Genomic DNA, 115,343 nt, shown 5'->3' with positions numbered 1-115,343 from the left:
CCGTCACGATAAATAACATCTTGCCAATCTGTGTTTGCAGGACCTTGTGTATGTGTTGTGAAACTTTTTCTGTACGCTGCAAACTGATCTGCATCTAATAAATCCAGTTTATTGTTTACAGTTTGAATAGAAGTAGAGTTGCTGAATTCAATTACCGGTTTTCCTGGTTTTCCTTTTTTAGTTGTAACCATAATAACCCCGTTTGAACCTCTTGATCCGTAAATTGCCGTTGCCGAAGCATCTTTTAAAACCTCAATCGAAGCAATATCCTGAGGCGCAGGCATAGAAACTCCTGCAAAACCGTCAACAACTATAAGGGCATCTCCACTCGCATTAATAGAAGTTCCTCCACGAACCCTGATTTTTACAGGCGCACCTGGTTCACCACCATTATTACTTTGTACCGAAACCCCCGCTGCACGACCTTGTAAAGCCTGCTCTGCACTTAGAACCGGATAAGCAGTCAATTCTTTTGCCGTTACAGAAGAAACTGAACCTGTAATGTCGCTCTTTTTACGAGTTCCATAACCTACAACAATTACTTCTTCAAGATTTTTAGTATCTGGTTTTAAACTTACATTAATTGCAGTTTTGTTTCCAACCGGAATTTCAACGCTTTGATATCCTACGAAATTGAATACTAAAACAGCATTTTTCTCAGAAACAAAAACGGTATAATTTCCATCCATATCTGTAGTAGCTCCAACAGAGGAATTCTTGATATAGACATTAGCACCAGGAAGACCAAGTAAATCTTCGCTCGAAGTCACTTTTCCTGTAACTTTTCGTTCCTGTGCAGTCATCATGATACTTGCCAGTAAAAAAGATACTAGTAAATACCATCTAAACGATTTAATTTGTTCGTCTGTAAACATTCATTTTTTGGTTTTAAGGTTAATGTTAGAGAAAGTAGAAAAGCAATAAACTCATTCCGATTATCACAATGACAAAAAAAATTTGCAGCAATAAAAAGCTTGTTTTTTTGATTTTCATATCGCAAATGTATAGGCCGAAAACGATATAGAAATACAAAAAAGGGTATCTAAAAATACAGATACCCTTTTTTAAGCCCTAAAAACAGTGGGATTTTTAAAATACGACAGTAGATTTATAAAATTTGTCGGAATATTGCGACGGAGTTTCTCCGTATCTTTTTTGAAAGCATTTGCTAAAGTATTTCGGATTGTTAAAGCCTACTTTATAACTAATTTCTGAAACGTTTAATTTGTTTTGTTCCAATAACTGAGCGGCGCGTTTTAACCTGATTTCATGAATGAATTCGTTTGGCGTAAAATTCGTCCACGCTTTTACTTTTAAGAATAACATGGTGCGGCTTACACCTAATTCTGAACAGAAAAACGGAATATCAAATTGTTCGTTCGAAATATTATCTTCTACAATTTTAAAAGCCTTTTTCAATAATTCTTCATCCAGAGAAGAAACCGTAATTTCTGAAGGAATAAAACTGTCTTCACTTGAGAACTTAAGTTTTAAACGCTCGGTTGAGTTTAAAAGATTTTTAACACGTAGCCTGAATTCCATTAAATTAAATGGTTTACTGATATAATCATCGGCACCGCTTTCTAAACCTTCAAATTTATATACTAATGAAGATCTCGAAGTCAGCAAAATAACCGGAATATGACTCGTTTTTAAGTTTTCTTTTATTTTAGAACAAAGTTCAGTTCCCACCATTTCAGGCATAATAACATCGCTGATAATCAAATTCGGAACAAATTTTAAAGCCTTTTCAAAAGCAATTTTTCCATTTTCGGCTTCAATAATATTATAATCTTTTTTGAGCAGGTTTTTCATGAACTTTCTCAAAACCTTATGATCTTCAACAAGCAGAATGGTTTGCTTTTCTTCATTAACAATTAAATCCTCAATGTCTTCATTTTCTATAGTTTCCGAAGGTTCAAGCTGCGCCGTGTATTGCGCAATATCATCGCTGATTTTAAAATCAGGAATAATCTCGCTGTCTAAAAGATGTTCACGCCCAAGCGGAAGCGTCACTTTAAAAATAACACCGCCCGAAGTTTTATTGGTAACATCGATTGTTCCTTTATGCAGTTTGACAATATTTTTTACAATAGAAAGCCCAATTCCGGTTCCTTTATTGTAATTTTTCTGAACCTGATTATGCGTTGGCACTTCAAAAAACAAATCAAAAATTTTATCAATATGTTCTTCTGAAATTCCTACTCCCGAATCTTCCACAGCAATAAAAAGATTTTCGTGATCGTGATTTATTTTAATATTGATAGTTCCGCCTTTTGGCGTATATCGAAACGCATTCGAAATCAAATTATAAAATACACGCTCTAATTTATATCGATCAAAATAAACCGATATTTCTTCATCCGAAGTTTCAAAAGTATAATCGTAACCGCCGTCTTTGGCATATTCTATAAACGATAAAAAGATTTCTTTGGTAAATTTCACAATATTTCCGTTAGCAGATTCTAATGTAACCTGATCATTCTCCAATTTTCTGAAATCCATTAAACGATTAATTAAGCTTAAAAGATGATTCCCGCTTCCTTCAATTACCAAAAGCTTTTTGTACATTTCGTTCGTTCCGTTATAATCCGCCAGAATTTGCTGCAAAGGCCCTAAAATCAACGTTAAAGGCGTTCTAAATTCATGCGAAATATTAGTGAAGAAATCTAGTTTTGCACGGTTATTTTCTTCAATACGTTTCGTTTCAAGATATTCCAGTTCTAATTTCTGTTTCAATCTCGCTTTCGATTTCATGATCCAGATCAAACCGTATAAACCTAAACCAATAATAATTCCGTACAATAAAAACGCCCAGATACTGCGCCACGGAGCCGGATTTACAACAACCGTAAGCGTTGCCGGAGTTTTGTTCCAAACGCCATCGTTGTTTGCACCGCGGACTTCAAAAACATAAGTTCCGGGATTTTGAATCGCAAAATTAGCTTCGGCATTTTTAGTCGTTGTCCAGTTATTTTCCAATCCAATTAATCGATAACTGTATTGATTGTTTTTTGATCGAATGTAATTTGGAATCGCAAAGTTTATCGAGAAATTAGCTTTATCATAATCCAGCGTTATGGTTTGTGTAAAACCAATGCTTTTTTCTAAAATCCCGTCTTCATCACTTGGACTTACGGTTTCGTTTTTGATTTTTAAATCTGTAATTAAAACCTGAGGCGCATATTGATTTAGGGAAATTTTTGCAGCATCAAAATAAGTTGCTCCAGACGGACTTCCGAAATAAAATTGATTGGAATCTAATTTTAAAGCCGAATTATCATTGAATTCATTGCTCGCCAAACCGTCTTTTTGATCATAAATTACAATATTTTTTTTCGTTGTATTGTATTTGATAATTCCCAAATTAGTGCTGATCCATAGGTTTTTATCATCATCTTCTAAAATAGAATGAATAGAGGTAATAACCGTATTTCCTACTTTAAGATTAATGTGAATGAATTTTTTTCCATCAAAATAATGAAGTCCTTTAGCTTTTGTTCCCACCCAGATTTTATGTTGAGAATCCTGAAACAAAGTCAAAATATCGTCGCCGGATAAAGCAGCATGATCATAAAAGAAATGCTGAATTTTATATTGCTGCGGATTGAAATTTTTAAGCGGAATTCGGTTTAAACCATTTTGAGTTCCAACCCAAACGTAATTTTGTTTGTCAACTAAAATAGTTCGAACAATATTATTGGTTAAAAAAACAGGTTTTGTATTGTCATTTCCAATAATTTGAAAGTTCTTATTTGCTGTATCGTAACGAATTAAGCCTTTTCCGAAAGTTCCAATCCATAAAACAGGACCTTCTGTTTTAAGCGAATAAACACCGCTTTCTTTCAATAATGTCAATAAATCTGAAGTAATTCGATTGTCTTCAATTCTTTTTGAAATCGTGTTGTAAGCTGATAAACCTTTGCTAAAAGTTCCAATCCACAAAATATGATCGTCAGAAAGGCACATCGATTTAATGTCGTTTTTATTGGCCTGACCCGTTTTACTGTTGATGTAACTTACAGCTTCGGTTTTATTGTTGTAAATAGTAATTCCGCCGCCTTCTGTTCCAAAATAAATATTATGATTTTTATCGGCAATAATCGAACTTACTACATCAAAACTCATCGGAATCTTTTTCGAATTTTGATTGTAATTAGAAAAATTGACATTTGAAACGTCCCAAAGATTCACACCTTTGTAATAACAGCCAATCCAGATCGAACCTTTTTTATCCATATAAACAGATTTTACTTTGTCGATTCCGTTGCTGTTATTGCTGTTGTTTATTTTTTGCAGATTCTTATCTTGTCCTAAAATATAAATTCCGTCATAAGCGCCAATCCATAAAGAACCTTGTTTGTCAATTATTAAAGATCGAATATCACTATTGATTTCGCTGAATTTCGCGGCATCTAAAAAAGGAACATAAGTTTTTTGTTTTTTATCGAATTTTAAAAGTCCTTTGTTTTTTGTTCCAACCCATAAATTACCCGTTTTATCTTCAATAACCGATTGTACCGTTAATAAATCAAAAGGGTTTAACGGATAGTTTTTAAACGAAAATTTACTGCCTTTTCTGCTTGTCAACTGGCATAAACCTTTTGTAGTTCCAATCCAGATTTCACCTTTTTTAGTTTTTACAATACTTAAAATATTATTGCTGGGAAGTGTTGAAGTATCTGTATCTGAATGAAAAACCGAAGTAAAATTCCCAGTACTTTTATTCAAAATTGTCAGCCCTTTTGAAGTTCCAAACCACATTTCGCTGCCAATTTCTTTAATCGTCCAAACCGCATTATTGCTTATCGTATGATTGGCTTTGGTATGCAGATATCGGGTAAATTTGCCAGAAACAGGATCATAACAATTTAAACCATTGTAAGTTCCAACCCAGATTTTTCCCAAATTGTCTTCAACAATTGCCAAAATATCATTGTTGCTGATGGAAGATTTATCGTTGACATCATTCCTGAAAATCGTAAATCGGCTGCCGTCGTATTTATTCAGTCCGTCGCGCGTACCAAACCACATCTGCCCAAGTTTATCCTGATGTATGGCAATAACAGAACTCTGCGAAAGTCCGTCGGTGGTAGAAATATTTTTAAGGCGGTATTTATTTTGGGAAAACATATTTCCGAAAATAAGTACAGTTACGAGAAAAGCTACTTTATACTTCATAGCATTTAAGTTTTAGTGAAGAATTGTTTTTTTGCCACAGATTTTACAGATTAAAATGATTTTTTTATAGCCACGAATTCACGAATTATTAAAAAGAATTTAATTCAAAAAATTCGTGAATTCGTGGCTAATCTTTGCGTACAGAAATAATCCTTTTAATCTGTGAAATCTGTGGCTAGATATTTAAACACATAGAAACATAGATTTTTCTTTTTATAAAAGGCAATCAAAAAAACTTGTTTTTCACACATAGCTTACCGCAAAAGCTATGATTGTTAATGCAAGTGAAACGCCTTTTTTACGTTCCAAAAAACTATGTTTCTATGTGTTTAAATTATTTTTTTAAGCGTTTGTTTAATTGATAATCATACAGCGACGGGATTTTTTCTATCGGCGTGTTTAAAAATTCAATATAGGGATCGACGTCGTATTTGATTTCAAATTTTGTATTTCCGTGTACGCCAATGATTCTGGCAAAAGCACCGTCTTTCATTCCGTATAATAAAACCGGTTTTGACTGATCTGGATTTTCGACCTGAACATTTAAATTCCAAAACGTACTGAAAGGCCCATGCGAAGGTTTCCAATAATCAGCGCCGCCGCCGCCAAATAAAAAATAACTATTGTTTTTATCAGCCGTAATATGAACCGTGATATTATCAAATAGATTTTGATGATTCGCTCCCGAATGCTGATCTAAAAGCGCATCGGCAAATATTTCACAATCCTGATATACATTTTTAGTAGAAAAAGTATTGAAACTCAACGGATGAACCGCTTTATTGTAGATTTTAAGATTCTTCACCAAAACATTATGAACGCCACCTAAAGTTACCGTATAATGCGACAAATGCGGTCCATCGGTAATAATATTCTGAACCGTAACATTTGAGATTTCTTCGCCTAAAATACCGCTGTCGGCATTTGTGATTTTTACATCATTCACCCAGCTGTTAAAAAGACGGGTCAGGAAAATAGCATTATTTCCCGGTTCAACATGATGCGCCACTCTCGGAATATCAGGAAAAGTAAAACGAAGATGTTCAATTCCTACTTCGTTTAAATGTTTCCATTCTACCAATTGCGCCTGATAACTAGGTTTTATCGAAATTGTCAAAGGTGTTTTAATCGTAATTTTTGAATTTGAAATCTTCACAATTTCAACCTGTTGTCTCACAATAGGAAGTTTTGGAAACTGCCAGTGATGCGAACCCGGTTTTACTTTTGCACCCTGATATAAATCTTTAATAATTTCGCCATTTTCACCATCTTTATTAAACAATTGTAATTCGACGATATCACCAACTTTTAGATTTTTTACATCAGAAACATTGATTGTAAATTCTCCCATTTTTCCAGAACTCACTTTCGCCAAAACATTAGAATCCGGTTCATATTTATCCAAATAAGATTTCACACGTTCACCCGGAATTTGTGTCCAGATAAAACCGCCAGACCACGCATATTGCGAGAAAGGCAAATCAACATTATTTTCAGGTTCACGTTGTCTTTTGTCAAAAGTGGTTAAGTATTCACGAAGTTCCGCCAGAGATTCAGGATCTTTAAGATACATCATTGGTCTTGGGCAGTAAATTTCAGTTCCATTTTCGCCTGAACCTGCACCGCGAAGAACAAAATTACTTCTTTCGATATAGACAATTTCACTCAGAATAATTTTGCCTTGAGGTAATTGTAAAATAACATTTCCGTCAACAGCATTGGCTGCTTTTAAAGCCTTCAATAAAGCTTTTGAATCGTCTAAATTATCATTTGCTTTTACGCCAAAATCAACAGCATTTATAATTTTTCCGTTAGCTTCAGGAATTTGGCTTTCGCCGAAATGATATCCCGCAAAACTAAAATCAGGAAGATAATCTGTTTTTGAAGTAATAATTTTAGGTATTTCCTGAGCCAATACAGCGTTCATAAAAAGGCTGCAGGATATAAGGATAGTTTGGCGAATCATGGTTTTGTGGTTTTTGTGGTTAGTTAGTTTTATTGTGGGATTTGCCACGAAGGCGCTAAGGCACAAAGTTTTTTTCTTTTTTCTTTCACGCAGATTTACTCTCATTTTTGTCATCCTGACGAAGGAAGGATCTTCGCAAGCAGCTCTACAAAGATTGACTATTTTCATTACGGAGCTTCTTGCGAAGATTCCTTGTTCCTCGGAATGACAATTCTACCTTTAAAACTTTGCGTCTCTGCGACTTTGCGAGACTAAAAACATAAAGTTTTAAAAAACCTTCGCGCCTTAGTGCCTTCGTGGCAAACCCATTATATAGATCGCTTAATCCCTAATTCAAGTCCTCGTAACTCTGCAAGACCTCGTAAACGCCCAATTGCAGAATAGCCCGGATTTGTTTTTTTCTTTAAATCATCCAGCATTTGATGTCCGTGATCAGGTCGCATTGGCAATTTGGTTTTATTTCTTTTCTCTACTTCCAAAATTGCTTTTACAACTTCGTACATATCAACATCACCTTCAAGATGATTTGCTTCGTAGAAACTTCCTTCTTCATCTCGCTGTGTACTTCTTAAATGAATAAAATTCATTTTATCACCGTGACGTCTCACAATTCCCGGTAAATCATTATCTGCTCTTACGCCGTACGAACCCGTACACATAGTAAATCCGTTTGATTTAGAAGGCGCAGCATTCATTAATTCAATCAAATCTTCCTCCGTACTAACAACTCTTGGTAAACCTAAAATCGGGTAGGGCGGATCGTCTGGATGAATTGCCATCAAAACACCTTTACTTTCTGCAACCGGAATAATCTGTTGTAAAAAGAAGAATAAATTATCTTTTAAAGCTTGTCTGTCAATATGATGGTAACCACTTAATGTAATTAGAAAATCTTCAACAGAATAAGCTTCTTCAGCACCCGGAAGTCCAGCCAGAATATTTTGTTGCAGTTTTACTTTATCTTCATCCGTCATAGCCTGAAAATAGCTTTTGGCTTTTTGGGTCTGTTCTGCAGTATATTCTTTTTCTGCACCCGGTCTTTTCAAAATGAATAATTCAAAAGCCGCAAAAGCATTTATATCAAAACGTAAAGCTTTCGAGCCATCTTCAACTGTATAAGACAAATCCGTTCTTGACCAGTCTAAAACCGGCATGAAATTATAACACACACATTTGATGCCGCATAAAGCCAGATTGCGAATGCTTTCCTTATAATTTTCAATGTATTGAAGATAATTTCCCGTTTGTTTTTTAATGTCTTCGTGTACCGGAATACTTTCTACAACCGACCAAGTCAAACCCGAAGCCCCTTTTTTAGGATCTCCGTTTTCGTGTTCAATCTCTACTTTTCGTTTAATAATTTCTTCAATGCTCCAAACTTCTCCGTTTGGAATATGGTGTAAAGCCGTTACGATTCCGGTTGCTCCGGTTTGTGCAATATCTTGTAAAGAAACAGGATCATTTGGTCCGAACCATCTTAATGTTTGTTCCATTTTAATTTATGTTTTTTTAGAATTATTTTTTAAATGCTTGTTGCGGCAAAACCTCCGTCAACTTTTAAGATTGTTCCCGTTACAAATTTTGACATGTCGCTGCATAAAAATAAAAGTGCACCATCAATATCTTCCGGAGTTCCAAATCTTCCCATTGGCGTATGATCGATAATTTTTTCGCCTCTTGGAGTCAATTTTCCTTCTGGAGTTAATAATAAAGCACGGTTTTGTTCTCCAATAAAAAATCCTGGTGAAATGGCATTTACACGAATTCCTTCGCCGTATTTTTGTGCTAATTCAACTGCCATCCATTGTGTAAAGTTGTCGATTGCCGCTTTTGAAGCCGAATAACCTACAACTCTGGTTAAAGGTCTTTGTGCCGATGCCGATGAAATATTGATAATGTTTCCTGATTTCTGTTTCGCAAAAAGCTCCGCAAAAACCTGAGTTGGAAGCATAGTTCCAATGATATTCAAATCGACAACTTTTTGTAAATCATCTGTTTTCATATCATATATGGCCTGATCCGGCTGAATCGTTGCGCCCGGCATATTTCCGCCTGCTGCATTAATAAGGATATCTAAACGACCGTATTTATCAACGATAAAGTCTTTTGCTTTTTCTAATTCTTCTTTGCTTAAAACATTTGCCTGAATCGCAAATCCTTGTCCGCCATTTGCTTCTATATCCTTTACAGTTTTGTTTGCTTTTTCAATCGATTGAGAAACAATCCCCACAATTACGCCTTGTTTTGCCAAAACATTTGCAAAGTTGCTTCCTAATACTCCGGCACCGCCTGTTATAAGTGCAATTTTTCCTTTTAGATTAAATATTGAATCCATTCTTATTTTTATGATTTATAATTTTTTTGAACCTGAAACTTGAAACCTGAAACTTGAAATTTTTATATCTTAACTTTAAATACCAGTTTTTTCAAAAAACCTTCGCCAATCATCGCGGCATGGACATCTTCGGGAAATAAAATAGCAAATTGTTTTTCCTGAAGTTCAAAAAACATATCCGGTTTATCATGAAAAAAACGAACATCTCTTTCGTCGCTGTAATCACCGTTTGGGCTGACACATTTTTCTCTTGGTTTCCATGCAAAAGTTTCAGGGCCTTGTATTGAAATCTGAATGTCAATGTTTTTATCGTGGCATTCAAAGCCTTTAATACTTTCTTCTCTCGTACTTCCGTCGCCGTGAATTACGATTAGTTTTAAGCCTTCATTAATTTCTATAGTTCCCGCTTCAAGATTTGCAATATCAGTTTGATTTACATACTCAAAAGCTTTTTGAAAATTAGGATGCAGACTATAATATTTAGCTGCATTATGTAATGAATCTACAATCATTGGGTAAAGTTTTGTTTTGGTTTTCGAAATAATAATATAAAAATTGTTTGCCGTTTTTATATTATGTGTATTTTTACGTGTACGCACACGGTATTTTACAAATGTATGTAAATTGTAATGTAAAACAACTTATTTTTGCTAAAAAAAATAATTTATACCAAAGAGCTTTTATTATTTTAACTAAAAAAGAATCAATATCATAACAATTAAAAAAATTGCCGAATTAGCCAATGTTTCGCCCGGAACTGTTGACAGGATTATACATAATCGCGGTCAGGCTGCACAGGAAACTGTAGATAAAGTCAATGCTATAATTGAAGAATTTGGCTATAAACGAAATATTCTCGCCAGTAATCTGGCCTTAAATAAGAAGTTTCATTTTGCGGTTTTTCTTCCTAAATATGAAAAATTAGAATATTGGAGAAGCCAGGTTGAAGGTATAGAGAAAGCTGCTTTGGAATTTAGCAAATTCGGAATCGTTCTGGATTATTTCTTTTACGATTTTAATGCCGCTTCTTTTAAGGAATCAGTCAAAAAAGTGTTGGAGTTCGATTGTGACGGATTATTATTCGCGCCAATATTTTATGAAGATTCCGTTCAGTTTTTAAATGAATACAAAAAGAAAAATATTCCGGTTGTGATGATCGATTCGAATATTTCGAATGAAGATGATCATGCTTATGTAGGTCAGGATGCTTTTCAGAGCGGTTATCTGGCCGGAAGATTAATCAGTTTTGCGGTAAAAAACGAAAGACATGTTTTGATTTTTAAGATTACCCGTGAAATAGAAAGTACATCGGTTTACTTACAGCGAATTGACGGATTTTATTCTTTCTTTAAAGGAAATGAAGAACTTACGAATTTTAAGTTTTCAGAAGTTACCATTAAAGATTCGGGAATCGATCAAATGAATTTGGAGATGTTTTCAGGAATCAGCAGTATTTTTGTACCGAATTCAAGGGCTTATATTGTTGCCAGATTTTTAGAACAAAACAATATAAAAGGCATCCGAATTATTGGTTACGATTTATTAAAGGAGAATATCGAATACCTAAACAAAGGCGTAATTGATTTTTTAATCAACCAAAGACCCGAAAGTCAGGGCTATATGGGAATCAATTATCTATATAAAAAACTGGTTCTTCAGGAAGATGCAGAACGCACACATTATATTCCCTTAGAAATTATCTTAAAGGAGAATTATTTTCCTGCTAGACGATAATTTTAATTGCCCACGGGTTTTACGGATTAAACTGATTGACGCAGATTATTTTAAAATAAACCAGTGTAAACCCGTTTAATCCGTAAAACCTGTGGGCTATATCTTATTTCTTAACCTTCACAATCAAAGGATTATTTACTTTTTCAGCAAAAGAAGTCAAATAGGTTTCCCATTCTTGTTTGGTTTGAAACGGACTTCCTTTTTTCCATCCAAAACCAACATAATAAATTGCTTTGTTGTTTTTAACCGAGATATCTCCATATAGGTTACTCAAATCTTTTTCATCGGTAACATGATTATCAAAACTCGTCAATGTGCCTTTTGGAGCGACTAAACCTAAACCAATTTCAGAATCGTCGATTGGTTCCCAGTAACTCAGCCAGCCATTTTTTAAATTAGTTCCAATAGTTCCTTTTTTCTCATGAAGCGTTATTCCGGCAGAAATAGTTTTAGTTCCCGTAATATTAATTTCAAAACGAGAAAACTGACTTCCATAATCTAAACTGATTAATTTTGATTCTGTTATTTTGTTTCCTTTTGCATCCCAATCAGCATATGTTAAAATAAAACTCGTTCTGATTGGCCCGGTTGTAATGGTTTTCCAGCTTACGAAATTCTTAGAAAAATAATATTTGCCATCCACTTTTACAGCAATTCCGCCAATTCCACGGCTGTCACCAACGTGAAAGTTATCCAAACCTTCGCCAGTATCTTTATGATACGTTCCCGTTCCGTTTGTTGCTTTTTCGTACCATTTATTGATAATAGGATAATCGACTCTTTTTAGCCAGGCGTCAATTCCGCTGGTTAAAGTTCCGCCTGCGATATTATCTTCAACCATTTTTTGAGCCACAGGCCCGTAAGTTCTAAACGCCACTTTATTGTTTTCCCACGCATAATCATCTGTTCGTTCCGGAACAAATCTTGAATAACAACTCACAATTTTCGATGCCGAAGGATTAGTTCCAACAAAAATTTCAAAATCCTGTTTTGATGAAGCTTTTACTTTGGGTTGAAATAAAAGTACATCCGCTGTTCCGTCGCCGTCATTGTCTACGGTTTGGGTTTCTAAAAAGGAATTATTACTGATGTCTTTTACAGCATAATTTTCAAGTTTAGAATCTGCTGCTAATCCGAGTGATTTTTTTGTGAGTTCAACGGTTTCAAATTCTCTGTCAACTTTTAGATTATTGCTGACCGTTATGATTTTATTTTGAGCCTGAATGGTGAAACTTCCAGCCAGAATTGCGGTGAATAAAAAATGTTTTTTCAAAATATAATAGTTTTTAATTTTTTGCTTTTTTTATTTCATAAAAATACAAATCTAAACGGCACTACGAATACATAAAAGGAGTAATAATGTACAAATCGTTGATAATGAATTTTATATATGCATTTTTTTTCTACTTTTAAGAGATCAATTTAAATATTCTAAAAGCATGAAAAATAGATATTTATCGATTATGTTCTTCTTTTTGTTTTTTATGAATTTAGAAGGACAAACCATTAAGAATATGGAGCAGTTAAAAGAAAAACTAAAAACGGTTAACAGCCAGATAGCAGATTCTTTTTTGCATAATGACAGTACTATTATTATAAAGTATTATGATGATGCAGCGCCTGTTTGCATGCCCGAATATCATAAAGCCTTATATACAAAAGAAGATATAAAATCCTATTATCAGCAATGGCTTTCTAATTTTAAAATAAAAGCATATAAACGAGATATTTTTGAAGTTCAGCTGATTGATAATTACGGAATTGAAATTGGAACTTTCAATATTGATGCAGTAAACGATAAAGGCGGCGCACTGGTTTATGACGGAAAATATATGAATGTTTGGAAAATAGGAAAAGACGGTAAACTGACTTTAATATCAGAAATTTGGGGAGCAAACAAAGCAATTGACGGAACTAATTTCGCTTCCATAAAAACAAAAGAAAGCGATACGCCAAAACCTGTTGTAAAAAAGTCTTTAGAGGATGAAGTCAATAAACGAAATCAGCGTATTGCCGAACTTGTAACGAAAAGAGAAGGCGAAAAACACGCGGTTGAATTCTTTACAAAAGATGCTATTTACCTAACATACGATTCATCAATGTTTATTGGATTTGAAAATATAAAACCATATTTCGTTGAACACGAAAAACCAAATGGAGTTTCAATTGATTCCATATCTATTAAAGCAAGCAGAATTATTCCTGTAAAGAATTTTGTTATTGAGTACGGTTATTATTATGTCGATGTTTCGTGGGACAATAAAAAGGGAAGGGCAATTGTAACCGGAAAAAGCATTAATCTCTGGAAAAGGGATGAAAACGGAATACTAATGCTTTACCGTCAAATGGTTAACCATAATTAATCTCTGATATTCCAAAAAGTATAACGATATTTATAGACTAGATTTTTGAAAAAATAAATAACAGCCTCATGAAGAAACAAAGTGCCGGCATATTACTGTATAAATTTGTAGACAAGACTATTTTTTTCTTTCTGGTGCATCCGGGCGGGCCGCTCTGGAAAAACAAAGATTTAGAAAGCTGGTCGATTCCAAAAGGGGAGTTCACAGATGATGAAGATCCGCTTGACGCTGCTATACGCGAATTTAAGGAAGAAACGAGTTTTGAAGTCGATGGTGATTTTATTAAACTGGAATACGTAAAACTAAAATCGGGTAAAATTGTTCATGCCTGGGCGGTTGAATTTGACGTGGATGAAACTTTAATAAAAAGCAACGATTTTGAAATGGAATGGCCGCCGAAATCCGGAAAATTAGAAAGTTTTCCCGAAGTTGACAGAGGCGAATGGTTTCAAACTGCCGAAGCTTTAAAGAAAATAAATCCCGCACAAGCCGATTTTATAATTCAGATGGTTTCTAAAATTTCGGCTACGTTATAAATCAAAAGTAGTTTTTGAATTAATTTTTTGTAATTTCCATTTTGGTCATCTGATGAATTTATCAGATTAATTAAAAGTTTAAAATAAGATATGGAAGTTAAAGGTATTATTTTCGATTGTGATGGAGTTTTAGTCGATACAGAAAAAATTGGTAACGGAATTCTGCTCGAAATGGCAGCAGAACATGGTTTTGAAATGGAACTTGAAGATGCTTACCGCAATTTTAACGGCCGCAATTTAAAAGACTGTTTCCGACATATCGAAGAAGCTATCGATCAAAAACTTCCCGAATCTTTTGAATCAGATTACCGCCAGAAAAGTTTCGAGGCTTTTAAAACGCAGGTGAAACCAATGGAAGGTGTAGTTTCGTTTATCGAGAAATTAAAGATTCCGTATTGTGTAGCTTCAAGCGGGCCAGTTGATAAAATCAGATTAAATCTTGAGGTTGCTGGTTTACTGGATAAATTCGAAAATAAAATATTCAGTTCCTACCAAATCAGCAGTTGGAAACCAGATCCGGGAATCTTTTTATTTGCTGCAAAAGAAATGGGTTTTGATGTAAAAGAATGTGTTGTTTTAGAAGATAGTAAAGCGGGTGTAAAAGCTGGCGTAAGCGGCGGCTTTAAAGTGTACGGTTTTGCCAATGGTTATAATAATGATGATTTAGAGGAAGAAGGCGCGATTCTATTTCATAGTTATGAAGAGTTGAGTGCTTTACTTGGAGTTTAGTTGTTTCAGGTTTCAAGTTTCAGGTTTTTGCAGGGCGGGGCTTCGACTTCGCTCAGCCTGACATGGCGAGAGATTAAGTTATTTAAGTTGTCAGCCTGAGCGAAGTCGAAGGCACACAAAGTAGATCGACAAAGATTGGTCTTTGCGAGGAACGAAGCAATCTCACGTGCTAAATCAATTGGTGTTCTTTGTTAGTGTGGTTGCTTCGTTCCTCGCAATGACAATACTGTGACGCACAAAGTTTTTGAAATTTTCCTCTTACAATTACTAATTTGTTTGATTAAATTGTAATTTGTTGCATTAAAATAAATTTTTATATATTTGAATTTCGACATTCTCTATTTTGGTTTGATAATAATGAATAATTGTTATTGATACATTTAAAAAATGAATGTTTTTTGCCTGGAAAATGGCTTTCCCCAAGAGTCAATTTCCTAAAATGTGATTCCCAAAAATCACACAATAACCTACAGACAGAAACAAAATGACGAAATGTATAATTAGAATTTTAGTTTTATCGATAATACTCGTTCCTCCAATTGTAAAGGCGCAGATTAAAAAAATTGGAGTTCCTTTTATAACCAATTATAATCCGAAAACGTACAAAGCCGCTTCAGAAAACTGGGATGTTTTACAGGATTCTAAGGGAATGATGTTTTTTGCCAATCACTTCGGGATTATGCAGTTTGACGGTGTTCGCTGGAGCATTGTAACGCAGCCTGAAAACAAGAGTATGGTTCGTTCGCTCGCCATCGACAAAAAAGACAAAATGTATGTTGGCGCTCAGGGCGATTTTGGTTATGTCATTCAATTGCCAAACGGGCAGTACCAATACACCTCTTTAGTAAAATTACTTCCGGAATCGGCGCGAAATTTTGGTGACGTGGTGCATACCGTTATCCGAAATAACGAAGTGATTTTTTTCTCTTATGAAGAAATATTTATCTACAAAAACAATAAAATCAAGGTTGTAAAGTCTAATGTAAAATTTGATGATTTCTTTGAAGTCAATAAGGAAATCTATGTTTTGGATAATGCAAAAGGTTTATTGCAGTTAAAAAACAATGCATTAACGGCGATTACAAACAGTGATCAATTTGCCGGAATGAAGATTAGAAAAATCTTTCAAACTAAAAACGGACTTTTAGTACTGTCACAAAAAAATGGACTTTTTACTTTTAAAGATAATCAGCTAAAGCCATTTGTAACAGAAGCCGATAATGTTTTAAAACAAAATCAAATTTCTACAGGGATTCAGCTTTCTGATGGATATTTCGGAATTGGAACCCGACAATCGGGGTTGATAGTCATAGATGGTTCGGGACATTTGATTCAGCATATCAACAAACAAATGGGTTTGCAAAATGATTATGTAACTAATTTAAAGGTTGATAAAGAAGGTAATTTATGGGTTACGCTTAAGGAAGGAATTTCGCTGATTCAAATTTCTTCGCCTTTATCCAGAGTTTTAGATACTTCAAATTCAGAAACTAAAATATACTGCAGCCAGATTTATCAGGACAAATTATATATCGCGACAGACAATGGTTTGTTTTGGATGGATTGGCTTTCTTACAAAAACGGAAAACATGAAAATGCCAACTTTCAGCACGTTTCGGGAATGTCTGAAAATGTTTGGAATATTGGTGTTTTTGGAAACTCTCTTTTGGCTTTCGAAAAAAACGGAATCTTTGAAGTTTCCGGTAATTCGGCAAAATTATTGGCAAAAACAGATGGAGCTTGGAAAGGAATATTAGTTCCTAATCATCCGGATTTATTGATCGTTGGCGGTTATAACGGAATGTATCTTCTTAAAAAAATAAATAATACGTGGGTTTATCAAAATAAAATCAAAGGTTTTGAAGAAAGCAGCCGTGTTATCGAAACCGATAAAAACGGTGATTTCTGGATTGCTCACGGATACAAGGGAATTTATAAAATTCAGTTTAATAAAACATTTGATGCGGTTTCAAAAGTGGAATTTTACAATCAAAAGAATGGTTTCCCGTCGAGTTTGTTTCTGAATACTTTTAAAATTGATGATCAAATTCTTTTTGGAACAACAAAAGGAGTTTACAAACAAGATTCGCATTCGAAGAAAATGATTCCCGAACCCGTTTTTAAGAAATATCTTGGAATGGAAAATCATATTCGTTTATTAAAATCGGATAATCTGGATAATATCTGGTACGTATCTGGAGAAAACACAGGAAAAATAACTAAAAATCCAAATGGAAGTTTTGAGGTTGAAGAACTGCCTTTTAGAAAACTTCGTTATCTATACGTTCCGGGTTTTGAGAATATTCAAACGACAGCCAGCGGCGATGTGTTTTTTGGTACACAAGACGGTTTAATTCATTATAACACCATTAAAAACAAGCAGTATCAAACAAAATATAAAGCGGTAATTTCAGAGGTTAAATGTATTTTTCCGAAAGACAGTCTGCTATTTTCAAGCCGATTTGATGTGCTTCCAAATAAAACAAAAGAAGCGTGCGAAGAAATTTCAAATGTTTTATCGCATTCCCACAATGCACTTCATTTTTCTTTTTCATCACTTTTTTATGATGAAGCCGATGCGACAAAATACGAATATTGGCTGGAAGGTTTTGAACCAAAATGGTCAGAATATAGCCTTCAGACGGAAAAGGAATATACGAACTTACCTGAAAATGAATATGTTTTTCATGTAAGGGCAAAAAACATTTATGATGTGGTAAGTGAAGAAGCGGTTTTTCGCTTTGAAGTTTTACCGCCTTGGTACAGAACGATCTGGGCTTATATTTTGTATTTAATACTTTATAGTGTTGTCATTTATTTCATTATAAGATATCAAAAATCTCTGGCTGAGCGTGATCGCCAGCAATTGATCCTGAATCAGGAAAAAGAATTGCTTCGCAGCCGTGCAGAACTTAACGAACAAAGATTGACATTGGAACAAGAAAATATGGCCATTGTTCGCGAAAACCTTCAAACTACGATAAATCTTAAAAATGCTAAAGTTGCTTCGAATACCGTGAACCTTATTCATTTAAATGAAATCCTGCTTTCAATAAAAGAATTGATAGGGCAGATGGATAAGAAAAATGATCAGAATGTGAACTTTAGTTTATTGACCAAAATAAACAAATTAATCGATCACGAATTGCAGGGCGACAAACATTGGAACGAATTTGAGGAAATCTTCAATCAATTGCATGATAATTTTATGCAGAGGATGAAAACAACTTATCCGGAATTGACTCCACGCGATATGAGATTGTGTGCGTATCTGAGAATGAACTTTAATACAAAAGAAATTGCCCCGCTTTTAGGAATTTCTGTTCGCGGAGTGGAAGATACCCGATACAGAATTCGAAAAAAATTACAGCTTCCATCTGATGCAAATATCACAGAATTCATTCTAAATTTTTAGAAGATTATTTAAACACATAGGAACATAGTTTTGCTTTATCTATAAAAAAGGCGTTTCACTAGTTTAAGCAAACATAGCTATGTGTAAAAGCGAGCTTTTTTTATAATCTCAAATAATAAGCAAGAAGAAAATCTATGTTTCTATGTGTTTAAAATTTTCACGCCTTTAAAATCTCTTGCAGCTTTTTACAAACTTTACGATTAAGAATAACTTCTAAAAAACGGGATTTCATCTCGTAAGTAATATCCTAAGTAGTTTTACGCCTTTTTTCTTCATTTTTTTTAAATCACCGTAGTCAAACCGTACTCGAAAATGTAAGTGTAGCCTGATTTATTTGTTAATATTGTCGGATTATTATTAAAATAAGAACCCATTTCTGCAAAATAGGTTTTTGTAGCGGTAATAAACTTTACTAACAAAAAACTAAAAAAATGAATCAAAATGACTCTTTTTTCGGCCGACCACCGAAAGACAATTTCTATTATTTTAAGCGATTTTTGGCTGCGGCGATATTTGTGCTGCTGCCAATTTTGAATGTCCAGGCACAATGTAAAACATTGGTTTGGTCAGATGAATTTAACGGTACTACTGTCGACCTAACCAAGTGGCAGAGTATTTCAGGAAACGGTTGTCCGGCACTTTGCGGATTCGGAAATGCTGAGGCTCAGCGTTACGATCCAAATCAGGCGACAATTGTAAAAGAAGGAGCAAACAGTTATTTGAACATTCAGGCAAAATACGAGCCGAATGGCGCATTTCCTGATCAGCCTTACGCTTCTTCAAAATTAACTACAGAAGGAAAGTATTCCCTTAAATACGGAAGAGTTGAAGCCCGCATGAAGTTATCAAACGGACAAGGTGCATGGCCTGCGTTCTGGATGCTTCCGGTAGGAGGAAACTGGCCGTATACAGGTGAAATTGATATCATGGAAGCCAAACACAGAAACCCACAATCTGTAGATGGAACGATTCATTATGATGGAAACGGATATCATTTTACGGGAAGAAGTTATAGCTCTCCAACGGATTTATCTACAGACTTTCACGTGTATGCGGTAGAATGGGGACCAAATTTTATTAAATGGTATGTTGATGATGTTTTATTTCACACCGCAACTCCCAATACTACAGTAAACGGCGGATGGCCTTTTAACGATAATCAGTTTTATATCATTTTAAATCTGGCTGTTGGTAGTGCAGGAACGCCTTATACAAGTGTAAATGGGGCAGGAGTAGCTCCAGTTCCGGCTGATTTCCCTGCAAAATTGCAGGTAGATTATGTTCGTGTTTATGACGGAAGTTATAAATATGGCGTTGCCGGAGATGCAAAAGTGTATCAAAACGAAACAGGTAAAACGTATTCTATAAATGCTATTACTGGCGCAACCTACAATTGGACAGTTCCTGCGGGAGCAACAATTACGGCTGGGCAGGGAACAAATGCCGTAACTGTAAATTGGGGAACTGCAGGCGGAGATGTTTCGGTAACAGCAACAACTTCTGGCTGTACGGCAAATACATATAAATTGGCTGTAAAAACTGAACCTGCTATTCCGGTAGAGAAAATTCAGGAAGATTTTCAAACGAACAGAAATGTTGTTTACGGAAACAAAACGGGAGTTTTGACTGAAGCCGTAGCAAATCCTTCTGCAACCGGAATTAATACTTCGGCTTTGGTTGGAAGATATGTTCGTAACTCATCTGAATTGTACGATGTTTTCAATATCAAAAATGTAGTAATCAGCAATGCAAATGATTATGTATACGGAAGAAAAAGAATTTCTTTTGATTTGTATACTTCGGCTCCGGTTGGAACTAAAGTTTCATTGCAGTTAGAAAATAGCAATGTAACAACTGCGATAAATTATCCGTTAGGAAGACACAGCGGTTACAAAGCAACTACAACAGTTCAGAATAAATGGGAAACGATTGAGTTTGAATTCGAAAAAATTATCGATGCAAATACAAGCGCTTTAACGATTAATAATGTGGCTTTACTTTTTGAATCGAATTCAAATTCTGGCGCAACATATTATTTTGATAACCTGTTGACAAGAGCTACACCAGAAAAACCAATTGTTGCCACAGACGTATTGCAGAATTACGACGGCATCAACAAAATTATAAAAGGAACTACAACAGGAACTTATTCAGTTGTGGCAAATCCGGGTTCAAATGCTGTTAACTCGTCTGCAAATGTGGCGAGATATGTTAGAAATGTAACGGAACAATACGATGTACTTTTCTTTAACACACAAAGCACGATAGAAGATGCTGGTTTACTAAAAAATCAGACGAATAAAATCATGATCGATGTGTATACATCGGCGCCAATTGGTACGGTTGTAAGTTTGAATTTAGAAAACAGTGCAACTTCACTTCCTGCGAATTACCCAACGGGAAGAAACAGTAATTACGTTGCGATTACAACGAAACAAAACCAATGGGAAACCTTGACTTTTTATTTCAATTCAAGTCCAGATGCAGGAACTTCGAATTTGGCAGTAAACCAAATGGTTTTATTGTTTAACTCAGGTTCTTTTACAAGCGATACGTATTATTTTGATAATATCAGAATTGGAGCAACAAAACTTCCGGATACATTTACGCCTGGAGTTGTTTATGAAGATTATCAAACGGTTCACAATATTACATTTAGAGATGCTATCGGAACTTATACAGCAAACGTAGCAAACCCGAGTGCGACAGGAATTAATACATCTTCAAACGTTGGAAGATATGTTCGTAAGTCAACAGAATTATATGATAACTTCTCCTTCAATACGACTTTAACCAATATTGGAGATTTCAAAGCGGGAACTAAAAAATTCGCTATGGATGTATATACCTCTGCTCCGGTTGGATCTGTTATTTCATGGCAGGCAGAAAGCAGTGCTTCGGTTCCGTCAAATTATCCGGTAGGAAGACACAGTATTTATCAGGGAGTTGTAAAACAAACTAATACTTGGCATACGGTAACATTTACGTATGTAAGTACGCCAGACGCTTCGACTTTAGACAGCGAAGTAAACCGTTTTGTTTTCTTATATGAGCCGGGAACAAATTCTGGAAACACATATTATTTTGATAATTTAAGAGCTTTAAATTTAGTTTCGACAGAAACTCCAGTTGGATTACCTGCACCGTGGGTTAGTACAGATTTAGGTGCGGTAACACCAGCGGGAGAAGCAACACATTCTAGCGGAACTTTCACTATAAAAGGTTCTGGAACTGATATTTGGGAAACCAGCGATCAATTTCAATTTGTAAATCAATCTATTACTGGTGATGCCGAAATTATTGCCAAAGTAAATTCGTTAACAAATACCAATACATACGCAAAAGCGGGAGTAATGTTTAGAGAAACACTTACAGCAACTTCTAAACATGCTATGACAGATGTTACACCAGCTGCAGGCGTTGAGTTTTTATCAAGAAATGCTACTTCGGGAGTAACGGTTGCAGATGTTGCCGCGGGAACAGCTCCAAAATGGGTTCGTGTAGTGCGTGCAGGAAATGTATTTACTTCTTACACATCTGATAACGGTACAACGTGGACGCAACTTGGAACTCCAAAAACAATTACAATGGCGAATACCATTTATGTTGGAATGGCGGTTACTTCTCACGCAAACGGAACTTTAGGAACTGGAGTTTTCAGCGATGTTATTGTTAGAAATATTACGGCAAACCCGAATGTAAATTTAGCTTTGTCAAAAACGGCTACAGCTTCTACAGAAGAAAATGCAACATTGTCAGCCAGTAAAGCAACTGACGGAGACGGAACGGTTTCAAGATGGGCAAGTTCTTTTGCGAATGCTACCGAATGGATTTATGTTGATTTAGGAAGCAATTATAACCTTAATCGTGTAGTATTGAAATGGGAAGCAGCTTTTGCAACGCAATACAAAGTTCAGCTTTCTACAGATAACGTTTTTACCGAAAACGAAACTATCAACACACAAACTGCCAGCGATGGAGGAACAGATGATTTAACCGTAAGTGGAACAGGAAGATACCTGCGTATTTTATGTACAACAAAAGCTTTGGCTCCTTACGGATATTCATTATATGAAATCGAAGCGTATGGATCAGCTTCGGCAGCTAAAAAAGCGAATGTTATAGTTGAAGAAAGTGCTCCGGAAAGTGTTGTTTTTGCCATCTATCCAAATCCGGCAAATAACTATATTCAAGTTGCAATTCCTGAAAATTTAGACAACAAAATCATCACGATTTATGACAATTCAGGAACGCTGGTTCTTCAGAATAAACCGGAGAAAGAAGCAAGTGAAAGCGTAATTGATTTGAGCAGACTGACAAAAGGAATTTATATACTGAATTTCAAATCAGATCAAAAAAGCTGGACAAAAAAGCTAATTAAGAAATAATTAAAAATCCGTTGGGTGTAGTTTGTTTTAAAATAAACCCTCTCATTCAATTGTAAGCTGGAATTAAATTTAAATGGATAGCACCAAATAATTGCACCTGACGGATGATTAAAAAGTCATGATTTAAAAGATGATTTCAGTTTAGAATCTATTTACATAAACCCCACAATTATTTAGATATGAAAAAAAATAAACTTCAAAGATTTTCACTACTGACAGCACTGTTTCTGGTGTTTTCAAATTTTATGTTCGGGCAGGGAGCGATTCCTTTTACGATTAGTAATACTTCTACATTTAATGATAATGAATTGTATGTAGCTATTGTTGGTATCGATTATACCACCGGAAACCATGTTTGGGTAAATGCCAAAACAAGTCAGGTTTTACCAATGAGTTCTTCTTATAATACCGTTACGGGGCCAACAATTGGAGGAAATACCGGACCGGGACAAAATTCAAAATACGCAGCTTGTTTTACCAAGTTGAGTGAAATTCCAAACAAAACTTTTACGCTGCCTTTAATTGCAGGCTGCCGAGTTTTTATTTCTAAAGGTTCTCAGTTGTATTTTTACTTTTTTGGTGCCAATGGAGCTCCTTCGGGATATACATCGCCAAATCCGTTGAATGCAACAGATCCAAATCAGGGAATTTTATATGAAATAATCGAATTAACGAACAATCAATATGGTTTCTTCGGAAATCCTTCGAGAGTAGATTCGTATAAATATCCAATGGGATTGGAATTATTTGGCGCAAACGGATATCAAAAGAAAGTTGGTGAACTAAAAAAACACGCTGATATCGTGGCTGCTTTTAAAGCCAATGTTCCATCAGAATTTCAAGGTTGTGTAAACAATACAACAGGTGAAATTACAGCTCCGTCAAAAACTCCCGCTTTCGCAGATGGAACAGGAGGAACGACAGTTGGACCACAAGCCAATTATTTAAAATCCTATATCGATGCGATCTGGAATAAATACAAGAATGAAGATTTAATTTTTTATGCCGGAGATGCCGGAGTTTTTAAAGGAAGAGTTATTGGCGAGCAGCTTGAAATGGTTGGACAATCTGGAGGATTTGTTGGCCGTACAGGAAGAGTTCAATACAGACCAAGTACTCAGGAAGCTCTTGAAGGAAAAGGTGTTCTGGACAGAAGATTGGTTGACGGAGATTTAGATCTTGTGATTCAGGCGCAATTAACAGCTGCTATTAACAGACACGTTGTAAATACTACAACAGCAAATCCGGGTCAGCAAAACTGGTACGATGCCTCAAAATATTATCAGGTAAACCCAACCAATCATTATTCTAAATTCTGGCATTTACCGGGAATCAGCATTGATAATTTATCGTATGGATTTGCTTATGATGATGTTGCAGATCAGTCACCATCATTACATTCGCCGCAGCCAACAAAAGTAATTGCCGTTTTTGGAGGTTATGCAGGAACGGTTCCTTCTGTTCCGGCTACGACAGATGTTATTACAGTTTATAAAGATTGTAATTACACAGGTTTCTCTGGCGGATTAACAATTGGAGATTATAACTTAGCACGTTTAAATACTTTAGGTGTTTTAAATGATGATATTTCGTCATTAAAAATCACACAAGGATATCAGGCGATTTTATATCAGGATGATAATTTTACAGGAGCTTCAACAGTGATTAATTCTGATAATTCTTGTTTAAACGCAACCTGGAATGATAAAGTAACTTCTATCAGAATCCTTGCAAACGGAACTACAACTTTAGGAAACCAGACTTTCTTTTTACAAAACAGAAACAGCGGTTTGTATATGGATGTTTGGAATGCAAGTTTATCTAACGGAGCAGGAATTAATCAAGGTGCGCTGAATTCAGGAAACAACCAAAAATTCACATTTACACATTTAGGCGACGGATTGTATAAAATTATTGCCAATCATAGCAGCCAGTCTTTAGATATCAACAATTTCAATAAAGCAAATGGTGCGCGTTTAGAGCAATATCCATACAATGCAACTACAAACCAGCAGTTTGTATTGGTTTCTACAGGCGACGGTTTCTATAAAATTGTAGCAAGACACAGCGGTAGAATTGTTGAGGTTGCAGGAGCAAGTACAGCTTCTGGCGCAATTGTACAACAATGGGATAATAACAACCAAACTTGCGGGCAATGGAAATTAGTTCCGGCAACAAGTTCACAGACTTCTGTTTTAATTCAGGCCGAAGATTATTCAGCAATGAGCGGAATCCAAGTTGAAGCAACTACAGATACAGGCGGAGGATCAAATGTTGGTTACACAGAAACTGGTGATTGGTTAGCGTATAACAGCATTAATTTCCCAACAACAGGTTCTTATTTAATTGAATACAGAGTGGCAAGTGCTGTTACAGGCGGAAGATTATCATCTGATTTAAACGGAGGAACCATTGTTTTAGGAAATGTTGATATTCCAAATACAGGAGGATGGCAAAACTGGCAGACGGTTTCGCAAACGGTAAATGTAAATGCAGGAACGTACAATTTCGGAATTTATATTCAAAATACAGGAATGAACATCAACTGGATTAAAATTACTAAAGTTGGTGCGGGTGCAGCTGCTAAAACGGCTTCGGTTCAACCAGCAGAAGAACCGGCAGAAATTGCTTTAAATGTTTATCCAAGTCCGGTTGAAAATACATTGTATGTAACCACAGATCTTTCTGGCGGAAGCGTAAAAATAGTCGATTCACAAACGGGGTCTACTGTTGCATCTCAAAAAATCAATAATAACAGTTTTGACGTTTCACATTTGAAACAAGGAATCTATTTTATTGTTTTTGAAAAAGAAGGCAAACAGACGATCAAACGTTTCATAAAAAAATAGTTTTAAAAACGATTTTAGGCTTTAGATTTTAGATAATAATTTGGGAGAGTTAGTTAGTTTAACCCAATTAGATTGCATAGCGATCAAATCTAAAATCTGAAGTTTGAAATCCAAAATTTTTCATTTCCCCCAAAATTTACAAATTTTTATTAATCTATTAAACAATTTATTATGAAAAACAATTACCGAAGAATGCTGCAGAAATGCATTATTATCTTAGTGTTGGGAGTTTTTAACTTAGCTACGGCCCAGCAGAAAAAAGTAATCGCTTATGTCCCGAACTGGGTTGATCTAAATGCTTTAGCAGGAACTATCCAGTACAGTAAATTAACGCACATTAATATTGCGTTTGAAAATCCTGATGCAAACGGATATTTAAGTTTTAATTCTGGAAATAATGCCATTATTAATACTGCACATGCTCAAAATGTTAAAGTTTTTGTTTCTCTTGGAGGAGGTGCTATTTCTGAAGGCGGTGCCATTCGTGACAATTATTTTAATTTAATTACTCCGGGAAACCGTACCGCTTTTATTCAAAAACTGTACGACTATGTGGTCGCTCACAATTTTGACGGAATCGACGTAGATTTAGAAGGTCCGGCAATTAACGGCGATTACGGCGGATTTGTTATTGCCTTGGCGAATAAACTGCATGCCAATGGTAAATTGATTTCGTCAGCGCTTTCAGAAGGATATGGTGGTGCAAATGTACCTGCATCTACTTTTGCGGCTTATGACTGGATTAATATCATGGCATACGATGCAACTGGGCCATGGCAGCCAGGAAATCCGGGACAACATTCCCCATACAGCATGGCTGTAAACCAATTTAATTACTGGACAGGAAGAGGTTTACCTGCAAGTAAAGCTATCATTGGATTACCATTTTACGGATACGGTTTTGGAGCTTCTGCAAATCAGGGAATTTCTTATGCTAACATTGTAGCTCAATATCCGGGAGCAGAAAATTTAGATCAGGTTGGAAATACGATTTATTATAACGGAATTCCAACAATCAAAGCAAAAACAACTTTTGCGATTCAAAACGCAGGCGGAGTTATGATTTGGGAATTATCTCAGGATGCAACTGGTTCTAAATCATTATTAACAGCCATCAATCAGGTAATTACAGGAAGTAATCCTCCTGGAACAGGAACTTTAATACAAGCCGAAAGTTATAATACAATGAGCGGTGTTCAAACAGAAGCTACAACAGATACTGGCGGAGGTTTAAATGTAGGTTATGCTGATACAGGAGACTGGATGGCGTATTACAATATTAACTTTCCAACATCTGGTAATTATGTAATTGAATACAGAGTAGCAAGTGCCGTTAATGGAGCAAGATTATCATCTGATTTAAATGCCGGAACAATTCAGCTTGGTGCCGTTAATGTACCAAATACTGGAGGATGGCAAAACTGGCAGACTATTACGCAAACTGTAAATGTAAATGCCGGAACGTATAATTTCGGAATCTATATTCAAGCTTCGGGAGTAAATTTAAACTGGTTTAGAATTACAAAATCGGCTTCTGGTTTAGCTGCAAAATCGGTTGCTCCGGCTGCTGAAACTCCTGCAGATATTGCAAGCGTTACCATTTATCCAAACCCAACAGAAGATACACTTTTCTTTAGTTCAGAAGTTTCCGGAGCAAATGTAAGCGTTATCAATTCTGAAGGCGGTGCTACAGTTTCATCACAAACAGTAAACAACAACAGCATCAACGTTGCTGATTTGAAAAAAGGAATTTACCTGATTTCATTAGAAAAAGATGGAATCAAAACGGTAAGACGTTTTATTAAAAAATAAGTTTTTTTAACCGCAAAGTTCGCAAAGAAAAAACGCAAGGTTCGCAAAGGCAATAAACACCTGACGGACTTTGCGTAAAACTTAGCGCTCTTTGCGGTTAATTTTTTATCAGTATTGTAACCCCCTTTAACCCCAATTATATGAAAAATATTTACAGATTTCGGTTAAGTTTACTCTTGATAATTTCCTTTGGATATTTTGCCACGGCGCAGACTTCCTTAGGTTCGAGCAAAACATTCTTGAATAAAATAAAAAATGGATTAGTTTCTTCAACAACTGCAAAAGGGCCAGAAAAAACAATTCTGCTTCAGGCAGCCGATTCCAAAAGCTTTAACGGAAAAATAAACTATAAAGAATCAGATCAGTCAAGTGAATTTTTAATTGGAGAAATTAAAAATGTTGCAGAATCTTCTTTTTATATTAAAGTTAAAGACCAATCTCTTGAAGGTCATATTATTTTAAAGAAAACCAGAGAAGCCTACAAATATTACTCTGATGCACAAGGAAATGCTTTTGTTTCTAAAGTAGATATCAATACTTTGGTTTGTATCGATTATAAAAATCTTCCATCAAAAGCAGCAAATAAAACAACAGCGGCGGCAGAAATTGCTCCGGCATTGCTAAATCTTCAAAGTTTACCGGGTGCAGCAGGCTGCGTTTTATTAGATTTTGATGGTTATTATATGCCTGCAGGAAATCTTTGGAACAATGGTAATGCTATAAACGCTGCAGCTTCAGGAATGAGCGATGCAGCTGTTCAGCAGCATTGGGAAGTAGTTTCAGAAGATTACAGACCTTTTAATCTAAATGTAACCACAAGCGAAGCTGTTTTTAATTCTTACCCAAGAAACAGAAGAATGCGTGTTGTAGTAACGCCAACAAATACGGCAGCTCCGGGCGCGGGTGGCGTAGCTTACATTGGTTCGTTTAACTGGGATAATGATGTACCTTGCTGGGTATTTATTACTTCCGGAAAATCGGGTGGTGATGCTTCTTCTCACGAAATTGGACATACTTTTGATTTGGGTCACGACGGACGTACCAATCCTGCCGAAGATTATTTCGTAGGTTTAGACGGAACTTCGTGGGCTCCAATTATGGGTGCTGGATATTACAGACCTGTGGTACAATGGAGTAAAGGCGAATACAATTTTGCTAATAATTTGCAAGATGACGTAGCGACAATTGCAGGTTCTAAATTTGGAGTAGGATATCGAGGAGACGATTACGGAGATAATACTGCTTCTGCAGCCACTTTAGATTATAATGCAAGTGGAGCAATCAATCAAAAAAATGGAATTATTTCAAGTGCAGCTGATTATGATTTCTTCACATTTACAACTGGCGGCGGAAATGTTTCTATAAATGCCAACACTGTTTCAAGAGACGGAAACCTGCATCTTTTACTAAGATTATATAATTCTGCCGGAACAGAAATGGGAACGTATTGGAATTCTGATCCGTTTGCTTTAAATGCTTCTATGAATGTAAATCTTCCGGCTGGTAAATATTTTGTCGGCGTTGATGGAAACGGAGCAGGAAATGCCGGAAGCGGTGGATATTCGGCTTACGGTTCTATCGGAAGTTATTCAGTTACAGGAACAATTCCACCGGGAGGAAATATCAATCCAACAACTGGTGTAATTACCGCTTATAAAGATTGTAATTATACTGGTTTCTCAGGCGGATTAACTATTGGAGATTATAATCTGGCCCGTTTAAATTCCTTAGGCATTTTAAATGATGATATTTCGTCACTTAGAGTTACGCAGGGATTTCAGGCAATTTTATATCAGGATGATAATTTTACCGGAGCTTCAACGGTAATTAATTCTGATAATTCATGTTTGAATGCAACTTGGAATGATAAAGTAAGTTCGATTCGAATTCTGGCGAACGGAGTTACAACTTTAGGAAATCAAACTTTCTTCCTTCAAAATAGAAATAGTAACCTAAATATGGACGTTTGGAATGCAAGTTTAACAAACGGAGCAGGTATCAAACAAGGAACTGCAAATACTGGAAACAATCAAAAATTTACGTTTACGCATTTAGGTGACGGTTTATACAAAATCATTGTAAATCACAGCGGACAATCATTAGACGTAAATGGTTTCAATACAGCAAATGGTGTAAGTGTAGAGCAATATCCGTATAACGGAACTACAAATCAGCAATTCATTCTGGTTTCTACAGGCGATGGCTTTTATAAAATCGTTGCCAGACATAGCGGAAGAATCGTTGAGGTTGCCGGAGCAAGTACTGCAAATGGTGCCAATGTTCAGCAATGGGACAATAACAACCAAACGTGCGGACAATGGAAATTAATTGCAACAACTACTTCTCAGACTTCTAGTTTGATTCAGGCAGAAGATTACTCAGCAATGAGCGGCATTCAGGTTGAAGCTACAACAGATACTGGCGGAGGTTCAAACGTAGGTTACACAGAAACGGGCGACTGGTTGGCGTATAACAATATTAATTTCCCAACAACTGGTTCTTATTTAATTGAATACAGAGTAGCAAGTGCCGTTACTGGCGGCAGATTATCATCTGATTTAAACGGAGGAACTATTCTTTTAGGAAATGTTGATGTTCCAAATACCGGAGGATGGCAAAACTGGCAGACGGTAACACAAACGGTAAATGTAAATGCCGGAACATATAACTTCGGAATCTACATTCAAAATACGGGAATGAACATCAACTGGATTAGAATTACAAAAGTTGGAGCAGGAGCACCGTCGGCAGTTATAGACGATGAAGTAAAAGATGTTACATTTAATGTTTATCCAAATCCGGTTTCAGAAACGCTTTTCTTTACAAAAGATGTTTCAGGAGGAAATGTTAAAGTAATAGATTCTCAAGGTTCAATAGTTTCATCACAAAAAAGCAATGACAATAGTCTGAATGTCTCGAATTTAAGACAGGGAATTTATTTTGTTGTTTTTGAAAAAGATGGAGAAAAAACAATAAAACGTTTTATAAAGAAATAATCCATTTCGCCATAATGGTTTTATACATTAAATTTTAGGTTTTAATGTAAAGGCTGTCAGAAATGACAGCCTTTTTTTTTGATTAAAATTTTACCACAAAGTGCGCTAAGATTTTATAATATTTTGAACGGGGCTGTATAAAGTTCGCAAAGCTTTGTGGACTTTAGTTTATTTAAAACTTACTTTGAAAAACTTCGCGAACTTTGCGAAAAACCTTTGTGGACTTTGCGTTAAAAATTTTACCGCAAAGCACGCTAAGATTTTATAATATTTTGAACGCAGCTATCATAAAGTTCGCAAAGCTTTGTGATCTTAGTTTTTATTAAAAACTTACTTGAAAAATCTTCGTGAACTTTGCAAAAAACCTTTGCGAACTTTGCGTTAAAAAACAACCTCAATAAAAACATTATCATTCGATAACAATAACATAAACTCATTTCATCTTTAAATCGATAAAATTGCTGCTTATTACTTTTAATAAATTCCCCATTTTGCAAAAGCTTACAACCTATGAATTTAAAATTTACTTCGCCAATAATTATACTCTTTATAATAATCTTCAATCATACCATTTCAGCCCAAAATCAAAAGAATTTAGATGGCGTTCAGGTGGCATTTTTATCTGATGTTCATCTTCAGGATTTGTTTGGAAGCTTCTCTGATAATGATTTTAAAGGTGTTTTGAATACCAAAACCGGAAAATATGCGTTAATAAGAACGATGGCCTCGCAGTTACATTCGACGAGAATTTTCAATGAAAATTATTTTGCCTTCATCGCCGCTCTTGAAGATATTGCAAAACGAAAAATAAAATATGTTGCACTTCCGGGCGATTACACCGATGACGGACAGCCGATACACGTGCGCGGATTGAAGAAGATTTTAGATCAGTACCAAAAAAAATATGGGATTGAATTTTTTATAACGACCGGAAATCATGATCCGGTTGGACCATTTGCTCAGGAATCGGGAAAAGAAGATTTTTTAGGAAAAGAAGGAAAAAGCCAACCCATTTTTAGCAAAGACGGCATGTATAAGCCAAACATGAATATCGAACAGCCAGTTGTCATAACAGCCGATATTGCTAAAATGGGTTATTTAGGCATAACCAATGATCTGCAAAACTTCGGTTTTTATCCGAATAAAAAATACAAATTCTGGTCGACTCCTTTTGCCAGTTATAATTCCCAAAACTACAATTACAAAAAAGCAGTTGAAGCTTCTCAATTAAACAAAAGAGTTTACAATGTTGCGCCTGGATTTGAAGTTCCGGATGTGAGTTATGTCGTTGAACCAATCGACGGACTTTGGTTAATGGCAATTGACGGAAACGTTTATATTCCAAAGAAAACCGATAGTGATCCAAAAGATTCTAAAAGTTATTCAGAAGCCAGTACAGGTTATAATAATGTACTTTCAAACAAAAAACATCTTATTAAATGGGTTCAGGATATTTCGGCGGAAGCCAAACTTCGCGGAAAAACTCTTGTAGCTTTCAGTCATTTTCCAATGATTGATTTTAATGATGACGCTTCTGCGGAAATAAAAGGACTATTAGGACCGAATAAATGGCAGTTGAATCGAGTTCCGGTTGAAGAAGTAGCGCAGGTTTTTGCCGATGCAGGATTGAAAATTCATTTTGGCGGACACATGCATATCAACGATACAGGATTGCGTACGACTGCAAAAGGAAATACTTTGGTTAATATTCAAACGCCGTCGCTTGCAGCTTATATTCCAGCTTATAAATTATTGACGATTAAAAAAGATAATCTGGTCGATATTCAAACGATTACTATTGATGAGGTTAAAGGATTTGATGAACTTTTTGATTTGTATAAAATGGAATATCAGTTTTTACAAAGTCAGAACGTAAAAGACATTTGGAATATCGATATTCTGAAAACTAAAAATTACCACGATTTCACCGATTTCCATTTGAAGGAATTAGTTCGTTTGAGATTTTTATCTGATGACTGGCCTTCTGCTTTTAAGGATTTTATTCTGAATGTTTCTGCCAATGATTTATTGGTTTTAGCTAATATTCAATCGGATAAAGATTTTGATTTTATTCTGAAAAATAAATCACAGTTTCAAAAAGAAGGGAGTGAAGCTGAATTGAAATCGGAACAAATTTTAGCTCAAAATAATCTCAAAAAAGAAGATTTTAACTGGACAGGAAATGATCTTTTAATTGATTTTTACCGTTTTAGAAGCGCTGATGAATTGGCTCTAGTTGATGTTGGAGAAAAGCGGGTGGCAGCTTATAAAGTTTTATCGAAGTTGTATTTAGAGAATTCTAAAGAAGAAGTTGCTAAGCCTCTGAAAAAACAGATGAAGTTATTTCTTGTCATCTTCAATAAATTCATGCACGAAGTTCCTGCAGATCATTTTACAGTTGATTTGAAAACAGGTGAAGTTAAAAGCTTGAAGTAATTTTAGTGTTAGATGTATATTTTTAACGCAAAGAGCACAAAGTTTTTTTCGCAAAGAACACAGAGTTTTTTTAAGAAGATTTTATAAAAATCAAAGTTCACAAAGCTTTATCAATAACAGCTTTGTGAACTTTACGTTTATTAATAAACACTTAAAGAATCCTTTGCATACTTTGCGAAAAACCTTTGCGCTCTTTGCGTTAAAAAAAATCACAGTCACAATCTTGAAAACTGTGACTGCGACTGTAAACTAAAACCTAATTACCATTAACCGGATCAACTCTCACATAAGTCCCATCATCATATTTAATTTGATAAGGAGAATTAAAGAAAGTACTCGGCAGATAATAATCGGTAGTGATGATTTGTGCTCCTGACGTTTTTGCAGCGTTGAAATCCGTATAATCATTTGCTCTTGCTTCTTTAGTGTCAGCATCGGCTCTCGTTCTTATAATGTAGCCTTTTTTAACTAAATCGGCTATTGTAGCATCTTCAGGATTATTTCTGAATATTGTTGCGGTTTCTGGTTTTCCGGGCTCGGCGTTGATGAAAACCGCGCGTCCTTTTAATGACGGATGATTTAAAGCATATAAATCTCTTTTTGCTCCGTTATTATCCAAAATAAACAAGAATTTACCTTTTGCTTTTTTCAGCGTTGGCCAGTTGTTGTTTAAAACCGCTTCTTCAAGCGTTTTGTATTTTCCACGAACCATGTCTGGCGTAATCAGTTTATTTCCTAAACCTTTGCGAAGTTCTTTGTCTAAAGCATCAAAAAGTTCAGATGTAAATTTCTCAGCTTTTGTTCCCAAATAGCTGTCATCGTCTTTTGGTTCTAAAGTAATAAAAACCGGAACGTGATCAGGATTTGCGTCAGACCATTTTTTTAGTTCAGCAAGACAGCTCTGAAGCGTGTAGCAAGAAGTTCTAAAATCGATATCAATCATATGAAAAACTTTAAAACCCGGTTTTTTCATTTCTCCATTTGGGTCGTAAGCCTCTTGTGATTTTACAAGGTCAAGACCTTTTGGGTGTACAAATTTTCCGCCTTGAGGATCGCCCTGAACATCAATTTCTAATTGGCGTAAACCTTTATTTAACTGATCTGTAAGACTGATGTGTGTGTATTGCAAACCTTTTAGTGAACGTGTAGTATCTTTTGCCTGAATGAAATTGAATAAGTCAGGTTCGATATTATGGCGGTAACTGTTGTGCGAACCGATAACTTGTATCTGGTTGATTTTTAAATTCTCATTTTGCGCTTGACTCAATTGTACTGTCCCGGCAAAAAGCAATGCAAACAAAATTTGTTTCATGATTTTTAGATGAAATTAGGATTAAAAAGTATGGAGACGCAGCAAAAGAGAATTGCATTTTAGAGATTACTAATGTAGTGCCGCAATTTAATTTTTGTGTTAGCTAAACGAAAAGAAATCGCAAATCGATTGTCATTTTTGCCCGAAAACCGTAGTATTAATAAAACAAAACAATTCAAAATTTAATTTAAAGATAACTTTAAGGCAAAAACTATTGGTATAACATTTCCTTATTTTACATCACTTAATGTGATTAAAATTACCAATGAAGAATCCTGAAATTTTTGAAAAAACGTATACTGATTACTGGCAGAAACTCAATGCCTTCTCCTATACGATGACTCAGGATAAAGACTTGGCGCAGAATATTGTTCAGGATGTTTTTATTGATTTATGGGAACGAAAAGACGATTTAAATATCAATGCGATCGAACCTTATTTATTTAGAGCGGTAAAAAATCAGATCTTTAAACATTATCAAAATAATCGTTTCGATAAGACGATTATGGAAGATAAATTTGAAGATTACATTATCGACAACTTTCAGTCAATTGATCCCGAAGTAATGGATTTACTTTATTCCTTATTAGACCAGCTTCCGGAGAAAAGAAAAGAGGTTTTATTAATGTATAAATTTCAGGATATGTCAATTGATCAAATTGCAGAAGAACTTGGAATTTCAAAACAAACGGTGAAAAACCAAATTTCATCGGCATTAAAACAATTACGCGAAGGCTTGAAAGATCTGGCCTGGATAGCTCCAATTATCTTTTTTAAACAAAATTTTTAAGATAACTTTCTGTTAATGGTTTCATAATATTTCCGGATAGTACGATTTTAAACTTTCGGTACTTATAGGTAACAATAAGTATTATGATAAAAAGAATTAAACATAGTTTAGAATATCTTATAGATAAAAGTTCTCGAAATAAAACTTCAGAGGCAGAAGAAAATCTGCTGAATAATTTTGCTTTAAGCGAATACCAAAATTCTAAATGGGATGAATCTTCAATGGGAAATTCTGTTGAAGTTTCTAAAAATATATACGACGGAATTCAACTTCGAATTGTACATAAAAAAGCATTCAATTTTAATCCGTACCTAAAATATATGGCGGCTGCCAGTATTCTTTTTCTTGCTGGTTTAGGTTTTTTCTTTAAGCCTGATTTTGCAAAAGAAAAACAATTATCATTTAAAACGTCATCGAATCCCAAATCTATCAAATTAAGTGACGGCTCGAAAATTTATCTGGCAGCAAACTCATCATTTCAGTATCCTGAAAAATTCGAAGGCGACGAAAGAAAAGTCGTTTTGTTAAAAGGAAATGCATTTTTTGAAATTGCTAAAGACAAAAAACATCCTTTTATAATCACTTCGGGCGAGCTTAAAACGAGAGTTGTGGGAACTTCATTTCACATTCAAATGTCAAAATCTAAATGTGAAGTCATTGTTGTAACCGGAAAAGTAAATGTGACTTCAAAAGGGCAGAGCGTTGATTTAGTTCCAAATGAAGAAGCATTATTCGAATCACAAAAACTGACCAAACAACTGGCTGATAAATCATTTTTGGTCAATTGGTATAATACAGATGTTACTCTGGATCAGACTACACTTAAACACGTAATCACCATTTTACAATATAAATACGGAGTTTCATTTCAATATGATAATGAACAAGTATTAGCAACACCGTTAACGGTATTCATTAAAAAAGACGCAGCATTAGAGAATGTTTTAGAACAAATAAATTATATCACAAACCTAAAATTCAAAGTTTATGGCGAAATAGTAAAAGTGGATTAAAAACAAAAAAGCAGTTGCTGAGAACAACTGCCATTAATAATTAAGTATCGTAAAAAAACCAATAACTTAAATCATGTATTTTAAACCTTCTTATTTAAATCTAAAGAGTTTCATCTTTTTAGTACTAGCGTTACTAACCATTCAGAGTGGTTTTAGTAAAACTATTTTAAAAAAATCAAAAGTAGAAAATAAAATAGAAAAAGCTACACTTGTTTCTATTTTTTCAAAATTAAGTCAGAAGACTGACTATAAGTTCAGTTACGGACAAGCTGTAATCGCTGATAACACATCGTATGTTGTAGATTATAGTAAAGAATCGGTTACATCAATTTTGAGTGATCTTTCAAAAAAAGCTAATTTTAATTATAACATCAACGGAAAATTAGTTTTAATTCAGAAAACAGCGGCGGCAAAAGTTTCTAAGTCAGTAGATGCTGAGAAAATTAAAGTAAAAGGAAAAATTGTTGACGAAAACAATGTTCCAATGCCGGGTGTAACGATTTTAGAAGCTACAACTAAAAATGCAGCAGTTAGTAATTTTGACGGAGAATTTGAACTTTCTGTTGAAGAAGGAAAAACGCTGGAAATTGCTTATTTAGGATATAAAACTAAAACAGTTACAGCTCAAAAAGGTTTCATGACTATTCAATTAGAGCCAAACACTTCTGAACTAAGCGAAGTTTTAGTGGTAGGTTACGGAAAACAATCTAAAAAAGACGTTACCGGAGCGGTAACACAATTAGAAGCTGCTAATTTCAAACAAGGAGTTAATGTTTCTGTAGATAATTTAATTCAGGGAAAAGTTGCGGGTGTACGTGTGGTAAACACAAGCGGTGAGCCTGGAGCAGGAGTAAATGTTACGATTCGTGGAGTTGGATCTATCAGAAGCGGTAGTACACCTTTATTTGTTGTTGACGGAATGCCATTGACTAATGATGATGTGAGCCCTTCTGGAAGTAATGTTGGATTTGGTAACTCATCTGCAAAAAATCCATTAAACTTTTTGAATACAAGTGATATCGAATCGATTACGGTTCTTAAAGATGCTTCGGCTGCAGCAATTTATGGCGCAAGAGGATCTAACGGAGTTGTATTGGTTACAACTAAAAAAGGTTCAAAAGGCGAAGGAACCTTGACTGTTGACTCTTATATGGGAGTTTCGACTGTTGCTAACAAATTAGATGTTTTAAGTGCAAGTCAATATAGAGGAGCTATTAAAGATAAAGCATTTGACCATGGTGGAAACACAGACTGGCAAGATGTAATTTACAGAAGTGCTGTTACTAAAAACAATGCGTTGTCTTTTGCAAAACAAACAGAATCAGGAAATTATTATGCATCTGTTGCACAAATGGATCAGGAAGGGGTTATTCGTAACAGTAATTTCAAACGTCTTTCTGGTAGAATCAATGCTGCAGAATCATTTTTAGACAACAAACGTTTAAAAGTAAAAATGAATCTTACTGCAAGTGAAACTAAAGATGATGGTGTTCCTACAAGTGATGATGGTGGTTCAAACGGTCAGCTTATTGTTCATACTTTAATGGCAAACCCAACAAGATCAGTTTTTGATGAAAACGGAAACTACACAAACTTTAACATGAACGCACATTATAATCCTGCTTATTTATTGAGCATTTATGAGGATCAAACGCGTACACTGAGAGTTTTAGGAAATTTTGAAGCGTCTTTAAGAATTATTGACGGATTAGAATATAAATTAAACGTTGGTATCGATCGTTCTACAGCCGAAAGAAATACTACTATTTATCCAAACGTTACAGATTTGAACCCAAAAGGGAAATATGTTCAAAATAATTTAGATTCTAAAAACTCTTTAGTAGAGCATTATTTGACTTATAATCTTGCATTAAACAAACATAAAATTGAAGCTTTAGGTGGTTTCTCATACCAAAAATTTGAAAGATCAGGAACAAGTTTCAGTATTGACGGAATTGCTGCTCAGGGAGTTGGTATAAAACCATCAATTAATCCTGGATTTGCTGGAATTCAATCAGGAACTACAGGTTATGCTCAGGAAAATGAATTACAATCGTATTTTGGTAGATTAAATTATTCTTTTAATGAAAAATACCTTTTAACAGCTTCGATGAGAGCTGACGGTTCGACTCGTTTTGGTGATAATAATAAATACGGTTACTTCCCGTCATTTGCTTTAGGATGGAATATTTCTAAAGAAAGTTTCTTAGAAGATGCAACTGCTATAAATAATTTGAAACTTAGAGCGAGCTGGGGACAAACAGGAAACCAGGAAGTTCAAAACAAATTGACTAAAGCAAGTTATTCATTATCTGGTCCAGACGGATATTATTTATATGATGATTTAAATTTGGTTAACGGAGTTTCTGTAACCAGAACTGCAAATCCTGATTTGAAATGGGAAGTTGTTACACAATACAATTTAGGTTTAGATTTCAGCTTATGGAATGATAAATTGTACGGAACTCTTGACTATTTCAACAAAACAACTACCGATGCGATCTTAAACGTTCCTTCAAGCCCTTTAAAACCAACAACAACGGTATGGACAAATATTGACGGGAAAATTGTGAACAAAGGTTTTGAAATCATGTTAGGTTCAAAAATTATTGATACTAAAGATTTTAGCTGGAATGTTGATGCAAACGGAGCAACATTAAATAATAAAATTGAGGACTTACCGGTTTCAGAAATCTTAACAGGAACTATTTCAGGACCTGGACAATCTGGGGTAAATGCAAACATTTACAAAAGTGGTTATGCAGCAGGTTCATTTTATTTGTTACAACATGTTGGTTTTGATGATAAAGGCGGAAACATCTTTAAAGATCAAAACGGAGACGGTAAAATTGATAACAGCGACAGAATTATTATCGAAGGAGCTTTACCAACTTTTTACTATGGATTTAATAGTGACATGAGATATAAAAACTTTAGTTTTTCATTCTCAATCATTGGGCAGACAGGAGGTTACTTGTTGAATAATACAGGATTGAACGCATTAAATATTAACAACCTTGCTTCTGACAGAAACGTTGCTACAGGTTATTATGAGTCTGGTGCAAATCCAACAAACTCACCAATTTTATCTACACTTTTCTTAGAAAAGTCTGATTTTATTAGATTGAATACAGCTCGTATTGGTTACAATTTTGATTTAAAAGGTCAAAACTGGATCAACGGATTAACACTTTATGTAACAGGAAATAACCTGATCACAATTACAAACTATACAGGATATGATCCGTTAATCAACAGTCCAAAATCAAACGGAGGAAATCAATCTATAGGTATTGATTACGCTGCTTACCCAACTTCGAGAACATTCAGTTTTGGAGCAACTTTAAAACTATAAACATGAAAACAAAGACATTTTTTAGCATAAAAATTATAACAATATTCTCTTTTATTTTTCTATTAAACAGCTGTACAGATCTTAATGAAGCTGTATTAGATGAAAAATTAGGAACAGATGCTACAGACCCTGCAGGTTCACTTGCTGCAGCATATGACAGACTTGGAGACGGAACTTTTACAGATCATGGAGCCGTTTTTGCAATGCAGGAATATACTACAGATGAGGCTATTTTACCAACTCGTGGAAGTGACTGGGGAGATGGTGGAAAATGGAGAGATATGCATGAATTTACATGGAGTTCAAGTAATGCTATTATAGTGGATAACTGGAATTTATTGACAAATGGAATTACACGTTCTTTAACTGCAATTAAATCATCTGAAGAAAATACTTTTCCTGAAAAGAAATTATTTTTAGCAGAATCAAAAGCTCTTTTAGCGTATTATACCTATACTACATTAGATCTTTATGGACAAGCTCCATTTAGAGATCCGTTGAATGTAGATGCACCGATACAAATCTTAAAAGCAGATACTCAAATTGACCAATTAATCAAAGATGTTGAGGCGATATTACCTGATTTGGCTGATATTGGAACTCAAAGAACTTACCACGGAAGATTTACTAAACAAGCGGGTTATGCTTTTTTAGCAACAATGTATTTAAATCGTGCGACGTTTAAAGATCGTTACAATGCTTCATCAAATTTCAATTTTAATGAGCCGGCAGTATCAGGTACAGGAACAGACATGGACCGCGTTATTTATTACACTTCATTATTGATTGATTCAGGGAAATTTAGTTTAGAAAGCGACTTTTTCAAAAACTTTGCTAGAGATAACGATAATGGTAAAGAGCTTATTTTCGCGATTTCTCAAAAGATAGATTATATCCGTAACGGATCTAACAGTTTTGCTTATGTATGTATGGAGCGTAACCAGAGAACATCTGCTTTAAACAGAGGTACAAATGCAGCATGTACAACTCCAGAATTTTACGCTAGCTGGGATGGAAACCACGATGATCCAAGATTTGAGCAGCATTACCAATATGCTGATGGTACATGGTTTATGAATGATGGTACAGATGTAAGTGTTCCTGCAACAGATATTGTTCCTAAAAGCAGTCCTGCTACTCCGTGGTTCCATTTTAACAGAGGTATTCAGGCGGGGCCTCAATATGGTCCTGTATTATTGACTTCTGCATCTTTCCAAATGATAGGTAACCGTATTAAAGTTTCTCCATTAGTTATGGAAAAAAGTACTACTACGAGAATGGATTTTACACCTTCATTAACGTTTGCAGATCCTACTAAATCTGTTTTTGCTCAAAATGAAATCAATCAGGGAGCTCGTGTATTTAAATATGAATTTGACCCGGAAGGAGGAAACGGAAACAGTAATGTTGATATCCCTTTATTCCGTTTAGGAGGAATGTATGCTATGAGAGCTGAAGCATATTTTAGAAAAGGAGCTGCAGGTTTAGCAACAGATGATTTAAATAAATTGCGTACCAGCAGAAAAAGAGAATCATTATATGCAAATGCTCCTGGAAAATTGCTTACTGCTACTGTAGATGCAGCACAATTATATAAAGAATTAGGTTTCGAATTATACTGGGAATTACAAAGAAGACCAGAAAGCATCCGTTTTGGAAAATTTGATTTAGCCGGAACTGCAAAAGCAGCTACTCAGCCCTTCAGAAGATATTTTCCAATTCCACAAACAGTTATCGACCAAAAACTGTTTAAACAAAACCAAGGATACAATTAAGAGTTTGTGTTAGTTTATTTTTTATTTTTTTTGAAAAAAGCCTGCCTTCGAAAGAAGCAGGTTTTTTCTTTTTAAGGGACAAAGGTTCAGAGGTGCAAAGTGACAAAGGTTTTTTATTGCAACGGGTTATATTAAATCGACAAAGATTTTCCGTAGAGACGCACAGCAGTGCGTCTAACATCGCGTGAGACAACACATGTTTATTGGAATGGAATATTGGACGTTAGACGCACTGCTGTGCGTCTCTACAGAAAAACCTTTGTCACTTTGCACCTCTGAACCTTTGTCCCTTCAAAAAAACCTTTAAAATATATAATAAACAATTAAGAAAAATGTAAGATTTAACTGTTTGAAAATGAGTAAATTTGAGGAGCATTTGGTGTTATACATCAAAATCATAAAACAACTATTTAAATAACTCAAAAAAGTGTAAAAAATCATGATACATCAAATTGACACTACCGATAACATTGTTGCCTTTAGAGCATTGGCAGAAGTAACAAAAGAAGATTTTTTAACAGCTGTGGTTCCAGCAGTAGAACATTTGGTAAAGCAAACTAACGAAATCAATTTTTTATTAGTACTCGATACTGATATTAAAAATTTTACAGCAGGAGCGTGGCTTCAGGATGCACTTTTAGGATTAAAACATTTAGGAAAATGGAATAGAGCAGCCATCGTAACAGATTCTGAAGACATAATCTCTTTCACAAACGGATTTAGTTATGTAGTTCCGGGAGAGTTCCACGGATTTAAAAAAGAAGCTTTCAACAAAGCCTTAAATTGGGTTGAAGGAAATATAAATTTGCCGGCTAATTAATTGTCAATTATAGCTTCAGCAAATAAAAATAAAAACATGACATTAATAGAAAATGCCCGTTAGGTATAAAATCTTAACGGGCATTTTCGCAATTAGCAAACGTTTTTCTTTTATTACTTTGCTACTTTTTTATAAACCGCTGCAGACAATAATGGCAGTGCAAGACTTCCAACAATTGCGGCAGCTTTATTGTGTCCTGTTTTCTTTAAAACGGCTCCAATCAAAATAGAACCAATTCCGGCAGCAGCCAGCTGTTTTACAGAAAGATTAGCAGTATTATTTTCGATAGGTTTTATTCCGTGCAATAATGGGTCAATGAATTGTAAATTTTCCATGATTTTTATTTATTTAATTATACGTGTTTCTATTTGTTACTATTTTTTTCGATATCAGTTTCAGTCTCAATTTTTTCAATTTCCACTTTTTCTTTTTTTATAGCTTGTCGAAGAAGGGCAAAAAGGCTCATATAGATATTTGCTATAAACACCAGCGAAAATCCGGCCAAAATGTAGCCGCGCCAGTCGTTTAACAAAAGTTTATAATCTGTAAAAAATAAAAACCCAATTGTAACGTAATGACTAAAGCAATATTCGCAGGTAAAAAGATAAAAGAACTTTCTAGTGAGTAAAAACTTCTCATTTAGAGAACGTTTTACACACCATTCGTGAGGTTCTCTAAAAATTTCTTCGTGCGTTACAGTCCAGCTGATGCAGGCTATTGGAACAGCCAGAATAAACAGCCAGAAAACTTGAGTTGCTATAGTCATAAAGTGATAATGCTTTAACTAGTTTTTATTCTCTCGGATGATTTTCAGGATAATGTTCAGCGTCAAAATCATCTAACTCTTCATCTTTGTCTAAATCATCTTCATAATTTGATTCCGGATCATACTCATCATCAAAATCATTTTCTTCGTCATCATTTGTAACGGCATCATCTTCATTTATAATTCTTTCCTCATTCGGAATATTTTCAGAATTTACATTCGGATTTTTTTCGAAATCCTGTTCGTGTTGTTTCAAATCTTCAATAAATTCTTCCTGATATTGATACGGATCTTCATCTCTGGCATAATTGTCATTATCAACCAGTGTATTTTGCTCTATAACATCGGGATCGCTTTCGCCAAATTCCCAATTATCTTCTTTCTTTAAACCCTGTTTGTATTGATCTTCATTAGAATACGTCCCATCTACAAGCGTATTTTGATCTATAAAATCGGGATCAGTATGACCGTAGTCATAGTTGTTTTGCTTTTCCATGGCTCTACGTTTTAAAAGTTGTGTTTTACAAAGTTAGCAAGCGTGTAGACGGAATGTTTTACAGGAAAATAAATTATAGTTGCATAATTAACAGTTGGTTATAATTTATGTATATAGTTTTTCTCTTTGCGTTTTTTTTATTTCATTAAATTTGACCTATTGTAACACATTAAAACTTTTTGAAGGAAATAAAATACTATTGACAATCCTAAATTTACTTAGGATTACTATATAATTAAAGAATAAAAGAATATGAAAAAGCTATTTTTAATTTTACTGTTTTTATTGCAAATCTCTGCAGTCTTTGCACAGAATCAGGTTGTTGAACCTTCATCAAAAAAAATTATCGGAACATGGTATAATGATGCTAACCGAAATGCAAAATGGATATTTGGTTCAGATGGAAAGCTTTATAATTACGATAAAGATGTTTTCAAAGTTATGTTTCGCTATACTATTTCACATAGCTGTCAAAATAATTCAGATGATAATACCGAATTTATAACTTTAATGGATAAAGACGGAAATGAATTTTGTTTTAAAATAATTGCCATAAATGAGAATAAAAATGGGATTTTATCCTTAATTAAAATGGATACAATGCAGCCCCTTCGTTTTGTCAATAATGTAAATATTAAAAGCGGAATGTAATTCCAAACGTTCGTACGGATCGATATAAAAAAATATCTATTTTTTCTACCAAAAAAAATGTTCGCATAGAACATTTTTTTTTGCTTCTAAGAAATAAAACTTTGCGTCTTTGTGCCTTTGCTGCAATTTTTTTCCGCATTAAATTTTCATTAACAAAAAGTAAGATTTCATTAGTTTATATTTGTAAGGCACAAATTAACCCTAAAGCGTTGTACCTCATGAAAATCAAGTTTTTTTTCTATATATTTCTATTTAGTATTTTTTCAATTTCAGCTTATAGCCAGAACGTGAAGCTGCTAAACATCAATCAGCTTAATGAAAGAATCAAAAACGGAAAAGACAGTACTTATGTAGTCAATTTTTGGGCAACCTGGTGCGCACCCTGCATTAAAGAACTGCCGCACTTCGAAAAACTCAGCGCAGAACACAAATCAGAAAAATTGGCCGTTTTATTAGTAAGCCTTGATTTTAAATCAAAATTAAGCTCGAGCGTCGTTCCGTTTGTAAAAAGAAAAAACCTGAAAAATGAAGTGTTTCTTTTAAACGAAAGCAGTCCGCAGGAATTTATTGACCGAATCGATCCAAGCTGGTCTGGAAGCATTCCCGCAACACTTTTTATCAAAGATGATAAACGAAAATTTGTTGAAAGTGAATTTACCTATGAACAATTATTAACTGAATATAAAAAACTGTAAACCCGTAAACCATGAAAAAAATAATTCTATTATTCGCATTGGCACTTTCTGCCTTTCTATCGCAGGCACAAACTGGAACAACTCTTAAAGCCGGAGATACTGCACCGGATTTTAAGCTGAAAAATGTAGACAATAAAGAAGTTTCTTTTGGAAGTTTTCCAAATGCAAAAGGTTATATCGTTGTTTTTACTTGTAATACATGTCCTTACGCTGTAGGTTACGAGCAAAGAATCATTGATTTAGATAAAAAATTCAAATCACAAGGATATCCGGTAATTGCCATTAATCCAAACGATCCGGAAGCTTCAACAGCAGATACTTTCAACAAAATGCAAGATTTGGCAAAAGAGAAAAAATACCCTTTCCCATATTTATTTGATGCAGGACAAAAAATTACTGACGAATACGGAGCAAAACGTACACCTCACATTTTTATTGTTTCTAAAACTGCAAAAGGAAACGTAGTAGAATATGTTGGAGCAATTGACAACGATCCGGAAGGAACAAAAGCAGAAAAAGTAAAATATGCCGAAGATGTAATTGCATCTTTAAAAAGCGGTCAAAAACCAGCTGTAACACAGACTAAAGAAATTGGCTGTACAGTAAAAAGAAAAGCAAAAGCTTAATTATCAGAATTTAATTTGTTTAAAAAACGCCTCAATATTGAGGCGTTTTTTTATGAAATAGTTTCGCTGAGTTTTTGTTCTTTCAATTCTAATTCAGCAATAATTTGTCTTTTCATTATCGTTTGAATATAATCTTTTGCTTCTGCATAAGAAATATCATATTTACGTGGAATATCCTGAAAATGAGCCGGAAAATCAGCCAGTAATTTATCGTAATAAATATCTAGTTCTTTTTTGTTTGGCATTTCAAACTTTAGCTTAATTTGAAATCTTCGAAGCAAAGCTGTATCAATACTGTTGTAAAAATTCGTGGCACAAATCAATAAACTATCCGTAGGTAAATAATCAATTAACTGAATTATCGTATTTACCAAACGTCGCATTTCGGCAACATCTTTATCGTCGCTTTCACGGCTTTTTCCAATTTGATCAAATTCATCTAGAAACAAAACCGCTTTTTCGCGAATTGCTTTGTCAAAAATCGCTTTTACATTTTTAGAAGTTTCACCAATTTTAGCATTGATTAAAGTACTCAGGTTTATAATAACAATGCTTTTATTTAAAGCCGTTGCAATAGCTTTTGCTGTTGTCGTTTTCCCGCAGCCCGAATGTCCGTGAAGCAGAATTTTATTGTCAACTTTAAGATTGTATTTTTTTAATTCCTCGATGTATTTATGCTCTTTTATGGTTTGAAGTAAAGCAGATTTATTCTCTTCGCTGAAAAGCAGATCGTCCAGCGCAATTTTTTCAGTATCGGTTACAACCAGTTCGTACAGATTCATTTGAGATTTTATTTGGTGCAAAATTAGACTTTATTCTGCAATATTTTCATTCCAGATTTCTTTCCCTAAAAAACGGTTTCCAAAAATAGAAGTTCCAATTCTCACCATGTTGGAACCTTCGGCAATAGCCAATTCTAAATCCTGAGACATTCCCATAGAAAGTTTTAAATTCGTTATTCCATCTATTTTTGCATCGTAAATTTCATCTCTTATTTCTCTCAGTAAACGTAGCGATGGACGCATTTTTTCTTTCTCAACATCTAATAAACCAATCGTCATTAATCCTTTGATTTTTAAAGTATCATATTTCCTGATTTCTTTTATAAAGGAAATAACATCTGAAGGAGTCAATCCAAATTTACTTTCTTCAAAAGAGGTATTTACCTGAATAAAAACATCAAGATTTCTATTTTCTTTTTGAAGTTGTTTGTGTAATTCTTCTGCCAGACTTAATCGGTCAAGAGATTGAATACAACTTACATATTTCAAAACATCTTTGACTTTATTGGTTTGCAGATGACCAATAAAATGGCGTTCGATTTTTAAATCTTTTAATTCAGAATCCTTATCTCGAAATTCCTGCATTTTATTTTCACCAATCAGGTTTTCTCCGGCTTCGATTGCAATTCGTATTCTCTCGGCAGGAACAGTTTTCGTTGCCAGTAATAATTGCACATCAGAAACATTTCTTCCAGAAAGTTTACAGGCATTTTCGATACGATCGTGAACCTGTTTCAAATTAAAAATAATATCCTCTTTCATACTCACAAAGGTATCGCAATCGTGGAATGTAAAAAAGATCCAGTTTTTTCTATATAAACTAGTCCAGATTATTTGAAGAACCAGACCAGAAAATGCTCAGAAATGACAAAACTGGATTATTTAATGGTTAGGTGTCCTGCCTAATTTTGTCTCGGCAATAAAGTCAAATTAAAATCAAATCAAAATGAGTAAATCAATTTTTTATCATGCAGGTTGTCCAGTTTGCGTAAGCGCAGAACACGACATTTTAAATTTAGTAAAGGATGTTGAAGTTGTAAACATCGGAGAAGACAGATCTAGAATTGCTGAAGCTCAAAAGGCTGGTATAAAATCAGTTCCGGCTTTGGTAACGCCAAACGGAAATGTATTGCACATTAATTTTGGTGCTTCTATGGAAGAAGTGATTGGGTAAATATAAACGCCTCTTTGGAGTTTCTTCGAAGAGGTTTTATAAACTTTAATTTGAAAAAAAGATTTAATTTTTAACACATAGAGACATAGTTTTTGAAAACGTAGTAAAGGCGTTTCACTTGTTTAAACAAATCCCGAAGCTTCGGGACTATGTGTTAGAAACTAGTTTCTTTTTGTACTCTTTTAAAAAAGCAAAAAAAATCTATGTTTCTATGTGTTTAAAAATAACAACATAACAACTAAAAAAATAAAAATAAGATGAAAGTAGCAGTATGGGATACTTATGTAACCCGAAAAGACGGTAAAATAATGCATTTTGATATTTTGGTAGATGAAAATACAGATGATGCAAATCAGGTTTTTGAATATGGTAAAGCATACCTTAAAACAGTTTTGCAGGAAGGTCAGCCTTTGACCTCAAAAGAATGCAGATTTTGTCATATCGACAAAGCACCTGCAGATATCGAAAATCAAATCCTTAAAGACGGTTTTTCGATTATTGAAATGGAAAACTGTTATTAATTTTTCGTTTAGAATTATTAATTCGTAGACTGAAAGTGTGGGGGCTTTCAGTCTATTTTATTTGTTATAATTATGAAAAATATCTTCGATTTAGAAACACAAAACAATAGTTTAGACGGAAAAATTACGGCAGGATTTGAACGCTTATCGCAGGTTTTCAGGGTTTTGTTGTGGGAAAAAGCCAAGAAATACGATTTGAGTCCGATACAGATTCAGGTTTTGATATTTATAAAACACCACACAAAAAACAAAGCAACCGTAAGTTATCTGGCAAAAGAATTCCATTTGACAAAAGCTACAATTAGTGATACGATTAAGATTTTGGAACAAAAAGGATACATTACAAAAGTTGCCAATGTCAGCGATTCCAGAAGTTCTACAATCGAACTCACGGCAAAAGGTTTAGAAATGGTTTTGGTAACCGAAGATTTTACAAATCCTTTATTTGATTTGGTAAAAATAGTACCCGAAAAGGAGAAATTGGTTTTATGGAAAAATCTCAGTTCTGTAATTGAGCAATTACATATTTTACAAGTTATAAATGTTCAGAGTACGTGTCATAATTGCGGTTATTTTGTACAGCAAAATGAAAATAAGTATTGCCGATTAATGGAAATTAAATTAGAAACAAAAGACATCAGATTAGATTGTAGCGATCACAAACCAGTTCGGTTATAAATATTTTGAAATTGCTTTAATTCCTTCTTCCATTTGTTCTTCTGTAAGGGATGCATATCCTAATCTAAACCCGTTTACTGGACTACCAAAACTGAATTTTTCCGGAGTCATTAATTTGATTCCTTTAGAAAGCAATTCGGTACAAACTTTTTGGGTATCAACAATTTTATTTGGAACAATCCAAAATGCCAGACCGCCTTCGGGTTTTATAAAAGTAATTTTGTCTTTTAAATGAAGTTTGCAAAGACTTTCAAAATGATCTCTTTTGGCTTTGTAAATCAGGTTTGTTTTTTTGAGATGTCTCTTAATTTTCCCTTCATTGATAAGATGCAGAACCGCTTCTTCCATAATATTATCGCCCTGAACATCAATTATTCTGCGGTGATTCGCTATTTTTTCAATGTTTTGAGAAGAACTTGCAACGTAACCAATTCGCAGCGCCGGAGCCACAATTTTGCTCAAAGTTCCAATGTAAATAAAGTTTTTGGCATTGCTGTAACTCGAAATTGGCAGAATTGGGCGTTGTCCGAAATGAAATTCATTATCGTAATCATCTTCAATAATCGTAAATCCGTATTGATTAGAAAGTTCAATAAGTTTTAATCTTTTCTTCAAACTCATCGTAACCGTAGTTGGAAACTGGTGATGCGGCGTTACATAAATCGCTTTTACAGAAGCATGTTTTTTAAGATGATTTTCGACTTCTTCTAAATCTAAACCATCTTTAGTAACATTAACCGGAAGCAGATTCGCACCGGCATTTTCAAAAGCTTCCCACGCAGGTTTATAACCTGGATTTTCTATTATCACATAATCTCCTTTTGATAACAAACAATGCGCCGCCAGATACATCGCCATTTGACTGCCGCGCGTAATGCAGATTTCATCCAAAGAAACATTCATTCCGCGTTTAAAATTCAGCATTTGTACAATCGCTTTTCGAAATTCTATATTTCCAAGTTCATTGCTGTAACCCATAATCTGCCAGCGTGATTTTCTGTTGAAAATTTCGCGATAAGCACGAGCCAGATCGTTCATAGGAGCGAGGCGGCTGTCGGGAAGTCCGTCGTCAAAAACAAGATGCGGTTTCTGGTTTTCGACTGCAATATTAACTTGGGTTTCTGCTTTTTTATTTATGCTGATTTCAGGAAGAATATCGGCAATAAAAGTTCCTTTTCGATCCATTGTAATCAGCCATCCTTCGGCAATCAAAACATCTAAAGCTTCAATTACCGTGTTTCGGTTCACATTTAATAGTCCAGCCAGTTGTCGGCTTCCGGGCAAAGCATTTCCGCTGGTCAATTTACCTGATTTTACCGCATTGATAATAGCATCAGCAATTTGCAGGTATAATGCTTTATCTGATTTTTTATCTAAATGAATTTCAAATTGCCATGGTCTTAACATCTGGACTAGTTATTTATATTAAAACTGTGTCATATCGACAGTCCAAAGTTACAATATTTTTGTCATGCAATAATGCAGTAACTAAAATTTAATTACTATGGAAACGAAAGAAAAAAAATTCTCGTCAAAAGATTTTCACCAGACTTATGCAAGACCAAGTTTTGTAATGCCGGATAAATTAATTCACAGAAATGTAGAAAATGCCGGAGAACACAATCAATTTTCTACAGAAAGAAAACATCCTGTATTTTTCGTGGATTTGCCAAGTAAAAATGTAAGTATGACCATTGGCGGACTGCTTCCGGGACAGCTTACAAACCGTCACAGACATACTTATGAAACACTTTTATATGTAATTGAAGGTTCTGGTTATACCGAAATTGAAGATCAAAAAGTAGAATGGAAAGCGGGAGATGCGGTTTATATTCCGGCCTGGACCTGGCATAGACACCAAAATTTGAGCGATACTGAAAATGCAAAATATATCGCAACAGAAAACGCGCCTCAATTGCAAAATTTAGGTGTAGCATTAAGAGAAGAAGAAGGCAGGGATTTATAAAACAGAAACCAGATGAAAAACACACAATTTAAAGGTATTATCGCTTATCCTATTACTCCTTTTGATGAAAATGAAAAGGTTGATATTTCACTTTACAAACAATTACTGGAACGATTAATTGTATCTGGTTCTCACGCCGTTGCTCCGTTAGGGAGCACGGGCGTGATGCCTTATTTAAATGACGAAGAAAAGGAAGCGATTACAGAAGCTACAGTTAATCAGGTAAAAGGAAGAGTTCCAATTTTAGTGGGCGTTTCTAATTTAACTACAGAAAGAACTATTTATCACGCAAAAGCAGCTGAAAAAGCAGGCGCAGATGCTGTTATGATTATCCCGATGAGTTATTGGAAATTAAGCGATGACGAAATCGTAAAACATTATGATGCAGTTGCCAATCAAATTTCGATTCCTATAATGGCGTACAATAATCCGGCAACGGCAGGAGTAGATATGTCTCCGGCATTATTGAAAAGAATTCTTGAAATCCCGAATGTTACCATGATTAAAGAAAGTACGGGCGATGTGCAGCGAATGCATTATTTAAAGAAAGAATTAGGAGAAAATGTAGCGTTTTATAACGGATCAAATCCGCTGGCACTTTCTGCGTTTGCAGCGGGAGCAACGGGCTGGTGTACTGCCGCTCCTAATTTAATTCCGGAATTGAATATTGCTTTGTATAATGCTGTTCAGGAAAATGATTTTCAGGAAGCGCAAAAGTTATTTTACAAACAAATCAATTTATTGCGATTTATTGTAGAAAAAGGACTTCCGAGAGCGATTAAATCAGGATTGCATATTCAGGGAATTGAAGCCGGACATTTAAGAAAACCATTGCAGCCTTTAACTGAAAATGAAATTAATGATCTTCACAATATTTTGAAATTAGTCAGCAATTAAAATTGGAAAGGGATCGTTTATATTTTAAACGATCCCTTTTTTTTTGATTTTAGAATTCTCCTTTTTTCATGTAAGGCTGACCCCAAAGTATACTTTGCATTAAAACACTTTTTACCCAGGCATTATACATTTTATCAACATCGGCAGCACTTGCTCCAGTTTTTGCTAAAAATGGTTTTAACGTCGTTGTAACCGGAATCGTTAAAGCCGGAATATAACGATAATTGATAACAGGCACAGAAGTAACATTATCTGTTTTGTTTTTCTTGGTGGTGTAATGTCTTAAGCCAATTTCATATTGATAATTAAGCCAGTTCTGATCGTATTTTGCTTCGGCTGTTTGAAGAATCCACATTTTAAAACGACCTCTAACTTTTGCCAAATATTCTCCGTCTGGTTTTCCGGTTTTTGTGTTTCCAAAAAAGTAAACCAATTGCGGAGTCGATCCCACAAATCCGTACCAAACATCCAGAATGGCATCGGTTTGACCTTCAAGAATGTCGTGGCTCATTTGTAAATACTTTACATCTTCTTCAGAAAAAAGTAAAGATTGTTCTAAAAGTTTTAATTCTTCAAGTGTAAACGGTGATTTTGCCACTTCTTTAGTTCCGTACGTATAACCGTGCGGTGCTTTTGTTTCCTGCGCTGCCGCCTGCAGGGTAATAACAAGTACTGTTGCTAAAATTGCTTTTTTCATTTTTTTTGATTTTTTTGTTAGGACATTATCGTCATGACAAACTTAGGTAGGCATCCTAACTAAAAAATGATCCAGTTTTTTGATTTATAATGCTAAACTGGTTTAAAAAGCTGTGATTATTTTATACTAATTCCAATAGTTTTTCTGTCGTAATTACTTCTGCAAATTCCTTATGCAGACTGGCTAAAGTAGTTTGATGAATTAATTCTGAATCAAACTTTTCGCCATTTATACCCATTCTGTCAAACGTAGCTGTAGCATCTGCAATTAATAAAGTTTCATAACCATAATTTCCGGACATTCTGGTGGTTGTAGAAACACAATGATTTGTAGTTAAACCCACGATAACAAGATCGGTGATGTTTTGTTTGTCCAATCTTTCTTTTAAATCTGTACCAATAAAAGCGCTGTTTACATTTTTTGTAATTACAGGTTCATTGCCAATTGGTTTCGCTTCCTCTTTAATTTCAAATCCCGGATTAGACGGATGTAATTTTGAATTTGGATGTACAGAGCTGTGCACAATGTGAAAAATGGGTAATTGAAGCATTCTCCATTTTTCAAGAATCTGAGCAATTTTGGTTTCGGCATCTTTATTATTCCGGTTGCCGCCCCAAAAATCTTCTTCATTAAAACCTTTTTGCACATCAATTATGATCAAAGCGGGATTTTTTTCTCTAAGTTTCATTTGTTTATCTATTTGATTAGACTACAAATGTACTTTGGAACTAAATGCAGAAAAAGGACAAACAATAGTCGGTTTAGGACAACAGATTTTTGATGGAAGAACTCAAAGTATCGCTATTTTGATGCAGTACAATTTTTAATTGTTTAGAAGTTTTATAACCGCATAAATGTGCAATATGTTCAATTTTATAATCAGAATTGGCGATAAGACTTTTTGCTTTTTCAATTCTTAATTTGGTGCGGTAATCCGCAATAGTAACTCCGGTTTCTTTCTTGAAAATTCGGGTTAAGTTTCTTGGACTCACAAAAACTAATTCGGCAAGAAATTCAATAGTTGAAGTTTTTTCTAAATTGTAGATAATCCAATCCTGAATGGTATGGATTTTTTCATCGCGATGATTTCGGTATTGTAAATAAACACTTTCCTGTTCTTCGGTTCCGTTTCTTCGTTTATAAACTACGAGTTCTTTGGCTATTTTTGATGCTGTTTCTTTGCCATGTCTTTCTTCAATTAGAAACAAAGCCAAATCAATTCCCGTAACAATTCCGGCACTTGTATAAATGTTTTCAGACTTCGTATAAAGTGTATTTTTTTGTGTTTTTACAAGCGGAAAATCAGTTTTGAGTTTCTCGACAAATTTCCAGTGCGTCGTACATTCTTTATAATCTAAAAGCCCAGATTTAGCCAAAAGAAAAGCTCCGGTACAAACGCTGCAAATTGTAGTTTGATTTTGATTTGCTTTATGCAGCCAGTCAAAAAATATAGGATCATCAGAAATTGAATTTAAAGAGCGCGTGCTAAATCCGGAAATAAAAATAATATCTTCTTTCTGCGGATTAACTTTTGTAAAATGAATTAAGGAAGAAAGTTCTAACCCCGAATTTGAACTTAAAGATGATTGCCCGCTGATAAATATCAGCTGATAATCTAACCCCAAATCGCAAGCTTCCTGAAACACTTCGACAACACCGCTTAAATCAAGTAATGTCACTTGTTTTGGAATATAGAAATAAACCGATGGTTTAGTTTTTGTCATTTTAGAAACTTCTCGTTTATTTTTTCAGTTTTGTTTTAAAAAAATCTATAGTTCTTGTCCACGATAGCGCTGCCGCAGCTTCATCGTATCTTGGCGTTGTATTGTTATGAAAACCGTGATTGACATTTGGATAAAAATAAGCCGTATTTTCGATTTTATTTTTGTTTAAAACTTCCTGAAATGCCGGCCATCCTTCGTTAACGCGTGTGTCTAAACCTGCGTATTGCAATAGGAGCGGAGTCTTTATTTTTTCGGCTTCTTCTTTTGTTGGCTGTCCGCCGTAATACGGAACTGCTGCTTTTAAATCCGGAATTTTTACCGCCATCATATTCGAAATCCATCCGCCAAAGCAAAAACCGACAACGCCAATATATCCGTTGCAATCTGGGTGTGCTTTTAGATATTCATAAGCAGCAATAAAGTCTTCGAGCATTTCTTCTCGGGTACGTTTCTTTTGCAATTCACGACCGTCATCATCATTTCCGGGATAACCGCCTAAAGGCGACAAAGCATCGGGCGCAAGAGTAATAAAACCTTCAACGGCAGCTCTTCTTCCCACATCTTCAATATACGGATTAAGTCCGCGGTTTTCGTGAACTACAATTATTCCGGGTAATTTCTTTTTTGAATCTGCAGGCTGAGATAAAAGACCTTTTATAGAACCGCCGCCTTTTGGAGAATTGTAGTTGATATAACCCGTTTTTAATCTTGGATCTGTTGGCGGAACTAAAATACTGTCGACATAATTGGGCGTCATAAAACTTAAAAGTGACGGAAGTGTAAGCGAACCAACCGCAAATATGGAAAGTTTTTCTACAAATTGTCTTCGGTTAATTTTATTATGTGCGTAGTCATCATATAAATCAAATACTTCCTGACTGATATCTTCTTTGGTTATTTTGTTATCCATGATCTTGGTTTTTTGGGATAACTAAATTAGGGAATAAAAAGGAAATAAGTGAATAGTAATTAGTGAATAGTAATTAGTGAATAGTAAATAGTGAATAGTAAATAGTAAATAGTAAATAGTAAATAGTAAGTAGTAAATAGTTTAGTAAGATAGACTGAAAACTGCGACTGTAAACTTGCGCTTAAAGACTTTTCAACTTCTTCATGAAAACTGGAAACACTTCATTCAATTCATCAAACAAAGGATTATTTCTATGTTTTAATTTTATTTCGCTGAACAATTTTAATCCAAGTGCAAATTGCGTGGCTTCGTGCGGATTTTCGAATATATTCTTGTCTTTTATCTTTTGTATAATTCCAAATATTTCGTCGTGATTATCAAATTCTATTCCTAATTCTTTTGCAGGGTGCGTGTCGCCGTTGGCGTATTCTTTCAGGCTTAAGGTTAGATAATATTTGTTGGATCTTTTTTGCATGATATTTTAATTTTCAATGTTATTTCAGCCATTTATCGACAATTGTTTTAAACGTTTCTTTGTATTGTTCGCCCACAGTAATTTCTGTTTTTCCAATGAAAATAGAATTCTTGGTAATGGCGTTTATTTTGTCAAGAGAAACGATAAACGAGCGATGAACACGCATAAATTTTGCCGATGGTAGTTTTTCTTCTAAAGCTTTTAAGGATATCAGCGAAAGCACTCCTTTTTGAGAATCGTCAAGATGTACTTTTACATAATCTTTTAAACTTTCGATATATAAAATTTCTTTAAGCGGAATTCGAACCCATTGGTATTCAACTTTTAAGAAAATAAATTCGTCATCTGCCGCAACCGTCTGGAAGTTATTTGAAGCTTCTTCTGTTATTTGCAATACCTTATTGGCAGCGCGCAGAAACTCTTCATAACTAAAAGGTTTTAAAAGATAATCAACTGCATTTACTTTATAACCTTCAATAGCATAATGATTGTAAGCGGTTGTAAAAACGATTTTTGGCACTAAACCCGGCTGTTCCTGCAAAAGTCTCGCCAGTTCCATTCCCGTTAAATTGGGCATATTGATATCTAAAAAAACAAGATCGGGCTGTTTTTCTCTTATTAAACTCATAGCTTCAACTGCGTTATCGCAGCTTGCCGTTAATTGTAAAAAAGGAGTTTGTTCGATAAAAGTTTCGACAAGTCTTAATGCGAGAGGTTCATCATCTACTGCTATACATTTTAATACTGCCATTACTCTAAGTTTATTTGCAGTTTTACATCATACATTCCGTTTTTACCAATGCCGGCTGTCAGCGTATGTTTGTTCGGATATATTAAATGGAGTCTGCGTTTTGTATTCGTTAAACCAATTCCGCCTTCATCAGTCGTTGCTGTTTTTTCGAAATAGGTGTTTTTTACCTCAAATTCAAGATTGCTTCCGTCTTGTCTCAGCGAAATATAAATTTCACTTTTGTCCGTAGCGTGAATGCCGTGTTTAAAAGCATTTTCTACTAAAGGTAGTAATAACATCGGAACAATTGGGTAATCGTGTATCTTTTCTGGAATATCGGTTGTAATCGTTAATTTTTTGTTTGCACGAAGTTTCATCAGCGAGATAAAATCTCTCATAAACTCGGCTTCTTTTAATAAAGTAGTTGTTTCTTCGGTACTGTAAAGTAAGTAACGCATCATTCGGCTTAACGTATGAAGCGCATTTCTCGAATCTTCAATATTTGTATACGTAAGCGAATAAATACTGTTTAGTGAATTAAAGAAAAAATGCGGATTAATCTGCGCTTTTAGCATCGCCAATTCGGCCATCGTTTTATCCTGCTCTAATTTTTGTTTGTGTTGTGCGGCTTTCTGCCAATGCTGTAACATTGCCCAGCTCGTGCTGATTCCTAAAACCAATAAAGTGAGCATTAAAACATAATTGTCAAAATACGGATTTCGGTATTTTTTAAACCCTAAAACCAAACTGATTTTATTATGAAGATCCGTTTGAGAAGTATAAAAATAAGCAATAACCTGCATGGCAAAAACGGTGAGAAAAGCCCAAATCAAAAACGGAGAAGTATTGTCTTTTATAATGGTTTTTGGAACTATGATTTTGGCATTAGAATAAAAAATAATGATGAGTAAAACCAACACAATCATCTGCCAAAGCCAAAACACACCCGGAAGAATTACATTCCAGGTTAAAGGCATGTAAAACAACATGATGAATCCCAATAATAACCAGCTCAGAATATGAAGTCCGGTAAAATAATAAGATCTGTATACTTTTGATGCCATTTCGAATTTTATCTTTTTGGCAATATTACTGTTTATTTGAATGCAATTTTGAACCAATCGCTAAAAACAGAATTACAGTCTGTAAAAACCATTTTTGAACCGATGAGTTTAGGAATTAAACGCTTGTTTAACTTTTAAAAAATCCCATCGTGTGTCAGGCTATCTTTATCGATTGTCATTTGCTCTCCGTCTATTTCAAAATTTTTGCGTGTTATATTTTATTTCATTTGCTGTCATATAATCGATAATTAGATATTATTTCAAATGAATAAGCAATCATTTTTAAGCATTCTCGCAGCATCAGTTATTATCGCATCTTGCGGTAAAAATGATAAATCGGCTCAGGCCGGAGGCGCACCGCAGGTTAAAGAGTATAAAACGCTGACTTTACAGCCGGAATCTGCTACATTAAACAGCGATTATCCAGCCAGTATTCAAGGACAGCAGAATATAGAAATCCGACCTAGAGTTGAAGGATACATCGATAAAATCTTTGTTGATGAAGGAGCAGTTGTAAAAGCCGGGCAGCCATTATTTAAAATAAGCGCGCCAGAATATGAGCAGCAAGTTCGTACAGCATCTGCAAGTATTAAAAGTGCTCAGGCTGATTTAAGTGCGGCAAAATTAGCTGTAAACAAAGTAAGGCCATTGGTTGAAAAAGGAATTATTAGTAAATATGATTTAGAATCAGCACAATATACTTATGAATCTGCAGTGGCTTCTTTAGCTCAGGCAAATGCTGCTTTAGTAAATGCTAAAACCAATTTAGGATATACAACCGTAACAAGCCCGGTTGACGGTGTTGTAGGTTCGATCCCGTTTCGTTTAGGAAGTTTGGTAAGTTCTAATACAACAGAACCTTTAACTACAGTTTCGAGCATTGGAAATGTATATGCTTATTTTGCTTTAAATGAAAAAGCACTTTTGAATTTTACTAAAGATTCCGGAGCTTCATTAAATCAAAAAATTAAAAGTCTTCCGGCAGTTTCTTTATTGCTTTCAGATGGTTCTGCATACGATCAAAAAGGTAAAATCGAAACCGTAAACGGATTAATTAATACCGAAACCGGAACGGTAAATATCAGGGCTCGTTTCCCAAATCCAAGAGGAGTTATCAGAAGCGGAAGCAGCACAACAGTTAGAATTCCAAATGACGTTAAAGATGTAATCATAGTTCCTCAAAGCGCAACATTTGAGCTTCAGGATAAAATATTCGCAGTAGTTTTAGGAAAAGACAATAAAACTAAAAATGTCAATATCACGGTACTTGAAAATACAACTAATAATTATTATGTAGTAACAAGCGGTTTAAAAGCAGGTGACGAAATTGTATTAGAAGGAGTTGCTGCTTTAAAAGAAGGAAGCGAGATTAAAGCTCAAAATCAAAAAGCAGAAACAGTATACGCCGATTTAAAATAAAAGAAATGTTTAAAAAATTTATACAAAGACCTGTACTCTCGACAGTAATATCTGTTATTATTGTCATTTTAGGTGTTTTGGGCCTAATTGAGTTACCTATTTCTCAGTATCCGGATATTGCGCCGCCAACGGTAAACGTATCGGCAAGTTATACGGGTGCCAATGCAGATGTGGTATTAAAAAGTATTGTAATTCCGCTTGAAGAGCAAATTAATGGTGTAGAAAACATGACGTACATGACTTCTACAGCAACAAATGATGGAAATGCTTCGATCAAAATTTTCTTTAAAGTAGGAACAAATCCTGATTTAGCAGCGGTAAACGTTCAAAACAGGGTTTCAAGAGCAACAAGTTTACTGCCAGTAGAGGTAACTCAGGCTGGGGTTACAGTAACTAAAAGCCAGAGTAGTAACTTATTAATTTTCTCTTTATATAGTGAAGATAAAGCTTACGATCAGACGTTCCTTCAAAATTATGCGAAGATCAATCTTGTACCGCAAATTCAGCGTGTAGTTGGAGTAGGAGATGTAACCGTTTTTGGTGCCAAAGATTATTCGATGAGAATCTGGCTGAAACCAGACGTAATGCAGCAATACAAATTGATTCCGAGTGATATTTCGGCTGCTTTGGCAGAACAGAATATCGAAGCCGCACCGGGTAAATTTGGTGAAAACGGAAATCAGGCTTTTCAATATGTAATTAAATACAAAGGACGTTTAACAAGTGCTCAGGAATTTGAGGATATTGTTATAAAATCAGTTGGAAACGGACAAATGCTTCGCCTTAAAGATGTGGCGAAAGTAGAGTTAGGATCTTTAAGTTATGCTTCAACGATTAAAACAAACGGTGTAGAATCGGCAGCGATGGCAATCAGCCAGACTCCGGGATCAAACGCGCGTGACGTAATCAACAATTCTAAAAAATTAATTGATGAAGCAGCAAAGAGTTTTCCAAAAGGAGTAAAATATACCATTCTGGTTGACGTTAACGAAAACTTAGATGCTTCAATTGAAAAAGTAATTCATACTTTGATCGAAGCTTTTATACTGGTTTTCATCGTAGTATTTATTTTCCTTCAGGATTTTAGATCAACGTTAATTCCGGCCATTGCCGTTCCGGTTGCGATTGTAGGAACATTTTTCTTCCTGAGTTTATTCGGATTTACGATTAACTTATTAACGCTTTTTGCGATGGTTCTTGCCATTGGTATTGTGGTCGATGATGCCATTGTGGTCGTCGAGGCAGTGCATGCCAAATTAGATCACGGTTATAAATCGTCTAAAAAAGCTACGATTGATGCGATGAGCGAAATTTCGGGAGCGATTATTTCGATTACATTGGTAATGGCGGCGGTATTTATTCCGGTAACTTTTATCAATGGATCAACAGGGGTTTTCTACAAACAATTTGGTATCACGCTGGCTGTTGCAATTATTCTTTCGGCAGTAAATGCCTTGACTTTGAGTCCGGCTTTGTGTGCTTTGCTTTTAAAACCACACGCTGACGATCATAAACATAAAAGTTATCTTCAAAGATTTTATACGTCGTTTAACGTTGCATTTGAAAATGTAACCGAAAGATACAAGCGTTCGGTAAGTTTCCTTTCCGTTAAAAAATGGATTGTATTAGCGGCTATTGTTATTGCTGGTGCGAGTTTATTTTATATGATGAAAACCACGCCGTCTGCTTTCGTTCCTGCGGAAGATCAGGGAACTGTTTTTGCCAATATTAGTTTACCACCATCGGCTTCGATGGAACGTTCTGATGTAATTGCGAAAAAAGTTGACAGTATTGCAAAAACTATTCCGGGAGTAAAAAATACACTTCGTATTGTGGGGCAGAACTTTACAGCCGGAGCGGGAAGTGCTTACAGTATGGTTATTGTGAAATTGTATCCTTGGGATCAAAGAGAGTTAAGTGTAAATGATGTTATCGGACAGCTTTTTGCTAAAACAAGCGGTATTCGTGAAGCTAATATTTTCTTTATTTCACCGCCAACAATTCAAGGTTTTGGACAAAGTGGTGGATTCGAATTCCAACTTCAGGATAAAGGCGGACACACAACTGCTGAATTCTTTAAAGTAAATACGGAGTTTTTGGAAAAATTATCGAAACGTCCAGAAATACAATACGCAACAACGCCGTTTAATCCTGGTTTCCCTCAATATATGATGGATATTAATTTGGCAAAAGCCAAAGATGCAGGAGTTTCGATAAATTCGATTTTATCAACGATGCAGGGATATTATGGTGGATTGTATGCTTCGAACTTTAATAAATTCGGAAAACAATACCGTGTAATGATTCAGGCTTCTCCGGAATTCCGTACGAATACCGAAGGACTGAATAAAATCTTTATTAGAAACAGCGCCGGAAACATGGCTCCAATTACAGAATTTGTAAAAATGACCAGAGTTTTTGGGCCGGAATCTATTTCGAGATTTAACCTTTTCTCTTCTATTGCTATTACAGGAGCACCAAATCCTGGATTTAGTTCGGGAGATGCGATTAAAGCGATTCAGGAAGTGGCTGCAGAAAATCTTCCGGCAGGTTATGGATATGAATTTTCAGGATTAACACGTGAGGAATTAGCATCTGGAAGTGAAACGATTTTCATTTTCATTTTGTGTCTGGTTTTCGTTTATTTCTTACTGAGTGCACAATACGAAAGTTATATTTTACCATTTGCGGTATTATTGTCGATCCCGTTTGGATTAGCCGGAGCGTATTTATTCTCGATTATTTTTAAACTGAATAGTAACATTTACCTGCAGATTTCCTTAATCATGTTGATTGGACTTTTGGCCAAGAACGGTATTTTGATTGTAGAATTTGCTTTGGACAGAAGACGAAAAGGTCTGCCAATTGTACAAGCAGCAATTGAAGGGGCCGTGGCACGTTTACGACCAATTTTGATGACTTCTTTCGCCTTCATTTTAGGATTAGTTCCATTGATGTTTGCTACCGGAGCAGGAGCTGTGGGGAACAAATCGATTGGTACAGGAGCAGTTGGAGGTATGTTAATAGGAACCATTTTAGGAGTATTTGTTATTCCGGTTTTATTTATCATTTTCCAGACTTTACAAGAAAGAGTGAGCGGCCCTGCAAAAGATGGTTATGATGATGAAGACGATGACGAGGAAATTCAGTTAATAGAAGCTCACAAAGAGTAAAATTAAATTAAAACAGAGATGACTAATAGTTCAAATAAATATATTCTTATGGTAATTGCGGCCGCACTTTTAAGTGCGTGCTCGATTACCAAAAAGTACGAACGCCCAACAACACTCTCGACAGATAAGCTGTATCGTGATGAGGCTTCTGCCGATTCGACTACGATTGCAGATATGCCGTGGCAGAGCGTTTTTAAAGATGAAAAACTGAATGCATTAATTCAAAAAGGATTAGACAATAACCTTAATTTGAAAAATGCTATTGAGAATATCATTCAGGCACAAGCTTCACTTCGTCAAAGTAAATTAGCGTATTATCCAACCTTACAATTGGATGCCAATGCAACACACACGAAACAATCTGAAGCAGGACTTAACTTTCCGGCAGGAATCAACATCAATACCTTAACGACAACTTATAAATTAGGTTTAAGTACATCTTGGGAAGCGGATATCTGGGGTAAATTAAGCAGTTCTAAAAGAGCAGCTTTAGCGACTTATTTAGCCACAGATGCTGCGAAACAAGCCGTTCAGACACAATTGATTTCAGATATTGCCAATAATTATTTCTTACTGTTAGCTTTCGATAAACAATTGAAAATTACACAGGAAACGTTAGAAAGCCGTATTAAAAATGTAGCAACCATTAAAGATTTAAAAGAAGGCGCTATTGTTACCGGAGCAGCGGTTGTGCAGAGTGAAGCCAACCAACATGCGGCAGAAGTTTTGATTCCGGATTTGAAACAAAGTATTCGTGAAACCGAAAATGCTTTGAATATCTTATTAGGACAAGCGTCGGGACCAATTGACAGAGGAGAATTAGGAACGCAGATTATTCCGGAGAATATTGCGATTGGAATGCCTTCGCAATTGTTGCAAAATCGTCCAGATGTTCGTCAGGCTGAGTTTAATTTCAGAGTTGCTTTTGAATCTACTAATTTGGCTAAAACCTATTTCTATCCAAGTTTAACGCTTACAGCAAGCGGCGGATTTTCGAATTTAGAATTAAAAGATTTCTTTAGCAATTCTATTTTTTATTCGATTATTGGAGGTTTAACACAGCCTATTTTTAATCAGGGTAAAAACAAATTGAGATTAACAACTGCTCAGTCTCAGCAATTACAGGCTTACAATAAATTTCAACAAAGTCTTTTAACGGCGGGTCAGGAAGTTTCGAATGCTTTGTATGCGTATCAAATGGCAGTTGAAAAAGAAGATTCAAGACAAAAACAAATTGAAGCCCTGGAAAAAGCAGTCGATTTTACACAGCAGCTTTTAGAATACAGCTCTGCAACCAATTATACAGATGTATTAACTTCTGAACAAAACCTTTTAGCGGCGCAATTAAGCGGAATCAACGATAATTTACAAAAATTGCAAGCCGTTGTCAACTTATACCGAGCTTTGGGCGGAGGCTGGAAATAAAATTGTTTCAATTTGAATATTACGTTCGTCGTCAAAATTCAGACCTTGGTCTAAAAGATAATTTAGTGTAAAAAAAAGAGTATATTTTTGATTGGTTAAAAATATTAGTATATCCGCCATTAAATTAAATTGAAACATGACTAAAACGCCTCAGAAATGGGGCGTTTTAAATTTAAAATGTATATCGGTTAAAAAGTACTCTTCGTCGATTGATTTAATGTTTTTGTATAATGAATGTTGTAAATGTAGATTTTGGCACTACTTTAGATTAATATCTACTAAAATTAATATTAAAAACTCAAAATCATGAAAAAATTAGTATTCGCCTCAGTATTATTTATGAGTGTATTTTTTGCCCATGCGCAGGTATCAGTCAATGTTAATATTGGAACACCTCCAAGCTGGGGACCAGAAGGGTACGATAACGACAGATATTATTATTTGCCTGACATCGATGTGTATTATGATGTAAACCAAAGCGTGTTTATTTACGACAACAGCGGAAGATGGGTACGTGAAAAAAGGCTTCCTTCAAGATACAGACAGTATGATTTGTATTCAGGTTATAAAGTAGTTTTAACCAATTATAGAGGAGATGCTCCGTATACTTACCATACCAAGCACAGAGCTAATTATCCAAAAGGTTATCACGGAAAACCTCAAAAAAACAGAGGACCAAAACCTGAAAAGTACAACAAACCTAAAGGTGAGCACAAGCACGATAATAAAAACAACAATAAATCTAAAAAAGATTCAAAAAAAGACCACGATCATTCCCACAATGATCGCCATTAATTAAATAAACATGACAAAAAACGCCTCAGCAATGAGGCGTTTTTTTTTTAATTGATAATTGATAATTGATAATTATCAATTATCAATTATCAATTATCAATTACTTTTTCACTTTATGTCCATACAGACCAAACGATAAAATGATAACAAAACAAACCAGCGGAATAATATATCCAGACTGAATATCATCGTGTTTCATGTCAATTAAAGTTCCCATTGCATATGGAAGAATCGCTCCACCCACAATAGACATTACCAACCATGAAGAACCTGTTTCAGTATTTGATTTTAAGCCAACCAACCCCAAAGAAAAGATAGTTGGGAACATAATCGACATAAAAAATCCGATACCGCCTAAAGCATAAATAACTACAATTCCGGTTCCGTAAATGGCCAATAAACAAAGTACAATACTGGCACCACAGTAAATCGAAAGTAAGACATAATCTTTTACAAACTTCAGGAAGAAAGTGCCAATAAAACGCCCTGCCATAAACAAGAAACCATAAACACCAAGATAATATCCGGCTGTTTTTTCATCTAAATGTGCACCTTGCTGTGCAATTCTAATAAAGAAACTCGTAATACAAACCTGCGCGCCAACATAAAAGAATTGCGCTGCAACAGCCCAGCTTAAATGACGAAATTTTAAAACAGAGAAAAATCCCGGTTTTATTTCAGCTTCTGTATGTTGTGGTTTCATTGAAGGCAAATGCATGAAATAGAATATAATCGCGACTAAAACCAATACACTTCCTAAAATGATATAAGGCATTTTTACCGCAGCCGCTTCGCCTAATAAATAGGTTGCTTTTTCAGCTTCGGGCATTGCGGCCATTTGTGACGGAGTATGATTTTTTCCTGATAAGATGAATAACGAACCCACAATTGGAGCGACCATAGCCGCTAATCCGTTGAAAGAAGCCGCTAAATTTAATCTTTTAGAAGAAGATTCAGCAGGGCCTAAAATAGCAGCATACGGATTGGCACTTGTTTCTAAAATTGTTAATCCACAGCCAATAACAAATAAAGCAAATAAAAACAATTCATAAGTTCTTGAATTTGCAGCAGGCACAAATAAAAATGCTCCCGCAGCGAAAACCAATAATCCAGTAATAATACTGTTTTTGTAGCCAAATCGTTTAATGAGCATTCCCGCTGGAATCGCCATTATAAAATAGGCAAAGAAAACGGAAGTATCAATCAATGTCGATTGACGGTTGTTTAATTCACACGCCTTTTTTAAATGCGGGATTAAAATAGAATCCAGGTTGTGCGCCATTCCCCAAAGGAAAAATAAGCTGGTAATTAAAATAAATGGCAGAAGATAGTTAGTTTTTCCGCCTTCGTTCGGCACTTCGTGTAGATCGCCTGTTTGGTTTGTTACTTGCATTTGTTTTTTTTTAAGGTTCTGAGGGACAAAGGTTCAAAGGTTTTTTTACCACGAAGGCACTAAGACGCAAAGTTTTAAATCTTAGCATCTTAGAAACTTATTACCTTAGGATCTTTTCTTCACCAATAATAAGTGATCACATACCAAAACCACTTCACCTCTTTGGTTAATGATTTCAACATGTTCTGTTACGGTTCCCATTTCTGGATTTTTTGCTTCGCCTTTTTCCGAAATCGTGATTTCAGAATGAATTGTATCACCAATATGAACTGGTTTTACGAATCGCATTTTGTCATATCCTCTTGAAAAAGCCTCAGGATTTATTTCAGAAGCAGTTAATCCGATACCAATAGCAAAAACCATAGTTCCGTGAGCAATACGCTGTCCGAATGGCTGCGTTTTGCACCATTCTTCGTCCATGTGATGTGGGAAAAAATCTCCCGTGTGTCCGGCATGAACCACAAAATCGGTTTCTGTAATAGTTCTTCCTAATGTAACTCTTTTATCTTCAAGTTTATAATCCTCGAAAAAGGTTGATTTGAAATACATAATGTTGTTTTTTTATTTCACCATATAAGTTATGTAAGGTCATTTAAGCAGTGCGTTGAATTTAAGAACGCTTATTTTAGGTCATAAAAGCTATGCGCAAAATGATTTAAATGACCTTACATAACTTATATGGTTTTAAATTATTTATTGTTTTATACACAAAGTGATTAAATGAACTTACATCACTTATATGGTTTAAAATTTTGTTTCTACTTTTTACACAAAGTGATTAAATGAACTTATATCACTTATATGGTTTAAAATTTTATAGTTCAGTGAGGGAAATACCGCCGTTTGTGTTGCTGATGTAACAGGCTTCAACGACTTTCATGGTGTCTAAAACGTCCTGAACGCTTGCCAGTAATTTAGAATCTGAGCCTTCTTTAAAACGCATTAGGTTTGACATTGTTCCAATAAAAGCTTCTGGAAACCATGAACCTTCAAGATTGATTTTTTTCCATTCGTATTGACCGTTTTCGTCTTCAATTGCATATTCAAAAATGTCAGGAAGTCCGTCGGGATAATTCATTAGTAATCCCATTTTGGCTTTGATTGCGCCTTTTGTGCCTTCCCATTTAATGTAGCTTTCTTCGTGATTTGGACCAAAATGATGATCATGATTCGTATTGATAACCACATGTTTATCTTCTCCATAATCTAAAATAATAGTAGAACGGCTCGATGATAATTTTTTAAGAGGATGTTTCGCTGTTTTCGCCATCACACTTTTCGGATTTCCCAGAAACGAGCGAATGCAATCGATATAGTGAACACTGTGAAAAAGAATTTCCAATCTGGGATGTTCCTTAATCAGCGGAAACAATTCCCACGGTGTATTTACGGTTACTTTAAACTCAAAATCGTATAAATCGCCAAGCAATCCTTCGTTAATTAAATATCTCGCAGCGCTGACAAAAGGGGAGAATCGAAGCTGAAAATTGATAGCAGCAACAAGATTTTTTCTTTCGCAGACTTCTACAATTTCTCTTGCCTGAGCCAAATCATTTCCCATTGGTTTCTGAATCAAAACTGCTGCTCCATCAGGCAATTGCTCTAATATTTCGATGTATTGATCAGGTAAAACGGTAATATCGTAAACCGCATTTGACGGCGCATTTTTAACCGCATCGGAAACATTTTCAAAAACGTGCTGAATTTCAAATTCTTTGGCTAAATCGTGTGCTTTTGCAATCGTTCTGTTCGTAATACCAAAAACCGTAAAACCAGCCATTTTGTAAGCAGGCAGGTGCGCATCTTTTACGATTCCGCTTGCTCCGATAATGATAATGGGCTGTTTGGTTTCGGGCAGTAAAGGTTTATATGGAATATTCATTTTTTATATGTTTTATAATTAATCAAGGAACTTTGATAAAGGTTTTATCACCAAAACCAGTATCCTCATTTTTGTCATTCCGAGGAACGAGGAATCTTCGTTAGTAGCTCGACAAGCTAAATAAACTATGTGTTAGTTTGTTACGAAGATTCCTCGTTCCTCGGAATGACAAGATTGTGGTTAAACATTTAGAGTTAGTTTTTCAATATTTTGCTGCGTTTCTTCTAAAAGTGTTTTCGACGGAATATCCGTTTCAATCGCTTTTAAAACCATTTGATCTATCAATTCTGCTACTTTTGGCCAAATTGGAGTTTGCGGTAATGTCAAAGCATTTTCATGCAGCATTTCCAGTTTATGGTAATACGGAATCGTTTTGTTGATTTCGACATCATTCCATGTTGATTTTCTGCAGCCAATTCCGCCTTCGGTTGTCAATAATTTATCGCTTTCTGCTGTTGTTGCAAATCGTAAAAAGTCATAAGCAAGTGCTTTATTTTTACTTCCAATGCCAATTGTATAAAGCCAATACACATTTAATGAAGCCGTTTTGTGGTTTTCATCGTGCGGTAATTCGGTAATATCAACTTTGCCTTTTACTTTCGATTCCTCAATCACTTCACACATCGAGGCAAATCCAAACCAGTTAATTGCCATTGCGGCTTGTCCTTCGGCGAAAGCCATTCCTGCTTCAACAGAACCAAAATTCTTGGAACCCGGATGAACCGCATTTGTATTGTTAACAATTTTTCTATAATAATCTAAAGCTGCAGCTGCTTGATTATGATTGATATTTATTTTGTTTTGAGGATTTAAAAGAGATCCGCCGCGCGTCCATAATTGCAGGCAGAAATCGAAAACCATATTATGACCGTCAGGATAATTGGCAAAAACACAGCCGAATAAATTGCTTTCAGGACGATTAAAAAATGTGGCAATTTGGGTGAATTGCTCCCAAGTTTTTGGAGGGAACAATTCGTAACCAAATTGTTTCTTGAAGTTTTCTTTTTCGGATAAATCTTCAAATAAATCTTTTCTGTAAATCAAACATTCAGGGCCATCATGAAACGGAAGTCCGTAAATTCCGCCATTAATCTGCTGCAGGTTTAATAACGATTGATGCCAGCCTTCAGGATAATCCTGCGGCGGATTTTGATTGATAAAAGACGTTAAATCGAGAACCGCTCTTTCATTTGCAGCATCAAAAATCCAATCCGTATTTAAGTGCGCAATATCCCATTTTCCGTTTTTTAAACCTTTATTGATAATAGTTTCTTCATAAAGATCGTGCAGTTCCAGCGGAATCATTTCAACCTCAATCTGAACATTGTTTTTCAGACAGAAGGCATCCCACAGCTTTTTCAGCGTACTTTCAAAAGGAGAAAATTTTCTAACAGCGATTCTAAATTTGTCCATACTTATGCTATAAATTCTTTTATAATTAGCTCGTTATCTTGTCCTAATTTTGGAGAACCTTTATCAGATGTAAAATATTCACCGTCAATTTTTATAGGGCATCTTGTAGTTTTATACGAATAGCCGTCAAGCATTTCAACTTGCTGCGTAAATTCTAAAACTTTAAAACCATCTTCTTTGAAAAGCTGTTCGTAGTTTAAAACTCCTGCACACCAAATATCAGCCGGTTCTAAAATATCCAGCCAAAACTGCGTTTCCTGCGTCAATAGGTGAGAAGCCAGAATATTTTTTATTTCGTCTCTAAGCGTAAATTTATTTTCCGGAAATTGTAATAATTCATCACATTTTAGCAGTGAAGCCAAAACCGGAATCGATCCCATTGCCAAAGCCATATAACCGTTTTTAGTTTGGTAAATTCCGTATGGCGCGCCTAAATAAGCGTGCGCATTATTAGTTTTAGTTCTAACAGGTAATTCACCGCCATCATTAAAGAAAGTCGTAATGGTTTCAAACTGAAAATCAAATGCTGATTCCAACATACTTACCTGAACCGTTCCGCCTATATTTTGTGTTGCTTTTCGATATAAAGCCGCTAAAATTCCTTGTGCTAAATGCGCACCCGCAAGCATATCTACAATCGACAATCCCATTGGTACGGGACCATCTTCCTGATTACCGCTCAGCCAAGTCAGAGCAGTTAATGATTGTAATAATAAATCCTGTCCCGGTAAATTTTTAAGTTCAGGATGATTTCCAAAACCTGAAATCGAAGCATAAACCACCGTTGGATTAATCGCTTTTACATCATCATAACTTAAACCAATCCGTTCCATAACGCCCGGTCTGAAATTATGCATAACAACATCGGCTTTAGCCAATAATTTTTTTAATTTTTGAAGTGCTGACGGCTGTTTAAAATCAATGGCAAACGATTCTTTATTTCTGTTTATGGTATGAAAAACAGACGATTCGCCGTTCATGATTAAGTCAGAAGTATATAAGGTTCTGCAAATATCGCCAGTTCCCGGTTTTTCAATTTTTATAACACGTGCGCCCAAATCGGCCAAACGAAGACTTGCCGACGGACCCGAAAGAAACTGACTAAAATCTACTATTAAATAATCTTCTAAAGGTTTCATTTTTTTGTTTATTCGTTGAATCGTTTATTTGTTTAATCGTTATTGAATACGATTCAGCGAATAAATTCTTCTTGTATTGCTAAATTATCTTCGCCCACTTTAGGCGCTGCTTTTGTACTGCTTAAAATTTTACCGTCAAGCTGAATCGGACTTCGGGTTGTAACTAAAGTTTCTCCACCTGAGTTTTTTACGGTTTGTTTTAAGTTTAATTCATTGACAAAAGGCTGCTTATCCAACGTTTCATAATTGAGAACTTTTCCAGCCCAAATACCTTGTTTTTGAAGTAATTCTAACCAATAATCTGCTTTTTGTTCGGCTAATTTATTGGCTAAAAGGATTCTGATTTCATCTCTTTTTTCAAACCAAAGATGTTTATCAGCATATTGATTTAAATCGACTCCAAGCGTATTTCCTATGAAAAGTAAATCACCCATTGCCAGCGAAATATAATCGTCTTGTGTTTTGTAAACTCCGTAAGGAGCACTTAAAAAAGCGTGTGCACTTCCTTTAATATCGCCTCGTTCCGGTTGTTGTCCGCCATCGTTTAAGAAAGAAGTAATCGCTTCAAACTGAACATCTAAAATAGATTCCAGTAAACTTACTTCAACCAAAACCCCTTTTCGGGTTTTAGCTCTTTTTAATAATGCGGCTAAAATTCCCTGTACAAAATGATTCCCACACATTAAATCGGCGACAGCCAAACCAAAAGGAACAGGTCCCTGGCTTTTTCGTCCGCTAAGCCAGCTTAAACCCGAAAGTGACTGCAAAAGCAAATCCTGTCCCGGTTTTTTTGCCCAAGGGCCTTTATCACCGTAACCTGTTATAGTTCCATATATTATCTTTGGATTTATAGTAAGCGTGGTAGTATAATCCAATCCGATTTTTTCCATTACACCCGGTCTGAAATTATGTGTCATAATATCAGCCTTTTCGATTAGTTTTTTGATTAAAACTAGATCGTCAGGATTTTTTAAATCGGCTGCAAAAGATTCTTTATTTCTGTTAATCGTATGAAATAAAAGACTGCTGTCGTCAACAAAAAGATCTTTAATACTTAATTGTCGACACGCTTCACCTTTTACAGGACGCTCGATTTTGATAACTCTCGCGCCTAAATCGGCTAATTTTAATCCGGCAGAAGGACCCGCCAAAAACTGGCAGAACTCTAATACAATTAATCCTTCTAATGGTTTCATGAATTTTGCAGTTTTAAGGATTTAGCATAAAGCGCATTTAATGCATCTAAAACCAGTTCTTCGTCACCGCCATTCATTAAATAATCACGAACAACGTCGCCGGCATGATCCTGAAAATACATGTGTCCGGAATATCTTGGTCGTAAAAAAGCTCTTTCTAAAGCGGGTAAAGTATTTTTAAAATAATTGTTGGTTATAGAATTGATTCGGTCTTTTTTCCAGGCTTGTAAATGTCCCGGCTGACCTCCATTATCGGCAAAAATATTCTGCTGAACTTGAGACGAACCCGTAAATTCAGCATAACGAATTGCTTCGGGAATGTGTTTGCTGAAAGAAGAAACAGCTAATCCTGTTCCGCCCAGAGAACTAATCATAGGCGCATTATTCAGCTTAACCAAATCATAAAAATGAAGCAGATTTTTGCTGTATCCAGCTCTTGAATAATTTGAATATCCATAAGCAAAAGGGCAGTAGGCAATTTCATCTGAATTTACCATTGCTTCATAAACCTGAATTGGATTTCGGTTAAAATTCTTCGGATCGATTAATTGAGCCAGTTCACGAAACATTTGTAAAGCTTTTTTTCCTGTTTCCACAGAAATAACTTTTTCTTCAGACTGAAACGGAGCTTCGCTTAAACTGCAGCAAAACATATAAAAACTCATTAAAACATCAACCGGGATTCCGGCAAAAGCGACTAATCCTTTTTTGGCTAAAGCCAATAAATCGTCGTATGTGTGAGGTACTTCAAGTCCCTTTTTTTCTAAAATATTTAAACGTGCCGCAGCAACCGGAGTCGCAGCGTCAATTGGCAAAGCCCATAATTTATTGCTAAAAACATAACTTCCGTATGATTTCCCTACGGTATTTATTTCCTGATCTTTAATATAATTGGCAGGTAAATAATCAGAGAGTGGGAGGATAGCATTTGTATGTGCTCCAAAACCTGTCCACGGATGATCGATAACCAACAAATCAAATCGTTTTGCTAAATCTTCGATAGAAGCATCTGCAAATTCTTGTAAACTTCTTTTCTCCCAGGTAATTTCGATATCCGGATTTAACTCGGTAAAGCGTTGTGCCGTTGCAACCATTGGTAATAAACCTCTTGTATGATTCCACGTTATGCCTTTTAATATTGCCATTTTTCTTGAATTATATATTTGGAAAATAATAAATGTAAAAAATACAATTACAAAATTAGGAATTAGATTGAATTGAGCAAGAAAATGTAACTTTTTACATTGATTTTTTTATCAAAAGTTTTAAACAAGGCATATTTTTTTACAAAGCAAATAAAAATTGTTATAATTTATTAAAGAATGATCATTTTATTATATTAGTAGAAAAATAAAATGCAAAATTATATTTAATCGATTACATTTGTAATTGTGTATTTTACATTTATTAAATTAGCCACATTATTGGTCCCATTAATTAAGATTCTTAAATATTAAATTATATTAAAATGTTTTCATTACAAAGTAAAAAAGCAGTCATAACAGGAGGCGGAAGCGGAATAGGGAGAGCAATTGCGGTCTTGTTTGCCAAACAGGGAGCAGAAGTTCATATTATTGATTTATCTATTGAAAGTGCACAAGATGCCGTTGACGAAATTAAAAATGCTGGCGGAAATGTGTTTTCGTATGCGTGTAATGTTACCAGTCAGGCTGATGTTAAAGCGACTTTTGAGAAAATAGGAAACATTAATATTTTAATCAATAATGCCGGAATCGCTAATGTTGGTAAAGTTGATACAACTTCTGAAGCTGATTTTGACCGTGTAATGGATGTAAACGTAAAAGGAGTTTACAACTGTTTGTTTGCCGCGATTCCACAATTTAGACTTTCAGGTGGTGGTGTAATTTTGAACATGGCGTCAATTGCGGCGTGGGTTGGAATCTCAGACCGATTTGCATATTCAACTGCAAAAGGAGCTGTTATGGCAATGACTTTATCTGTAGCGAGAGATTATTTAAGTGAAAATATCAGATGTAATTCTATTTCTCCGGCAAGGGTTCACACACCTTTTGTAGACGGATTTATCTCTAAAAATTACGCCGGAAAAGAAGAAGAAATGTTCGAAAAATTGTCTAAATCACAGCCGATAGGCCGTATGGGAAAACCAGACGAAATCGCAGCTTTGGCTTTATACTTATGCAGCGAAGAAGCCGGATTCATCACCGGATGCGATTACCCAATCGACGGAGGATTTATTAAATTAAACAATTAGATACTGAGATTCTAAGATGTTAAGACTCAAAGAAAAAACTCAGTATCTTAGAATCTCAGCATCTTAGCAACTTTTAAAAATAACCTAAAAATAAGAATACAATGAAATTAATACGTTTTGGAGAAATCGGAAAAGAAAAACCAGGAGTTTTAATTAATGAAAAAAGATATGATGTTTCTTCTATCGTTTCAGACTTTAACGAAAGCTTTTTTGAAGATAATGGTTTAGAAAAATTACAAAAAGCATTAGAAAATAATCCTTCTTTACCGGAAGTTGATGCTAGCGTACGTTTGGGATCTCCGGTTGCGAGACCTTCAAAAATAATCTGTATTGGATTAAATTATGTGGATCACTGTAAAGAAACAGGTGCTCCAATTCCAACAGAACCTATCATCTTTTTTAAATCAACGACTTCTTTATGCGGTCCGGATGATGATGTAATTATTCCGAAAAACAGCGTAAAAACCGACTGGGAAGTGGAGTTAGCATTTGTTGTAGGCAAAAAAGCAAGTTATGTTGAAGAAGCTGAAGCTTTAGATTACGTTGCTGGTTATGCTTTATTGAATGATTACAGCGAAAGAGAATTTCAAATCGAGCGCGGCGGACAATGGGCAAAAGGAAAAGGCTGTGATACATTTGCGCCTCTTGGACCATTTTTGGCTACGAAAGATGAAGTAAAAGATGTTGATAATTTGTCGATGTGGCTGAGTGTAAACGGTAAAAAATATCAAGACAGCAACACGCTGAATTTGGTTTTCAAAATTCCTTATTTACTACATTATTTAAGTCAGTTTATGACTTTGCTTCCGGGCGATATCATTAGTACAGGAACGCCTCCGGGAGTTGGTTTGGGTATTAAACCGGATCCAATTTACTTAAAAGCAGGTGATGTTGTAGAACTTGGAATTGAAGGTTTAGGTACAAGCAAGCAGACTGCAGTTGCATATAAAAAGTAATTATTAACTCGTTGAGTATAATAATTTAAACACATAGAAACATAGATATTCGATACTCAAAAAAAGGCGTTTCACTTGCAATAACAAACATGGCTATGTGTAAATGATATATCATTTATTTTCGTCTTCTTATTAAAAAAGGAAAAACCTATGTTTCTATGTGTTAAATAAAATTTCACGAATTGTGTTCTACGAGTATTTAAAAAAAATCAAAGATGAAATTTATTGTATGCGAAAAACCGCAGGAGTTTAAATTAAAAGAAAAAGAAATTCCCGAACCAAAAGACGGTGAAGTTCTCTTGAAAATAAAAAGAATCGGAATCTGCGGGACTGATATTCACGCTTTTGGCGGAACGCAGCCGTATTTTGAATATCCTAGAATTTTAGGCCATGAATTGGCGGCAGAATATGTAAAGGGAAATGCAGCAGGTTTTAAACCGGGTGATAAAGTAACTTTTATTCCGTATTTCAACTGCGGAAAATGTGTTGCATGCCGAAATGGATTGACAAACTGCTGTGTAAATATCAAAGTTTTTGGAGTTCATATTGATGGCGGAATGGCCGAATATGTAACGATTCCAGAACAGTATTTACTTCACGGTCAGGGATTAGATTATGATGAACTGGCTTTGGTTGAACCATTGGCAATTGCAGCGCACGGAGTACGAAGAGCGGCTGTTAAGTCAACTGATACAGTTTTGGTAATGGGAGCTGGGCCAATTGGAATTGGATTAATTCAGTTTGCTAAAATTGCCGGAGCAAAAGTTATCGTAATGGATATCAACGATTACCGATTAAACTTCTGTAAAACCGAATTAAATGCTGATGAAACTATTAATCCGTTAAACGATGATATAGCGGCAAAACTGGCTGAATTGACGAACGGTGATATGGCTAATGTAGTGATCGATGCAACCGGAAATCAGAAAGTGATGAACAGTGCTTTCAATTATATTTCGCATGGCGGAAGATTTGTTTTAGTCGGTCTTCAAAAAGGAGAATTGAGTTTCAGTCATCCTGATTTTCATAAAAGAGAATCTACTTTAATGAGCAGTAGAAATGCGACTATTGAAGATTTTGAATATGTAATGAAATGTTTGAAAGAAGGTAAAATTGATCCTAAAAAATACATTACGCACAGAACGAGTTTCTCAGAAATGATTACTGATTTCGGGCAATTAATTGATCCGAAAAATAATGTGATTAAGGCCTTGATTGAAATTGATTAAAAAAAATTACGGCAAAGTTTGTCATCCTGACGGAGGAAGGATAGCATTCGTTGATCGACAAAGATTGACGATTTAGATTGCAGAGTTTCTAGTGTGATCCTTCCTTCGTCAGGATGACAAAACTGAGAAAAATATAGCTATTGCTAACCTTTAAATAACCACAAAAATGGATTTAAATTTAAAAAATAAGATTGTTGTCGTTTCCGGTTCGGCTGGAAAGGAAGGCAGTATTGGAGAAACAATCATTAACCGAATTGCAGATGAAGGAGCGATTCCGGTTTTGGTTGACAGAAATGCAAGAGGTTTCGCTTACGCGGAAGCTTTCCAAAAAAGAGAAATAGATTCTTTATTTGTGCAGACTGATGTTACTGATCCTATTGAAATCGAAAATGCTGTAAAAACAATCGTAGCAAAATACGGAAGAATCGATGCTGTTATCAACAATGTTGGTGTAAACGACGGTGCAGGTTTAGAGGCGAGTTACGAGGAATTTATGGATTCTTTAAAACTGAATGTAGTAAGTTATTTTTTGCTGGTTAAATATGCGCTTCCATACTTAAAAGAAACGAAAGGAAATATTTTAAATATTGGTTCAAAAGTAGCTTTAACAGGGCAGGGTGGAACTTCTGGTTACGCTGCTGCAAAAGGCGGTGTTTTAGGACTTACCAGAGAGTGGGCGGTAGATTTAATTCAGTACGGAATCCGTTCTAATGCCATTATTATTGCTGAAAGTTATACTCCTGCGTACGAAGACTGGATTAAAACATTGGCAGATGGAGAAACCGTTTTAAAGAAAATCAATAAAAGCATTCCGTTTGAAGGCAGAATGACCAAAACAGAAGAAATTGCAGATACGGCTCTTTTTATTATTTCTGATCGTTCATCACACACAACAGGACAATTTGTTTTTGTTGATGGTGGTTACGTGCATTTAGATCGTGCTTTAATCAACGATGTAAACTAATTCAGAATGAATAACCGAATTGATTCTCATCAGCATTTTTGGAAATTTGATCCCGTTAGAGACAGCTGGATTGATGAAAGTATGTCGAAAATTCAAAGAGATTTCTTTCCGGAAGATTTATTGCCTCTGCTTAACGAAAATAAATTTTCAGGTTGTGTAGCAGTTCAGGCAAGTCAGTCTGAAGACGAAACCAATTTCCTTGTGGATCTGGCTTCAGAAAATGATTTTATAAAAGGAATCGTAGGTTGGGTTGATCTTCGTGCAGATAATATATCAGAACGTTTGCGTCATTTTTCTTCGAATAAAACAATTAAAGGATTCCGACACGTTGTACAAGGTGAAGCCGATGATTTTATGTTTAGAGAAGATTTCCGAAACGGAATTTTGGCTTTAAAAGAGTTTAATTTTACGTATGATATTCTGATTTTTCATCGTCAATTACCGGCTGCAGTAAGTTTGGTAAAAGATTTCCCAGATCAAAAGTTTGTGATCGATCATATTGCGAAACCTGATATTAAATCACGAAGGATTGATTCATGGAAAAAAGGCATCGAAGAAATCGCAAAATACGACAATGTATGGTGTAAAGTCTCCGGAATGGTAACAGAAGCCGACTGGAATAACTGGAAACCAGAAGATTTAAAATCGTATTTGGATGTGATTTTTGAAAATTTCGCAATAGATAAAATACTATATGGCTCAGATTGGCCGGTTCTAAACGTAGCTTCAGATTATAATGAAGTCGTAAAAACTCTAGAAGATTATATTTCGAAGTTTTCTGTTGAAGATCAAAATAAGATTTGGTTTGAAAATGCTGTTTCGTTTTATAATCTGGGTCTATGATTAAAAATACACGCAATCTTGTCATTCCGAGGAACGAGGAATCTTCGCAAGAAGCTCTACAACGTGTATCGCCAATCTTTATAGAGTTTCTTGCGAAGATTCCTCGTTCCTCGGAATGACAAAACTATGTGATTTTCTTTTCAAACGGTATAAACATGGCCCGTGGTTTCAACCACGGGGACGTAATATTGTCACGCCTTGTATTGTGTTCCCGTGGTTGAAACCACGGGCTATATTTGAAGATAGGGTAGAATTATTAGATTAATCTTGTAGCATGTCATTGCTAGGAACGAAGCAATCACATTTGCTATATCAAGCTTTGTCGAATATTTTAGTGAGATTGCTTCGTTCCTCGCAATGACAAAGCGTTGTGTTTTATTGTTTCAAAACATCATTTCCAGAATCCCATTTTTTCTGCCAGGCTGGATATTTCTTCAAAACCTTTTCCGGTTTATCTGTATACCACGCATAACCGCTTCTGCGCTCTCGGCTTACTTCTGCCAAAGAATACAAAAACTGACTGTCTCTATCGCAGAATAAAGGTTTATGAGTTCCTAATTCATAATATCTTGTCCAGATTGGCGGTGCAGTAGAATCGGTTACGATGTGCACATCGTTGGTGATTTTTTTATATTTAGATTCCATTTCAGGCGCTTTAAAACTTTCAACTCTGGTATTGTATATTTTAGAATCCTGAAACCATTTTACAGCACTTTGTACCGAAGCAATTATCTTATCATTCGGATTATCGATTGCCATTAAAAACAGCACGACATCAACACTTTCGGCATTGCAGATACTTGGCGGTTCGAACTTTCTTGCCCATGCTGGTAACAGCGTAATTTCATCATGCTGCTGACACCAGGCCGTTAGTTTTCCATCGTCTTTAATCTGCATTTTTAAAATACAGTCAATTCCTTTTTCGTACGAAGCCGTTACTTTTTTTCGAGTTTTAGCATCGATAAATTCAAAATCAGGATCGTTGTTTACGATTTTTTTCAAAAGATTTATAATACCCATATAAGCTCCGTCATTAAAGGTAATATGTCGGCTGTAACCTTTTTCTAAAGGAAAATATTGAGGCCATCCACCGTTATTGTATTGCGCTTCCAAAATAAAATCAATTCCTTTTAATGCACCGTCTTTGTATTTTTTCTCTTTAGTCAAAGTATAAACCTGAGCCAGATAATTGACGTGCGTATAAGTCGTTTCATTATCAAAAGTAGTATGCAGAATCGGTTTGGTTTTAATAACCGTATCGATTTGCTTTGGAGTCAGAATCGCTTTCATATCGTAATTCTTTGGCCATCCGCCATTATTACGCTGAAAAAGCAAAATATTATCAGCAATTTTAGCGTAATCCGTTTCAGCATATTGTGGCTGATTTAGAACTGGATTTACAATATTGGTCGCATCTTTAATGTGATACCAATGATTGGTTCCATCTGTAAAAGGTTTTGTGCTGATTTCTGATTTTTCTTCTTTGTTAGTTTGTGCATTCGAATGTAGAAACGAAAAAGCGCACAGACTTAAAACAACTGCTTTTGAACTATTGATAAAATTCATTTTGAAATTGGGATTAAAATTTTACAGCCCCTTTTGGAACATCATTTCCAAGTGTCGTTGTTTTAGAAAAATCTAGATTTTTAGAAGAAACCAATTCGATATTAGCGTTTCCTTCACCATTGATATTTACAGCTTTGGCAGAAGTAGAATTGAACTCAACATCTTTTAAAGACATATTTTTTGCATTGTAAATTTCGAATATTGTACTGTCTTTAATATCCAGTTTTGCATTGCTAATTTTAATTCCGTTGGCATCAATAATCGAAAATCCTTTTTCTGCCGTAACTGTTAAGTTTGAGATTTCGATATTTTCTAAATTCATTTCAGGAAGACCTTGTAAAAATACCGCTTGCTGCGCACCTTTAATCGTAATGTTTTTGATTGAAATGTTTTTAAACTGAGGAGTTTCTTCGTTTACCGGAATCGCTTTTGTACTCACAGTATTTCCGCCTTCAGCTAAAGTTTCGGCGATTGATTTTCCTCCGTAATACAAATCAAAAGAAATTGCCTGAGATGGAATATCAGTCATAAAAATATCTGAGATATAAATGTTCTCCACAATACCGCCGCGTCCGCGGGTACTTTTAAAACGCAAACCAACATCAGTTCCCATAAAAGTACAGTTGGAAACATGGAGATTTTTTACACCGCCAGACATTTCACTTCCAACCGTTACACCGCCGTGTCCGTGATATACAATGTTGTTTCTTACGATAATATTTTCGCACGGAATTCCTCTTTCACGTCCATCTTTATCTTTACCGGATTTAATGCAAATAGCGTCGTCTCCAACATCAAAACTTGAATTTTCGATCAAAACATTTTTGCAGGATTCCACATCAAGTCCATCGCCATTTTGAGAATACCAAGGATTGCGAACGGTTACATTACGTACAATTAAATCTTCAACCATTAAAGGATGAATATTCCAAGCTGGAGAATTTTGAAAAACAGGTCCATCAAACAAAACTCTTTTACTGTTTTGAATACTTACTAAAACCGGACGAAGAAAATCGTGAATAGCTTCAAAATCTTCTTTAGTTTTTAAGTCAGGACGAACATTTTGATCAGCACCTTTAGACCCTTTTAAATATTGTTCAGAAGGATACCAACTGTCTTTCTTTTCATTTAAAACGCCGCCCGAAGCCACAAATTTCTTCCATTGTTCATCGGTCAGTTTACTCTTTTTAACTTGTCGCCAGGCTTCGCCAGAACCATCCCAAACACCATTTCCGGTAAACGCTACGTTTTCTAAGTTTTTACCATAAATAGGAGATATACAGCGCCATGTATTTAAACCTTCAAAACTGGTTTCGATTATTGGATATAAAGTTTTATCTGTAGAAAATTTGATTAAAGCTCCTTTTTGAGCATGTAATTCAATATTGCTTTTTAGGATAATTGGCCCTGTAAGCCAGATTCCCGGAGGAATTATAACTTTTCCGCCGCCTTTTTTAGAAACAGCTTCTATAGCATCGGCGAAAGCCTTAGTGTTTAAAACATAACCACCATTAACGGCGCCAAAATCTTTTATATCAACGCTTCTTGCAGGAATTTTTGGCTCGTTAATTTTTACCATTTTAAATTCAATGTTTTTGTAAACATTTAGTTTTTGAGCAAAACCTGTAGTAGATAAACTCGTTACCAAAATGGTTATAAAGGTGTAAACAAGGTTAATTTGGTTAGTTTTCATTCTTATTGTATTGTGGTTATTATTTTCTTCGGAATGCTAAGTCAGTCTTTTATGTGTTAATTTTTTATTCAATGAATAAAAATACTGTTTTATAAATTATAATTTATAAATGTAATCGATTACACAAATCTATTAAAAAAATATTATGAAACGACAATTTTGATAAGTTTATCACAGATTTTTTGAGAATTTAACTTTTTTCGTATGCGAAACGAAAGAATATTTAAAAGTCAATTTTTCATATTTAATCTATAAAACTGAATGTTCATAAAGATTACAGGAGGGTACAGGATGCGTAGTTGTTTATGTTCGATTAAATTGTGCCGTATATTTAATTTAATTGTTAAAAATAATCAGAATGTAAAATATTTAGTATTTTAAATTTAGTTTCTGATAAGTTTAATGATGAAAAAAAGAAAATAATGCGTTTAATTCCTTTCAACAAATTACTGGTCGTTTTTTTAATGGTATTCACTCTGTTTTCAGCAAATGCAGCTGAAATTTGGGTTTCACCATCAGGAAAAGATTCGAATCTCGGAACAAAATCAAATCCGCTGGCAACGGTTCAAATGGCAATGCGAAAAGCCAGAGAATTTCGTCGTTTAAAAGATCCATCAATAAAAGACGGAATCCGAATCATTGTAATGAACGGAACATATTATTTGAACGAACCTTTATTTGTCCGTCCTGAAGATTCTGGAACTGCAGAAAGTCCAACAACAATTGAAGCCGATATAAATGCAAAACCAATTATAAGCGGTGGAATTGAAATAAAAAACTGGAAAAAAGTTGACGTTTTAAATGGTAAAAAAGGAACGTTTTGGGTCGCCGATGCGCCTCAAAAAGCGGGTTCATTAATCAATTACAGACAACTGTGGGTAAACGGAAAAAAAGCTGTTAGAGCCAAAAATACCACAGGAAATGCAATGGACAGGATTTTGTCTTGGGATCATGAATCGCAAACCTGTTGGATTCCGTTTAAAGATAAGTCGGTTAAGTTTGAGCCGGGAATGGAAATGTTCATTGTACAATGGTGGTCGATTGCAAATCTTCGAATTAAAAATATCGAAGTGCAAAAAGACAGCGCCAGACTTTCGTTTGAAGAACCAGAAAGCCGTATTCAAAGCGAACATCCGTGGCCTGCTCCGTGGATTTCTAAAAATAACGGAAATTCGGCTTATTTCTTAAACAATGCTTTTTCGCTTTTAAACGAGCCCGGAGAATGGTATTTGGACAAGAAAAATGCTAAAATCTATTATATCCCGCGTCAGGGTGAAGATATAAATTCGGTTACAGTTACAGCTCCGGTTTTAGAAAATCTGGTTGAAGTAAAAGGAACTATCGATTCACCTGTGAGCCATTTTAGATTTAAAGGAATTTCATTTCAATACAGCAACTGGCTCCGTCCATCAGAACAAGGTCATGTGCCGTTGCAGTCTGGTTTGTATTTGTTAGACGCTTATAAATTAAAAGTTCCAGGAACTCCAAATCAGGCGAATTTAGAAAATCAGGCTTGGGTGGGAAGACCACGCTCTGCGGTTGAAGTAAATTATGCCAATAATATTCAGTTTGAATCGTGCCGTTTTGAACATTTGGCTTCGACCGGTTTAGATTTAAATAAAGGAACAAATCACAATACTGTAAAAGGAAATTTATTTAAAGATATTGGCGGAAGTGCTATAAACGTTGGAATTTTCTCTGAAGAAGCTTTTGAAGCGCATTTGCCTTTAATTATAAAAGATGAAAGAGAAATGTGTTCTGATGAAGTGATTTCGGATAATTTAATCACTAACGTAACCAATGAAGATTGGGGAACTTTAGGAATCAGCGCTGGTTTTGTTCGAAATATTACGATTGAACACAACGAAATTTCGGATGTATCGTATTCTGGAATGGCAATGGGCTGGGGTTGGACGCATACGCCAAACGTGATGCAGAATAATAAAATTCTGGGTAATAAAATCCATCATTATGCCAAACATTTACATGATGTTGCAGGAATTTATACGCTTTCGGCTCAACCTGGCAGTCGAATTGAAGAAAATTATATTGATAAGGTTTATAACAGTCCGTATGCACACGATCCGTTTTTGTGGCTGTATTTATATACCGATGAAGGAAGTGAAGGTTTTACGATTAAAAACAACTGGATTGCCGAAAAGAAAATCCTAAAAAACCATAACGGTCCAAAAGGAAACATTTGGGAACATAACGATCAGTATGTAAGTGCTAAAATTAAAGATGCAGCGGGAATCAGAGCGCCTTACAAAGATTTAGAAAAAGAAGTTGTAATCGATGAAAAATGGGGATTGCAGGAAATGCCAAAACCGTACGCGATCGAATTGATAGGTTCTGATTTTGATATCGAAAAAATCAAATCGACTTTAGTTGGTTTTAGAATTGTAGGTCAGGAATTGTACCAATGGAAAAATCATTTGGTGATTTACGGAAAAATGAATCAGCCCGAAAGAACAAAACGTAAACTGGCGGGCGCTTTTCCTTTTTTAGAAATTAAAATCTATGAAGATCTGGTTTACGATTTTCAAAACTTCGAAAGATGTAAAGATTCAAAACCAGCATCGGATTGGGAAAATATTGTTTTAACAGCGAATCTTCCTGCTGATGAAAAACTACAAAATGAATATGTGGAGTATCATAAAACCCAATTCGAAAAATGGCCAGAAGTAGCAAAAGGTTTCTGCAATGCTGATTTTCAGCAGTTACAAGTTTTCAAAAAAGACCGACAATTGATCTTGGTAATCAGTATTCCGAAAGGTGAAAACTTGGATAAACTAAATCCAAAAACAACAGAAAATAATCCGCGTGTAGACGATTGGAATGCCTTAATGAAAAAATACCAATCCGGAATTGAAGGCACAAAACCAGACGAAACATGGATATTTCTTAACAAAGTAGAAACGAAATAATATTTTGCCACAGATTAAAAGGATTTCCACAGATTAAAAAAAATCATTTTAATCCTTTTAATCTGTGGCAAAAAAAAAAATCTAAAATCAACAATCTAAAATAACCACAACCCATGTTAAAAATAGCCATTCTAGGACTTGGAGAAGGACGAAGCACAATGTCGGCTGCTATAGAAAGTTCAAAATTAGAACTCGTTAAAATATGCGACCGAAACGAAGAATTGTGTAAACAGCGAGCAAAAGAATTCGATTTTCATTCGTACACAACAAATTATGGCGATTTGTTAAACGATGCTTCAATTGATATTATCGCAATTTATACACCCGATCATTTGCATGCACAACATGTAAAACAAGCTTTATTAAGTGGAAAACATGTCGTTTGCACAAAACCGTTTATCGATGATCTTTCTGATGCAAAAGAATTGCTAGAATTAAGCAAATCGACTGGAAAGAAAGTTTTTATTGGTCAAAGTTCACGTTTCTTCGAACCAGCCAAAAGACAAAGAGCCGATTACGAAGCGGGTTTAATTGGAGATTTAATTACGATTGAAGCGCAATATCACGCTGATCACAGATGGTTTTTAAAGAAAGAATGGTCGCTTTTGCAATCATTTAAATGGTTGTACGGAGGTTTAAGCCATCCTGTAGATTTTATCAGATGGTATTTGCCGAATATTCAGGAAGTAATGGGTTACGGAATGATCAGCAGTAACGGACAAAGTGCAGGATTAAAGAATGAAGATACGATGCATTTTATCTTCAAAGCAACCGATGGAAGAATTGCCCGTGTAAGCGGTGTCTATACTTCGCCAACTCAGCCTGCGCAACGTGACAGCGGAATGAGTACGATTTTAAGAGCAACAGAAGGAGCAAGTCAAGCCGATTATCATGAATTACGTTATGCCATTACCGACAAAACGGGCGAAGAAAAAGTAATTACTTGGGGCGATAGCACGATAAAATATTATTTCCGTTTTGAAGGACAAAGTCATCATGGCGGGGAATATCAGAATTATTTAGAATATTTTGTTGACAGCATCGAGCAAGGTTTTGAAGCCTATCCAAACATGGAAGAAGGAATTGGAACAGTGGCTTTATTACAAGCAATGGATAAATCTTTGCAAACTGGAATGCCGGTTAAAATTGCCGATATTCTTAACGAATATGGGCTATGAACAGTATCTACGATAAATTAACCACGCTCGATTTTGTAATTGTTGCAGGCTATTTGGTGGCTTTATTGGTCATTGGATATGTGGTAAGTATGAAACAGAGAAAGAAAAACGAAACGCTTTTTCTGGCTGGAAATTCACTAAACTGGTACAGCATTGGGTTTAATATGTGGGGAACCAACGTTGGGCCTTCGTCATTATTGGCTTTTGCGAGTATTGGTTACGCTACGGGAATTGTAGCGGGAAATTTCGAATGGTATGCTTTTGTGTTTTTAATGCTTTTGGCAATGGTTTTTGCACCAAGATATATTGCGAGTAAAGTAAGCACAATGCCCGAATATATGGGAAAACGCTACGGCGACAGTACGCAGAATATTTTGGCTTGGTACGCTTTGGTAAAAATATTAGTAAGCTGGCTGTCTTTAGGATTATTCAGTGGAGGCGTTTTAGTACGTCAGATTTTGGGAATCCCGATGTGGCAGAGCGTTACCGTTTTAGTGATTTTCTCTGGAATTTTTACGTTTGCAGGAGGATTAAAAGCAATTGCCAAAGTGAATGTTTTTCAGATGATTCTGCTGATTGTAGTTTCGCTGACACTTTCTTATTTAGGTTTACAAAAACTAGGCGGAATTGATGTTTTAATTGCTAAAACACCTTCTAACTTTTGGAATTTAGTTCGTCCTTCAGATGATGCGCATTATCCTTGGCCAGCTATTTTGTTAGGATATCCTGTTGCTGCAGTTGCTTTTTTCTGTACAGATCAATCGATGGTGCAGAGTGTTTTAGGAGCTAAAAATCTAGAACAGGGGCAATTGGGCGTAAACTTTATTGGATGGTTAAAAGTTATGGCTTTGCCGTTGTTTATTCTTCCCGGAATTTTGTGTTATGCGTTATATCCAGAATTAGGAAGCAATTCGGATCTAGCTTATATGACAATGGTTACGAACCTTTTCCCAAGCGGAATGAACGGTTTGGTAATCTGCGTGATGATTGCGGTTTTGGTGGGAACAATTGGTTCTTCGTTAAACGCTTTAAGTACCGTTTTTACGAATGATATTTATGTAAAGAAAATTAACCCGACGGCGACGATTCAGGATCAAATTAAAATTGGTCGTTTAACAATTGCTGCCGGATGTGTGTTTGCGATTCTGATTGCCGTTGCGATTGACAATATCAAAGGACAGAATTTATTCAACATATTTCAGGCGGTTTTAGGTTTCTTGGCGCCTTCGTTATCTGTTGTTTTCCTTTTGAGTGTTTTCTGGAAACGCACTACTAAAAAAGCGGTAAATGCAACACTTTCTTGGGGTTCTGCTTTTAGTTTGTTTGTTGGGGTTTTGTATTTATGGATTTTCCCTGCAGATAAATATCCTGCCTGGCCTCACTTTTTATTGATTTCGTTTTACATTTTTGCTGTGCTTTTAATTACCGCAGTTATTATTTCTTTAACCGATAAAAATCCTGAAGTTAATGTTTCAGATGAAAGGGACATTCCTAAAACTAGTAAAAAGGTAAAGCTTTTGTTTGGTTTGTTGGGATTGGCGATTTTGGTTTTGTATTTGGTTTTTAATGGGAATTGAATATTTTAAATCTTACATAATTTATTTTAACGCTTTCTTTAAAAGGAAAGCGTTTTTGCAATATATAAAAAAGAGACTGTTAAAAATGTATGTAAATTTTTATGAATTTAAACAAATAGATATTAGGTTTGCGAGACTAGTAATCCAATAAGGGTTTATAATTTTTATATTTAGCCTGTAGAAAATTGTTTAAAGTAATTAACATTGTCAAATTATGAACATTTACAAAGAAATAATTGAACTTAGAGATATTGATAATGCTGTAGATAGAGGTTATAAATTTGAACAAATTATAAGAGAAATTCAACCTTGGGATAGAAAGCCTCCTGTTGTAGCATCTGTACCTTCGGAACAATTGGATGGAATATTTGTCTGGAAGAACCAAGCTTATTTAATTGAATCTAAAGCAAAAGTAGATCAAATTACTCCAGGCTCTCATGATTGGGAAGATTTTGAACTGAAAATACGTAGAAGAAAAAATGCTGTTGTTGGCTTATTTTGCTCGTTATATAATGTAAGTGAAAATGTATATGAACGAGCAAAAGAATTAAATAGAGAAGGTCATTATGTTATTGTACTGGCAGGAGATTTTTGGGATGAAATTAATAATAAACAATTAGCTATTGAAGATTTACTAGATTATATGAATTTATTTGGAAGAGTAAAATTTCTTTCTAAACCTCCAAGTATTGAGAGTATAAAAAATTGGTTCTACGATCAAGAAAGTACAGAAAAGAAAATTCTTGATATCTCAAAAAAAAGCTCGGCTACTTTCTTAAGAAGACACAAGTCTCCTTTTCACGAAAGTCTTTACATCAGGAGAGATATTGATAATTTGATAGAATCATATTCTAAAGATTTGAAGCCTTCCAGTTTAAAAAAGGCTAAAGAACAGCCAAAACAAATTTGTCTTCTAAGAGATTATTCGGGGTCAGGTAAAACCACTTTGTCTTTAGAGTTAATAAATAATTCATTGACATTCTTCGGAACAGGTCTTACAGCTAACGAAAGTGATATTGATGAAAAAATTTCACTTTTTTTTTCTTCATTAGGTCAAAAATCTGGACTTTATGAATTAGAGTCTTTAAATAAACCTATAGTATTTGTAATTGATTCGTTAGATGAAGCGAATTATGATCTACAAAGAAAGAAAAAAGAGGTGTTATCAATATTAAAATTCATAGATGAATTAAACATAATTGCTGAATCTACTGATTTTATTTGTTTTCCAGTACTCTTTGTATTTACAATTAGAGAAGATTACTGGAGAGATTGGGAATCAATTTTTGAAGGTAGAAGAAGAATTGATGTAAATAAACGAATATCTACTTTCTCATCAAGCGAACTTCCTAAAGTAGTTGAGAAATATTCAAAAAGTTATAATTATAATATAACTAATGAGCTATCTTCTGAAACAAATAAAGTACTTTCTTCCCCAATTAATTTATTGATTTTCTCAGAAACCTATAAGTTTCAAGGTGATATCGTTGTAAATGAAATTTGGGAAGGGAATGTTATTGATACATATTTTACTCGAAAAAAAGAAGATATTCATAAACGGTATATTCCGGGGTTAACTTCAAATGTCTTATATCAATTAATTTCACTATTAAGCTTTCATGTTGTAAAAGGGAAAAAAAACTCTATTCTTCAAAATGAAGTTGATTTAATTTTACGAGAAAATTTTTCAATGCTTATTCCTTATAGTGACGAAATTATTAATGCTTTAATTTCGGAATTAATAATAGTGAGAGATCCTGAAAATCTCAGTTATTTACGATTTAGGCATTCTAGATTTATTGAGTTTCTTTTAGCTTATTACATTGTTATCACTATTCAAAAAGACAATAATCTTTCGAAACTTGATTATTATGCTCAAGTTTCTTTTGAATCTGGTATAGTTTTAATGTTCCGTATTCATGATGATATTCGATATATAGGTAAAACAAAATTTCCAAATTTAATATCAAAAATTGAAGATTATTATTCTCAATCAAATTTTTTTATGACAAAAAAAATGTTAAGATTGAGATCTGAAATTGCAGTTAATTCTAAAACTGACAAAGAAGACATTGCATTGATATTGAAGAATATTAATAGTAATGATTCTGAACTCATTACAAGTGCATATTTCATTATAGTTGCAAAATCTAACAATCAGTCACAGTTGACGGTATTAAACTTGTTTTTAGCAGCATTTAAGAACAGTACAAATTACAATGAACGCTACAAATTAATTGCTAAATTGGATAATCACAATTTATTAGTTAATGAGAAAGTTTTAGATTGTATTTTTCTATCGGAAATTCCAAAAGAATGGGAGGTATATTTAGGATTAATTATAGAAAAGAATATTTGTGATGATTTTAGAGAATTATGGAAACAATCAGAAGGTGAAATTAAATTAAAGAAAATAATTTCTAAAATAGAAGTGGAAGATTGGAGACAGGTTAATAAATTAATAATTGGAATTATGGATAATTTAGATTTTATAAAGGGAGAATTTGAATCTTAGTGTTTTTACAATGGAAAAGGTGTTATAAATATTACTAGTTGAATCAATGCTTTTTAAGCTATTTTTTTAAAAAAAACTAATACTAAATGGCAATAATTTAACTTGTTACGGAAAACCATACTCTCTTGAAATTTTGTCAATGTAAATTGCCAAAATTTTAATTTTAAATATATGGGAACAACAGTTGCAAAAGTATTAATATCTTATGATGTTAGTGCTAAAAATCCAGAAGTAAAAGCTGCATTACAAGCTTTGAATTATTATGATAATTTTACAATAGGAACATCTCCTAAAGTTTATTATTTACCCAACACAACGTTATGGCATAAATCAAAATCATCAGATCAAGCTATGGCAGATATGAAAAAAGTCTGTAGTGATTTAAGAGTTACTCTTGAAAAAGCTGTTGCCGTTAAAGCAGATGAATTTGTTGGATTGTAATTTAAGCCACTCTTCGGAGTGGTTTTTTATTATGACAAATTGTGGTTTATAGAATGTTATTTATTTGTAGTAGAAACCAACAACTCCCGAATATCAACCTTCAAATATTTAGCAACCTCATAAAGCGTTTCAATAGAAGGCTGATATTCATTTGTACACCAACGCGAAACAGTTGCAACTGTTTTACCTAAATGATTGGCTAATTCCTTACTACTTCTGTTGTTTTCAACTAAAACAACTTTTATTCTATTTAGCTTAAGTTTCGACACAATGATGATTTATTGCTATATTATGCAAATATGATGCATTTTAAATATAATAAAAAATATAATAATACTACTCAAAAGCATCATAAAATTATAATTTAACAATATAAAATTATTATTTGTAGTATAATTTTTACTATTTTTGTTTCGTAAAAAGAGAAGTATAATGAAACAATCAGCGAAAAGACGATTAAAAATACAGCCAAAATATATTGCAAGATCGTATCATCGATACGTTATATTTCCAGAAATTCGTCTTTGCGGAAAATGGCTTCAGAAAATCGGTTTTAATTACGGGAATTTCGTAACGATTGAACATCAGCAAAATAAAATCATTATTACAACCAATAATGAAATTGAAACGAAATAAAAAACACATAGATTTCAATCCAGAAAACTATGTGTTTTATTATGAAATGAAATGCCTTTTTAAGACAATCAAAAATCTATGTTTCTATGTGTTTAAAAATTATTCCTTAATTTTCTTTTTCTTCTCCAAATTAGGCAAGAACCCAGTAATAATACCAATCAAAGGCAGAAACGCACAAATCTTAAAGACATATTCAATACTAGTAGCATCGGCAATTTTTCCTAGAATTGCAGAACCTAAACCGCCCATTCCGAAAGCAAATCCAAAGAAAAGACCCGCAACAAGTCCGACTTTTCCGGGCATTAATTCGGTTGCGTAAACTAGAATCGCTGAGAATGCCGAAGATAGAATTAATCCGATAATTACAGATAAAGTTCCAACCCAAAACAAAGAAACGTAAGGCAGCATCAAAGTAAATGGAGCAACACCCAGAATAGAGACCCAGATTACGTATTTTCTGCCGTATCTATCACCAATTGGTCCTCCAATTAAAGTTCCTGCTGCAACAGCGCCAGAAAACAAGAATAAATATACTTGTGATTGCTGAATCGTAATATGAAATTTATCTATCAAGAAGAAAGTATAATAACTTGTAATACTGCTCATATAGAAATACTTAGAGAAGATAAGAACCAATAAAATAATCAAGGAAGCAATTACTCGGTTTTTAGACAAATGATGCGTCTCGATTTGGTGAGAAGCTTTATTGGCATTTCTTTCAGATAAATGTGCCGTATACCAAATCGCAATTTTATATAAAGCAAAAACACCAACTAATGCAATAATACAAAACCAAGCGATATAAGATTGTCCGTGCGGAATAACAATAAACGCTGCTAACAAAGGCCCTATAGCACTTCCTGCATTTCCTCCTAATTGAAAAATAGACTGTGCCAAACCTCTTTTTCCGCCCGAAGCCAAGTGCGCTACACGTGAAGATTCAGGATGAAAAATTGAAGATCCAATTCCGATTAAACTTACTGATAATAATAAGTAAACAAAGCTTGAGGAAATCGAAACCAGAAAAAGTCCAACCATTGTAAAACACATTCCAACAATCAGTGAATAAGGTTTAGAGTTTTTATCAGTATACATTCCCACAAACGGCTGTAAAATCGAAGCCACCATTTGATAGGTTAAAGTAATAATACCAATTTGGGTAAAACTAAGATTAAAATTTTCTTTAATTAATGGATAAACCGAAGGGATAACAGCCTGTAAAAGATCATTAATTAAATGAGAAAAACTGATAATGAATAAGATCGAATAGGTGGTTTTTTTAACTATGTCAGGATTTGCTTTAATAGTGTCCATGAGATATTTTTTGATTTTTAAATTAGGTTAAAAAACAACAGCTGTATTATTTTTTGCAAAGATTAAAAGAATACTAATGTCAGAATTGCTATATTTGGACAATGAATAGTCAATATCGGACATATAGAATGGCCACGGATTTTGGATACCAAGTAGATTCCTCAATCCCAGTTATTGGTTATACTGAAATGGTAACCAACGAAATGTGTATTTCGCATTCTCATCCAAGAGGTCAGCTGATCTATGCAACCCGTGGCGTAATGAATGTTGTGGTTGGAAATCACATTTGGGTTGTGAATCCGTTGCAGGGCTTGTGGCTTCCGGGCGGAGTAGAGCATCAGGTTACTTTTCAGAAAGACGTTAATTATTACAGCGTTTTTATCGATCCGTCTGCAATGGAAGGACTACCAGTGAATAGTTTTTCCTTTGATATTCCGATGTTTTTAAAACAGCTGGTTTTTAAAATTATTTCTTTTGGAGTTGAAGGAAATCTTACTCCATCTCAAAAAAGAATTAGTGACGTTTTTTTAGACGAATTAGCTTTAATCGAGCCAAGTGCCACTTTTCTGCCTACAACCAATCACGAAAGACTTCAAAAGGTAGTTGAGCTTTTAATGAATGATGTTTCAAGCAAAAATACAATAGATTATTACGCCGAGCTTTCTTTTATGAGCACCAGAACTTTATCCCGATTATTTATTAAAGAATTGGGAATGAATTTCAGCGACTGGCGTACACGCTTAAAATTGTTAGAAGCCATAAAACGTTTGGGTGAAAAACAATCCATTAAAGAAATTGCCTTTAATTTAGGTTACGAGACTACAAGTGCCTTTATTTATATGTTTAAAAAGCATTTGGGCAAAACGCCTTCTAATTATATTTTGGAAGATGAAAACGATAAATTATCGGCTTAGATTGTAAACGTAAATTAGAACGCAGATAAAACGGACTTACTTCGTAAAGACGCGGACTGACGCGGATTTTTTTAAACACATAGAAACATAGATTTTTACTCACTTTGTGAAATTAAGTATAACAAAAAAATGACTAGTCATTAACTCATAGCTATGTGTATATATGCAAGTGAAACGCCTTTTATAGACAAAGTAATGCTATGTTTCTATGTGTTAAAAATAAAATCCGCGTCTTCGCGATAGCGAATCCGTCTCATCAGCGTACCATAAAATTCCAACATCATTTTTTTTAATACTAAAAAAGTGATAACTCATAATTTTTCCCTTAAAAAATTATCAAAAAGTACTGTTTTTTATGAAATAGCAGGATAGTGCAGGTTGTCAAATGTAAAGATAACATTTATCTTTAGTCCCAAAATAGACTAACTATGCTAAACCGCTTTTCAATTTTTAAAATTTTACTTCTTTTTACTGCTCTTTTTTCTTGTTCTCTAATATTGGCGCAGGAAAAATCAAAAGAAGCGACATGGATCTGGTATCCAGGTGATTTTGAAGTTTGGTTAAGCAATAAAATGCAGGTAAGACGTACTGAACGCGAAGCAGTATTTCCACCGCTTTGGCAATATTACAGTCCTTATGCTTTGGTTACTTTTCAAACAGAAGTAGATATTCCACAACCAGACAAGGTGAAAATCTATTCAGAAGGACCTTTTCAATTACTTTTAGATGGCGTTCAAATTTACGGACAGCCAAAATCGATTACAGTTCCTGCTGGAAAACATAAAATTTCCTTTAAAGTTTATAATCAGGAAGTGTTGCCAGCTATTTATATTTCAGGTCAATACGTTAAATCTGATGCATCTTGGAACGTAACCAACGAAGATAAACTTTGGATTGATGAAACTGGAAAAGCACAACAATCCGGTACGCCTTGGGTTCCAGTTGGTTCTTGGAATTTTAATTCGCCAGAAAATAAACCTTCTGGGTTTAAACTAACAACGAAACCTTTAAGTGCAAAGAAAACTGAAAAAATAGGAACTGGTCAGTTAGTAGATTTTGGTAAAGAAACTTTTGGTTACATTAAAATTCATGGTTTAAAAGGAAAAGGCAAACTAGCACTTTATTATGGAGAATCTCGTGAAGAAGCGCTGGATTCTGCTAAATGCGAAACTTTAGATCATTTATCTTTTGATGGAAAACAGCCTGAAACCTACACACACGACGGATCGAAAGCATTTCGTTATGTTCAAGTTCAAGCAGATGCAGGTGTAAAATACGATTCTATTTCGATGCTTTATGAATATTTGCCATTAGATTATCGTGGAGCATTCAAATCTTCGGATGAACAATTAAATAAAATTTGGGATGTGTCGGCTTACACGATGCATTTAACCTCTCGTGAATTTTTTATTGACGGAATCAAACGTGACCGCTGGGTTTGGTCTGGCGACGCTTATCAAAGTTATTTGATGAATTATTATTTATTTTTTGATTCGGCTTCTGTAGAAAGAACACTTTTAGCACTTCGCGGAAAAGATCCTGTAACGGCTCACGTAAATATCATCATGGATTATTCGCTGTATTGGTTTGTAGGCGTTTACGATTACTACTTGCACACGGGCGATACTAAATTCATCAAAACTTTTTACCCGAGAATGAAATCACTTATGGATTTCTGTTTAGAAAGAAGAAACAAAAACGGATTCTTGGAACCTTTAGAAGGAGACTGGGTTTTTATTGATTGGGCAGACGGACTTCCAAAATCGGGCGAAGTTAGTTTTGAGCAAATGCTTTTAGCCAGAAGTTTAGAAGCTATGGCAGTAAGTGCTGAAATTGCTGGTAAAACCGAAGACCAAAAACAATATCAAAAATTAGGAACTGATTTAAAAACCAAATTATTTGATGTCTTTTGGGATAAAAAAGAAAACGTCATGAAGCATCAGCGAATCGACGGTAAAATCCAAAATATTGTAACCAGATATGCTAATATGTTCGGTATATTTTTTAATTATTTTACTGAAGAACAAAAACAAAGCGTAAAAAATAAAGTGTTGCTTAATAAAGATGTACTTCAAATCACAACTCCATATATGCGTTTTTATGAGTTGGAAGCATTGTGCGCAATGGGGGAACAACATTACGTTTTAAAAGAAATGAAAGACTATTGGGGCGGAATGCTGAATGAAGGCGCAACCTCTTTCTGGGAAGAATACAATCCGAACAAAAAAGGAACGGAACATTTAGCGATGTACGGTCGTCCATACGGAAAAAGCCTTTGCCACGCATGGGGTGCAAGTCCGATTTACTTATTAGGGAAATATTATTTAGGTGTAAAACCAACCGCGCCGGGATATTCGGAATATGAGATAAAACCAAATCTTGGCGGTTTAAAATGGATGGAAGGAAAAGTTCCAACACCAAACGGAGAAGTTTCCCTGTATTGCAGTACCAAAGAAATTAAAGTAAAAGCAGGCGAAGGAGAAGGAAAATTGATTTTTGAAAGTGCCAGCAAACCCAAAACAAACTCGGGAACGATAACGGAATTAGCAAAAAATAAATATCAACTGACGGTTAAACCAAATGTTGAATACAAAATAAGTTATAAAGCCCTGTAAATTATTCATCCAGCATGTCATTGCGAGGAACGAAGCAACCTCACCAATGATTGCGCAAAGTTTGATATAGCAAATGTGATTGCTTCGTTCCTCGCAATGACGAAAATCAGGAATAAAAAATAAAACCAATGTTTTCAAAAAATACAAAATACAACTTCAAATTAAAAACCACATTCCTAATGCTGTTAACTGTCTGCATTCAAGGCACATCACAAACGACATGGAAACCAGCATCATTTGAAATTGTAAAATCAAATTACAAAACTTTCAAAACGACACAATACGCTCATGTATTTTCAGGAAGTAAACACAATATTGTTCGCTTAGCTCCAGAATTGCAAGGATTAACGGGTATTGAACTTCCTTTAGATAGATATAAAAACGGAACTAATGCTCCTTTGCAATTAAAATTTAAAGAACCAGTTCAGGTTTTAATTGGTGTTTTTCAGGAAAATAATTCAGAATATCTTCAGTCAAATAATTTAGAAAATGCAAAATTGGTTTTTAAAAACGGACTGACTATTACAGGATTACCCCCGATTAATGTGTACGCACTTTCATTCCCAAAAGGGAAACAGACTATAAATCCGGGAAGTGGATTATTTGCACTATTAGGAGTTGTAAAAGGCGATCAAAAATTAAGTTATAGAAACGCAGAATTTCCAGACGGAAAACTCTGGAATCCAACTTTTATCGTTGAAGGATTTTCAGATGAAAAACCGCTTTTCGAAATTATCGGCGGAGAAAACAAACCCGTTATTGATGAAGGAATGTCGGGAACAGAAGGGATTCAAGGAGGTTTCGAAGGCGGACGCGTTGTAAAAGTTGGCGATAACTATCATATGTTTCCAACCGAAAGAGCAGGAGAAAAAGGTGTTGATTATTACTACGATCGTGTAAAAACAAAAATTGGACATTGGACAAGTAAAGATGCAATCCATTGGAAAAGAGAATCTACAATTTATCAAGCAAGTGGAACTTACGCCGTTACAGAAGATGATAATCCGATGAATGATCGTCGTGCTGCTATTTGGTCTTATATGCCGGTTTTCAATGAAAAAGCAAACAAGTGGTACGGCTATTATTTGGCTTATACCGTAAGTAAAGAAATAGAACCGAATCACTCATTCGGAAGAATTTGGCGTTGTGAATCAACTGTAGACGGAATCAACGGAATCGGCGGACCTTATAAAGATATGGGAATCATTATGGAACCAGGATTAGATTCTCAACCTTGGGAAGGACGTCAGGGGGTTGCTTCGTTTTTCCCGTATCAGGTCGGCGATAAATATTTCGGATTTTATAGCGGTGCGTATCCGTTCAATTCATGGGCAGATTATCCGAAGAAATCAGGAAAAGGCTGGTTTGTTGCTTTAGCCGAATCAAAAAGTTTAGAAGGCCCATGGTTTAGAATGAATAAAGGTCTGGAGCCAATTAAAACCATGCATCCGCAGTTTGTAGAAAATCCAATTGTAAGTCAATTACCAAACGGAATGTACATAGCTATTTTTGACGGAGGTCCAGACGGCTGGGGACATCATTTGCCAAATATGATTGCCTATTCGTTATCTGCTGACGGAGTTAATTGGGCAGAAGCACATTATTTACCAATCGAAACAAAAGTAGATAAATGGTGGGATATTATGAGAACGCCTTTGTGTTTAATCCCAGAAGGAAATGATGTTTACACAATCGTGTACAATGCAATCGATTTGAAGAGAAGATTTCACCCAACAGGAATGGTAAAAGTAAAATTGAACAAAGATGTGATGGAATCACGTTTAAAGGAATTGAAGAAGTAGCCCACAGATTTTTCGGATTAAACGGATTCGCACAGATTTTAATTTTAAAATGAGAATAAATCTGTGATAATCTTTTAATCTGTGGCAAGAAAAAAGAAAAAGAAATCCGCGAAAATCAGTTTAATCTGTGTCATCTGCGTGCCATAAAAAACATAAAAATGAAAATTAAATACCTAATCTTAACTATTTCAGCACTTGCCATAACAAGCTGTGCAACAAAATACAAGAAAAGAGAAATTACCGACAGCGTAATGCAGGAGATTTACGAGGAAATTAAAACACCTTATAAATACGGTTTGGTGATGGTTCCTACCGACAACTCATACAAAATGGATTGCCCGAGTGTATTTAGGAAAGATGGTAAATGGTATATGACGTATTTAATTTATGACGGAAGAGGATATGAAACCTGGTTAGCAGAAAGCGATAATCTTTTAGACTGGAAATATCTAGGAAAAGTAATGTCCTTTTCAGAAAATGAAAAACACTGGGATGTCAACCAAAAAGCAGGATATATTTCGTTGCAAGATCCAACTTGGGGCGGAAGCTACGAATGGCAAAAATACGATGACAAATACTGGATGAGTTATTTTGGCGGAGACAGTAAAGGTTATGAAGCAGGCATTTTATCAATCGGAATGGCGTATACCAAAGAAGCTCCGACAAAACCACACGAATTTCAGAGATTAGAAAATCCGGTTTTGACTCCAAAAGACAAAGATGCAAGATGGTGGGATAATAGTACGATGTACAAAAACAGCGTGATTCGCGATAAGGATAAATTGACAGGACACAATTTTATCATGTATTACAATGCCCGTGGCGACAGTATAAATCCTGCTAAAGGTGCTGAGCGTATTGCTATGGCAGTATCAGACGATATGAAAGAGTGGAAGCGGTATGGCGATAAACCATTAATCAATCATCATAAAGGAATTTCGGGAGATGCTTATATTCAGCGTATTAATGATACTTGGGTGATGTTTTATTTTGGAGCTTTCTGGACGGGTTGGAATCAAGGTGCATTTAACCGTTTTGCCGTTTCAAATGATTTGGTAAACTGGACCGACTGGAAAGGCGACGATTTAGTTAAATCATCTGAACCTTACGATGACATGTTTGCGCATAAATCATTTGTGGTAAAACATGACGGAGTAGTTTATCACTTTTATTGTGCCGTAAACAAAGCAGAACAAAGAGGAATAGCCATTGCAACTTCTAAAGATTTAGGGAAAAGCAAATTGAATTTTGTGGCACCGCCGGAAAAAAAGAAGAAGAATTAAGTACAAAGTATTAAGACACAGTTTGTCATTTCGAGGAACGAGAAATCACACTCGTAACCACAAAGATTGTCGATTATAGTTGCGGAATTTCTAGTGCGATTCCTCCTTCGTCGGAATGACAAAAAAAACGGATAAAAAATATAGAATTAATGTTCAAGTCAATTCAAAATAATAACTTTTCAAGGTTTCGATTTTCGATACTAAAATCAGTATTCACATTTTACATTTTACTATTCACAACTTACACGCAGGCACAATCCGTAACAGGAGAACCAGCGGGAGTTCCAGAATTACACAAAAAATACAAATTTGCTCCGTGGGAAGATCCAACAATTACGAGCATCAACAGACAGCCATCCAGAGCGACAGCTTATTCATACTCAAGTGTTGAAGACGCTTTAAAAGGCGACAGAACCAAAAGCCGAATCCAGATGTTAAACGGCGATTGGAATTTTAAATATGCTGTGAATCTAAAAGAAGCGTCAAAAGATTTTTATAAAAATACGGTTTCAGGCTGGGATAAAATCGAAGTGCCATCAAACTGGGAAATGAAAGGATATGATAACCCAATTTATAAAAGTGCCGTTTATCCGTTTCGACCTATAAATCCGCCTTACATTCCTAAAGATTATAATGGAGTTGGTTCGTATCAACGCAGTTTTATAGTTCCAGAAAACTGGAAAGACATGACTGTGACTTTACACTTTGGAGCCGTAAGCTCAGGTTTTGAAGTTTGGCTAAATGGAGAATTTTTAGGCTATGGAGAAGATAGTTTTTTACCATCAGAATTTGATATTACAGCTTATTTAAAAGCAGGAGAAAATGTAGTTTCAGTTCGTGTAATTCGTTGGACAGATGGTTCTTATTTAGAAGATCAGGATCACTGGCGTATGAGCGGCATCCAGCGTGAAGTTTTTATTATGGCAGAGCCGAAACTACGTATTCAGGATTTCTTTGTTCAAACGAAATTAGACAAACAATACACAGATGCAATTTTTAAACTTCGTCCGAAAGTTGAAAATTTGACAGGTGAAAAAATCAAAGATTACACCATGAACGTTCAGTTGTACGATGCTAATAATGTAGCAATTTTCAAAGAACCGCTTCAAAGACCTGTGATTGATTTAATCAACGAAAGTTATCCTCGTCTGGACAATGTGCGTTTTGGATTCTTTCAGGAAACGATCAAAAATCCAAAAAAATGGAGTTCAGAAGAACCGAATTTATACACAATGGTCATTTCTATAAAAGATAAAAACGGAAATGTTACCGAAGCAAAAAGCTGCAAAGTTGGTTTCCGTTCAATTGAATTTTCGAAAGAGAACGGAAAAATGCTCATCAACGGAAAAGAAACCTACGTGTATGGCGTAAACCGTCACGATCATCATCCGACAAGAGGAAAAGCTTTGACAAGAGAAGATATCAAACAAGATATCACCACGATTAAAAAGTTTAATTTCAACTTTATACGTACAAGCCATTATCCAAATGATCCTTATTTCTACGAATTATGCGATCAATACGGAATTATGGTCATGGACGAAGCCAATCAGGAAACACACGGAATTGGCGGAAAACTAAGCAACGATCCAAAATGGACAAATGCTTATTTGGAGCGTATGACGAGAATGGTTGAAAGAGATAAAAACCATCCATCGGTTGTCATGTGGAGTTTAGGAAATGAAGGTGGAAAAGGACCAAATCATTCGGCAATGTCGGGCTGGGTTCACGATTTTGATATTACACGTCCCGTACATTACGAACCAGCGCAGGGAAATGCCAAATTAGACGGCTATATCGATCCGCTTGATCCGGGATATCCAAAAACAATCGACCACGCTTACCGATTCGAAAACCCACAGGACGATTCGTATGTAGATATGGTAAGCCGTTTTTATCCGGGCGTTTTCACTCCCAAATTTTTAGTAGATCAAAAGAAAGATACACGACCAATTATTTTCGTTGAATATTCGCATGCGATGGGAAATTCAGTTGGAAACTTAAAAGAATTATGGGATGAATTCCGTTCGCTTCCAAGAGTTATTGGAGGTTGTATTTGGGAATTTAAAGATCAGGGAATCGTGAAATTTGATTCAAGATCAGGTCAGAATTATTTTGCGCACGGAGGAGATTTTGGCGAGAAATACCACGACGGAAACTTCAATACAAAAGGAATTGTAGATTCTAACGGAAAACCAAAAGGATCAATTTTTGAAAACAAATGGGTGTATCAGCCAGCGATTTCAACTTTAAACGGAAATCAGTTAGAAATCAAAAATCGTCAGGCCGTTAAATCATTAGAAGGTTATATTCCGGTTTTAAAAGTGTTGGAAAATGGAAACGTGATTAAAATTCAGATTTTAAAACCATTTAAAGTAGAAACGGGACAATCTACAAGTTTGGATATCAGTTCGTATCTGCCAAAAATGAAAGCAGATGCCGAATATATTTTAAATATAGAATTCCAGCTTTCAAAAGAGGAACTTTGGGCTTCAAAAGGTTACGCTGTCGCGGAAGATCAGTTTATATTGAAAAAGAAAGAAGCTGTTTCTCCAGAATCTAAAAAAGAAACTTTAAACGTTTCTGAATCAGATTCAGATTTCAAAATAAAAGGAAAAGCTTTTGATATTACAATTGGAAAAACAAACGGAGCTTTGAGTTCTTATATTTTTAATGGAGAAGAACAAGTTTTTGCACCATTGCTTCCTAATTTTGTAAGACCGCTTACAGACAACGATAAGCGTGGGTGGAAATCGCAAAAGTTGTTGAAACAATGGTACAAAGCAAAACCAAAATTGGTTAACATTTCAATTGATAAATCATCTTCTGAAATTAAAATAACAAGTGATTATGAAGTTATAAAAGACAGTGCGAGCGTAAAAGTAATCTACAATATTTTACCAAACGGATTAATAAAAGTAGATTACAGTTTAAAAGCTTCTAGCAAACTACCAAACATTCCAAAAATCGGAATGCAGATGGGAGTTCAAAGAAAATTCGACCAAATTTCGTGGTACGGAAAGGGAGAATTGGAAAATTACAGTGATAGAAGTTTTGGTTCGTTTGTTGGGAAATATTCGCTTCCAATTAATGACTTTATCGAACATTATCCAAAACCACAGGAAAACGGAAACAGATGTGATGTGAGATGGATGGCATTAAGTACTCCGCAGAAAAATAATGGTTTTTTAGTAGTAAACGATACCAAAGTTCTAAGTATGAGTGCATGGCCGTACACGCAGGAAAATCTAAGTTCAGCAGGTCATACATATGATTTGAAAGATCCGGGATTTTTAACAGTAAACATCGATTTAATCCAAATGGGAGTAGGAGGAAATGACAGCTGGACATTGGTTGCACAGCCATTAGAACAATATCAAATTAAGTCAGGAGATTATCAATATAGTTTTTATTTGACGCCTTTTAATGGTTCAAAAACTGAATTAGAAAACAGTTTGAAGAAGTTTAAGTATTAATGGTCATTGCGAGGAACGAAGCAATCACACTTAGTTGCTCTCGTTATGAGATTGCTTCGTTCCTCGCAATGACAAAACAAGAACACTAATGTTTCAAAAAAAACATCTCTTTTTTATCTTACTCCTTGCGGGCATTGTCTCCGCACAGGAAATCCATAAAAAAGAGAATACCTTTTTTCAGCCTACCAAAGAATCCTCAAAACCGTGGACGTATTGGTATTGGATGCAAAGCGCTTATTCTAAAGAAGGAATCACAGCCGATTTAGAAGCGATGAAAAGAGCCGGTATTGAAGGTGCATATTTAATGACGATTAAAGGTCCGGCAAATCCGCCATTGATTGATCCGCCTGTTTTGCAGTTAAGCAAAGAATTTTGGGATTTGGTGCGTTGGGCTTTAATCGAAGCAGATCGGGTTGGAGTGAAAATTGGATTTCATCCTGCCGATGGTTTTGCCGTTGCCGGAGGACCTTGGATCACGCCCGAAATGTCAATGCAAAAAGTCGTTTGGAAAGACACTATTGTAAGTGGAAACAACTTTAAAAATCTAAAATTAGCCATTCCGAATCATTACAAAGATTATTATAAAGACATTGCAACGTTTGCCATTCCGGTAAAAGAAAGTTTTATTACATCGGATAAAAAACGTCCAAAAATAACATCAACAAATCCCGAATCAGACGCGACAACTTTAAGTTCATCAGATAAAGACGGGTTATTTAGAATGCCGAAAAAAGGCTGGATTCAATACGAATTTGATGAACCATTTTTGTGTAAATCTGCTCAAATTGAAACCAAAGGGAATAATTATCAGGCGCATCGTTTAATAATTGAAGTCAGCGATGATGGAAAAAACTTCAGAAGTTTAGGAAGATTAACAACACCGCGTCACGGCTGGCAGGATGTTGATGCATTTTACACGCACAGCATTGTTCCCACAAAAGCTAAATACTTTAGATTCGTTTACGATCCCGAAGGAACAGAACCGGGCGCAGAAGATTTAGATCCTGCCAAATGGAACCAAGGTTTAAAAGTGGCAAAAATCTATTTGTCAAACGAACCGTTGATTGACAATTACCAAGGAAAATCGGGAGCTATTTGGCGATTAAGTCCGCAGATAACCGAAAAAGAAATCAACATTGCAGATTGTATCGATCCATCAAAAATGGTCAATATTTCGAAGTTTGTTGATGCAAACGGTCTTTTAAATTGGAAAGCTTCTGCAAAAGGAAATTGGAGAATTATCCGTTTCGGACATACTTCAACAGGACATGAAAATGCAACAGCAGGAGCGGGAAGAGGCTTGGAAGTTGACAAATTTAATGCTGAAGCCATTCGTTTTCAGCTGGATCATTGGTTTGGCGAAATGCTTCGTGTTGCGGGTCCAGAATTAGCTTCAAAAGTCGTTAAAATCCTTCACATGGACAGTTGGGAATGCGGAAGTCAAAACTGGTCGCCTGTTTTTAGAAACGAATTTAAAACCCGCAGAGGTTATGATATTGTAGATTATCTGCCAGTTATGGCGGGAATCCCTGTAAAAGATATTCAGACTTCGGAGAAAGTTTTATACGATGTTCGAAAAACAATTTCAGAACTGGCTGCCGAAAACTTCTTCGGAACTTTAAGACAAATTGCTGACGATGCCAATGTAAAATTCAGTTCAGAAAATGTTGCGCCAACGATGATGAGCGATGGACTTTTGCATTTTAAATATATTGATTATCCAAGTGGTGAATTTTGGCTGAAAAGCCCAACACACGACAAACCAAACGATATGTTAGATGCTATTTCGGGCGGGCATATTTATGGAAAAGACATTATTCAAGCAGAAGCTTTTACGGCTTTAAAAATGGATTGGGACGAACATCCGGGAAATTTAAAAGTGGTTGCCGACAGAAATTATGCTCTGGGAATTAACCGTTTTTTCTATCATGTTTTTGTGCATAATCCGTGGCTGGACAGAAAACCCGGAATGACTTTGGACGGAATTGGAAGCTATTTTCAAAGAGACCAAACTTGGTGGGAACCCGGAAAAGCTTGGTTTGAATATTGCCAAAGAGTACAGTTTCAGTTGCAAAAAGGAAAACCAGTTATTGATTTAGCTGTTTTTATTGGTGAAGATTTACCTTCCCGTTCCATGCTTCCGGATCGTTTAGTGCCTTTTATTCCGAATGTTTTTGGAAAGGAAAGAGTAGGAAGCGAAGCTATTCGTTTGAAAAATGAAGGACAGCCAAGCACTAAAATGCCAAAAGAAGTTAGTTTTTCTAAAAATTCAACCGATTTATCGCAATGGATTAATGCCATGAATGGTTATCAGTACGATTCATTTAATTCAGATGTTTTGATAAACCGCGCAAAAGTAGAGAACGGAAAAATCTCTTTTGGAGGCGGAATTGAATATGGAGCTTTATTGTTTCCGGGAAGTCATAAAATGGCACCAAATAAGCTGCTTTCTTTGGCTTCCGCCGAAAAAATATTGCAGTTAGTAAAAGACGGTGCAACGATTTTTGTGGATGAAAAACCAAATTTACAACCCGGTTTACAATCGAATGATGATTTTAAAAAATGGCAAAATGTAATTGGTGAAATTTGGAATAACTCTAGTGCATCAACTTGGAAAATAGGAAAAGGAACAGTTATAAAATTACCTTATTTAGAAAATGATTTTGCTTCAATTGGAATTTCTCAAGATGTTTATTTTCCAAATTTAAACAGAACCGATTCTGAAACAATTGCCTGGACACATCGTAAATCTGATACCGAAAATGTTTATTTTATTTCGAATCAAAAAGAAGAAAAACGTTCTTTTGAAGCTTCATTTAGAATAGCAGGAAAAATTCCGGTTTGGTACAATCCCGTAACTGATAAAACTTCGGCTTTAGCCAATTGGAAAATCGAAAACGAAAGAACAATTGTTTCGATAGCTTTAGATGCAAACGAATCTGGTTTTGTGATTTTTAAAGAGGAAACAAAAGAGATTTTAGCTCAGAGAAAATCTTCTGAATTTGAAACCGTTCAGACTTTAGATGAAAATTGGGAATTACAATTTGATCCGGCATTTAAAGGTCCAAAAGAGGTTGTAAAAACAAATAAACTTTTTGATTGGAGCACTTCAGAAAATGATCAGATCAAGTATTATTCGGGAACTGTAATTTATAGAAAAGATTTTGTCTGGAAAGGAAAAGATGCGAATAATATCTGGCTTGATTTAGGTGAAATTGCCAATATTGCCGAAATCAAAATCAACGGAAAAGATTGCGGTACACTTTGGACATTTCCTTTTAAAACAGATATTTCGCAAGCCTTGAAAAAAGGAAAAAACACAATAGAAATCAGCATCACAAATACTTGGGCAAACCGATTAATGGGCGACCAAAAACTTCCAAAAGAAGAACGATTAACATGGACAAATGCTGCATTTCGTTTGGAAGGAGAACCGTTGCTAAAAGCAGGTTTATTTGGACCAGTTGTCCTTGTGAAAGAAAAAAGTAAATAAAAATTTAGCCACAGATTAAAATGATTTTCACAGATTATTAATTTTAATCTATTGATAAAATAGAAAATAAGATCAGTTGCCTCCAGCTTTAGCTGGAGGTTTCAAAAGATAACAAGATAAGGGCTTTAGCCAAATAGTTAGTTTGGCTAAAGCCTGAGATGTTGAAAAATAATATAACCTCCAGCTAAAGCTAGAGGCAATTGAAAAATAAAAATATCCACAGATTAGAAAAATCTTTTTAATCCATTTAATCTGTGGCTAATAAAACATAGTAGAAATGAAAAAATCAATTATTGCATTATTAACGATTTTAGCGAGCTTTCAAATCAATGCCAAAATTAAATTACCAGCATTGTTTGCCGACAACATGATGTTGCAGCAAAAATCAAATGCGCCAATTTGGGGCTGGGCAGAAAAGAATGCTAACGTTGTAATCAAAACCTCGTGGGATTCTAAAATCTACAAAGTAAAAGCAGACAATTCTGGTAAATGGAAAACAGAATTAAAAACGGTTTCATTTGGTGGCCCATACACGATTGAAGTTTCAGAAGGAGCTGAAAAAGTAACTATCAAAAATGTTTTACTGGGCGAAGTCTGGCTTTGTTCCGGACAATCAAATATGGAAATGCCGTTAAAAGGATTTCAAGGTCAGCCCGTTAAAAACGGAAATGAAATCATCGTAAGATCAACCAATAAAAACATTCGTTTAATTACAGTTCCAAGAGCGACTGTTTTAGAACCTTTACAAGATTTTGAAGGAAAATGGGAAGAAGCTTCTCCAAAATCAACTTCTAATTTTAGTGCAACGGCTTGGTATTTCGGTTCACTTTTACAAGAAGTTTTAGATGTTCCCGTTGGTTTGATTCATGTTTCTTATGGCGGTTCAAGTATGGAAGCGTGGATGAATCAGGAAATGCTGAAAGATTTCGCAAGCGCTAAAATTCCGACTACAAAAGAAGAATTGGCAAAAGATCCAAATCGTGTTCCTACGACTTTGTTTAACGGAATGCTTTCGCCTGTAATTGGTTACGGAATCAAAGGCTGTATTTGGTATCAGGGAGAATCAAATTACGAAAGAGCTTCTGAGTATACTTCTCTAATGAAAAAAATGGTTTCAAGTTGGAGAGCTTTATGGAAACAAGGAGATTTTCCGTTTTATTACGCTCAGATTGCGCCGTTTAATTATGCTTCTTTTCATCCAAAAGATTATTTAGAAAAATACAATTCAGCTTATATAAGAGAAGCGCAATTAAAAGCTTCAAAAGAAATTCCCAATTCAGGAATGGCCGTTTTAATGGACATTGGAGAAGAAAATAATATTCATCCAATGGACAAGGAAAAAGGAGGGAATAGATTAGCTTTTCAGGCTTTGGCAAAAACATACGGAATTGAAGGTTTCGAATTTGAAAGTCCGAAATACAAATCGATGGAAATAAAAGACGGTTCGGTTACGGTTTCTTTTGATGATGCTGCGAACGGAATTACATCTTACGATAAAGAAGTTACCGGTTTTGAAATAGCTGGAGAAGATAAAGTTTTCTATCCCGCAAAAACGGTTGTGAGAAGGAAATCAGTGGTTTTGACTTCAGATAAAGTGGCTAAACCAGTTGCTGTTCGTTATTTATGGAAAGACTTTGTAAAAGCAGAATTGTTTAGTGCAGGTGGTTTGCCAGTTTCATCTTTTCGAACAGATGAATGGTAATCGATTAAACCTTTTATGATATTTCAAGTCTTATAAGTTCATTTAAGTTATTACTTGATTGGTTAAAAGATTTTTTGAGTTAACCTGCTGGCTATTTAATGGTTGGCAGGTATTTCTTGAAAGCAGAGAAAATAAATTAACATATTCAATAAAAAATATTAATGCAAAGTGGTTCTCCATTTTTAAGTAATTTTATGTCTAAATAAATAAGTGTGAAAAATACAATAATTTTCTTTTTTCTTTTTGCAGGGCTTTTAGTTAAGGCGCAAATTCCTGTGCTTGAAAATTATAATCAGGTTTGGAATACACAGAGCAGCAATTCATCAGAATCGATGCCTTTGGGAGGCGGAGATGTTGGTATGAATGTCTGGGTAGAAAATGGCGATTTGTATTTTTATTTTTCACGAAGCGGAACTTTTGATGAACACAATACTCTATTAAAATTAGGTCGGGTAAAAGTGACTTTAACGCCGAATCCTTTTGCCGGAAAAGAAGGTTTTCATCAGGAATTGAAATTAAAAGATGGTTATATTTTAGTTGGGCAGAATGACACTAAAATCAAACTCTGGGTAGATGTTTTTAAACCGATAATCCATTTAGATTTAGAAAGTAAAACTTCGTTTAAAATGACCGCATCTTATGAAAGCTGGCGTTATAAAAACCGTGATTCAAAAGGAAAAACCAATAATGCGAATTCTTATAAATGGGCACCGCAAGGAGATATTGTTATTTTTAAAGATTCAATTTCATTTGAAAATGACGGAATTAAATTCTATCATAGAAATCGCGAGCAAACCGTTTTTGATGTAGCCGTAAAACAACAGAAAATGGAATCGGTTAAAGAACAAATGCTGAACCCGATTGCGAATTTGACTTTCGGCGGATTTATGACGGGCGATAACCTAAAACCTGATGGAACGTATCTAGGAAAATACCAATCGACAGATTTTAAAGGTTTTAATTTAACGAGCATAAAACCATCTAAAAAACATTCAATAGAAATTTATTTAAATACCAGTCAATCTGATTTAAATACTTGGAATACTGGGCTGCAACATCAGATTTCATCCAATAAAAACGCTTCAAAACAAGCAGAAAAAAACACTCAAAAATGGTGGAATGATTTCTGGAAACGCAGTTTTATTTTTACTCAAAAAAATCAATCGATTGAGAAAGATTCGGTTTACCAAATCGGGCAGAATTATCAGTTGTTTCGATATATGCTGGGATGCAATGCGTATGGAAAATATCCAACAAAATTCAACGGTGGATTATTTACGGTTGATCCTGTTTTTACTAATGCAGCTTTAGATTTTACACCCGATTTCAGGAATTGGGGAGGAGGAACGATGACGGCTCAAAACCAGCGATTGGTTTATTTTCCAATGATAAAAAGCGGCGATTTTGATATGATGAAATCGCAGCTGGATTATTATTTGAGTTTACAAAAAAATGCTGAATTACGAAGTAAAGTGTATTGGAACCATAACGGAGCATCTTTTACTGAACAATTAGAAAATTTCGGATTGCCAAATCCTGCCGAGTACGAATGGAAACGTCCCGCAGATTACGATCCGGGAATGGAGTATAATGCTTGGCTGGAATATGAATGGGATACGGTTTTTGAATTCTGCCAAATGATGTTACAGCAGAAAGAATATGCAGGAGAAGACATTCAAAAATACAATTCGTTTATTATAAGCTGTCTTCGGTTTTTTGATGAACATTATCAATATCTGGCAAAGCAACGAGGGAGAAAAGCTTTGGACGGAAATGGAAAATTAATTTTATATCCCGGTTCTGGTGCTGAAACTTATAAAATGACGTATAATTCTAATAGCACGATTTCGGCTTTACAAGTTATTACAGACAATCTTTTGCAGTTTTCTTCGGTACAATTATCAAAAGAAGAATTGGAATATGTAAAAGGATTTCAAACAAGAATTCCGCCTTTAAACTTCGGACAAATCGAAAATCATAAAGTATTAGTTCCGGCAAAATCTTGGGAACGAGTTAATAATTCTGAGGTTCCGCAATTGTATCCTGTTTATCCGTGGGGAATTTATGGCATTGGAAAACCTGATTTAGAAACGGCTATAAATACATGGAAATACGACTCTGATGCTTTAAAATTTAGAAGTCATATTGGATGGAAACAAGATAATATTTTTTCGGCTCGTTTGGGTTTAACCGAAGAAGCAGCAAAATATAATACTTTAAAAATGGCGAATTCAGACCGACGTTTCCCTGCATTTTGGGGTCCGGGATTTGACTGGGTTCCAGATCATAATTGGGGCGGATCGGGAATGATTGGTATGCAGGAAATGCTTTTACAGGAAACGGATGGGAAAATTTATCTTTTTCCGGCATGGCCAAAAGATTGGAATGTTCATTTCAAATTACATGCAAAACAAAATACTATAATTGAAGCCGAACTTCTAAATGGAGAATTGAAGTTTTTAAAAGTAATTCCGGAACAAAGGAAAAAAGACATTATAAATCTGTTAGGGATTTCAATAGAAAAAAAGAAAAAATTAAACTAACTAACTATTACCAAATAAAATGATTAAGAAATTACTAAGTGCTGCAGTTTTGTCTATGCTTTTGACAGCAAACGGACAAGCACAATCAGTTCAAAATACTGATAAACAAATTGTAAAAGTAGACTTCGATTTTTTTCAAAGAAAATTAGAAGAAGTTCATGATGTAAGTTATGATTCCTGGGTTGTCAGCGATCAAAAAGAAGCCGAAAAAACGTTTAATAATGTGTCATTCAAACTTAAAGGAAACTTTACTTCAAAATGGTATAAAGTTGGAATGAACGCTCCGTTTTATAATAAATTAGGAAGTGACGGTTTGGTTACGGCTGAAAATTTAGAAATGAAAATCAGCGGATTGAAAGCGGGTAAACATACGCTTTTGACTTTTCATAACGCTTTTGATGTAATTACCGGAAAAACTTTTTCGCCTATAAAAATCTACGTAAACGGAAAATTGGAGCAAACGGTAAATGCAAGCCAAAGAGCCAATGCTAAAATTGATGCAGCGATGGCATATATCACTTTTAATGCAGAAGCAGGCAAAGATGTAATTGTTCGTTTTGAGATTGATCCAACTTCAAATCCTGAAGTTATAAAACAGATTGTAATCAATGGTTTTGAAATTGATACGCCAAACTTAATGAATCAGGCGCGTACTCCGGAACCAAAAAACAGAGACGAACATGTTGAAGTAAGTAAAAATTTGATTTTAAAATGGGATGCTGTAAAAAATGTGGCATTTCATAAGTTGTATTTTGGTGAAGACAAAAATGCTGTAGAAAATGCAACAGAATCTTCAAAAGAATTTAAAGGAAAACTGACTGATAAATCGTATTCAGTTTCTGATTTATATTCAGGAACAACTTATTACTGGAGAGTGGATGAAGTAGATAATAATGGTCAGGTAACTTTAGGAAATGTCTGGTCATTTAAACCTGCACAATTAGCTTTTCCGGGAGCTGAAGGTTACGGGCGTTACGCTGTGGGAGGACGCGGCGGAAAAGTAATTGAAGTTACCAATTTAAATGATGATGGACCGGGAAGTTTACGTGATGCTGTAAATCAGGAAATTGGCCCAAGAACGATTGTTTTTAATGTTTCGGGAAATATAAAACTGGCTTCGCGATTAGTGGCAAATCAGCCTTATATCACTATTGCGGGACAAACTGCTCCGGGAGAAGGAATTACAATCAGCAGAGCACCAATTGGATTGACAGGAAATGATGGTGTGGTTCGATTTTTAAAAGTGAGAATTGGCGGCGGAACTACTTATGACGGAATGGGATTAACGGGCGCTGATTACAGTATTATTGATCATTGTTCTATCAGCTGGACTATTGATGAATCATTTAGTTCTCGTGGTGCGCATCATATCTCTTTACAAAGAACTTTAATTTCTGAAGCTTTGAATGTCGCTGGACATGATAAATATGAAGTTGGAAAAATGCACGGATTTGCGGCTACAATTGGCGGTGATATTGGAAGTTTTCATCACAATTTACTGGCTCATAATTACGGAAGAAACTGGAGTATTGGCGGTGGTTTAAACGGAGATGGTTATTATACCGGAAGACTGGATATCACAAATAATGTGGTTTACAACTGGGGGCAAAGAACTACAGACGGTGGGGCAAACGAGGTAAATTTTGTAAATAATTATTACAAACCGGGAGCTTCAACTAAAATATTTGTAGCACTAAATGCGCAGCACGAAGGAGTTGGAAAAGGAATGCAGCGTTATTATTTTAACGGAAACATTATGCCGGGTTATTTTGATGAGAAATCTCAGGATAAAGGAAGAAAATCAACTATAAGTCATAATGAGAAAGTAGAGTATGAAACATTTGTCGACAAACCATTTTTTCCTTCGTATGTAGAAACGCAATCAGCGAAAGCGGCTTATAAAAATGTACTTTCAGATGTTGGAGCGAATCAGCCATTTTTTGACAAACACGATAACCGAATTATAGATGAAACTTTAAAAGGAATTTTTACTTTTAAAGGAAGCAAAAGCGGTTTAGGCGGAATGATCGATAATGAACAAGATGCAGGCGGATGGCCAAATTTTGCTTCAGAAACTCGCCCGGCAGATTGGGATACAGATCATGACGGATTACCAAACTGGTGGGAAAAAGCTTTTGGTTTAAACGAAAATTCAAAAGCTGGTGATTTTTCAGATGCGAATCAGGATGCAGATAAAGACGGATTTACGCAGTTGGATAATTATTTAGACTGGCTGGCGCAGCCTCATTATTTTGTGAATTCGGGAGAGAAAAAGGCTTTAAGTGCAACAGATTACTTCAAAGGTTATGAAAAACCTGTGTATACTTTCTCTGATTTAAAAAATGGAAAAGTGGTTTTAAAAGGAAAAGAAATTGAGTTTACAGCAGTTGAAAAAGGATTCGCTTCTTTCGTCCTAACGGTAAAAGATGCAGACGGAGATTCAATGAGCAGAACGATTAATTTCTTCGTAAAATAAATTATTAAACCATATAAGTGATATAAGAAATTATAAGATTGACTTAATGCTATGTGGTTTAAGTTCAAGAAAGTTTAGTTTAAATGAACTTATATTACTTATATGGTTCAAAATCATTATAAAATGAAAAATTTATTAAATGTTTCCCTTAGCTTGTTTTTTATTAGTGCAGGAATATTGGCACAAAACAAAGGCTTGGTTGCTAATTCAGAAAGTCCGTATTCGAAATTGCAGAGTGTTGGCCTGCAAGATGTAAAATGGACAAACGGTTTCTGGAAAGAACAATTTGATGTAGAAACCAAGAACACGCTGCCTTATATGTGGGATTTGTATCATAATGATTCGATTTCGCATGCTTATAAAAACTTCGAAATTGCAGCAGGTTTAAGCAAAGGAGCTTTTAAAGGGCCTTCGTTTCATGATGGTGATTTCTATAAGATTTTTGAAGGAATGGCAGCCACTTATGCCGTTACAAAAGATAAAAAGCTAGATACCGAAATGGATAAAGCCATTGCGCTTTTCGCGAAAGTACAGCGCAAAGACGGATATATTCATACGCCGGTTTTAATTGACGAGCGCTGGGGAACTTTAGGCCCGGAAGAAGTGAAAAAACAATTAGGTTTTGAGAAATACAATATGGGACATTTAATGACTGCAGCCTGCATTCATTATCGTGCTACAGGAAAAACAAACTTTTTGAATATTGCAAAAGGCGTTGCAGATTTCTTGTATGATTTTTACAAAAAAGCTTCACCAGAATTGGCTCGAAATGCAATTTGTCCATCTCATTATATGGGAATTGTCGAAATGTACAGAACGACTAAAAATCCGAAATATCTGGAATTAGCCAATAATTTAATTGACATTCGCGGAACAACAAATGACGGAACCGATGATAATCAGGATCGAATTCCATTCAGACAACAGACAACTGCAATGGGTCACGCTGTAAGAGCGAACTACCTATACGCCGGAGTTGCAGATTTATATGCGGAAACGGGAGAAAAGAAATTATTAGACAATTTAGAATCCATTTGGGATGATGTAACGTATCGAAAAATGTACATTACAGGAGGTTGCGGATCTTTATACGATGGAGTTTCGCCGGACGGAACGTCTTATAATCCTGCCGATGTACAAAAAATTCATCAGGCTTATGGTCGTCCTTTTCAATTGCCAAATGCAACGGCACATACAGAAACCTGCGCTAATATTGGAAACGTTTTATGGAACTGGAGAATGCTTCAAATTACGGGCGATGCCAAATATGCTGATATTGTAGAATTGGCTTTGTATAATAGCGTACTTTCTGGAATGGATTTAGAGGGAGAAAAATTCCTGTATAACAATCCGCTGAATGTTTCTAACGATTTGCCATTTCATCAGCGTTGGGGAAATGAGCGTGAAGGATATATCGCTTTATCAAATTGTTGTGCACCAAATGTAACCAGAACGGTTGCCGAAATTGGAAATTATGCTTACAATATTTCGAAAGAAGGTTTATATGTGAATTTATACGGAAGTAATCAATTGAAAACAAGGTTTTTAAATGGAGAAGAAATAGAAATTGAACAGCAAACGAATTATCCTTGGGATGGAAAAATAACGCTGAAGATTGTAAAAGCCCCAAAAGATTTACAGAATTTCTTTTTAAGAATTCCGGGTTGGAGTCAGAACGCTTCGGTTTCCATTAATAATGCAAAGATTAATGATAAAATTGTTTCTGGAACTTATCTGAAATTAAATCAAAAATGGAAAAAAGGAGATGTGATTGAATTGAATCTCCCAATGCCGGTTGAATTGATGGAAGCAAATCCGTTGGTTGAAGAAGTTAAAAATCAGGTTGCTGTAAAAAGAGGTCCTTTAGTTTATTGTTTAGAATATGATCAGCTTCCAGCAAAAACAAGTGTAAATGATGTGGCTTTAAATGTGAATTCGAAATTTACAACTAACAACTTTACATTAAATAATAGAAACTTAGTTAGTATTGATGCAGAAGCTGTTTTAAATTTTAATAATTCATGGAATAAAACTTTATATAAACCGCTTTCTTCTAAAGATGCAACTGTGGTACCAGTAAAATTGATTCCGTATTTTGCATGGGGTAATAAAGGAAAAGGGGAAATGACGGTTTGGATGTCGCATTAAATTTTACACGCTGATGAAACGGATTTACTTCGTAAAGACGCGGATTAAAAACAGATTTTTAAATTTCTAAGATTATTAATCGTACAGTTTGTCATTCCGAGGAGCGAGAAATCACACACGTAACTCGACAAATATTAGCAATTAAGATTACTGAATTTATAATTCGATTTCTCGTTTTATTTTCGGTAGAGACGCACAGCAGTGCGTCTTACGTGTTTTTAAGAATGTGTATACGTGACGTAGAAACACTGCTGTGCATCTCTACAATCTAAAAATCTTAAATAAAAAATCATGAAATATATTCTAGCTTTATTTTTACTAACAACATTATCTATATCAGCCCAAACGCTTGATAATAAATTAGCATTAACTGTTGCACAAGACGGTTCTGGAGATTTTAAAACCATTCAGGAAGCGATAAACAATGTCAAGGACAATTCAGAAAAACGAGTTGTAATAACAATAAAGCCAGGAAAGTACGTAGAGAAATTGGAAATTCCGGCTTCTAAAACATTCGTTACTTTAAAAGGAACTGACCGAAATAAAACTATAATTTCATTTGATGACTTTTCGGGGAAACCGCTTCGTGAAAATGATCCATCTGGGAAAAAGACTTTTGGAACTTCAACTTCGTATTCTTTCTTGATTAAAGGAAATGATTGTACTCTTGAAAATCTTACTGTCGAAAATACGGCAGGAAGAGTAGGGCAAGCGGTGGCGCTGCATATTAAAAGTGACAGAGTTATTGTCAAGAACTGTAATATTTTAGGAAATCAGGATACGTTATTTTTATCACAAGAAAATACCCGTACTTATTTCGAAAACTGTTTTATCAACGGTACAACCGATTTTATTTTTGGAGCCGCAACGGCTTATTTTTATAAATGTACAATTGAAAGTTTAACGAGTTCCTATATTACAGCAGCTTCAACTCCGCAAGTTCAGACGTATGGTTTTGTTTTTGTTGAATGTAAACTTACCGCAAAAGACAAATCAGTCGATAAAGTATTTTTAGGAAGACCTTGGAGACCTTATGCCCAAACTATTTTTATCAATACAGATATTGGGTCACATATTATACCCGAAGGCTGGAACGCATGGATTGATAACAGATTTCCTGATAAAGATAAAACAGCTTATTACGCAGAATTTGGAAGTAAAGGTTCAAGCGCAAAAGATTTGTCACAAAGAGTATCCTGGTCGCATCAATTGAAAAAAGAAGATATTAAAAAATACAACCGGGATTTAGTTTTAAATGGATGGAATCCAAATAAATAGTGATTAGATTTAAACTTTGTACGACTCAATTGTTTTCACGTTTGATAAACTATAGGTTTTTTCTGGATTTTGTGCCAAAAAAGCATTTCTATTTTTTTTATTGGTCAGATTTTACGTTTAAAAAAAATATTTTTTTAGTAAAATTTTAAGGAATGTTTTGTAAAGCGAAAACGTTTTCATGTTGTAAGATTTCTACTTTAAAAAAAGGCTTTTCTCTAAAAAGAAGAGCCTTTTTTTCGTTTAATAATGCTAAACTTAACCCATTAAAATACAGTGTTTCAGTACCTGTTTTTGCAGAAAAAACAGCTATTTTTTGTTTTTAATGCTAATTCTTCTGCATTTGCTTTAAAAGCAGTTCTTCTATTTAATTATACTCAAACTTATCGCTTGTTTTTTCTGTTTTGTCTATTTTTTCCTTCTTTTTTTTATTAATATTGTTTTTTTGAGTTAGTTTTTTTTAGATAATGCCAGTAAAGCAGGATAGAACAGGACGGTTCTAATTCGTCATCGTTATATTTTTGGTATACAAAATAAATGTGTTTTTAACATTTAATTTAAGATACATTAAACTTTTTTTAATTTTTGGTATCTTTAAGTGAAACACATTTAACATGACTAACTAACACTAAATAAAACCTAACCAAAAACAAAAACATTTATGAAACAAGCACTTTTAAAGAGATGTAGTTTTCTTTTGTTTACACTGATGAGTGTGATGAGTTATGCTCAAACAACAAACAGCAGTCATGTAACTGTTACAGGTACAGTTACAGATAGCTCATTAGGGCTGTTGCCAGGAGTAAACGTAACTGAGAAATCTTCAAAAAATACAGTTACCACAGATTACAATGGTAAGTATCAAATTAAAGTAAAAAGTGGAGCAACTTTAGTTTTTTCTTTCATTGGAATGAGAAAACAAGAAATACCATTAGATGGACGTATTGTTGTTAATGCAAAATTAACAGAAGATTCTAACCAGCTGGAAAATATCGTTGTTGTAGGTTACGGTACTCAGAAGAAAAAAGAGCTTACGGGAGCTATTGCTACAA

At 35.0% G+C, this 115,343-nt stretch carries 82 protein-coding genes (2 of these 82 cut by a window edge); 50 read left to right on the top strand and 32 right to left on the bottom strand.

Going from position 1 to position 115,343, the window contains the following annotated elements:
- From J2Y38_RS16960 to J2Y38_RS16935, 6 genes are all read right to left on the bottom strand, one after another.
- On the bottom strand, positions 1-875 hold the beginning of the coding sequence (locus J2Y38_RS16960) for a TonB-dependent receptor (protein ID WP_309844804.1). It extends 2,128 nt beyond the left edge of the window; only the first 875 of its 3,003 coding nucleotides appear in the window; the start codon lies at positions 873-875; the stop codon falls past the left edge of the window.
- Between the two features lie 214 nt (positions 876-1,089).
- Positions 1,090-5,181 (bottom strand): two-component regulator propeller domain-containing protein, encoded by a 4,092-nt coding sequence (locus J2Y38_RS16955; protein WP_309844803.1) that lies wholly within the window; start codon positions 5,179-5,181, stop codon positions 1,090-1,092.
- 334 nt (positions 5,182-5,515) lie between these two features.
- Positions 5,516-7,147, bottom strand: a complete 1,632-nt coding sequence (locus J2Y38_RS16950; protein WP_309844802.1) for a DUF4955 domain-containing protein — start codon at positions 7,145-7,147, stop codon at positions 5,516-5,518.
- 308 nt (positions 7,148-7,455) lie between these two features.
- The gene (gene uxuA, locus J2Y38_RS16945) at positions 7,456-8,640 is read right to left on the bottom strand and encodes a mannonate dehydratase (RefSeq protein ID WP_309844801.1); all 1,185 of its coding nucleotides are present in this window, start codon (positions 8,638-8,640) and stop codon (positions 7,456-7,458) included.
- Between the two features lie 29 nt (positions 8,641-8,669).
- Positions 8,670-9,482 (bottom strand): SDR family oxidoreductase, encoded by an 813-nt coding sequence (locus J2Y38_RS16940; RefSeq protein WP_309844799.1) that lies wholly within the window; start codon positions 9,480-9,482, stop codon positions 8,670-8,672.
- Between the two features lie 62 nt (positions 9,483-9,544).
- A complete protein-coding gene (locus J2Y38_RS16935) occupies positions 9,545-9,994 on the bottom strand; it encodes a YhcH/YjgK/YiaL family protein (RefSeq protein WP_256635237.1) in 450 nt (149 codons plus the stop codon).
- A gap of 190 nt (positions 9,995-10,184) precedes the next feature.
- Between J2Y38_RS16935 and J2Y38_RS16930 the strand changes: the two genes are divergently transcribed.
- On the top strand, positions 10,185-11,216 hold the full coding sequence (locus J2Y38_RS16930; RefSeq protein WP_309845085.1) for a LacI family DNA-binding transcriptional regulator: 1,032 nt from the start codon (positions 10,185-10,187) through the stop codon (positions 11,214-11,216).
- A gap of 103 nt (positions 11,217-11,319) precedes the next feature.
- Here J2Y38_RS16930 and J2Y38_RS16925 read toward each other — a convergent pair whose 3' ends face one another.
- Positions 11,320-12,489, bottom strand: a complete 1,170-nt coding sequence (locus J2Y38_RS16925; RefSeq protein ID WP_309844796.1) for a DUF4861 family protein — start codon at positions 12,487-12,489, stop codon at positions 11,320-11,322.
- 166 nt (positions 12,490-12,655) lie between these two features.
- On the opposite strand from J2Y38_RS16925, the gene J2Y38_RS16920 reads away from it, so the two are divergent.
- The 9 genes from J2Y38_RS16920 to J2Y38_RS16880 all read left to right on the top strand — a co-directional run bounded on the left by J2Y38_RS16920 (position 12,656) and on the right by J2Y38_RS16880 (position 32,740).
- Positions 12,656-13,579 (top strand): DUF4440 domain-containing protein, encoded by a 924-nt coding sequence (locus tag J2Y38_RS16920; RefSeq protein WP_309844794.1) that lies wholly within the window; start codon positions 12,656-12,658, stop codon positions 13,577-13,579.
- A gap of 68 nt (positions 13,580-13,647) precedes the next feature.
- Positions 13,648-14,115 carry an NUDIX domain-containing protein gene (locus J2Y38_RS16915; protein ID WP_073489242.1) on the top strand — a complete coding sequence of 156 codons (468 nt, stop codon included), beginning with the start codon at positions 13,648-13,650 and terminating at the stop codon, positions 14,113-14,115.
- A gap of 90 nt (positions 14,116-14,205) precedes the next feature.
- Entirely contained in the window at positions 14,206-14,844 is a 639-nt protein-coding gene (locus tag J2Y38_RS16910; protein ID WP_309844789.1) for an HAD family hydrolase, read from the top strand.
- A gap of 484 nt (positions 14,845-15,328) precedes the next feature.
- Complete coding sequence (locus tag J2Y38_RS16905; RefSeq protein WP_309844787.1) at positions 15,329-18,259, top strand: triple tyrosine motif-containing protein; 2,931 nt, start codon at positions 15,329-15,331, stop codon at positions 18,257-18,259.
- Positions 18,260-18,690: 431 nt separating this feature from the next.
- A complete protein-coding gene (locus J2Y38_RS16900; RefSeq protein ID WP_309844784.1) occupies positions 18,691-22,647 on the top strand; it encodes a family 16 glycosylhydrolase in 3,957 nt (1,318 codons plus the stop codon).
- Between the two features lie 179 nt (positions 22,648-22,826).
- Positions 22,827-25,496, top strand: coding sequence for a beta-1,3-glucanase family protein (locus tag J2Y38_RS16895; RefSeq protein WP_309844782.1), 2,670 nt, complete (start codon positions 22,827-22,829; stop codon positions 25,494-25,496).
- A gap of 171 nt (positions 25,497-25,667) precedes the next feature.
- Positions 25,668-27,308, top strand: coding sequence for a glycosyl hydrolase family 18 protein (locus J2Y38_RS16890; RefSeq protein WP_309844780.1), 1,641 nt, complete (start codon positions 25,668-25,670; stop codon positions 27,306-27,308).
- 140 nt (positions 27,309-27,448) lie between these two features.
- Entirely contained in the window at positions 27,449-30,304 is a 2,856-nt protein-coding gene (locus J2Y38_RS16885; protein ID WP_309844777.1) for an RICIN domain-containing protein, read from the top strand.
- 510 nt (positions 30,305-30,814) lie between these two features.
- A complete protein-coding gene (locus J2Y38_RS16880) occupies positions 30,815-32,740 on the top strand; it encodes a metallophosphoesterase (protein ID WP_309844775.1) in 1,926 nt (641 codons plus the stop codon).
- A 256-nt stretch (positions 32,741-32,996) separates the two neighbouring features.
- On the opposite strand, the gene J2Y38_RS16875 is transcribed toward J2Y38_RS16880, so the two are convergent.
- Positions 32,997-34,052: a phosphatidylinositol-specific phospholipase C1-like protein gene (locus J2Y38_RS16875; protein WP_309844773.1), complete on the bottom strand. Its 1,056-nt coding sequence runs from the start codon at positions 34,050-34,052 to the stop codon at positions 32,997-32,999.
- Positions 34,053-34,317: 265 nt separating this feature from the next.
- On the opposite strand from J2Y38_RS16875, the gene J2Y38_RS16870 reads away from it, so the two are divergent.
- The 5 genes from J2Y38_RS16870 (at position 34,318) to J2Y38_RS16850 (ending at position 41,805) form a co-directional block, all read left to right on the top strand.
- The gene (locus tag J2Y38_RS16870) at positions 34,318-34,842 is read left to right on the top strand and encodes an RNA polymerase sigma-70 factor (protein WP_073489226.1); all 525 of its coding nucleotides are present in this window, start codon (positions 34,318-34,320) and stop codon (positions 34,840-34,842) included.
- A gap of 83 nt (positions 34,843-34,925) precedes the next feature.
- Positions 34,926-35,855 carry a FecR family protein gene (locus J2Y38_RS16865; RefSeq protein WP_309844771.1) on the top strand — a complete coding sequence of 310 codons (930 nt, stop codon included), beginning with the start codon at positions 34,926-34,928 and terminating at the stop codon, positions 35,853-35,855.
- Between the two features lie 73 nt (positions 35,856-35,928).
- Positions 35,929-39,210: a TonB-dependent receptor gene (locus J2Y38_RS16860; RefSeq protein ID WP_309844768.1), complete on the top strand. Its 3,282-nt coding sequence runs from the start codon at positions 35,929-35,931 to the stop codon at positions 39,208-39,210.
- A gap of 2 nt (positions 39,211-39,212) precedes the next feature.
- Entirely contained in the window at positions 39,213-40,985 is a 1,773-nt protein-coding gene (locus J2Y38_RS16855; protein WP_309844766.1) for a RagB/SusD family nutrient uptake outer membrane protein, read from the top strand.
- A 439-nt stretch (positions 40,986-41,424) separates the two neighbouring features.
- On the top strand, positions 41,425-41,805 hold the full coding sequence (locus J2Y38_RS16850) for an STAS/SEC14 domain-containing protein (RefSeq protein WP_053471925.1): 381 nt from the start codon (positions 41,425-41,427) through the stop codon (positions 41,803-41,805).
- Positions 41,806-41,918: 113 nt separating this feature from the next.
- On the opposite strand, the gene J2Y38_RS16845 is transcribed toward J2Y38_RS16850, so the two are convergent.
- Genes J2Y38_RS16845 through J2Y38_RS16835 form a run of 3 tightly spaced genes read right to left on the bottom strand, consistent with a single transcriptional unit; the run spans position 41,919 to position 43,067 of the window.
- Entirely contained in the window at positions 41,919-42,140 is a 222-nt protein-coding gene (locus tag J2Y38_RS16845) for a hypothetical protein (RefSeq protein WP_056198926.1), read from the bottom strand.
- Positions 42,141-42,169: 29 nt separating this feature from the next.
- Positions 42,170-42,571, bottom strand: a complete 402-nt coding sequence (locus tag J2Y38_RS16840; protein ID WP_309844759.1) for a hypothetical protein — start codon at positions 42,569-42,571, stop codon at positions 42,170-42,172.
- 25 nt (positions 42,572-42,596) lie between these two features.
- The gene (locus J2Y38_RS16835; protein ID WP_309844756.1) at positions 42,597-43,067 is read right to left on the bottom strand and encodes a hypothetical protein; all 471 of its coding nucleotides are present in this window, start codon (positions 43,065-43,067) and stop codon (positions 42,597-42,599) included.
- A gap of 252 nt (positions 43,068-43,319) precedes the next feature.
- Here J2Y38_RS16835 and J2Y38_RS16830 point away from each other — a divergent pair, with 252 nt between their 5' ends.
- The 3 genes from J2Y38_RS16830 to J2Y38_RS16820 all read left to right on the top strand — a co-directional run bounded on the left by J2Y38_RS16830 (position 43,320) and on the right by J2Y38_RS16820 (position 45,039).
- Positions 43,320-43,718, top strand: coding sequence for a hypothetical protein (locus J2Y38_RS16830; protein ID WP_309844754.1), 399 nt, complete (start codon positions 43,320-43,322; stop codon positions 43,716-43,718).
- 287 nt (positions 43,719-44,005) lie between these two features.
- Positions 44,006-44,413: a TlpA disulfide reductase family protein gene (locus J2Y38_RS16825; protein WP_309844752.1), complete on the top strand. Its 408-nt coding sequence runs from the start codon at positions 44,006-44,008 to the stop codon at positions 44,411-44,413.
- Between the two features lie 11 nt (positions 44,414-44,424).
- Positions 44,425-45,039: a thioredoxin family protein gene (locus J2Y38_RS16820; protein ID WP_309844749.1), complete on the top strand. Its 615-nt coding sequence runs from the start codon at positions 44,425-44,427 to the stop codon at positions 45,037-45,039.
- Positions 45,040-45,089: 50 nt separating this feature from the next.
- On the opposite strand, the gene J2Y38_RS16815 is transcribed toward J2Y38_RS16820, so the two are convergent.
- Together J2Y38_RS16815 and J2Y38_RS16810 are read right to left on the bottom strand one after the other, a co-directional pair.
- Positions 45,090-45,821: an ATP-binding protein gene (locus tag J2Y38_RS16815; protein ID WP_309844747.1), complete on the bottom strand. Its 732-nt coding sequence runs from the start codon at positions 45,819-45,821 to the stop codon at positions 45,090-45,092.
- 30 nt (positions 45,822-45,851) lie between these two features.
- Positions 45,852-46,583 carry a YggS family pyridoxal phosphate-dependent enzyme gene (locus J2Y38_RS16810; protein ID WP_309844746.1) on the bottom strand — a complete coding sequence of 244 codons (732 nt, stop codon included), beginning with the start codon at positions 46,581-46,583 and terminating at the stop codon, positions 45,852-45,854.
- A 184-nt stretch (positions 46,584-46,767) separates the two neighbouring features.
- On the opposite strand from J2Y38_RS16810, the gene J2Y38_RS16805 reads away from it, so the two are divergent.
- The 3 genes from J2Y38_RS16805 (at position 46,768) to J2Y38_RS16795 (ending at position 48,194) form a co-directional block, all read left to right on the top strand.
- Positions 46,768-46,995: a thioredoxin gene (locus tag J2Y38_RS16805; RefSeq protein WP_053471916.1), complete on the top strand. Its 228-nt coding sequence runs from the start codon at positions 46,768-46,770 to the stop codon at positions 46,993-46,995.
- 257 nt (positions 46,996-47,252) lie between these two features.
- Positions 47,253-47,516, top strand: a complete 264-nt coding sequence (locus tag J2Y38_RS16800) for a DUF2024 family protein (RefSeq protein ID WP_053471915.1) — start codon at positions 47,253-47,255, stop codon at positions 47,514-47,516.
- Positions 47,517-47,588: 72 nt separating this feature from the next.
- On the top strand, positions 47,589-48,194 hold the full coding sequence (locus J2Y38_RS16795; RefSeq protein ID WP_309844741.1) for a helix-turn-helix domain-containing protein: 606 nt from the start codon (positions 47,589-47,591) through the stop codon (positions 48,192-48,194).
- Here the strand turns inward: J2Y38_RS16795 and J2Y38_RS16790 are convergent.
- Positions 48,189-49,601, bottom strand: coding sequence for a PLP-dependent aminotransferase family protein (locus tag J2Y38_RS16790; protein WP_309844739.1), 1,413 nt, complete (start codon positions 49,599-49,601; stop codon positions 48,189-48,191). The two genes, J2Y38_RS16795 and J2Y38_RS16790, sit on opposite strands and share 6 nt — an antisense overlap.
- 97 nt (positions 49,602-49,698) lie before the next feature.
- Here J2Y38_RS16790 and J2Y38_RS16785 point away from each other — a divergent pair, with 97 nt between their 5' ends.
- Positions 49,699-50,160, top strand: a complete 462-nt coding sequence (locus tag J2Y38_RS16785; protein ID WP_253789889.1) for a cupin domain-containing protein — start codon at positions 49,699-49,701, stop codon at positions 50,158-50,160.
- Positions 50,161-50,172: 12 nt separating this feature from the next.
- Positions 50,173-51,057 (top strand): dihydrodipicolinate synthase family protein, encoded by an 885-nt coding sequence (locus J2Y38_RS16780; protein WP_309844734.1) that lies wholly within the window; start codon positions 50,173-50,175, stop codon positions 51,055-51,057.
- 49 nt (positions 51,058-51,106) lie between these two features.
- Here J2Y38_RS16780 and J2Y38_RS16775 read toward each other — a convergent pair whose 3' ends face one another.
- The 7 genes from J2Y38_RS16775 to J2Y38_RS16745 form a co-directional block, all read right to left on the bottom strand.
- Positions 51,107-51,754, bottom strand: coding sequence for a protoglobin domain-containing protein (locus J2Y38_RS16775; RefSeq protein ID WP_309844731.1), 648 nt, complete (start codon positions 51,752-51,754; stop codon positions 51,107-51,109).
- Between the two features lie 121 nt (positions 51,755-51,875).
- On the bottom strand, positions 51,876-52,442 hold the full coding sequence (locus J2Y38_RS16770) for a cysteine hydrolase family protein (protein WP_309844727.1): 567 nt from the start codon (positions 52,440-52,442) through the stop codon (positions 51,876-51,878).
- A 73-nt stretch (positions 52,443-52,515) separates the two neighbouring features.
- The gene (locus J2Y38_RS16765; protein ID WP_309844725.1) at positions 52,516-53,478 is read right to left on the bottom strand and encodes a DJ-1/PfpI family protein; all 963 of its coding nucleotides are present in this window, start codon (positions 53,476-53,478) and stop codon (positions 52,516-52,518) included.
- 16 nt (positions 53,479-53,494) lie between these two features.
- A complete protein-coding gene (locus J2Y38_RS16760; RefSeq protein ID WP_309844722.1) occupies positions 53,495-54,388 on the bottom strand; it encodes a dienelactone hydrolase family protein in 894 nt (297 codons plus the stop codon).
- Positions 54,389-54,569: 181 nt separating this feature from the next.
- Positions 54,570-54,863 (bottom strand): DUF3861 family protein, encoded by a 294-nt coding sequence (locus J2Y38_RS16755; protein WP_053471908.1) that lies wholly within the window; start codon positions 54,861-54,863, stop codon positions 54,570-54,572.
- Between the two features lie 19 nt (positions 54,864-54,882).
- Positions 54,883-55,614, bottom strand: coding sequence for a LytTR family DNA-binding domain-containing protein (locus J2Y38_RS16750; RefSeq protein WP_291148392.1), 732 nt, complete (start codon positions 55,612-55,614; stop codon positions 54,883-54,885).
- Positions 55,614-56,657, bottom strand: coding sequence for a histidine kinase (locus J2Y38_RS16745; protein WP_309844716.1), 1,044 nt, complete (start codon positions 56,655-56,657; stop codon positions 55,614-55,616). Before J2Y38_RS16745 ends, J2Y38_RS16750 begins: the two co-directional genes overlap by 1 nt.
- Before the next feature lie 264 nt (positions 56,658-56,921).
- Between J2Y38_RS16745 and J2Y38_RS16740 the strand changes: the two genes are divergently transcribed.
- The 4 genes from J2Y38_RS16740 (at position 56,922) to J2Y38_RS16725 (ending at position 63,469) form a co-directional block, all read left to right on the top strand.
- Complete coding sequence (locus J2Y38_RS16740; protein WP_180856640.1) at positions 56,922-58,076, top strand: efflux RND transporter periplasmic adaptor subunit; 1,155 nt, start codon at positions 56,922-56,924, stop codon at positions 58,074-58,076.
- A gap of 5 nt (positions 58,077-58,081) precedes the next feature.
- Positions 58,082-61,249 carry an efflux RND transporter permease subunit gene (locus J2Y38_RS16735; protein WP_309844712.1) on the top strand — a complete coding sequence of 1,056 codons (3,168 nt, stop codon included), beginning with the start codon at positions 58,082-58,084 and terminating at the stop codon, positions 61,247-61,249.
- Between the two features lie 18 nt (positions 61,250-61,267).
- A complete protein-coding gene (locus tag J2Y38_RS16730) occupies positions 61,268-62,674 on the top strand; it encodes an efflux transporter outer membrane subunit (RefSeq protein ID WP_309844711.1) in 1,407 nt (468 codons plus the stop codon).
- Between the two features lie 306 nt (positions 62,675-62,980).
- Complete coding sequence (locus tag J2Y38_RS16725; protein WP_309844709.1) at positions 62,981-63,469, top strand: hypothetical protein; 489 nt, start codon at positions 62,981-62,983, stop codon at positions 63,467-63,469.
- Positions 63,470-63,569: 100 nt separating this feature from the next.
- Here the strand turns inward: J2Y38_RS16725 and fucP are convergent, their stop codons facing one another.
- The 7 genes from fucP to J2Y38_RS16690 all read right to left on the bottom strand — a co-directional run bounded on the left by fucP (position 63,570) and on the right by J2Y38_RS16690 (position 71,637).
- Positions 63,570-64,862 (bottom strand): L-fucose:H+ symporter permease, encoded by a 1,293-nt coding sequence (gene fucP / locus J2Y38_RS16720; RefSeq protein WP_309844707.1) that lies wholly within the window; start codon positions 64,860-64,862, stop codon positions 63,570-63,572.
- Between the two features lie 105 nt (positions 64,863-64,967).
- A complete protein-coding gene (locus tag J2Y38_RS16715) occupies positions 64,968-65,411 on the bottom strand; it encodes a MaoC/PaaZ C-terminal domain-containing protein (RefSeq protein ID WP_309844704.1) in 444 nt (147 codons plus the stop codon).
- A gap of 265 nt (positions 65,412-65,676) precedes the next feature.
- A complete protein-coding gene (locus J2Y38_RS16710; protein ID WP_309844701.1) occupies positions 65,677-66,744 on the bottom strand; it encodes a Gfo/Idh/MocA family oxidoreductase in 1,068 nt (355 codons plus the stop codon).
- Between the two features lie 180 nt (positions 66,745-66,924).
- Positions 66,925-68,157 carry an extracellular solute-binding protein gene (locus J2Y38_RS16705; protein ID WP_309844698.1) on the bottom strand — a complete coding sequence of 411 codons (1,233 nt, stop codon included), beginning with the start codon at positions 68,155-68,157 and terminating at the stop codon, positions 66,925-66,927.
- Between the two features lie 2 nt (positions 68,158-68,159).
- Positions 68,160-69,296, bottom strand: a complete 1,137-nt coding sequence (locus J2Y38_RS16700) for a CaiB/BaiF CoA-transferase family protein (RefSeq protein WP_309844695.1) — start codon at positions 69,294-69,296, stop codon at positions 68,160-68,162.
- 53 nt (positions 69,297-69,349) lie between these two features.
- Complete coding sequence (locus tag J2Y38_RS16695) at positions 69,350-70,492, bottom strand: CaiB/BaiF CoA-transferase family protein (protein ID WP_309844692.1); 1,143 nt, start codon at positions 70,490-70,492, stop codon at positions 69,350-69,352.
- Entirely contained in the window at positions 70,489-71,637 is a 1,149-nt protein-coding gene (locus J2Y38_RS16690) for an ABC transporter substrate-binding protein (RefSeq protein ID WP_309844690.1), read from the bottom strand. Before J2Y38_RS16690 ends, J2Y38_RS16695 begins: the two co-directional genes overlap by 4 nt.
- Positions 71,638-71,960: 323 nt before the next feature.
- Between J2Y38_RS16690 and J2Y38_RS16685 the strand changes: the two genes are divergently transcribed.
- The 5 genes from J2Y38_RS16685 to J2Y38_RS16665 all read left to right on the top strand — a co-directional run bounded on the left by J2Y38_RS16685 (position 71,961) and on the right by J2Y38_RS16665 (position 76,717).
- Positions 71,961-72,725, top strand: coding sequence for an SDR family oxidoreductase (locus tag J2Y38_RS16685; protein WP_309844687.1), 765 nt, complete (start codon positions 71,961-71,963; stop codon positions 72,723-72,725).
- 101 nt (positions 72,726-72,826) lie between these two features.
- Positions 72,827-73,681 (top strand): fumarylacetoacetate hydrolase family protein, encoded by an 855-nt coding sequence (locus tag J2Y38_RS16680; protein WP_309844684.1) that lies wholly within the window; start codon positions 72,827-72,829, stop codon positions 73,679-73,681.
- A 215-nt stretch (positions 73,682-73,896) separates the two neighbouring features.
- Complete coding sequence (locus tag J2Y38_RS16675; protein WP_309844682.1) at positions 73,897-74,910, top strand: zinc-binding alcohol dehydrogenase family protein; 1,014 nt, start codon at positions 73,897-73,899, stop codon at positions 74,908-74,910.
- A gap of 166 nt (positions 74,911-75,076) precedes the next feature.
- The gene (locus tag J2Y38_RS16670) at positions 75,077-75,874 is read left to right on the top strand and encodes an SDR family oxidoreductase (RefSeq protein ID WP_309844680.1); all 798 of its coding nucleotides are present in this window, start codon (positions 75,077-75,079) and stop codon (positions 75,872-75,874) included.
- Positions 75,875-75,880: 6 nt separating this feature from the next.
- The gene (locus J2Y38_RS16665; protein WP_309844679.1) at positions 75,881-76,717 is read left to right on the top strand and encodes an amidohydrolase family protein; all 837 of its coding nucleotides are present in this window, start codon (positions 75,881-75,883) and stop codon (positions 76,715-76,717) included.
- Positions 76,718-77,092: 375 nt separating this feature from the next.
- Here J2Y38_RS16665 and pelA read toward each other — a convergent pair whose 3' ends face one another.
- Entirely contained in the window at positions 77,093-78,283 is a 1,191-nt protein-coding gene (gene pelA / locus J2Y38_RS16660) for a pectate lyase (protein ID WP_309844677.1), read from the bottom strand.
- 13 nt (positions 78,284-78,296) lie between these two features.
- Positions 78,297-79,976 carry a glycoside hydrolase family 28 protein gene (locus tag J2Y38_RS16655; protein ID WP_309844673.1) on the bottom strand — a complete coding sequence of 560 codons (1,680 nt, stop codon included), beginning with the start codon at positions 79,974-79,976 and terminating at the stop codon, positions 78,297-78,299.
- Between the two features lie 422 nt (positions 79,977-80,398).
- Between J2Y38_RS16655 and J2Y38_RS16650 the strand changes: the two genes are divergently transcribed.
- The 5 genes from J2Y38_RS16650 (at position 80,399) to J2Y38_RS16630 (ending at position 88,614) form a co-directional block, all read left to right on the top strand.
- Positions 80,399-82,903 (top strand): L-rhamnose mutarotase, encoded by a 2,505-nt coding sequence (locus J2Y38_RS16650; RefSeq protein WP_309844671.1) that lies wholly within the window; start codon positions 80,399-80,401, stop codon positions 82,901-82,903.
- A gap of 113 nt (positions 82,904-83,016) precedes the next feature.
- Complete coding sequence (locus J2Y38_RS16645; RefSeq protein WP_309844669.1) at positions 83,017-84,081, top strand: Gfo/Idh/MocA family oxidoreductase; 1,065 nt, start codon at positions 83,017-83,019, stop codon at positions 84,079-84,081.
- Positions 84,078-85,658, top strand: a complete 1,581-nt coding sequence (locus tag J2Y38_RS16640; RefSeq protein ID WP_309844665.1) for a sodium:solute symporter — start codon at positions 84,078-84,080, stop codon at positions 85,656-85,658. The genes J2Y38_RS16645 and J2Y38_RS16640 overlap by 4 nt, the downstream gene beginning before the upstream one ends.
- 214 nt (positions 85,659-85,872) lie before the next feature.
- Positions 85,873-88,173 carry a hypothetical protein gene (locus J2Y38_RS16635; protein WP_309844663.1) on the top strand — a complete coding sequence of 767 codons (2,301 nt, stop codon included), beginning with the start codon at positions 85,873-85,875 and terminating at the stop codon, positions 88,171-88,173.
- Positions 88,174-88,344: 171 nt separating this feature from the next.
- Entirely contained in the window at positions 88,345-88,614 is a 270-nt protein-coding gene (locus J2Y38_RS16630) for a hypothetical protein (RefSeq protein ID WP_309844662.1), read from the top strand.
- 56 nt (positions 88,615-88,670) lie between these two features.
- On the opposite strand, the gene J2Y38_RS16625 is transcribed toward J2Y38_RS16630, so the two are convergent.
- Positions 88,671-88,883 carry a helix-turn-helix transcriptional regulator gene (locus J2Y38_RS16625; RefSeq protein WP_309844659.1) on the bottom strand — a complete coding sequence of 71 codons (213 nt, stop codon included), beginning with the start codon at positions 88,881-88,883 and terminating at the stop codon, positions 88,671-88,673.
- Positions 88,884-89,046: 163 nt separating this feature from the next.
- On the opposite strand from J2Y38_RS16625, the gene J2Y38_RS16620 reads away from it, so the two are divergent.
- Positions 89,047-89,250, top strand: coding sequence for a SymE family type I addiction module toxin (locus J2Y38_RS16620; RefSeq protein ID WP_309844657.1), 204 nt, complete (start codon positions 89,047-89,049; stop codon positions 89,248-89,250).
- 99 nt (positions 89,251-89,349) lie between these two features.
- Here the strand turns inward: J2Y38_RS16620 and J2Y38_RS16615 are convergent, their stop codons facing one another.
- Positions 89,350-90,564 carry an MFS transporter gene (locus J2Y38_RS16615; RefSeq protein ID WP_309844655.1) on the bottom strand — a complete coding sequence of 405 codons (1,215 nt, stop codon included), beginning with the start codon at positions 90,562-90,564 and terminating at the stop codon, positions 89,350-89,352.
- Between the two features lie 128 nt (positions 90,565-90,692).
- Here J2Y38_RS16615 and J2Y38_RS16610 point away from each other — a divergent pair, with 128 nt between their 5' ends.
- The 12 genes from J2Y38_RS16610 to J2Y38_RS16555 all read left to right on the top strand — a co-directional run.
- A complete protein-coding gene (locus J2Y38_RS16610) occupies positions 90,693-91,478 on the top strand; it encodes a helix-turn-helix transcriptional regulator (protein ID WP_309844653.1) in 786 nt (261 codons plus the stop codon).
- A gap of 428 nt (positions 91,479-91,906) precedes the next feature.
- A complete protein-coding gene (locus tag J2Y38_RS16605) occupies positions 91,907-94,093 on the top strand; it encodes an alpha-rhamnosidase (RefSeq protein ID WP_309844651.1) in 2,187 nt (728 codons plus the stop codon).
- 128 nt (positions 94,094-94,221) lie between these two features.
- Positions 94,222-95,895, top strand: a complete 1,674-nt coding sequence (locus J2Y38_RS16600) for a hypothetical protein (protein ID WP_309844649.1) — start codon at positions 94,222-94,224, stop codon at positions 95,893-95,895.
- Positions 95,896-96,053: 158 nt separating this feature from the next.
- A complete protein-coding gene (locus J2Y38_RS16595) occupies positions 96,054-97,178 on the top strand; it encodes a glycosylase (protein WP_309844647.1) in 1,125 nt (374 codons plus the stop codon).
- A gap of 149 nt (positions 97,179-97,327) precedes the next feature.
- Positions 97,328-100,654 (top strand): glycoside hydrolase family 2 TIM barrel-domain containing protein, encoded by a 3,327-nt coding sequence (locus J2Y38_RS16590; RefSeq protein ID WP_309844645.1) that lies wholly within the window; start codon positions 97,328-97,330, stop codon positions 100,652-100,654.
- Between the two features lie 88 nt (positions 100,655-100,742).
- On the top strand, positions 100,743-104,147 hold the full coding sequence (locus tag J2Y38_RS16585; protein WP_309844644.1) for a glycosyl hydrolase: 3,405 nt from the start codon (positions 100,743-100,745) through the stop codon (positions 104,145-104,147).
- Positions 104,148-104,424: 277 nt separating this feature from the next.
- The gene (locus J2Y38_RS16580) at positions 104,425-105,849 is read left to right on the top strand and encodes a sialate O-acetylesterase (protein ID WP_309844643.1); all 1,425 of its coding nucleotides are present in this window, start codon (positions 104,425-104,427) and stop codon (positions 105,847-105,849) included.
- A 212-nt stretch (positions 105,850-106,061) separates the two neighbouring features.
- Complete coding sequence (locus J2Y38_RS16575) at positions 106,062-108,392, top strand: DUF5703 domain-containing protein (protein WP_309844642.1); 2,331 nt, start codon at positions 106,062-106,064, stop codon at positions 108,390-108,392.
- Between the two features lie 19 nt (positions 108,393-108,411).
- Positions 108,412-110,868, top strand: a complete 2,457-nt coding sequence (locus J2Y38_RS16570) for a T9SS C-terminal target domain-containing protein (protein WP_309844641.1) — start codon at positions 108,412-108,414, stop codon at positions 110,866-110,868.
- Between the two features lie 123 nt (positions 110,869-110,991).
- Complete coding sequence (locus J2Y38_RS16565; RefSeq protein WP_309844640.1) at positions 110,992-113,016, top strand: glycoside hydrolase family 127 protein; 2,025 nt, start codon at positions 110,992-110,994, stop codon at positions 113,014-113,016.
- A 291-nt stretch (positions 113,017-113,307) separates the two neighbouring features.
- Positions 113,308-114,294, top strand: coding sequence for a pectinesterase family protein (locus J2Y38_RS16560; protein WP_309844638.1), 987 nt, complete (start codon positions 113,308-113,310; stop codon positions 114,292-114,294).
- Positions 114,295-114,952: 658 nt separating this feature from the next.
- Positions 114,953-115,343 carry the 5' portion of a SusC/RagA family TonB-linked outer membrane protein gene (locus tag J2Y38_RS16555; protein ID WP_309844637.1) on the top strand. 2,990 nt of this gene lie beyond the right edge of the window, so the window shows 391 of its 3,381 coding nt (coding positions 1-391); its start codon is at positions 114,953-114,955; its stop codon lies beyond the right edge, outside the window.

It is taken from the genome of Flavobacterium sp. 2755 (genome assembly GCF_031455715.1).
Classification (GTDB): Bacteria; Bacteroidota; Bacteroidia; order Flavobacteriales; family Flavobacteriaceae; genus Flavobacterium.
The sequence above is the reverse complement of the archived record's forward strand: the minus strand, read 5'-3'. Positions and strand labels throughout refer to the sequence as shown.

What these genes read in the sequence shown, in the direction of transcription:
- J2Y38_RS16815 (WP_309844747.1), bottom strand. Translation starts at nt 45,821, where the DNA reads ATGAATCTGTACGAACTGGTTGTAACCGATACTGAAAAAATTGCGCTG.
- J2Y38_RS16715 (WP_309844704.1), bottom strand. Translation starts at nt 65,411, where the DNA reads ATGTATTTCAAATCAACCTTTTTCGAGGATTATAAACTTGAAGATAAA.
- J2Y38_RS16730 (WP_309844711.1), top strand. Translation starts at nt 61,268, where the DNA reads ATGACTAATAGTTCAAATAAATATATTCTTATGGTAATTGCGGCCGCA.
- J2Y38_RS16830 (WP_309844754.1), top strand. Translation starts at nt 43,320, where the DNA reads ATGAAAAAGCTATTTTTAATTTTACTGTTTTTATTGCAAATCTCTGCA.
- J2Y38_RS16770 (WP_309844727.1), bottom strand. Translation starts at nt 52,442, where the DNA reads ATGAAACTTAGAGAAAAAAATCCCGCTTTGATCATAATTGATGTGCAA.
- J2Y38_RS16840 (WP_309844759.1), bottom strand. Translation starts at nt 42,571, where the DNA reads ATGACTATAGCAACTCAAGTTTTCTGGCTGTTTATTCTGGCTGTTCCA.
- J2Y38_RS16870 (WP_073489226.1), top strand. Translation starts at nt 34,318, where the DNA reads ATGAAGAATCCTGAAATTTTTGAAAAAACGTATACTGATTACTGGCAG.
- J2Y38_RS16680 (WP_309844684.1), top strand. Translation starts at nt 72,827, where the DNA reads ATGAAATTAATACGTTTTGGAGAAATCGGAAAAGAAAAACCAGGAGTT.
- J2Y38_RS16850 (WP_053471925.1), top strand. Translation starts at nt 41,425, where the DNA reads ATGATACATCAAATTGACACTACCGATAACATTGTTGCCTTTAGAGCA.
- J2Y38_RS16595 (WP_309844647.1), top strand. Translation starts at nt 96,054, where the DNA reads ATGAAAATTAAATACCTAATCTTAACTATTTCAGCACTTGCCATAACA.
- J2Y38_RS16640 (WP_309844665.1), top strand. Translation starts at nt 84,078, where the DNA reads ATGAACAGTATCTACGATAAATTAACCACGCTCGATTTTGTAATTGTT.
- J2Y38_RS16750 (WP_291148392.1), bottom strand. Translation starts at nt 55,614, where the DNA reads ATGGCAGTATTAAAATGTATAGCAGTAGATGATGAACCTCTCGCATTA.
- J2Y38_RS16955 (WP_309844803.1), bottom strand. Translation starts at nt 5,181, where the DNA reads ATGAAGTATAAAGTAGCTTTTCTCGTAACTGTACTTATTTTCGGAAAT.
- J2Y38_RS16655 (WP_309844673.1), bottom strand. Translation starts at nt 79,976, where the DNA reads ATGAAAACTAACCAAATTAACCTTGTTTACACCTTTATAACCATTTTG.
- J2Y38_RS16605 (WP_309844651.1), top strand. Translation starts at nt 91,907, where the DNA reads ATGCTAAACCGCTTTTCAATTTTTAAAATTTTACTTCTTTTTACTGCT.
- J2Y38_RS16745 (WP_309844716.1), bottom strand. Translation starts at nt 56,657, where the DNA reads ATGGCATCAAAAGTATACAGATCTTATTATTTTACCGGACTTCATATT.
- pelA (WP_309844677.1), bottom strand. Translation starts at nt 78,283, where the DNA reads ATGAATTTTATCAATAGTTCAAAAGCAGTTGTTTTAAGTCTGTGCGCT.
- J2Y38_RS16785 (WP_253789889.1), top strand. Translation starts at nt 49,699, where the DNA reads ATGGAAACGAAAGAAAAAAAATTCTCGTCAAAAGATTTTCACCAGACT.
- J2Y38_RS16615 (WP_309844655.1), bottom strand. Translation starts at nt 90,564, where the DNA reads ATGGACACTATTAAAGCAAATCCTGACATAGTTAAAAAAACCACCTAT.
- J2Y38_RS16740 (WP_180856640.1), top strand. Translation starts at nt 56,922, where the DNA reads ATGAATAAGCAATCATTTTTAAGCATTCTCGCAGCATCAGTTATTATC.
- J2Y38_RS16645 (WP_309844669.1), top strand. Translation starts at nt 83,017, where the DNA reads ATGTTAAAAATAGCCATTCTAGGACTTGGAGAAGGACGAAGCACAATG.
- J2Y38_RS16895 (WP_309844782.1), top strand. Translation starts at nt 22,827, where the DNA reads ATGAAAAAAAATAAACTTCAAAGATTTTCACTACTGACAGCACTGTTT.
- J2Y38_RS16845 (WP_056198926.1), bottom strand. Translation starts at nt 42,140, where the DNA reads ATGGAAAATTTACAATTCATTGACCCATTATTGCACGGAATAAAACCT.
- J2Y38_RS16860 (WP_309844768.1), top strand. Translation starts at nt 35,929, where the DNA reads ATGTATTTTAAACCTTCTTATTTAAATCTAAAGAGTTTCATCTTTTTA.
- J2Y38_RS16765 (WP_309844725.1), bottom strand. Translation starts at nt 53,478, where the DNA reads ATGACAAAAACTAAACCATCGGTTTATTTCTATATTCCAAAACAAGTG.
- J2Y38_RS16670 (WP_309844680.1), top strand. Translation starts at nt 75,077, where the DNA reads ATGGATTTAAATTTAAAAAATAAGATTGTTGTCGTTTCCGGTTCGGCT.
- J2Y38_RS16865 (WP_309844771.1), top strand. Translation starts at nt 34,926, where the DNA reads ATGATAAAAAGAATTAAACATAGTTTAGAATATCTTATAGATAAAAGT.
- J2Y38_RS16760 (WP_309844722.1), bottom strand. Translation starts at nt 54,388, where the DNA reads ATGGATAACAAAATAACCAAAGAAGATATCAGTCAGGAAGTATTTGAT.
- J2Y38_RS16855 (WP_309844766.1), top strand. Translation starts at nt 39,213, where the DNA reads ATGAAAACAAAGACATTTTTTAGCATAAAAATTATAACAATATTCTCT.
- J2Y38_RS16565 (WP_309844640.1), top strand. Translation starts at nt 110,992, where the DNA reads ATGAAAAATTTATTAAATGTTTCCCTTAGCTTGTTTTTTATTAGTGCA.
- J2Y38_RS16800 (WP_053471915.1), top strand. Translation starts at nt 47,253, where the DNA reads ATGAAAGTAGCAGTATGGGATACTTATGTAACCCGAAAAGACGGTAAA.
- fucP (WP_309844707.1), bottom strand. Translation starts at nt 64,862, where the DNA reads ATGCAAGTAACAAACCAAACAGGCGATCTACACGAAGTGCCGAACGAA.
- J2Y38_RS16835 (WP_309844756.1), bottom strand. Translation starts at nt 43,067, where the DNA reads ATGGAAAAGCAAAACAACTATGACTACGGTCATACTGATCCCGATTTT.
- J2Y38_RS16735 (WP_309844712.1), top strand. Translation starts at nt 58,082, where the DNA reads ATGTTTAAAAAATTTATACAAAGACCTGTACTCTCGACAGTAATATCT.
- J2Y38_RS16690 (WP_309844690.1), bottom strand. Translation starts at nt 71,637, where the DNA reads ATGGCAATATTAAAAGGCATAACGTGGAATCATACAAGAGGTTTATTA.
- J2Y38_RS16805 (WP_053471916.1), top strand. Translation starts at nt 46,768, where the DNA reads ATGAGTAAATCAATTTTTTATCATGCAGGTTGTCCAGTTTGCGTAAGC.
- J2Y38_RS16560 (WP_309844638.1), top strand. Translation starts at nt 113,308, where the DNA reads ATGAAATATATTCTAGCTTTATTTTTACTAACAACATTATCTATATCA.
- J2Y38_RS16600 (WP_309844649.1), top strand. Translation starts at nt 94,222, where the DNA reads ATGTTTTCAAAAAATACAAAATACAACTTCAAATTAAAAACCACATTC.
- J2Y38_RS16915 (WP_073489242.1), top strand. Translation starts at nt 13,648, where the DNA reads ATGAAGAAACAAAGTGCCGGCATATTACTGTATAAATTTGTAGACAAG.
- J2Y38_RS16665 (WP_309844679.1), top strand. Translation starts at nt 75,881, where the DNA reads ATGAATAACCGAATTGATTCTCATCAGCATTTTTGGAAATTTGATCCC.
- J2Y38_RS16890 (WP_309844780.1), top strand. Translation starts at nt 25,668, where the DNA reads ATGAAAAACAATTACCGAAGAATGCTGCAGAAATGCATTATTATCTTA.
- J2Y38_RS16880 (WP_309844775.1), top strand. Translation starts at nt 30,815, where the DNA reads ATGAATTTAAAATTTACTTCGCCAATAATTATACTCTTTATAATAATC.
- J2Y38_RS16610 (WP_309844653.1), top strand. Translation starts at nt 90,693, where the DNA reads ATGGCCACGGATTTTGGATACCAAGTAGATTCCTCAATCCCAGTTATT.
- J2Y38_RS16650 (WP_309844671.1), top strand. Translation starts at nt 80,399, where the DNA reads ATGCGTTTAATTCCTTTCAACAAATTACTGGTCGTTTTTTTAATGGTA.
- J2Y38_RS16580 (WP_309844643.1), top strand. Translation starts at nt 104,425, where the DNA reads ATGAAAAAATCAATTATTGCATTATTAACGATTTTAGCGAGCTTTCAA.
- J2Y38_RS16810 (WP_309844746.1), bottom strand. Translation starts at nt 46,583, where the DNA reads ATGAAAGAGGATATTATTTTTAATTTGAAACAGGTTCACGATCGTATC.
- J2Y38_RS16935 (WP_256635237.1), bottom strand. Translation starts at nt 9,994, where the DNA reads ATGATTGTAGATTCATTACATAATGCAGCTAAATATTATAGTCTGCAT.
- J2Y38_RS16585 (WP_309844644.1), top strand. Translation starts at nt 100,743, where the DNA reads ATGTTTCAAAAAAAACATCTCTTTTTTATCTTACTCCTTGCGGGCATT.
- J2Y38_RS16620 (WP_309844657.1), top strand. Translation starts at nt 89,047, where the DNA reads ATGAAACAATCAGCGAAAAGACGATTAAAAATACAGCCAAAATATATT.
- J2Y38_RS16795 (WP_309844741.1), top strand. Translation starts at nt 47,589, where the DNA reads ATGAAAAATATCTTCGATTTAGAAACACAAAACAATAGTTTAGACGGA.
- J2Y38_RS16755 (WP_053471908.1), bottom strand. Translation starts at nt 54,863, where the DNA reads ATGCAAAAAAGATCCAACAAATATTATCTAACCTTAAGCCTGAAAGAA.
- J2Y38_RS16695 (WP_309844692.1), bottom strand. Translation starts at nt 70,492, where the DNA reads ATGAAACCATTAGAAGGATTAATTGTATTAGAGTTCTGCCAGTTTTTG.
- J2Y38_RS16910 (WP_309844789.1), top strand. Translation starts at nt 14,206, where the DNA reads ATGGAAGTTAAAGGTATTATTTTCGATTGTGATGGAGTTTTAGTCGAT.
- J2Y38_RS16570 (WP_309844641.1), top strand. Translation starts at nt 108,412, where the DNA reads ATGATTAAGAAATTACTAAGTGCTGCAGTTTTGTCTATGCTTTTGACA.
- J2Y38_RS16900 (WP_309844784.1), top strand. Translation starts at nt 18,691, where the DNA reads ATGAATCAAAATGACTCTTTTTTCGGCCGACCACCGAAAGACAATTTC.
- J2Y38_RS16820 (WP_309844749.1), top strand. Translation starts at nt 44,425, where the DNA reads ATGAAAAAAATAATTCTATTATTCGCATTGGCACTTTCTGCCTTTCTA.
- J2Y38_RS16950 (WP_309844802.1), bottom strand. Translation starts at nt 7,147, where the DNA reads ATGATTCGCCAAACTATCCTTATATCCTGCAGCCTTTTTATGAACGCT.
- J2Y38_RS16700 (WP_309844695.1), bottom strand. Translation starts at nt 69,296, where the DNA reads ATGAAACCTTTAGAAGATTATTTAATAGTAGATTTTAGTCAGTTTCTT.
- J2Y38_RS16630 (WP_309844662.1), top strand. Translation starts at nt 88,345, where the DNA reads ATGGGAACAACAGTTGCAAAAGTATTAATATCTTATGATGTTAGTGCT.
- J2Y38_RS16635 (WP_309844663.1), top strand. Translation starts at nt 85,873, where the DNA reads ATGAACATTTACAAAGAAATAATTGAACTTAGAGATATTGATAATGCT.
- J2Y38_RS16940 (WP_309844799.1), bottom strand. Translation starts at nt 9,482, where the DNA reads ATGGATTCAATATTTAATCTAAAAGGAAAAATTGCACTTATAACAGGC.
- J2Y38_RS16905 (WP_309844787.1), top strand. Translation starts at nt 15,329, where the DNA reads ATGACGAAATGTATAATTAGAATTTTAGTTTTATCGATAATACTCGTT.
- J2Y38_RS16705 (WP_309844698.1), bottom strand. Translation starts at nt 68,157, where the DNA reads ATGGACAAATTTAGAATCGCTGTTAGAAAATTTTCTCCTTTTGAAAGT.
- J2Y38_RS16780 (WP_309844734.1), top strand. Translation starts at nt 50,173, where the DNA reads ATGAAAAACACACAATTTAAAGGTATTATCGCTTATCCTATTACTCCT.
- J2Y38_RS16775 (WP_309844731.1), bottom strand. Translation starts at nt 51,754, where the DNA reads ATGAAAAAAGCAATTTTAGCAACAGTACTTGTTATTACCCTGCAGGCG.
- J2Y38_RS16885 (WP_309844777.1), top strand. Translation starts at nt 27,449, where the DNA reads ATGAAAAATATTTACAGATTTCGGTTAAGTTTACTCTTGATAATTTCC.
- J2Y38_RS16875 (WP_309844773.1), bottom strand. Translation starts at nt 34,052, where the DNA reads ATGAAACAAATTTTGTTTGCATTGCTTTTTGCCGGGACAGTACAATTG.
- J2Y38_RS16590 (WP_309844645.1), top strand. Translation starts at nt 97,328, where the DNA reads ATGTTCAAGTCAATTCAAAATAATAACTTTTCAAGGTTTCGATTTTCG.
- J2Y38_RS16710 (WP_309844701.1), bottom strand. Translation starts at nt 66,744, where the DNA reads ATGAATATTCCATATAAACCTTTACTGCCCGAAACCAAACAGCCCATT.
- J2Y38_RS16685 (WP_309844687.1), top strand. Translation starts at nt 71,961, where the DNA reads ATGTTTTCATTACAAAGTAAAAAAGCAGTCATAACAGGAGGCGGAAGC.
- uxuA (WP_309844801.1), bottom strand. Translation starts at nt 8,640, where the DNA reads ATGGAACAAACATTAAGATGGTTCGGACCAAATGATCCTGTTTCTTTA.
- J2Y38_RS16675 (WP_309844682.1), top strand. Translation starts at nt 73,897, where the DNA reads ATGAAATTTATTGTATGCGAAAAACCGCAGGAGTTTAAATTAAAAGAA.
- J2Y38_RS16920 (WP_309844794.1), top strand. Translation starts at nt 12,656, where the DNA reads ATGAAAAATAGATATTTATCGATTATGTTCTTCTTTTTGTTTTTTATG.
- J2Y38_RS16790 (WP_309844739.1), bottom strand. Translation starts at nt 49,601, where the DNA reads ATGTTAAGACCATGGCAATTTGAAATTCATTTAGATAAAAAATCAGAT.
- J2Y38_RS16725 (WP_309844709.1), top strand. Translation starts at nt 62,981, where the DNA reads ATGAAAAAATTAGTATTCGCCTCAGTATTATTTATGAGTGTATTTTTT.